The organism is Halorubrum rubrum (assembly GCF_024494685.1).
In the GTDB taxonomy this organism is placed as follows: Archaea; Halobacteriota; Halobacteria; order Halobacteriales; family Haloferacaceae; genus Halorubrum; species Halorubrum rubrum.
The window spans coordinates 1-109,405 of sequence record NZ_JANHDM010000012.1 but is presented as its reverse complement, the minus strand read 5'-3'; the positions used below and the strand labels follow the sequence as shown (position 1 = coordinate 109,405).

At 69.1% G+C, this 109,405-nt stretch carries 117 protein-coding genes, 2 tRNA genes and 2 pseudogenes (1 of these 121 cut by a window edge); 67 read left to right on the top strand and 54 right to left on the bottom strand.

The features are described 5' to 3' along the window. The 7 genes and pseudogenes from NO889_RS13495 to NO889_RS13465 form a co-directional block, all read right to left on the bottom strand. Window positions 1–685, bottom strand: a pseudogene (locus tag NO889_RS13495) (universal stress protein); its annotated part reaches 140 nt to the left of the window's first position; the annotation flags it as partial. 77 nt (window positions 686–762) lie between these two features. Further along, window positions 763–1,203, bottom strand: coding sequence for a universal stress protein (locus NO889_RS13490; protein WP_256412768.1), 441 nt, complete (start codon window positions 1,201–1,203; stop codon window positions 763–765). A gap of 107 nt (window positions 1,204–1,310) precedes the next feature. After that, on the bottom strand, window positions 1,311–2,846 hold the full coding sequence (locus tag NO889_RS13485) for a TrkH family potassium uptake protein (protein WP_256412767.1): 1,536 nt from the start codon (window positions 2,844–2,846) through the stop codon (window positions 1,311–1,313). 115 nt (window positions 2,847–2,961) lie between these two features. Beyond that, window positions 2,962–4,470, bottom strand: coding sequence for a TrkH family potassium uptake protein (locus NO889_RS13480; protein WP_256412766.1), 1,509 nt, complete (start codon window positions 4,468–4,470; stop codon window positions 2,962–2,964). Window position 4,471: 1 nt separating this feature from the next. After that, a complete protein-coding gene (gene trkA, locus NO889_RS13475) occupies window positions 4,472–5,809 on the bottom strand; it encodes a Trk system potassium transporter TrkA (protein ID WP_256412765.1) in 1,338 nt (445 codons plus the stop codon). A 75-nt stretch (window positions 5,810–5,884) separates the two neighbouring features. After that, window positions 5,885–6,763 (bottom strand): mechanosensitive ion channel family protein, encoded by an 879-nt coding sequence (locus NO889_RS13470; RefSeq protein ID WP_256412764.1) that lies wholly within the window; start codon window positions 6,761–6,763, stop codon window positions 5,885–5,887. Continuing rightward, a complete protein-coding gene (locus NO889_RS13465) occupies window positions 6,763–7,008 on the bottom strand; it encodes a YhbY family RNA-binding protein (RefSeq protein ID WP_256412763.1) in 246 nt (81 codons plus the stop codon). The genes NO889_RS13470 and NO889_RS13465 overlap by 1 nt, the downstream gene beginning before the upstream one ends. A gap of 159 nt (window positions 7,009–7,167) precedes the next feature. Between NO889_RS13465 and NO889_RS13460 the strand changes: the two genes are divergently transcribed. Genes NO889_RS13460 through NO889_RS13450 form a run of 3 tightly spaced genes read left to right on the top strand, consistent with a single transcriptional unit; the run spans window position 7,168 to window position 10,125 of the window. Continuing rightward, window positions 7,168–8,247, top strand: coding sequence for a metal ABC transporter substrate-binding protein (locus tag NO889_RS13460; RefSeq protein ID WP_256412762.1), 1,080 nt, complete (start codon window positions 7,168–7,170; stop codon window positions 8,245–8,247). Between the two features lie 4 nt (window positions 8,248–8,251). Then, a complete protein-coding gene (locus NO889_RS13455; protein WP_256412761.1) occupies window positions 8,252–9,121 on the top strand; it encodes a metal ABC transporter ATP-binding protein in 870 nt (289 codons plus the stop codon). Beyond that, on the top strand, window positions 9,118–10,125 hold the full coding sequence (locus tag NO889_RS13450) for a metal ABC transporter permease (RefSeq protein ID WP_256412760.1): 1,008 nt from the start codon (window positions 9,118–9,120) through the stop codon (window positions 10,123–10,125). The genes NO889_RS13455 and NO889_RS13450 overlap by 4 nt, the downstream gene beginning before the upstream one ends. Before the next feature lie 39 nt (window positions 10,126–10,164). On the opposite strand, the gene NO889_RS13445 is transcribed toward NO889_RS13450, so the two are convergent. The 6 genes from NO889_RS13445 to ribH all read right to left on the bottom strand — a co-directional run bounded on the left by NO889_RS13445 (window position 10,165) and on the right by ribH (window position 14,606). Continuing rightward, entirely contained in the window at window positions 10,165–10,671 is a 507-nt protein-coding gene (locus NO889_RS13445; RefSeq protein WP_256412759.1) for a DUF5797 family protein, read from the bottom strand. After that, a complete protein-coding gene (gatA, locus tag NO889_RS13440) occupies window positions 10,668–11,966 on the bottom strand; it encodes an Asp-tRNA(Asn)/Glu-tRNA(Gln) amidotransferase subunit GatA (protein WP_256412758.1) in 1,299 nt (432 codons plus the stop codon). Before gatA ends, NO889_RS13445 begins: the two co-directional genes overlap by 4 nt. After that, the gene (gene gatC / locus NO889_RS13435; protein ID WP_256412757.1) at window positions 11,967–12,278 is read right to left on the bottom strand and encodes an Asp-tRNA(Asn)/Glu-tRNA(Gln) amidotransferase subunit GatC; all 312 of its coding nucleotides are present in this window, start codon (window positions 12,276–12,278) and stop codon (window positions 11,967–11,969) included. 120 nt (window positions 12,279–12,398) lie between these two features. Further along, a complete protein-coding gene (locus NO889_RS13430; RefSeq protein WP_256412756.1) occupies window positions 12,399–12,878 on the bottom strand; it encodes a universal stress protein in 480 nt (159 codons plus the stop codon). A 108-nt stretch (window positions 12,879–12,986) separates the two neighbouring features. Continuing rightward, window positions 12,987–14,183, bottom strand: a complete 1,197-nt coding sequence (locus NO889_RS13425; RefSeq protein WP_256412755.1) for a pyridoxal phosphate-dependent aminotransferase — start codon at window positions 14,181–14,183, stop codon at window positions 12,987–12,989. An 18-nt stretch (window positions 14,184–14,201) separates the two neighbouring features. Further along, the gene (gene ribH, locus NO889_RS13420; RefSeq protein WP_256412754.1) at window positions 14,202–14,606 is read right to left on the bottom strand and encodes a 6,7-dimethyl-8-ribityllumazine synthase; all 405 of its coding nucleotides are present in this window, start codon (window positions 14,604–14,606) and stop codon (window positions 14,202–14,204) included. A 113-nt stretch (window positions 14,607–14,719) separates the two neighbouring features. On the opposite strand from ribH, the gene msrA reads away from it, so the two are divergent. From msrA to NO889_RS13395, 5 genes are all read left to right on the top strand, one after another. After that, entirely contained in the window at window positions 14,720–15,256 is a 537-nt protein-coding gene (msrA, locus tag NO889_RS13415) for a peptide-methionine (S)-S-oxide reductase MsrA (protein ID WP_256412753.1), read from the top strand. Window positions 15,257–15,332: 76 nt separating this feature from the next. After that, the gene (locus NO889_RS13410) at window positions 15,333–16,280 is read left to right on the top strand and encodes a rhomboid family intramembrane serine protease (protein WP_256412752.1); all 948 of its coding nucleotides are present in this window, start codon (window positions 15,333–15,335) and stop codon (window positions 16,278–16,280) included. Then, complete coding sequence (locus NO889_RS13405) at window positions 16,281–17,165, top strand: endonuclease V (protein ID WP_256412751.1); 885 nt, start codon at window positions 16,281–16,283, stop codon at window positions 17,163–17,165. 48 nt (window positions 17,166–17,213) lie between these two features. Beyond that, window positions 17,214–17,837 (top strand): adenylate kinase, encoded by a 624-nt coding sequence (locus NO889_RS13400; protein WP_256412750.1) that lies wholly within the window; start codon window positions 17,214–17,216, stop codon window positions 17,835–17,837. Window positions 17,838–17,958: 121 nt separating this feature from the next. Then, window positions 17,959–18,873: a DUF106 domain-containing protein gene (locus NO889_RS13395; protein WP_256412749.1), complete on the top strand. Its 915-nt coding sequence runs from the start codon at window positions 17,959–17,961 to the stop codon at window positions 18,871–18,873. A 34-nt stretch (window positions 18,874–18,907) separates the two neighbouring features. On the opposite strand, the gene NO889_RS13390 is transcribed toward NO889_RS13395, so the two are convergent. Continuing rightward, complete coding sequence (locus NO889_RS13390) at window positions 18,908–20,218, bottom strand: DHH family phosphoesterase (RefSeq protein ID WP_256412748.1); 1,311 nt, start codon at window positions 20,216–20,218, stop codon at window positions 18,908–18,910. A gap of 140 nt (window positions 20,219–20,358) precedes the next feature. Here NO889_RS13390 and thiL point away from each other — a divergent pair, with 140 nt between their 5' ends. Continuing rightward, on the top strand, window positions 20,359–21,321 hold the full coding sequence (gene thiL, locus NO889_RS13385; RefSeq protein ID WP_256412747.1) for a thiamine-phosphate kinase: 963 nt from the start codon (window positions 20,359–20,361) through the stop codon (window positions 21,319–21,321). Between the two features lie 32 nt (window positions 21,322–21,353). Here the strand turns inward: thiL and NO889_RS13380 are convergent, their stop codons facing one another. Beyond that, window positions 21,354–22,232: a PspA/IM30 family protein gene (locus NO889_RS13380; RefSeq protein ID WP_256412746.1), complete on the bottom strand. Its 879-nt coding sequence runs from the start codon at window positions 22,230–22,232 to the stop codon at window positions 21,354–21,356. A gap of 117 nt (window positions 22,233–22,349) precedes the next feature. Here NO889_RS13380 and NO889_RS13375 point away from each other — a divergent pair, with 117 nt between their 5' ends. Together NO889_RS13375 and NO889_RS13370 are read left to right on the top strand one after the other, a co-directional pair. Then, window positions 22,350–23,321, top strand: a complete 972-nt coding sequence (locus tag NO889_RS13375) for a sugar phosphate isomerase/epimerase family protein (RefSeq protein ID WP_256412745.1) — start codon at window positions 22,350–22,352, stop codon at window positions 23,319–23,321. Between the two features lie 26 nt (window positions 23,322–23,347). Then, window positions 23,348–24,481: a Gfo/Idh/MocA family protein gene (locus tag NO889_RS13370; protein WP_256412744.1), complete on the top strand. Its 1,134-nt coding sequence runs from the start codon at window positions 23,348–23,350 to the stop codon at window positions 24,479–24,481. Between the two features lie 38 nt (window positions 24,482–24,519). Here the strand turns inward: NO889_RS13370 and NO889_RS13365 are convergent, their stop codons facing one another. Beyond that, entirely contained in the window at window positions 24,520–24,984 is a 465-nt protein-coding gene (locus NO889_RS13365; RefSeq protein WP_256412743.1) for a type IV pilin domain-containing protein, read from the bottom strand. 148 nt (window positions 24,985–25,132) lie between these two features. On the opposite strand from NO889_RS13365, the gene NO889_RS13360 reads away from it, so the two are divergent. Both NO889_RS13360 and NO889_RS13355 read left to right on the top strand, forming a co-directional pair. Beyond that, a complete protein-coding gene (locus NO889_RS13360) occupies window positions 25,133–25,747 on the top strand; it encodes a YIP1 family protein (RefSeq protein ID WP_256412742.1) in 615 nt (204 codons plus the stop codon). Between the two features lie 71 nt (window positions 25,748–25,818). Next, the gene (locus NO889_RS13355; protein WP_256412741.1) at window positions 25,819–27,978 is read left to right on the top strand and encodes a DHH family phosphoesterase; all 2,160 of its coding nucleotides are present in this window, start codon (window positions 25,819–25,821) and stop codon (window positions 27,976–27,978) included. 38 nt (window positions 27,979–28,016) lie between these two features. Here the strand turns inward: NO889_RS13355 and fer are convergent, their stop codons facing one another. Further along, window positions 28,017–28,676, bottom strand: a complete 660-nt coding sequence (gene fer / locus NO889_RS13350) for a ferredoxin Fer (protein ID WP_256412740.1) — start codon at window positions 28,674–28,676, stop codon at window positions 28,017–28,019. A gap of 149 nt (window positions 28,677–28,825) precedes the next feature. Here fer and NO889_RS13345 point away from each other — a divergent pair, with 149 nt between their 5' ends. Continuing rightward, window positions 28,826–30,028 (top strand): CobW family GTP-binding protein, encoded by a 1,203-nt coding sequence (locus NO889_RS13345; protein WP_256412739.1) that lies wholly within the window; start codon window positions 28,826–28,828, stop codon window positions 30,026–30,028. 22 nt (window positions 30,029–30,050) lie between these two features. On the opposite strand, the gene NO889_RS13340 is transcribed toward NO889_RS13345, so the two are convergent. The 3 genes from NO889_RS13340 to NO889_RS13330 form a co-directional block, all read right to left on the bottom strand. Beyond that, window positions 30,051–31,013 (bottom strand): glycerophosphodiester phosphodiesterase, encoded by a 963-nt coding sequence (locus NO889_RS13340; protein ID WP_256412738.1) that lies wholly within the window; start codon window positions 31,011–31,013, stop codon window positions 30,051–30,053. Between the two features lie 105 nt (window positions 31,014–31,118). Next, window positions 31,119–31,271 (bottom strand): hypothetical protein, encoded by a 153-nt coding sequence (locus NO889_RS13335; RefSeq protein ID WP_256412737.1) that lies wholly within the window; start codon window positions 31,269–31,271, stop codon window positions 31,119–31,121. Between the two features lie 90 nt (window positions 31,272–31,361). Next, entirely contained in the window at window positions 31,362–32,531 is a 1,170-nt protein-coding gene (locus NO889_RS13330) for a glutathione-independent formaldehyde dehydrogenase (protein WP_256412736.1), read from the bottom strand. A 193-nt stretch (window positions 32,532–32,724) separates the two neighbouring features. On the opposite strand from NO889_RS13330, the gene NO889_RS13325 reads away from it, so the two are divergent. Beyond that, window positions 32,725–32,892: a hypothetical protein gene (locus NO889_RS13325; protein WP_256412735.1), complete on the top strand. Its 168-nt coding sequence runs from the start codon at window positions 32,725–32,727 to the stop codon at window positions 32,890–32,892. 43 nt (window positions 32,893–32,935) lie between these two features. Here the strand turns inward: NO889_RS13325 and NO889_RS13320 are convergent, their stop codons facing one another. Together NO889_RS13320 and NO889_RS13315 are read right to left on the bottom strand one after the other, a co-directional pair. Beyond that, window positions 32,936–33,514: a hypothetical protein gene (locus NO889_RS13320; protein WP_256412734.1), complete on the bottom strand. Its 579-nt coding sequence runs from the start codon at window positions 33,512–33,514 to the stop codon at window positions 32,936–32,938. A 351-nt stretch (window positions 33,515–33,865) separates the two neighbouring features. Next, a complete protein-coding gene (locus tag NO889_RS13315) occupies window positions 33,866–34,639 on the bottom strand; it encodes a creatininase family protein (protein ID WP_256412733.1) in 774 nt (257 codons plus the stop codon). A gap of 128 nt (window positions 34,640–34,767) precedes the next feature. Between NO889_RS13315 and NO889_RS13310 the strand changes: the two genes are divergently transcribed. The 3 genes from NO889_RS13310 to NO889_RS13300 all read left to right on the top strand — a co-directional run bounded on the left by NO889_RS13310 (window position 34,768) and on the right by NO889_RS13300 (window position 36,895). Further along, a complete protein-coding gene (locus tag NO889_RS13310; protein ID WP_256412732.1) occupies window positions 34,768–35,160 on the top strand; it encodes a nascent polypeptide-associated complex protein in 393 nt (130 codons plus the stop codon). Continuing rightward, entirely contained in the window at window positions 35,157–35,906 is a 750-nt protein-coding gene (locus NO889_RS13305) for a methyltransferase domain-containing protein (protein WP_256412731.1), read from the top strand. The genes NO889_RS13310 and NO889_RS13305 overlap by 4 nt, the downstream gene beginning before the upstream one ends. Before the next feature lie 113 nt (window positions 35,907–36,019). Further along, complete coding sequence (locus NO889_RS13300; protein WP_256412730.1) at window positions 36,020–36,895, top strand: transcriptional regulator TbsP domain-containing protein; 876 nt, start codon at window positions 36,020–36,022, stop codon at window positions 36,893–36,895. A gap of 19 nt (window positions 36,896–36,914) precedes the next feature. Here NO889_RS13300 and NO889_RS13295 read toward each other — a convergent pair whose 3' ends face one another. Further along, the gene (locus NO889_RS13295) at window positions 36,915–38,360 is read right to left on the bottom strand and encodes an amidohydrolase family protein (protein WP_256412729.1); all 1,446 of its coding nucleotides are present in this window, start codon (window positions 38,358–38,360) and stop codon (window positions 36,915–36,917) included. Between the two features lie 125 nt (window positions 38,361–38,485). On the opposite strand from NO889_RS13295, the gene NO889_RS13290 reads away from it, so the two are divergent. Both NO889_RS13290 and NO889_RS13285 read left to right on the top strand, forming a co-directional pair. Beyond that, window positions 38,486–39,607 carry a pyridoxal phosphate-dependent aminotransferase gene (locus NO889_RS13290; RefSeq protein ID WP_256412728.1) on the top strand — a complete coding sequence of 374 codons (1,122 nt, stop codon included), beginning with the start codon at window positions 38,486–38,488 and terminating at the stop codon, window positions 39,605–39,607. Window positions 39,608–39,683: 76 nt separating this feature from the next. After that, entirely contained in the window at window positions 39,684–40,886 is a 1,203-nt protein-coding gene (locus NO889_RS13285; protein WP_256412727.1) for a methionine adenosyltransferase, read from the top strand. A gap of 48 nt (window positions 40,887–40,934) precedes the next feature. On the opposite strand, the gene NO889_RS13280 is transcribed toward NO889_RS13285, so the two are convergent. Next, entirely contained in the window at window positions 40,935–42,026 is a 1,092-nt protein-coding gene (locus tag NO889_RS13280; protein WP_256412726.1) for a sensor histidine kinase, read from the bottom strand. Window positions 42,027–42,109: 83 nt separating this feature from the next. On the opposite strand from NO889_RS13280, the gene NO889_RS13275 reads away from it, so the two are divergent. Then, window positions 42,110–42,562: a DUF5804 family protein gene (locus NO889_RS13275; protein WP_256412786.1), complete on the top strand. Its 453-nt coding sequence runs from the start codon at window positions 42,110–42,112 to the stop codon at window positions 42,560–42,562. After that, window positions 42,559–42,759, top strand: a complete 201-nt coding sequence (locus tag NO889_RS13270) for a hypothetical protein (protein WP_256412725.1) — start codon at window positions 42,559–42,561, stop codon at window positions 42,757–42,759. Before NO889_RS13275 ends, NO889_RS13270 begins: the two co-directional genes overlap by 4 nt. Before the next feature lie 38 nt (window positions 42,760–42,797). On the opposite strand, the gene NO889_RS13265 is transcribed toward NO889_RS13270, so the two are convergent. The 4 genes from NO889_RS13265 to NO889_RS13250 form a co-directional block, all read right to left on the bottom strand. Next, window positions 42,798–43,187, bottom strand: a complete 390-nt coding sequence (locus NO889_RS13265) for a RidA family protein (protein ID WP_256412724.1) — start codon at window positions 43,185–43,187, stop codon at window positions 42,798–42,800. A 318-nt stretch (window positions 43,188–43,505) separates the two neighbouring features. Continuing rightward, complete coding sequence (locus NO889_RS13260) at window positions 43,506–44,261, bottom strand: pirin family protein (protein ID WP_256412723.1); 756 nt, start codon at window positions 44,259–44,261, stop codon at window positions 43,506–43,508. A gap of 99 nt (window positions 44,262–44,360) precedes the next feature. Continuing rightward, window positions 44,361–44,492, bottom strand: a complete 132-nt coding sequence (locus NO889_RS13255; protein ID WP_256412722.1) for a hypothetical protein — start codon at window positions 44,490–44,492, stop codon at window positions 44,361–44,363. A 76-nt stretch (window positions 44,493–44,568) separates the two neighbouring features. Next, window positions 44,569–45,537 (bottom strand): DUF7972 family membrane protein, encoded by a 969-nt coding sequence (locus NO889_RS13250; RefSeq protein ID WP_256412721.1) that lies wholly within the window; start codon window positions 45,535–45,537, stop codon window positions 44,569–44,571. A 268-nt stretch (window positions 45,538–45,805) separates the two neighbouring features. On the opposite strand from NO889_RS13250, the gene NO889_RS13245 reads away from it, so the two are divergent. The 10 genes from NO889_RS13245 to NO889_RS13200 all read left to right on the top strand — a co-directional run bounded on the left by NO889_RS13245 (window position 45,806) and on the right by NO889_RS13200 (window position 51,268). Next, window positions 45,806–46,090 (top strand): DUF357 domain-containing protein, encoded by a 285-nt coding sequence (locus NO889_RS13245; protein WP_256412720.1) that lies wholly within the window; start codon window positions 45,806–45,808, stop codon window positions 46,088–46,090. An 84-nt stretch (window positions 46,091–46,174) separates the two neighbouring features. Then, the gene (locus tag NO889_RS13240; RefSeq protein WP_256412719.1) at window positions 46,175–47,314 is read left to right on the top strand and encodes a M20 family metallopeptidase; all 1,140 of its coding nucleotides are present in this window, start codon (window positions 46,175–46,177) and stop codon (window positions 47,312–47,314) included. A gap of 128 nt (window positions 47,315–47,442) precedes the next feature. Continuing rightward, window positions 47,443–47,595 (top strand): 50S ribosomal protein L39e, encoded by a 153-nt coding sequence (locus tag NO889_RS13235; protein WP_023498294.1) that lies wholly within the window; start codon window positions 47,443–47,445, stop codon window positions 47,593–47,595. After that, window positions 47,596–47,874: a 50S ribosomal protein L31e gene (locus NO889_RS13230; RefSeq protein ID WP_066415670.1), complete on the top strand. Its 279-nt coding sequence runs from the start codon at window positions 47,596–47,598 to the stop codon at window positions 47,872–47,874. Window position 47,875: 1 nt separating this feature from the next. After that, complete coding sequence (locus tag NO889_RS13225) at window positions 47,876–48,541, top strand: translation initiation factor IF-6 (RefSeq protein ID WP_256412718.1); 666 nt, start codon at window positions 47,876–47,878, stop codon at window positions 48,539–48,541. 105 nt (window positions 48,542–48,646) lie between these two features. After that, window positions 48,647–48,823, top strand: coding sequence for a 50S ribosomal protein L18Ae (rpl18a, locus tag NO889_RS13220; RefSeq protein WP_256412717.1), 177 nt, complete (start codon window positions 48,647–48,649; stop codon window positions 48,821–48,823). Continuing rightward, window positions 48,823–49,275: a prefoldin subunit alpha gene (gene pfdA / locus NO889_RS13215; RefSeq protein WP_256412785.1), complete on the top strand. Its 453-nt coding sequence runs from the start codon at window positions 48,823–48,825 to the stop codon at window positions 49,273–49,275. Before rpl18a ends, pfdA begins: the two co-directional genes overlap by 1 nt. 11 nt (window positions 49,276–49,286) lie before the next feature. Continuing rightward, the gene (gene ftsY, locus NO889_RS13210) at window positions 49,287–50,375 is read left to right on the top strand and encodes a signal recognition particle-docking protein FtsY (protein ID WP_256412716.1); all 1,089 of its coding nucleotides are present in this window, start codon (window positions 49,287–49,289) and stop codon (window positions 50,373–50,375) included. A 113-nt stretch (window positions 50,376–50,488) separates the two neighbouring features. After that, window positions 50,489–50,563 (top strand) — tRNA-Met (locus NO889_RS13205). Window positions 50,564–50,656: 93 nt separating this feature from the next. After that, window positions 50,657–51,268, top strand: coding sequence for a translation initiation factor IF-2 subunit beta (locus tag NO889_RS13200; protein ID WP_256412715.1), 612 nt, complete (start codon window positions 50,657–50,659; stop codon window positions 51,266–51,268). A 67-nt stretch (window positions 51,269–51,335) separates the two neighbouring features. Here NO889_RS13200 and NO889_RS13195 read toward each other — a convergent pair whose 3' ends face one another. From NO889_RS13195 to NO889_RS13180, 4 genes are all read right to left on the bottom strand, one after another. Next, window positions 51,336–51,488, bottom strand: coding sequence for a hypothetical protein (locus tag NO889_RS13195; protein ID WP_256412714.1), 153 nt, complete (start codon window positions 51,486–51,488; stop codon window positions 51,336–51,338). A 61-nt stretch (window positions 51,489–51,549) separates the two neighbouring features. Beyond that, entirely contained in the window at window positions 51,550–53,913 is a 2,364-nt protein-coding gene (locus tag NO889_RS13190) for an ATP-dependent DNA helicase (protein ID WP_256412713.1), read from the bottom strand. 60 nt (window positions 53,914–53,973) lie between these two features. After that, window positions 53,974–55,146, bottom strand: a complete 1,173-nt coding sequence (locus NO889_RS13185; RefSeq protein WP_256412712.1) for an MFS transporter — start codon at window positions 55,144–55,146, stop codon at window positions 53,974–53,976. A 60-nt stretch (window positions 55,147–55,206) separates the two neighbouring features. Next, window positions 55,207–55,866 (bottom strand): HAD family hydrolase, encoded by a 660-nt coding sequence (locus NO889_RS13180; RefSeq protein ID WP_256412711.1) that lies wholly within the window; start codon window positions 55,864–55,866, stop codon window positions 55,207–55,209. A gap of 272 nt (window positions 55,867–56,138) precedes the next feature. Here NO889_RS13180 and NO889_RS13175 point away from each other — a divergent pair, with 272 nt between their 5' ends. The 4 genes from NO889_RS13175 (at window position 56,139) to NO889_RS13160 (ending at window position 58,773) form a co-directional block, all read left to right on the top strand. Then, window positions 56,139–57,440: a Zn-dependent hydrolase gene (locus NO889_RS13175; RefSeq protein WP_256412710.1), complete on the top strand. Its 1,302-nt coding sequence runs from the start codon at window positions 56,139–56,141 to the stop codon at window positions 57,438–57,440. Between the two features lie 99 nt (window positions 57,441–57,539). Further along, the gene (locus NO889_RS13170; RefSeq protein WP_256412709.1) at window positions 57,540–57,956 is read left to right on the top strand and encodes a DUF3830 family protein; all 417 of its coding nucleotides are present in this window, start codon (window positions 57,540–57,542) and stop codon (window positions 57,954–57,956) included. A gap of 119 nt (window positions 57,957–58,075) precedes the next feature. Beyond that, a complete protein-coding gene (locus tag NO889_RS13165) occupies window positions 58,076–58,567 on the top strand; it encodes an SLOG cluster 4 domain-containing protein (RefSeq protein WP_256412708.1) in 492 nt (163 codons plus the stop codon). Window positions 58,568–58,614: 47 nt separating this feature from the next. After that, entirely contained in the window at window positions 58,615–58,773 is a 159-nt protein-coding gene (locus NO889_RS13160; protein ID WP_256412707.1) for a hypothetical protein, read from the top strand. 16 nt (window positions 58,774–58,789) lie between these two features. Here NO889_RS13160 and dph2 read toward each other — a convergent pair whose 3' ends face one another. The 3 genes from dph2 to NO889_RS13145 form a co-directional block, all read right to left on the bottom strand. After that, window positions 58,790–59,830, bottom strand: coding sequence for a diphthamide biosynthesis enzyme Dph2 (gene dph2 / locus NO889_RS13155; RefSeq protein ID WP_256412706.1), 1,041 nt, complete (start codon window positions 59,828–59,830; stop codon window positions 58,790–58,792). Between the two features lie 151 nt (window positions 59,831–59,981). Continuing rightward, window positions 59,982–60,131, bottom strand: a complete 150-nt coding sequence (locus tag NO889_RS13150) for a DUF7557 family protein (RefSeq protein WP_256412705.1) — start codon at window positions 60,129–60,131, stop codon at window positions 59,982–59,984. An 88-nt stretch (window positions 60,132–60,219) separates the two neighbouring features. Continuing rightward, a complete protein-coding gene (locus NO889_RS13145) occupies window positions 60,220–62,379 on the bottom strand; it encodes a hypothetical protein (RefSeq protein ID WP_256412704.1) in 2,160 nt (719 codons plus the stop codon). Window positions 62,380–62,505: 126 nt separating this feature from the next. Here NO889_RS13145 and NO889_RS13140 point away from each other — a divergent pair, with 126 nt between their 5' ends. Then, window positions 62,506–63,582, top strand: coding sequence for a phosphotransferase family protein (locus NO889_RS13140; RefSeq protein WP_256412703.1), 1,077 nt, complete (start codon window positions 62,506–62,508; stop codon window positions 63,580–63,582). A 33-nt stretch (window positions 63,583–63,615) separates the two neighbouring features. On the opposite strand, the gene NO889_RS13135 is transcribed toward NO889_RS13140, so the two are convergent. From NO889_RS13135 to NO889_RS13125, 3 genes are all read right to left on the bottom strand, one after another. Then, window positions 63,616–64,416 (bottom strand): aldo/keto reductase, encoded by an 801-nt coding sequence (locus tag NO889_RS13135; RefSeq protein ID WP_256412702.1) that lies wholly within the window; start codon window positions 64,414–64,416, stop codon window positions 63,616–63,618. Between the two features lie 118 nt (window positions 64,417–64,534). Next, a complete protein-coding gene (locus tag NO889_RS13130; protein ID WP_256412701.1) occupies window positions 64,535–65,677 on the bottom strand; it encodes a pyridoxal phosphate-dependent aminotransferase in 1,143 nt (380 codons plus the stop codon). Then, a complete protein-coding gene (locus tag NO889_RS13125) occupies window positions 65,674–66,162 on the bottom strand; it encodes an Lrp/AsnC family transcriptional regulator (protein ID WP_256412700.1) in 489 nt (162 codons plus the stop codon). Before NO889_RS13125 ends, NO889_RS13130 begins: the two co-directional genes overlap by 4 nt. A 169-nt stretch (window positions 66,163–66,331) precedes the next feature. Here NO889_RS13125 and NO889_RS13120 point away from each other — a divergent pair, with 169 nt between their 5' ends. From NO889_RS13120 to NO889_RS13110, 3 genes are all read left to right on the top strand, one after another. Further along, window positions 66,332–67,096 (top strand): SDR family oxidoreductase, encoded by a 765-nt coding sequence (locus tag NO889_RS13120; RefSeq protein WP_256412699.1) that lies wholly within the window; start codon window positions 66,332–66,334, stop codon window positions 67,094–67,096. Window positions 67,097–67,334: 238 nt separating this feature from the next. Beyond that, on the top strand, window positions 67,335–68,618 hold the full coding sequence (locus NO889_RS13115) for an MFS transporter (RefSeq protein WP_256412698.1): 1,284 nt from the start codon (window positions 67,335–67,337) through the stop codon (window positions 68,616–68,618). A gap of 127 nt (window positions 68,619–68,745) precedes the next feature. Further along, window positions 68,746–69,951 (top strand): MFS transporter, encoded by a 1,206-nt coding sequence (locus tag NO889_RS13110; RefSeq protein WP_256412697.1) that lies wholly within the window; start codon window positions 68,746–68,748, stop codon window positions 69,949–69,951. 22 nt (window positions 69,952–69,973) lie between these two features. Here NO889_RS13110 and NO889_RS13105 read toward each other — a convergent pair whose 3' ends face one another. Then, window positions 69,974–70,768: a class I SAM-dependent methyltransferase gene (locus NO889_RS13105; RefSeq protein ID WP_256412696.1), complete on the bottom strand. Its 795-nt coding sequence runs from the start codon at window positions 70,766–70,768 to the stop codon at window positions 69,974–69,976. A gap of 228 nt (window positions 70,769–70,996) precedes the next feature. Between NO889_RS13105 and NO889_RS13100 the strand changes: the two genes are divergently transcribed. The 3 genes from NO889_RS13100 (at window position 70,997) to NO889_RS13090 (ending at window position 72,102) form a co-directional block, all read left to right on the top strand. Then, a complete protein-coding gene (locus NO889_RS13100) occupies window positions 70,997–71,410 on the top strand; it encodes a metal-dependent transcriptional regulator (RefSeq protein ID WP_256412694.1) in 414 nt (137 codons plus the stop codon). 84 nt (window positions 71,411–71,494) lie between these two features. After that, window positions 71,495–71,674: a hypothetical protein gene (locus NO889_RS13095; RefSeq protein WP_256412693.1), complete on the top strand. Its 180-nt coding sequence runs from the start codon at window positions 71,495–71,497 to the stop codon at window positions 71,672–71,674. A 173-nt stretch (window positions 71,675–71,847) separates the two neighbouring features. Then, entirely contained in the window at window positions 71,848–72,102 is a 255-nt protein-coding gene (locus NO889_RS13090; RefSeq protein ID WP_256412784.1) for an amphi-Trp domain-containing protein, read from the top strand. 104 nt (window positions 72,103–72,206) lie between these two features. Here NO889_RS13090 and dpsA read toward each other — a convergent pair whose 3' ends face one another. From dpsA to NO889_RS13075, 3 genes are all read right to left on the bottom strand, one after another. Further along, the gene (dpsA, locus tag NO889_RS13085; RefSeq protein WP_256412692.1) at window positions 72,207–72,752 is read right to left on the bottom strand and encodes a DNA starvation/stationary phase protection protein DpsA; all 546 of its coding nucleotides are present in this window, start codon (window positions 72,750–72,752) and stop codon (window positions 72,207–72,209) included. A 759-nt stretch (window positions 72,753–73,511) separates the two neighbouring features. Next, on the bottom strand, window positions 73,512–74,978 hold the full coding sequence (locus tag NO889_RS13080; protein WP_256412691.1) for a cryptochrome/photolyase family protein: 1,467 nt from the start codon (window positions 74,976–74,978) through the stop codon (window positions 73,512–73,514). A gap of 72 nt (window positions 74,979–75,050) precedes the next feature. Then, window positions 75,051–75,686, bottom strand: coding sequence for a DUF7344 domain-containing protein (locus NO889_RS13075; RefSeq protein ID WP_256412690.1), 636 nt, complete (start codon window positions 75,684–75,686; stop codon window positions 75,051–75,053). A 385-nt stretch (window positions 75,687–76,071) separates the two neighbouring features. Here NO889_RS13075 and NO889_RS13070 point away from each other — a divergent pair, with 385 nt between their 5' ends. Together NO889_RS13070 and NO889_RS13065 are read left to right on the top strand one after the other, a co-directional pair. Continuing rightward, window positions 76,072–76,668 (top strand): DUF7344 domain-containing protein, encoded by a 597-nt coding sequence (locus NO889_RS13070; RefSeq protein ID WP_256412689.1) that lies wholly within the window; start codon window positions 76,072–76,074, stop codon window positions 76,666–76,668. 10 nt (window positions 76,669–76,678) lie between these two features. Beyond that, on the top strand, window positions 76,679–77,251 hold the full coding sequence (locus NO889_RS13065) for a DUF7344 domain-containing protein (RefSeq protein WP_256412688.1): 573 nt from the start codon (window positions 76,679–76,681) through the stop codon (window positions 77,249–77,251). A gap of 474 nt (window positions 77,252–77,725) precedes the next feature. On the opposite strand, the gene NO889_RS13060 is transcribed toward NO889_RS13065, so the two are convergent. The 3 genes from NO889_RS13060 to NO889_RS13050 all read right to left on the bottom strand — a co-directional run bounded on the left by NO889_RS13060 (window position 77,726) and on the right by NO889_RS13050 (window position 82,652). Then, window positions 77,726–79,489 carry a vWA domain-containing protein gene (locus NO889_RS13060; RefSeq protein WP_256412687.1) on the bottom strand — a complete coding sequence of 588 codons (1,764 nt, stop codon included), beginning with the start codon at window positions 79,487–79,489 and terminating at the stop codon, window positions 77,726–77,728. 118 nt (window positions 79,490–79,607) lie between these two features. Next, window positions 79,608–81,116 (bottom strand): vWA domain-containing protein, encoded by a 1,509-nt coding sequence (locus tag NO889_RS13055; protein ID WP_256412686.1) that lies wholly within the window; start codon window positions 81,114–81,116, stop codon window positions 79,608–79,610. A gap of 87 nt (window positions 81,117–81,203) precedes the next feature. Further along, window positions 81,204–82,652, bottom strand: coding sequence for a SipW-dependent-type signal peptide-containing protein (locus NO889_RS13050; RefSeq protein ID WP_256412685.1), 1,449 nt, complete (start codon window positions 82,650–82,652; stop codon window positions 81,204–81,206). A gap of 502 nt (window positions 82,653–83,154) precedes the next feature. Here NO889_RS13050 and NO889_RS13045 point away from each other — a divergent pair. After that, the gene (locus NO889_RS13045) at window positions 83,155–83,688 is read left to right on the top strand and encodes a DUF7344 domain-containing protein (RefSeq protein WP_256412684.1); all 534 of its coding nucleotides are present in this window, start codon (window positions 83,155–83,157) and stop codon (window positions 83,686–83,688) included. Window positions 83,689–83,925: 237 nt separating this feature from the next. Then, window positions 83,926–84,813, top strand: a complete 888-nt coding sequence (locus NO889_RS13040; protein ID WP_256412683.1) for a DUF8054 domain-containing protein — start codon at window positions 83,926–83,928, stop codon at window positions 84,811–84,813. 23 nt (window positions 84,814–84,836) lie between these two features. Here the strand turns inward: NO889_RS13040 and NO889_RS13035 are convergent, their stop codons facing one another. The 5 genes from NO889_RS13035 to dacZ all read right to left on the bottom strand — a co-directional run bounded on the left by NO889_RS13035 (window position 84,837) and on the right by dacZ (window position 90,141). Further along, the gene (locus NO889_RS13035) at window positions 84,837–85,628 is read right to left on the bottom strand and encodes an SDR family oxidoreductase (protein ID WP_256412682.1); all 792 of its coding nucleotides are present in this window, start codon (window positions 85,626–85,628) and stop codon (window positions 84,837–84,839) included. A 79-nt stretch (window positions 85,629–85,707) separates the two neighbouring features. Then, window positions 85,708–88,170, bottom strand: a complete 2,463-nt coding sequence (locus tag NO889_RS13030; RefSeq protein WP_256412681.1) for a DEAD/DEAH box helicase — start codon at window positions 88,168–88,170, stop codon at window positions 85,708–85,710. A 28-nt stretch (window positions 88,171–88,198) separates the two neighbouring features. Beyond that, window positions 88,199–88,456, bottom strand: a complete 258-nt coding sequence (locus NO889_RS13025) for an N-acetyltransferase (RefSeq protein ID WP_256412680.1) — start codon at window positions 88,454–88,456, stop codon at window positions 88,199–88,201. Window positions 88,457–88,489: 33 nt separating this feature from the next. Then, window positions 88,490–89,308 (bottom strand): mechanosensitive ion channel domain-containing protein, encoded by an 819-nt coding sequence (locus NO889_RS13020; RefSeq protein WP_256412679.1) that lies wholly within the window; start codon window positions 89,306–89,308, stop codon window positions 88,490–88,492. Beyond that, entirely contained in the window at window positions 89,308–90,141 is an 834-nt protein-coding gene (gene dacZ, locus NO889_RS13015) for a diadenylate cyclase DacZ (protein WP_256412678.1), read from the bottom strand. The genes NO889_RS13020 and dacZ overlap by 1 nt, the downstream gene beginning before the upstream one ends. A gap of 170 nt (window positions 90,142–90,311) precedes the next feature. On the opposite strand from dacZ, the gene NO889_RS13010 reads away from it, so the two are divergent. Continuing rightward, window positions 90,312–91,418: an aldo/keto reductase gene (locus tag NO889_RS13010; protein WP_256412677.1), complete on the top strand. Its 1,107-nt coding sequence runs from the start codon at window positions 90,312–90,314 to the stop codon at window positions 91,416–91,418. Window positions 91,419–91,472: 54 nt separating this feature from the next. Here the strand turns inward: NO889_RS13010 and NO889_RS13005 are convergent, their stop codons facing one another. Further along, window positions 91,473–91,643: an HVO_0758 family zinc finger protein gene (locus NO889_RS13005; RefSeq protein WP_256412676.1), complete on the bottom strand. Its 171-nt coding sequence runs from the start codon at window positions 91,641–91,643 to the stop codon at window positions 91,473–91,475. A 230-nt stretch (window positions 91,644–91,873) separates the two neighbouring features. On the opposite strand from NO889_RS13005, the gene NO889_RS13000 reads away from it, so the two are divergent. The 4 genes from NO889_RS13000 (at window position 91,874) to NO889_RS12985 (ending at window position 95,297) form a co-directional block, all read left to right on the top strand. Next, complete coding sequence (locus tag NO889_RS13000; protein ID WP_256412675.1) at window positions 91,874–93,046, top strand: MFS transporter; 1,173 nt, start codon at window positions 91,874–91,876, stop codon at window positions 93,044–93,046. A 106-nt stretch (window positions 93,047–93,152) separates the two neighbouring features. Next, complete coding sequence (locus NO889_RS12995) at window positions 93,153–94,340, top strand: glycosyltransferase family protein (RefSeq protein ID WP_256412674.1); 1,188 nt, start codon at window positions 93,153–93,155, stop codon at window positions 94,338–94,340. Continuing rightward, the gene (locus NO889_RS12990) at window positions 94,337–94,861 is read left to right on the top strand and encodes a DUF7109 family protein (RefSeq protein ID WP_256412673.1); all 525 of its coding nucleotides are present in this window, start codon (window positions 94,337–94,339) and stop codon (window positions 94,859–94,861) included. The genes NO889_RS12995 and NO889_RS12990 overlap by 4 nt, the downstream gene beginning before the upstream one ends. Window positions 94,862–95,108: 247 nt before the next feature. Further along, window positions 95,109–95,297 (top strand): hypothetical protein, encoded by a 189-nt coding sequence (locus NO889_RS12985; RefSeq protein ID WP_256412672.1) that lies wholly within the window; start codon window positions 95,109–95,111, stop codon window positions 95,295–95,297. Window positions 95,298–95,318: 21 nt separating this feature from the next. On the opposite strand, the gene NO889_RS12980 is transcribed toward NO889_RS12985, so the two are convergent. Both NO889_RS12980 and NO889_RS12975 read right to left on the bottom strand, forming a co-directional pair. Then, entirely contained in the window at window positions 95,319–98,177 is a 2,859-nt protein-coding gene (locus tag NO889_RS12980; protein ID WP_256412671.1) for an ATP-dependent helicase, read from the bottom strand. Window positions 98,178–98,239: 62 nt separating this feature from the next. Beyond that, window positions 98,240–99,142 carry a hypothetical protein gene (locus NO889_RS12975; protein ID WP_256412670.1) on the bottom strand — a complete coding sequence of 301 codons (903 nt, stop codon included), beginning with the start codon at window positions 99,140–99,142 and terminating at the stop codon, window positions 98,240–98,242. A gap of 169 nt (window positions 99,143–99,311) precedes the next feature. On the opposite strand from NO889_RS12975, the gene NO889_RS12970 reads away from it, so the two are divergent. From NO889_RS12970 to NO889_RS12910, 13 genes are all read left to right on the top strand, one after another. Continuing rightward, window positions 99,312–99,385: transfer RNA gene (locus NO889_RS12970), tRNA-Tyr, on the top strand. 364 nt (window positions 99,386–99,749) lie between these two features. After that, window positions 99,750–100,202 (top strand): hypothetical protein, encoded by a 453-nt coding sequence (locus NO889_RS12965; RefSeq protein ID WP_256412669.1) that lies wholly within the window; start codon window positions 99,750–99,752, stop codon window positions 100,200–100,202. A 268-nt stretch (window positions 100,203–100,470) separates the two neighbouring features. Next, the gene (locus NO889_RS12960) at window positions 100,471–100,983 is read left to right on the top strand and encodes a hypothetical protein (protein WP_256412668.1); all 513 of its coding nucleotides are present in this window, start codon (window positions 100,471–100,473) and stop codon (window positions 100,981–100,983) included. Beyond that, window positions 100,980–101,216, top strand: coding sequence for an AbrB/MazE/SpoVT family DNA-binding domain-containing protein (locus NO889_RS12955; protein ID WP_256412667.1), 237 nt, complete (start codon window positions 100,980–100,982; stop codon window positions 101,214–101,216). Before NO889_RS12960 ends, NO889_RS12955 begins: the two co-directional genes overlap by 4 nt. After that, window positions 101,209–101,571 (top strand): hypothetical protein, encoded by a 363-nt coding sequence (locus NO889_RS12950; RefSeq protein ID WP_256412666.1) that lies wholly within the window; start codon window positions 101,209–101,211, stop codon window positions 101,569–101,571. The genes NO889_RS12955 and NO889_RS12950 overlap by 8 nt, the downstream gene beginning before the upstream one ends. Beyond that, on the top strand, window positions 101,571–102,425 hold the full coding sequence (locus NO889_RS12945; protein ID WP_256412665.1) for a beta clamp domain-containing protein: 855 nt from the start codon (window positions 101,571–101,573) through the stop codon (window positions 102,423–102,425). The genes NO889_RS12950 and NO889_RS12945 overlap by 1 nt, the downstream gene beginning before the upstream one ends. 7 nt (window positions 102,426–102,432) lie before the next feature. Continuing rightward, entirely contained in the window at window positions 102,433–102,954 is a 522-nt protein-coding gene (locus NO889_RS12940; protein ID WP_256412664.1) for an HNH endonuclease, read from the top strand. Window positions 102,955–102,966: 12 nt separating this feature from the next. Next, a complete protein-coding gene (locus NO889_RS12935; RefSeq protein ID WP_256412663.1) occupies window positions 102,967–103,137 on the top strand; it encodes a hypothetical protein in 171 nt (56 codons plus the stop codon). Further along, window positions 103,127–103,597, top strand: a complete 471-nt coding sequence (locus tag NO889_RS12930) for a hypothetical protein (protein WP_256412662.1) — start codon at window positions 103,127–103,129, stop codon at window positions 103,595–103,597. The genes NO889_RS12935 and NO889_RS12930 overlap by 11 nt, the downstream gene beginning before the upstream one ends. A 212-nt stretch (window positions 103,598–103,809) precedes the next feature. After that, window positions 103,810–103,992, top strand: coding sequence for a hypothetical protein (locus NO889_RS12925; protein ID WP_256412661.1), 183 nt, complete (start codon window positions 103,810–103,812; stop codon window positions 103,990–103,992). 335 nt (window positions 103,993–104,327) lie between these two features. Then, entirely contained in the window at window positions 104,328–104,642 is a 315-nt protein-coding gene (locus tag NO889_RS12920) for a hypothetical protein (protein WP_256412660.1), read from the top strand. After that, on the top strand, window positions 104,629–104,910 hold the full coding sequence (locus NO889_RS12915) for a hypothetical protein (protein WP_256412659.1): 282 nt from the start codon (window positions 104,629–104,631) through the stop codon (window positions 104,908–104,910). The genes NO889_RS12920 and NO889_RS12915 overlap by 14 nt, the downstream gene beginning before the upstream one ends. Further along, window positions 104,900–105,418 (top strand): DNA cytosine methyltransferase, encoded by a 519-nt coding sequence (locus NO889_RS12910; protein WP_256412658.1) that lies wholly within the window; start codon window positions 104,900–104,902, stop codon window positions 105,416–105,418. The genes NO889_RS12915 and NO889_RS12910 overlap by 11 nt, the downstream gene beginning before the upstream one ends. A 39-nt stretch (window positions 105,419–105,457) precedes the next feature. Here NO889_RS12910 and NO889_RS12905 read toward each other — a convergent pair whose 3' ends face one another. Continuing rightward, window positions 105,458–105,715: an AbrB/MazE/SpoVT family DNA-binding domain-containing protein gene (locus NO889_RS12905; RefSeq protein ID WP_256412657.1), complete on the bottom strand. Its 258-nt coding sequence runs from the start codon at window positions 105,713–105,715 to the stop codon at window positions 105,458–105,460. Window positions 105,716–105,926: 211 nt separating this feature from the next. Between NO889_RS12905 and NO889_RS12900 the strand changes: the two genes are divergently transcribed. Continuing rightward, the gene (locus NO889_RS12900) at window positions 105,927–106,223 is read left to right on the top strand and encodes a DUF433 domain-containing protein (protein WP_256412656.1); all 297 of its coding nucleotides are present in this window, start codon (window positions 105,927–105,929) and stop codon (window positions 106,221–106,223) included. Between the two features lie 228 nt (window positions 106,224–106,451). After that, window positions 106,452–109,268, top strand: a pseudogene (locus NO889_RS12895) (Eco57I restriction-modification methylase domain-containing protein); the annotation flags it as partial. Between the last annotated feature and the right edge of the window lie 137 nt (window positions 109,269–109,405).

Genomic DNA, 109,405 nt, shown 5'->3' with positions numbered 1-109,405 from the left:
CGATCACGAGGTCGTACGCCTCGCCGAGACGACCGATCGTCTCCTCGACGTCGCCGGTCTCGACGCGCAGGGTCGCGTCGTCCAACCCGTGGCTCTCGGCCCAGTCGGAGAGGAACTCGCGGCCGACCTCCTCGTCTCCCGGATCGGTGACGTACAGCAACGAGACGTGGACGTCGAGCACCTCCCGGAGCGCCCTCGCGACTTCGGCGGAGAGGTCGGAGGACGGTCCACCGGCGGTCGGGACGAGCACGTCTGCGAGGTCCAGCCGCTCGCCGTCGAGGACGAGGAAGTCACACGGGAGGTCGCGAGCCAGTTCGTCCAGCGAGCCCTCGACGCGCCCGCCGGCGAACCGGGCGCCGCCGTACCCCATCACGACCGCGTCCGCGTCGGTCGTCCGAGCCGCGTCGAACACCTCCTCGATCCCGCGGTGTGAGAGGATCGTCCTCGTCTCGATCGGCGTGTCGAACGCTTCGGCGTCGGCCGTCGCGGCGGCCAGCAGTTCCTCGGAGGATTCGTCGAGCGCGGCCCTGTTCTCGGCCGCCTTCTCCAACGCCGTCTGGTCCGGCACGGTGACGACGTGCGTCGCGAGCACTCGACCACTCTCGTGTTCGGCGAGCGCGCCGGCGAGGGTGACGAGCGCGCGCTCGGTCCGCGGGTTCGAGAGCGCGACCAGGATCGTCGGTCCGTCGTCCTCTGCGGTCGTCATGTGTCGAACCGGTCCTCACCTCGGACGCGAGCGGGCCGCCGCCGGCTCGGTCGGGATCATTCGTCCGACGGCCCGTGAGGGAGGGCGATCACGGGACGGTCGGACCCCGTGACCAGCTTCACCGTGAGATCCCCCGAGAGGAACTGCATGAGCCGGTTCCCGCCGCGGGACCGGTAGGCGATCGCGCTCGCGTCGACCGCGTCCGCCGCCTCGAAGATGGCGGAGACGACGTCCCGGTCGTACGCGGTGTGTTCGTCGGCGTCGGGAAACACCGACCGAACCGCGGCGTACGACTCCGCTGCGAGCTCCTCTGACTGCTCGACCGGCGTCTTGTCCGGGACGCCCCCGCCCTTCTCGACGACGTGAAGCGCCGTGACTCGCGCCGGCCGGTACGGTTCGAGCGCCTCCGCCGTCGCGAGCGCGTCGTCCTCGTTGGCGACGGGGAGGAGTACGTGTTCGAGCAGGTCCCGGTCGCCGGTCTGATCGGTGCTCGGCATGCCGCCTACTAGCCGCCCGCCCGTTAAGAACGTACGCTCTCGGTCCGAACCGCACCGGTCGGCGTGTTCCGTCACCACCCGACGCGTTCTCGCCGGTTGACGCGTCCTCACCGGTCGTCGACCGCCGAGATGAACACCGCGAGCACCGGGACGATCTCCAGCCGGCCGAGCCACATGAGGACGACCATGAGCAGCTTCGTCGTGTCCGGAAGCATCTCGTAGGTCCCGAACGGGCCGAGCGGCCCGAGCCCCGGCCCGATGTTGCCGATGGTCGCGAGCGAGGCGGCGAGCGCCTCGACGCCGGTGAGCGGCTCTCCCACTCGGGTCGTGTCCAGTTCGATGAAGACGGCGGAGAACGCGAACACCAGGAAGTACAAGAGCGTGAACACCAGGATGCCGCGGATGACCTCCTCGTCGACCACCTCGCCGCCGAGCCGGACCGGTCGAACGACGTCGGGGTTCGCCGTCGTGTACAGCTCGCGCCGGAGCGTCTTGAACAGGATGAGCCACCGGATCACCTTGATCCCGCCGCCGGTCGACCCCGCGGAGCCGCCGACGAACATCGCGAGCAGCAGGAGGAACTTCGTGTGCGTCTCCCACTGGGCGAAGTTCGCCGTCGCGAAGCCCGTGGAGTTCAGAAGCGACGCGATCTGGAAGACCCCCTGTCGGAGCGCGTTCTCCGTGACGCCCGCCGTGACGCCGCCGAGCTCAGTCGCCGGGGCCCCGCCCCGAAACAGCGTGACCGCGAGCACGGCGCTCAGCAGGGCGACCGCCCCGACGTAGACGCGGAACTCCGTGTTCTCGAACAGCTCCGTCGCCTCGTCGCGGAGGACGTACCAGAACAGCGCGAAGTTCACCCCGGCGACGACCATGAACGGGACGAACGTCCACTGGACGACCGGCGAGAACGCCGCGATGCTGTCCGCCTCGGGGGAGAACCCGCCGGTCGGCAGCGTCGAGAAGCCGTGGGCGATCGCGTTGTACAGGCCCATGTTCGGCGCGAGCCCGAGGAGGTGGAGCGCGTACAGGACGGCGACCAGCACGCCGGTGAACGCGACGTAGATGACCCAGAGCGCGCGGGCCGTCTCGGCGATCCGGGGCGTGAGCTTCTGGAGCTCCGGTCCCGGCGCCTCCGAGCGCATGAGCTGTGCGCCGTTGACCGCCAGTTCGGGCAGGATCGCGATCATCAACACGATGATCCCCATCCCGCCGAGCCACTGGGTGAGCTGCCGCCACATCAACACGGCGTGGGAGTGCCGGTCGAAGCTGATCTCCGCGAGCGCGGTCGCCCCGGTCGTCGTGAACCCGCTCGTCGACTCGAACAGCGCGTTCACCGGGTGTCCGAGCGCCGAGGCCGTGCCGTACCCCGCGAGGACGTAGGGTATCGCCCCGAGAGCGGCCGCCGCGAGCCACGCGAGCGAGACGACCGCGAGCCCCTCGCGAGGACCCAGATCGGGGTCGGGATCGAGCCGTTCGAGCGCGACGCCGGCGGCGACGCCGATCGCCATCGACGCGGCGAACACCCACGCGTCCTCCCCGTAGATCGCGCCGACGAGGAGCGGGACGAGCATCGCCGCCGAGAGGTACTTGAGGACGCTCCCGATGTAGCTGAACGTCGCCCGCGTGTCGATCGTTCGTGTCATGCGTGTGTCCCGCCGACGGAACGGATCGAGGATGTTCGTGGCGTTAGTAAGTAGTCGTCGATATCGCCAGGGATCCCCTCCGGAGACGGTGTCGACGATCCCACGACGGTCGTCCTCACGACGTCCAGAACGCCCGCGTGAACAACACGAGCACCGGGATGATCTCGATCCGACCGATCCACATCAGGACGATCATGACGCCGCGGGTCGTCATCGAAAAGGACGCGAACGTCCCGTAGGGGCCGGCGTCGCCGAAGGCGGGACCGATGTTGAGGAAGGTCGTCGCGGCCGCGCCCATCGCCTCGAACTCGCTGACGCGCAGTCCGGCGCGCTCGGCGTCGACGACGATCACGACGGTGAGCAGGAAGAAGATCACGATGCTCAAGAGGAGGTACGCGTAGATGTCGCGGACAACGGTCTCGTCGACGGGTTTCCCGGTGACGCGGATCGGCCGCACCGCCTCCGGGTGGATCGCGGTGTAGAGGTCCCGTCGGAACGCCTTCAGCGCGACGAGCCAGCGCAGCGACTTGATCGAACACGTCGTCGACCCCACCATCCCGCCGACGAACATACACGCGAACAGCATGTGTTTTGCCGCGGGAGCCCACAGCACGTAGTCGGTGCTCGCGTACCCCGTCGTGGTCACCATGGAGGCGACGTTGAAGACGGCGTGTCGCAGCGTCGCCTCGACGCCGAACGTCGTCGCCGGATCGAGGAACAGCGAGCCCGCGACGATCGCCGAGAAGAACCCGAGCGCGCCCAGATAGAAGTGGAACTCCTCGTTGCGGAGCAGCCGCATCGGCTCGCCGTTGATGAGGAAGTACAACAGGACGAAGCTTGTCGACCCGACGACCATGAACGGGACGACCGCCCACTGGATGACCGGGTGGAACGCGCCGACCGAGAGCGGCTCGGGCGAGAACCCGGCGGTCGCGACGGAGGTGAGCGCGTGCGCGATCGCGTTGTACAGGTCCATCTGCGGGTCGAACGCGAGCCCGAGCACGAAGTAGGTCGCGACCGCGAGGGCGGTGAGTCCGAGGTACAGCCCCCAGATGAGCCGGGCCGTCTCGGAGATCTTCGGCGTGAGCTTGTTGACGTCCTGGGTCTGTGACTCCGTCTCCATCAGCTGGGCTCCCCCGACCCCGATCTCCGAGAGCACCGCGGTCGCTAAGATCAGGATCCCCAGCCCCCCCAGCCACTGGATCACCTGCCGCCACATCAACACCGACCGGGAGTGGAGCGAGAAGTCTCGGAGCACGGTCGCGCCCGTCGTCGTCAGCCCGCTCATCGACTCGAACATCGCGTTCACCGGGTGAGCGACCGTCCCGACGCCGGCGACGACGAACGGGATCGCGCCCACCGCGGCGACGAGCAGCCAGATGAGCGCCACCGCGAGGAACGCCTCCCGTGGACCGAGGTCCACCTCGGGGTCGCCGAGCCGCCGGAACCCGGCCCCGAGCGCGAGCGTGACGGCGATCGTGGCGAGGAACGGCAGCGACGACTCGGCGTAGTAGAACGAGATAAGGAGCGGAAACGACAGCGGGACGGCGAGATACGTGAGGACGTCGCCGGTCAGTCCGACGCTCGCCCGCCAGCCGACGCGGATCCGGGTCCCGGCGGACATCTCAGGCCATCGACGCGATCTCGCTCACGGCGTCCGCGTCCACGAGCAGGATCACGTGGTCGCCCGGTTGGAGCACCGTATCTCCCCGCGGGGTGACGAGCGCGTGGTTCCGGGTGATCGCGCCGATGACGAACCGCACGTCGATCTCGTCGACCAGCTCCGCGATGGACCGGCCGGCGAACCGACACCCCTCGGTGAGCTCGAGCTCGAGCACCTCGGCCTGGTCGTTCTCCAACACCGCTATGTTCTCGGCGATGCTCTCGTAGGTGAACCGGGTGATCTCCTCGGCGGTGACGGACCGGGGGTTGATCGCGATGTCGATGCCGATCTCCTCGAAGACGGTGACGTAGTCGGGGCTGTCGACGACCGCGATGACGCGGTCGACGCCCATGCGCTTCGCGAGCACGGAGACGAGCAGGTTCTGCTCGTCGGAGCCGAGCGCGGAGACGACGATGTCGGCCTCGTCGACGTGCTCGCGGGAGAGGAACTCCGTGTCGGTCGCGTCGTGTTCCATCACGACCGTGTTCGGGAGCTCCTCCGCGAGCGTCCGGGCGCGATCCGCGTCCCGCTCTATCAGCCGCGGCGTGAACTCGCGCTCCTCGAGCAGTCGGGCGGTCTGGTAGCCGATCTCGCTGCCGCCGACGATCACGATCTCGTCGGCCTCGTCCGGGGTGGTGTCGGGCGCGACGTCGTTCGCGAACGACTGGACGCTCTCGGGGCTGCCGATCACCACCGCTCGGTCGCCGGCCTCGATGTCGGTGTCGCCGCGCGGGATACTCATCTCGCCGTCGCGGAAGATCCCCACGAACGTCAGCGACTCGAACCGGTCGGCCTCAGAGACCGTCTGGCCGGCGACCGGGCTCTCCGCGTCGATCTCGAACTCCGCCATCTGGACGAGCCCGCTCGCGAACGGGTCGACGTCTACCGCCGCGGGGAGGCCGATGACGCGGACGATGTTCTGGGCGGTCAGGAGATCCGTACACACCATGAAGTCGACGCCGAAGGCCCCCTCGTTGCCCTCCCACGTCCGGAGGTACTCGGTGCTTTTCACCCGCGCGATCGTGAAGCCGTCCCCGAGCGTCTTCGCGGTCCCGCAGGTCACGAGGTTGGTCCGGTCGTCGTCGGTACAGGCGATGACCATGTCCGCGCTCCCGACGTTCGCGGCCGTCTGGATCCCGGAAGCCGTCCCGTCGCCGGCGATCGTGAGCACGTCGAGTTCGTACTTGAGCTGTTCGGCGCGGTCGGGGTCGACGTCGACGACGACGACCTCGTGGTCGGACGCGAGGCTCGCGGCGATGCTCGTGCCGACCTCGCCGGCGCCGACGATGACCACGTGCATGGGACCATCCATTCGGCGGACTTACAAGTGGATTACTATCGGCGACGCGGGAGGGCGGCCCTCGCCGACGGACCCTTACGGTTCGCCGCCGAACGACGCCGGCTCGGACCACGCGTCGCGGCCCGAGACGGTCCGCTGCGGGAACGGGATCGAGATCCCCTCCTCGTCGAACCGTTCTTTGACCGTCTGGACGTACTCGGCGCGAGTCCGCACGAAGTCCGCGCGCGAGGGGTCGTCGATCCAGATCCGCGACTGGAGCCCGACGTACGAGTCGGCGAGTTCGGTCAGCCGCACCGACGGGGCGGGGTCGTCGAGGATCCCCTCGTGCGCCTCGGCCTCCTCGACGATGATGTCGATCGCCGAGTCGATGTCGTCGTCGTAGTCGATCCCGAAGACGAACTTCAGGCGGAGCCGCCCCTTCGAGACGGGGTTCTTGATCACGCCGCCGGTGAGCACGTGGTTCGGCACCGTGAGCAGCTCGTTGTCGAACGTGCGGACGCGGGTGACGCGGAACGAGATGTCCTCGACGACGCCCGAGTTCCCGTCCCACTCGATCCAGTCGCCGATGCGGAACGGCTTGTCGGTGTAGATGAAGACGCCGGCGACGAAGTTCTTGAGCACGTCCTGCATCGCGAGGCCGATCGCGAGCGTGGCCGCGGCGGCGATCGTCGCCACCGACCGCAGGAAGTCGCCGTAGCCGGCCACGCTGAACCCGACCGTGACGCCCGCGAACACCACGAGGAAGGTGACGATCTTCTGGAGCGGGCGGCGGGCGTGGTCGTCGAGGCCCCGCCGGTCGAACACGCGAGAGACGAGCGGCCCGACGACGACCCTGTTCGCCACGAACGCCGCGGCGACGACGGCGAGGAAGGTCGCGGCGGCGAGCACGGCGCCGGTCGCCGGGCCGAGATACGGCTCTACGGCCCCGGAGACGACCGGTATCGCCCCCGCCATCAGTGGAAGACCGCCGTGTTCCCGCGCGTCTCGACCAGGTCGGCCCCGACGGCCTCGGCGAGCTCGTCGGCGAGTTCGTCCGTCGACGTGCCGCCGCGGGCGGCCCGCAGGAACTTCGCTTTCACCAGCTTGCGGTCGTCGAGCTGGTCGGCCAGCTCGTCGACGACCGCCCCGATGCCGCCCTTGCCGACCCAGACGGTGACGTCGAGGTCGTGTGCCTCCTTTCGAAGCTGCTGATCGGTCATGTCCGATTCACTCGCTCGCCCGCATTGAACCTTGAGGTTCGCGGTCCGCTCGCGGCGCCCCGACGAGTGTCTGTCGTCCCGTCCGCAATGAATTAGATCTATCTAATAATTTGATTAGGGTCGCAAGTACTATGGTCGTTCCCCGCCGACGGGTCGGTAATGAACTCCGAACGAATCGCAACGACGAGCGTCTCGCGGCGGCGGTTCCTCGCGGGCGGTGCCGGCGGGGTCGTCGGCGGGCTCGCGGGCTGTCTCGGCGGATCGGCGGGTTCCGGCGGCGGCGAGAACGCCGGCGGGGGAACCGACGCCGACGGGGGCGACGGCGACGCCGGCGGCCCCGTCGTGGTCGCCTCGTTTTTCACCTTCTACGACTACGCCCGGCGGCTCGCGGAGGGAACGGCGATAACGGTCGAGAACCTGGTCCCGACCGGACTCCACGGGCACGGCTGGGAGCCGGACCCGTCGATCCAGCGACGGATCACCGACGCCGACGCGTTCGTCTACGTCGGTCCCGACTTCCAGCCGTGGGCCGACCGCGCTATCGACACGCTCGGCGCCGAGACCGCGGAGACGGCGGTCGTGAACGCCCGCGAGGGCGTCGACCTGATCGACCTCGGCGAGGGGCTCGGCGAGGAGGAGGCGGTCGAGGACGCGAGGGACCCGCACTTCTGGCTCGACCCCGAGCGCGCGACGCTGGCGGTCGAGAACGTCGCCGCCGGCCTGATCGACGTCGCTCCGGACGCCGAGGAGGCGATCCGCGAGAACGCGTCGGCGCTCGAGGCCGACCTCGCGGACCTCGATTCGACGTGGGCGGAGGCGTTCGAGGCGGCCGAGCGCGACGTGGTCTTCCTCGCCGCACACAACGCGTTCGGCTACCTCGCGGACCGGTACGGGACGACCATCGAGCCGCTGGTGGTGAACCTCGCGGCCGACGGTGACGTGCGCCCCGCGGACATGCGCCGGGCCCAGGAGACGATCGCCGCGAACGACATCCGGCACATCGGCGCGGCCGTCTTCGAACCGATCCGACCGGCGAGACAGCTGCTCGAACAGACCGACGTGGCGGCGTACTTCCCGGTCACGCCGTACGCCGGGACCGCGGAGTCGTGGGCCGAGCGCGGCTGGGGGTACTTCGACATCGCCCGCGAGGTGAACCTCCCGACGTTCCGGATCCTGCTCGGCGTCGACGACCCCGAGGACGTGACGTTCGCCGACTACGGCCGCAACTTCGAGCCCTGAGACCATGTCGTTCGAAGGGGTTCCATCGGTCGGCGTGGGCGGGGTCGAAACGAGCCGGGAGAGCGAGGAGGCCGGCAGTGAACGGAGCGACGGGGGCGCGGGCGAGGACGCCGGCCGCGTCGTCGAGGCGGTCGACCTGACGTTCGGGTACGCCGCGACGCCCGTGGTCGAGGACGTCTCGTTCGGCGTCGACCGCGGCGAGTACGTCGGGGTCGTCGGGCCGAACGGCTCCGGGAAGAGCACGCTGTTGCGGCTCGTACTGGGGCTTCACGAGCCCGACGCCGGGAGTTCCCGGCTGCTCGGGCACCCCTCGCTCGCGTTCGCCGAGCGCGAGCGCGTCGGCTACGTCGCCCAGGACGTGACCGAGAACACGACGCGGATGCCGATCACGGTCGCGGAGGTCGTGTTGATGGGGCGGTTCCCGCACGCCGGGTTCGGCCGCGTGACCGAGACGGACCGCGAGCACGCCCGCGAGGCGCTCCGGACGGTCGGGATCGAGGCCCTCGCCGACCGGAAGATCACGGCGCTGTCGGGCGGGCAGCGCCAGCGCGCGTACATCGCGCGGGCGCTCGCCGGCGAGGCCGAACTCCTCGTGTTGGACGAGCCGACCGTCGGCGTCGACGCCGAGTCCGTGGACGCCTTCTTCGACCTGCTCGCCGACCTCAACGAGGAGGGGATGACGATACTCCTCGTGGAACACGACATCGGGGCCGTCCTCGAGCGCGCCTCGCGGGTGATCTGTCTCAACCGCGAGGTGTACTTCGACGGGTCGCCGGCGGCGTTCGCCGGGAGCGACGCCCTCGAGCGGGCGTACGGGACGGCACTCGGCCTGGGGGCGAAGACGGAGGCGGATCCGGGGGGTGACCGGTCGTGACGCCGCTCGTCTCGGGAGCGATCCGCGCCCCCTACGACCTCATCGCGTGGCTGATCGGGCTGTGGAGCGACGCCCTCTACGCGGTCGGCGAGGCGTTCGGCATCGGGATGCTCCGGTACGTCTTCATGCACCACGCGTTCCTCGTCGGGGCGCTGATCGCGGTGATGGCCCCGCTCGTCGGGACGTTCCTCGTCCACCGGCAGATGGCGCTCATCGGCGACGCGCTGGCACACACGGCGTTCGCGGGCGTCGCCGTCGGGCTGTTCGTCAACTCGGTCCTGGGCACGGGGATCTCCCCGTACGTCACGGCGGTCGTCGTCGCGATGATCGCCGCGCTCGCCATCGAGCTGATCTCCGAAGTCACCGACGCGTACAACGACGTCTCGATGGCGATCGTGCTCTCCACTGGGTTCGCGCTCGGCGCGGTCCTGATCAGCGTGAACACCGGGGGGCTCGCGGTCGGGATCAACCAGTACCTCTTCGGCAACCTCGCGACCGTCTCCAGGGAGAACGCGGTCCTGCTCGTCGTCCTCTTCCTCCTCGTCTCGCTCGTCGTGACGGTCACCTACAAACAGCTGCTGTACGTCACGTTCGACGAGACCGCCGCCCGCGTCGCGGGGATCGACGTGGCGTGGTACAACCGCCTGATGACGACGCTGACGGCGATGGTGGTCGTCGGCGCGATGCAGATCATGGGCGTAATCTTAGTCGCCGCGATGCTCGTCGTCCCCGTCGCGGCCGCCGCGCAGCTCGCCCGCGGCTTCCGCGAGTCGCTCCTCGCCTCGGTCGTGCTCGCGGAGCTCGCGGTGCTCGTCGGGATCACCCTCTCGTACCGGTACGAGGCGACCGCCGGCGGGACCATCGTCCTCGTCGCGGTCGCGGTCTACGTGGTCGCGGTGCTGGCCGGGAAGATCCAGTCGCGGCGGGGTGTCTCCGAGGAAGCGGGAACGGGGACGGTCGCGAGGGAGATCGACGCGGGCACGGGCGAGCCCACGGACGACTGACCGTCCGCGTCAGGCCCCGGCTCCCACTTCCACGGCCCGCTACTCGGCGACTTCGACCTCGACGGCGTCCCGGTCGACGGCGAGCCGGAAGGTCGGCACCGTCCGGTAGACGACCTCGACGACGTTCTTTCGCTCCAGGCTCCGGAGCGCGCGGCGGACCTCCCCCACCTCGGGGTCGACGTCGTACGCCTCCCGGAGGGCCTCGAGGACGCTCACGACCGACTGCGAGCGCTCGTCCGGGCCGGCGACGACCGCGAACACTCGGGCTTCGAGCTCCGGGACGCGGATGGTGTCCGGGGCGGCCCCCTTCGCGACCGCGTCCGCCTCGATGCCGGGCTCGACGTCGACGAGGTCGTTCGCCTCGGCGGTCGCCCGGATCAGGCTGTCGTCGTCGCGGTAGTAGTACTCCTTCAGGTGCTCCTCGAGGTAGCGGTGGACCGCGCTGCCGTCCTCGACCCCCCACGCCTCCTGTAGTTCGCCGTTCTTCGTCGGCTGGAGGCGCACCACGTCGGCGAGGCGGTCCAGTTCCTCGTCGGTCAGGCTCATCGGTCCTCGACCGCGCTCGCCGCGCGGATCACGGTCGCCTCGCCGAACTTCGGCCCGACGAGCTGGAGCCCGACCGGGAGCCCGTCGGCCTCGCCCGCGGGCACCGATATCGCGGGGAGGTTCGCGAGGTTGACGGGAGTCGTGTTCGCGTCCGCGAGGTACATCCGGAGCGGGTCCTCGAGGCCCTCGCCGAGTTCGAAGGGGAGCACCGGCATCGTCGGCGACGCGATCACGTCGACGTCGTCGAAGGCGTCCTCGAAGTCCCGGCGGACCCACTCGCGGGCGTCCTGGGCCTTCTCGTAGTACTTGTCGTGGTATCCCGCAGAGAGCGCGTACGTCCCGAGCAGGATCCGACGTTTGACCTCCGCGCCGAACGCCTCGCGGGTCTCCGCGAACGACTCGTTCCAGTTCCCGTCGGAATCGGCGCGGTGGCCGTACCGGACCCCGTCGAAGCGCGCGAGGTTCGAGGAGGCCTCGCCGGTCGCGATCACGTAGTACGCCTGGACCGCGTGCTCGACGGAGGGAAGGGAGATTTCGACCGTCTCCGCGCCCCGGTCCTCGAGACACGCGATCGCGTCCTCGACCGTCTCGACCACGCGCTCGTCGGCCCCCTCGAAGAGTTCGGTGGGAACGCCGACGGTCAGCCCGTCGACGTCGCCGTCGGCGGCCGCGGCGTAGCCGCCCTGGGGGACGCCCGCGCCCTCGACGGCCGCCGGATCGCGGGTCGTCCCGTCGTTCGGGTCCGGCCCCGCGATGACCGAGAGCGCCTCGGCGGCCTCCTCGACGGTGCCCGCGATCGGGCCGATCTGCTCGAGCGAGTTGGCGTACGCGACGAGCCCGTACCGCGAGACGAGCCCGTAGGTGGGTTTGATCCCGACGACGCCACAGAAGGCGGCCGGGCAGCGCACGGACCCGCCCGTGTCGGAACCCAGCGCCACGTCGGCCTCGCCCGCGGCGACCGCGGCCGCGGAGCCGCCGGAGGAGCCGCCGGGGACGCGCTCGGGGTCCGCGGGGTTCCGCGTCGGGCCGAACGCGGAGGTCTCCGTGGTGGTCCCCATCCCGAACTCGTCCATGTTCGTCTTGCCGACGACCGTCGCGCCGGCGTCGGTCAGCCGCTCGACCACGGTCGCGGAGTACGGCGGGACGTAGTCGGCGAGCATCTCCGAGCCGCAGGTGGTCCGGACCCCCGCCGTCGAGATGTTGTCCTTGACGGCGACGGTCGTGTCCGCGAGCGGGCCCTCGCCGTCGCCCTCGATCGTCTCCTCGGTGATGAACGCGTTGAGATCGGCCGCCATCTACGACACCTTCGGCCCCTTGAAGAAGCCGTCCTCCGTCTCGGCGGCGTTCGAGAGCGCTTCCGCCTGGCTCAGCCCCCCCTCGATCTCGTCTTCGCGCATCACGTTGACGAGGTCCTCCTCGCGGTCGAGGTCGGGGACCTCGTCGAGCGCCTCGAAGTACTCGAGGATCGCCGCGAACTGCTCGGCGAACGTCTCGCGTTCGCCCTCCGCTAAGCGGACGCGAGCCAGCTCCGCGACGTGTTCCACTTCGGCGGCGTCGACGGCGGGGTCGTCCCCGCCCGAGCCGTCCGAATCCGGCGTGTCTGTCATACCGGGAGGTACGACGGGCCGGGAGTAAGGGTTTCGGAACGGTCGACCGGCCGGGATCGAGCGGCCGGGGGATGGATCCGATGGCCCGCCCGTTAGAATCGAGCGATCCGCTGCCGGCCGTTACTCGTCGTCGTCCGCGTCGGCGCGAACCGTGACCACCGGGGGATCAGCCAGCCGGACGACCTTCTCGGAGACGCTGCCGAGCAGGTACCGCTCGACGCCGGTGCGTCCCTCGGTGCCCATCACCACGAGGTCGATGTCGTTCTCGTCGATGTACGAGAGAATGACCTTGTGTGGATTCCCCTCGCGGACCGCAGCTCTCGTCTCGATCCCCTCGAAATCTGCCGCGATCTCCTCGACGAACGGGGTGGCACGCTCCTCGAGCTCGCGTCGCCGTTCGTCCTCCGAGGGTCGGTCCCGCCCGTACCCCTTCGGCCCGGACATGTAGTTGCCGCTCATCCCGAGAGAGAACTGGCGCGTGTCGACGACGTGTAACACGTGAACCGTCGCGTCGAACGCCTCGGCGATCTCCCGTACGTGTGCTATCGCGGCCTCGGAGCCGGCGCTCCCGTCCGTGGGATACAGTATGTGCTTGTACATGACGTCACCAGGCGAACCATCCGCACGGTTATATAAAATCCCACCGGCGGCGGGGAAGTGAACGCGAGTCGCTCGGGCGGGCCCGACTCGGTCCTCCGAGCCGACCGCTCAGAGGAGGTCGTTCGCGACCAGCCGGTCGACCGCCTCGCGCAGCCGCTCCTCGCTCGCGGCGTACGAGATGCGTGCGAAGCCGGGCGCGTTGAACGCGCTTCCGGGGACACACGCCACGGAGGCCTGCTCGATTGCGCGCTCACACCAGTCGGCGTCGTCCGCTCGCGGCTCGTCGCCGCTCGCACTCGAGCCGCTCCACGGCTCGCCTACCGGGATCATCATGTAGAACGCGCCGTCGCCGACGTCGACGTCGACGCCGTGCTCGTCGAACAGGTCGACGAGCAGGTCGCGGCGGTCGGCGAACGCCTCGCGCATCTCCTCGACCGCCTCGTCCGTGTTCGCGAGCGCCTCGACGCCCGCGCGCTGAACGAAGTTGGTCGCACACGACACCGAGTGCGAGTGGAGCTTGCCGGCCTGCCCGACGAACTCCTCGGTCGCGTGGAGGTAGCCCAGCCGCCAGCCAGTCATCGAGTACGCCTTCGAGAAGCCGTTGATCGTGACCGTTCGGTCGGCCATTCCGTCGAGGCTCGCGAGGGAGACGTGGTCGGCGTCGTAGACGATCCGCTCGTAGATCTCATCGGAGATGACGGCGACGTCGTGGTCGACCGCGAGGTCGCGGACGCCCTCCAGTGCCGTCTCCGAGAACACCGCGCCGGTCGGGTTCGAGGGGGAGTTGACGACGAGGAGTTCGGTGTCGTCGGAGACCGCCTCGGCGAGGGCGTCGAGGGCGGGCTCGAGCTGGAAGCCGTGCGGGGCGAGGTCGACGCGGGTGAGGTCCGCGCCCGCGAGCTTCGCCATCGCCTCGTAGGAGACCCACGCGGGGTCCAACAGCACGACCTCGTCCCCATCGTCGATCAGCGTTCCGAACGTCTCGTAGAGCGCCTGCTTGCCGCCGGGCGTGACGATCACCTCGTCGGCGCTCGCGTCGATCCCGTCGCCGCGGAGCTTCGCCGCGATCCCCTCCCGCAGCTCGGGGATCCCGTTCGAGGACGTGTAGCCGGTGTGGCCGGCGTCGAGCGCAGCCTTCCCCGCGTCGACGACGTTCTCGGGGGTGTCGAAGTCGGGTTCGCCGACCGAGAGGTCGACGATGTCCGCCCCCTCGGCCTCCTTTTCGGCTGCCAGGTTCGATATCGCCAGCGTCGCGCTGGGCTCTACGCGTCCGATCCGGTCGGAGTAGTCGTATGCGTCGGTCATTGTGTTCCGTTGGTTCGGTCAGTCGAGTTCCTGCGCGAGGTCGACGGCGGCGTTCGCGGCCTCCGCGCCCTTGTCGATCCGCTCGCGGGCCTCCGCGCCGGACATCCCCGGACCGCTCACGCCGAAGGTGACGGGGGTGTCGCGGTCGAGGCTCACCCGCGTGAGCGTCTCCGCGGTCGCGGTCGCGATGACGCGGTCGTGATCGGTGTCACCGGTGACGATGGCGCCGACGACGGCGACCGCGTCGACGTCCTCGCGCCGCGCCAGCCGGTCGGCGGCGAGCGGGCTGTCGTACGCGCCCGGCACGCTCACTTCGTCGACGACGACCGCGTCGCGCTCGGCCGCCGCCTTCCGGGCGGCCTCGGCCATCGGCTCCGTGACGGAGCCGTTGAACCGCGCCACCACCAGTCCCAGCGAGACCATACCCCGGCTCGGAGTGGGGGCGGCAAAGGTCTACCGTTCGGCGACGGCGGCCGACGCGCGCCGGCGAGGTCCCCCGGACGGTGTTTAAGAGGTTCGCGCCCCTACGTGGTTCCATGACGGAACACCTCGAGACGGCGACGTTCGGCGGCGGCTGCTTCTGGTGTATCGAGGCGGCGCTGGAGGAGCTCTCCGGCGTCGAGTCGGTGACCTCCGGCTACGCCGGGGGACACACGGAGGACCCGACGTATCGAGCGGTCTGTACCGGCGAGACCGGCCACGCGGAGGTCGTCCAGGTGGAGTACGACCCCGAGGTGATCGGCTACGACGACCTGTTGGAGGTCTTCTTCGCGATCCACGACCCGACGCAGCTGAATCGGCAGGGTCCCGACGTGGGGAGCCAGTACCGGTCGATCGTCCTGGCGCACGACGAGGACCAGCTCGAGCGCGCCGCGGCGTACATCGAGGCACTCGACGAGGAGTACGACGACGAGGTCGTGACCGAACTCGAGCCGCTGGAGACGTTCCACCGCGCCGAGGAGAAACACCAGGACTACTTCGCGAAGAACCCCGACGACGCCTACTGTACGTTCCACGCGCAGCCGAAGGTCGAGAAGGTGCGCGAGACGTTCGAGGCGAACCTCGCGAAGTAGATCGGATCCACGATCGCGAAGTAGGACCCCGATCGAGAGCCAAACCGCTTTACGAGCGCCGCCGTAAGGGGCGGTAATGGCGACGTGCGAGGAGTGCGGGGAGTACGAGAACCTCCCGTACCAGTGTCGACGGTGCGGCCGAACGTTCTGTGCGGACCACCGCCTGCCGGAGAACCACGACTGTCCGGGGCTCGCCGAGTGGAACGACCCCGGCGGCGTCTTCGACAGCGGCTTCGACGACGGCGTCGAGGGCGGGAACCGCGCCGACGCCGACGACGGCGTCGCGGGTCGGGCCAAACGGCGGATCGAGCGCGCGACTGGGACCGGCGGCCTGCTCGGCTACTTCCGCGGGAACGCCACGTACGTGTTGCTCGCGCTCATGTGGCTCACCTTCGTGGCGCAGTGGACGGTGACGCTCACGCTGGGCGAGGCGGCCCACAGCCAGATATTCGTGCTGCGGTCGGACGCGATCGGAAACGTCTGGACGTGGGTCACCTCCGTCTTCTCGCACTCGCGGGGCGGGCTGTTCCACATCCTCGGAAACAGCATCGTGCTGTTCTTCTTCGGCCCGCTCGTCGAGCGCGCGGTCGGATCGCGGAAGTTCCTCGGCTTCTTCCTCGTCTCGGGGATCCTCGCCGGGCTGGGTCACGTGCTGTTCGTGCTCGCGACCGGCGGGCTCGTGGGCGTGCTCGGGGCCAGCGGCGCGACGTTCGCGATCCTCGGCGTGTTGACGGTGTGGCGGCCGAACCTCGAGATCCTGTTGTTCTTCGTGGTCCCGATGAAGCTCAAGTACCTCACGTGGGGGGTGGCGCTGATCTCCGCGTTCCTCGTGGTCTCGACGGGCGCGGGCGGCGTCGGCGGTATCGCCCACGTCGCCCACCTGATCGGGTTCGCGATCGGCTTGGCGTTCGGCACGCGCAACGAGGACCTCGCGAGCCGCGCGGGCGGGCCGGGCGGGGTCTCGATGGGCGGCGGTCGCGTCCGCGGACCGGGCGGTCCGGGCGGCCCCGGCGGGCGGTTCTGAATGTCGCCGCCGATCGACACGAACGCCCTCGCGCGACCGGAGTTCCTCCCCGACCCGGACCGGTCGCGCGAAGAGATGGAGTCGCTCCAGCGCGAGCTGGCGGCGGCGGCGACGTTCGCGGACGACCTCGACTTCACGCCCGCCGAGATCGCGATCGACGAGGCCGCGGACCGCTCTACGGGGCTGCCGCCAGCGAGATCCGAACCTACCGGCGATCTCGACCCCGACGCGCCGGTCGTCGTCGGGATCGACCAGGCGTTCCGCCCCGAGCGCGACGAGGCGATATCGGCCGCGGTCGCGATCCGTGACGGGTGCGTGATCGAGTACGCGGACGCGGTCACGCCGCTCTCGATCCCGTACGTTCCGGGATTACTGGCCTTCCGCGAGGGCGAGCCGATACTCGCCGCGCTCGAGGCTCTCTCCGTCGAGCCGGATCTCCTCGTCTGTGACGGCTCCGGTCGGATCCACTTCCGACAGGCCGGGATCGCGACCCACGTCGGGGTGATCCGCGATCTGCCGAGCGTCGGCGTCGCGAAGCGCCTCCTCTGTGGCGAGCCCGACGAACCGGTCGGGGAGCGACCGGAGGGATGGTCCACCGCGATCCGCGCCGACGACTCGGTCGAGCGGGTCGGCGGGGACGTCGACGACGCGGACGCCGATCCCGACGCCGGCCCGCCCGTCATCGGGCACGCGTACCAGTCACGACAGTACCCGAACAGCCGGCGGGTGAACCCCCTGTACGTGAGTCCGGGTCACCGCGCGTCCGCGGAGACGACCGTCGAGCTCGTCGCGGCGCTGTGTGCCGGCTACAAGCTGCCGGAGCCGACCCGGCTCGCGGACGCGCACGCGGATCGAGTCAAACGTCGACTCGACGGCGACGGGTGATCGGCGCGGATCTTCAAGGCTTTAAGCGCGCGGAGTGACCGCCCCGATATGAGCCACCGGATTCTGCTTTTGGGCGCGCCGGGCGCGGGCAAGGGGACACAGAGCGCGAAACTCGCCGAGGAGTACGGGATCGACCACGTCACCACCGGCGACGCGCTCCGGGCGAACAAGGACATGGAGACGGAGTACGGGACGCCCCGATCGTTCATGGAGGCTGGCGAGCTCGTCCCGGACCCGGTCGTCAACGAGATCGTGAAGGCCGCCCTGGCGGACGCGGAGGGGTTCGTGCTCGACGGCTACCCGCGGAACCTCGACCAGGCCGAGTACCTCTCGGAGATCACCGACCTCGACGCCGTGGTCCTCCTTGACGTCGACGACGAGGTCCTCGTCGACCGGCTCACCGGCCGCCGGGTCTGTGAGGGGTGCGGCGCGAACTACCACGTCGACTTCCAGCCGCCCGAGGAGGCCGGCGTCTGCGACGAGTGCGGCGGCGAGCTGATCCAGCGCGAGGACGACACCGAGGAGACCGCGCGGGAGCGGCTCGAGGTGTTCGCCGAGAACACCGAACCCGTGATCGACCACTTCCGCGAGGAGGGCGTCCTCGAGGAGGTCGACGGCGAGGCGCCCCCCGACGAGGTCTTCGACCGGATCCGCGACGTCGTCGAGGAGTGATCCACCGGGTCGTCACGGAGCGATCGTCGCGGTCGCCGCGGGCCGATCGCCCACCCGTTCCGGGACGACCGCGACGACGATCCTACAAGGTTCTTAACCGTCGACCGCTAATCGCCCGATAATGAGTAAGGTCGAACGGCGGGTCCGCTCGCTCGTCGCGGAGGACGGCGAGATGCGGGACGCGCTCGAAACCGTCCTCGACCGCGCCACCGACGGCGAGGTCCAGTGGGTCGACGTCCGCGACGAGATCACGAGCGGACAGTGGGGACGGCTCATCGAGAAGGAGATCCTCGTCGACGGCGAGCGCGGGTTCGCGATCGCCGACCGCGACGGCATCGAGGCGGGACTAACCGACGACGACGGCGGGAGCGGAAGCGGCGGCGACGTCGAAACCCCGGAGACCACCTCGTGGACGAAGTGGGACAAGTTGGCGGCGTTGGCGACGGTCGGCGCGTTCGTCGGCTACGCCGTCCCGCCGGTCCGGAACGTCATCGCCGGCGGGCTCGACCTGGTGTTGGGCCCGCTTCTCGGCATCGTCCCCTTCTACGTCGTCATCATGGTGATCGCGTTGGGCACCGGTCTCTACTCGACGCTGTTGCGCGCGGGCCTGATGGACATGGAGAAGATGAGCCAGTACCAGGACCGCATGAAGGACATCCAGGAGCGCCGCAAGGAGGCCAAAGAGCGCGACGACCAGGAGGCGCTCGACGCGATCCAACAGGAGCAGATGGACGCGATGGGCGACCAGCTCGGCATGTTCAAAGAGCAGTTCCGTCCGATGGTGTGGATCATGTTCCTCACCATCCCGGCGTTCCTCTGGATGTTCTGGGTCATCGGCTACCGCGGCTCCGACTCCGCGTATCCCGCGGTGGCCGCTCAGGAGATCGTGGTCCCGCTCGCCGGCACGGTCACCTGGGACGCCGGCCTCGTCGGCCCCATCCAGATGTGGATCGTCTGGTACTTCCTCTGTTCGATGGCGTTCACCCAGCTGGTCCAGAAGAGCCTCAACATCTCGATGTCGCCGTCGTCGTCGTAGGCGGGCGATCCGGAGACGGCGCGAGTTTCTCGTCCTACTCGTCGTCGGCGACCGCCTCGGCGTCCTCGTCGGCTTCGCCGGCTTCGACCGCCTCCGCGACGGCCTCGAACGCCGCGAGGATCACGCGTTTACACGCCTGGCCCTCGGTCGTCCAGTGGTGGGCGTAATCGAGCATGTCGTCGTAGATGTCGGGTTTACACCCCGCCGCCTGCGGGTGGCCGCCGCCGTTGACCCTCCCGGCGACCTCGTGGGCGCGCCGGAAGCCCTCGGAGCCGCGGATCGACGCAGAGCCCGCCGGTTTGACGATCACGGCGGCGTCGGCTCCCCGCTCGCGAAGTTCCTCGGCCACCTCGTTCTGTGAACACCGGCCGTACGTCACCGCCACGCGCCAGTCGCCGACCTCGTGGGTGGCGGCGCGCTCGACGGCGGCGTCGATCCGCGCGGCCTTCTCGACCCGGCGCGACTCGACGTACTCGCGGACGACCTCGGGGAGGTCCGCGCCGTACGCGCCGATCACGGTCGCGTACTCCTCGCCCCCGGACCAGTAGGAGTAGTCGGCGAGGTCGTCCGACCGCGGGTCCTCCTTGATCCAGAGGTCGTGGTCGCGCGTCACCGCGGCGAGCTCGGTCCACCGATCCTCGAAGTCGTGCGTCAGCGACCGGAGCGTCACGTCGGCGGTACACTCCTCGTCGGAGTCGCCGACGACGAGGTCGACGCCGCGCTCGCGGACCGCCGCCGCCACGTCCGCGTCCCACTGGTGGTGGTCGAACCACCGGATCGACGTACACGACGCCGAGAGCGCGTCCAGCGCCTCCTCGATCGGCTCGAACTCGTCGGGACAGAGGTCACAGACGTAGAGGTCGATCCCGTCGTCGGCGTACGCGACGACGCGCTCCAGGGCGGTGTCGAGCGAGTACGGTCCGGCCGAGATCAGCCCGACCGGGGACCGCGTGTGGGCGTCCGCCGTGGGATCGTCGGCCTCGGACTCGGCATCGAGGTCCGCCGAGTCGGCGTCCGCGGGATCGGCGTCGAGGTCGGCGTCCGCGGGATCGGCGTCGCCGTCCGGCCCGCTCTCGTCGTCCTCGGCGGTTCGCTCCGCGATGGCGGCCTCGAAATCCGCGACGTCCAGGGCGGCGTCGTACGCCTCGCGGACCATCGCCGCGCAGGCGAGCCCGTCCGCGTCGCCGTCGGCGACCACGACGGCCTCGCTGCCCTCGATCGTCTCGCTGGCGCGGCGCTCCGCGCGTTCGTCGTCGAGCGAGTCGGGGTAGAAGAACCCCGTTCCGGGGAGCTTCGTGTATCGAGACAGCGGGGTCCCGGTCTGGTCGATGAGGTCGTCGTCCATACCCGCAGGCCGGGCGGCAACGGGAAAACTCCGCCGCTCCGCGGCGCGACGGCACCGACCCGGAGACGCCGATCCGTCCCGGCGCGGTCCCGCGGCCGAGGACCGAACCAGCTAACCCCTCGCCGGCCCGTTCGGGGAGCGTGAACGAGCGCGACGCCCTCCGGAGACTCGCGGTCGACCTGCCCCGCGCCGGCGACGACGCGGCGGTCGTGGACGGCACCGTCATCACCACCGACATGCTCCACGAGCGGACCGACTTCCCGCCGGGGACGACCCGGTACACCGCCGGCTGGCGCGCGGTCGGCGCGTCGCTGTCGGACGTCGCGGCGATGGGCGCGGAGGCGACCGCCGCCGTGGCGGTGTACGCGGACGAGACGTTCGACCCCGACGCCATCGACGAGTTCGTCGCCGGCGCGGTCGACGTCTGTGCGGCCGTCGGCGCGGAGTACGTCGGCGGCGACCTCGACGAACACGTCGAGTTCACGACCGCGACGACCGCGATCGGGAGCCTCCCCGACGTCGACTCCGACGCCGCTGCCGGCCCCGGTGTGGTCTCCCGATCCGGCGCGTCGCCCGGCGAGGCGCTCTGTGTCACCGGCGAGTGGGGTCGGTCGGCGGCGGCGCTCCGGCTCTTCGAGCGGGGAACCGAGACCGCCGTCGAGCGTGCGAACGACCTCTTCCGGTTCACGCCGCGGGTCGCGGACGGCCGCGCGCTCTCGGGGGTCGCCACGGCGATGATGGACTCCTCGGACGGGCTCGCGCGGTCGCTCCACCAGCTCGCGGAGGCGAGCGAGGTCGGGTTCGGGCTCGACCGCGACGCGCTCCCGGTTCACCCCGCCGTCGACGACGTGGTCGGTCCGGGGAGCGGCGACGCGGTCGGCGAGGATGACGCCGATCCCGCGGAGGGCGACGAGCGGTTCGAGCTCGCCGCGCACGTCGGCGAGGACTTCGAGCTGGTGTGTACGGTGCCCGAGCCGGCCCTCGAACGGGTCCGGGAGGCGTGCCCGGCCGGGCTCGTCCGCGTCGGATCGGTCCGCGAGGCGGACGCCGGCGTCACCGTCGACGGCGAGCCGCTGCCGGACCGCGGGTACACCCACGGCTGAGTCGGCGGCGGCGCGAGGGGTAGAGGGGGTCCTCAGCTCCGCTGTTCGTCCGCGTTGGTCTCGGACTCCTCGAGGTCGACTTCGACGTCCCCCTCGGAGAGATCCTCCTCGAGGTCCGCGCCGTCGACTTCGGCTTGGATATCGTCGAGTTCGGCGTCGATCTCCTCGTCCGTGCTCTCGGTCGCGCCGTCCGCGTCCTCGCTCGGGGCGTCCGCCTTCCCGAGCTCGCCTTTGAGCGTCTCCAGTTCGGCGTCGACCTCACTGTCCGTCGAGAGTTCGTCGAGCTCGCGATCGATGCCGTCCTTGTCCGAGAGCGCGTCCTCGAACGCGCCGGTCTCCTCGAGCTCGTCCATCGCCTCCGCGCGCGCCTCCATCTCCTCGGTCCGCTCCTCGGCGCGCTCGATCGATCGACCCACGTCCTCCATCTCGTCGCCGACGCCGGTCATCGCCTCGGAGACGCGCGAGGAGGCCTCCGCGGCCTCGTAGCGGGCCTTCATCGTCTCCTTCTTCGTGCGGAACTCCTCGATGCGGTTCTGGAGCTTGTTCTTCTTCTCGACGAGCTGGTCCTGGGTGTCGTTCAGCTTCGCGATCTGCCCTTCCAGCTCCTCGATCTGGGCCATCTTCGACTTCTTCTTCTCTAAGGCCTTCCGCGCGAGGTCGTCGCGGTCCTGCTGGACCGCCTCCCGAGCCTGTCGGTTGTGCTTTTCGACGTTCTCCTCGAGCTTGCGCTTTTGAATCTCCAGGCGTTTCTTCTGGGTCGTGAGGTCCGCGATCCCCTGTTTGACGTCCTGAAGCTCGTCACGCATCTGCTCGTAGGAGTAGTCGAGCGACTCGGTCGGGTCCTCGGCCCGATTGAGGAGGGCGTTCACCTTGGAGCGGATGACGTAGGAGGCGCGCGAGAGGATTCCCATGGGCGTTGTACACGCTCCATCCGTTAAAACCTCATGTGGTTCCGTCCCGGAACGCCGGCGTCCAACGGGCTGACCGTATCCTAAAGGTTTATTCGGGACGTAGTTAGATTCGAACGCATGGACATCGGCGTACTGACCGTTCCGTTCGGTGGGGAATCGATCGAGGACGCGTTCGCGTATCTCTCGGGACTCGGCGTCGACGCGGTCGAACTCGGCGTCGGCGGCTTCCCCGGCGAGGACCACGTCGACCGCGAGGCGTCCCTCGACGACGAGTCGAGGCGGGCGGCGCTTGCCGACCTGCTCGAGACGCACGACCTGCGCGTCTCCGCGCTGGCGACCCACAACAACCCGCTTCACCCCGACGAGGACCGCGCCGGGGACGCGGACCGAGAGCTGCGCGAGGCGATCGAGCTGGCCGACCGGCTCGGCGTCGACACCGTCACCTGCTTTTCGGGACTCCCGGCGGGCGCGCCCGGCGACTCGACGCCCAACTGGGTCACCGCCCCGTGGCCGACCGAGCACGCCGAGGCCCACGAGTACCAGTGGGACGAGGTCGCGATCCCCTACTGGAGCGACCTCGCCGAACACGCCGACGCCCACGGCGTCGACGTCGCGATCGAGATGCACCCGAACATGCTCGTCTACGAGCCGACCGGCATGCTCGCGCTCCGGGAGGCCACGAACGAGCGCGTGGGTGCGAACTTCGACCCCTCCCACCTCTACTGGCAGGGCATCGACGTGACGGAGGCGATCCGGTTCCTCGGCGAGCACGACGCGATCCACCACGTTCACGCCAAGGACACGAAGGTGTACGAGTCGAACGCCCGCGTGAAGGGCGTCCTCGACACGACGGACTACACCGAGGAGCCCGACCGCTCGTGGCTCTTCCGCTCGATCGGCTACGGCCACGGCGAGGCCCACTGGAAGGACGTCGTCTCGACGCTCCGGATGGTCGGCTACGAGGGGGCGCTCTCGATCGAACACGAGGACTCGCTCACCTCTCCGCGCGAGGGGTTGGAGAAGGCCGTCGACGTGCTCCAGCGGGCCGTCTTCGAGACGCGGCCGGGAGACGCGTACTGGGCGGAGTGAGCGAGCGAACGATCACCACGACGACGATGACAGACGAACCACTGAAGATCGGCGTTCTGGGGTATCGATTCATGGGCAACGCGCACGCGAACGCGATGGCACGGCTCCCGATGTTCTTCCCGGACGCGCCCGCCGTCGAGCGACACACGCTCGTCGGGCGCGACGAGGAGGCGCTCGCGGAGGCGGCGGACCGATTCGGCTTCCCGCACACCGAGACCGACTGGGCCGACGCCATCGAGGCGGTCGACGTCTTCTACAACCTGGGACCGAACCACGTCCACGTCGAGCCCTCGGTCGCCGCGCTGGAGGCGGGCGTCCCCGTCCTCTGTGAGAAGCCGCTCGCGTCGACCCTCGAGGGGGCAGAGCGGATGCGCGAGGCGGCCGCGAACGCCGACGTCCCCTCGGGTTGCGCGTTCAACTACCGGTTCGTCCCGGCGATCCAGCACGCGCGGAACCTGATCGCCGACGGCGAGATCGGCGAGATCCGACACGTCCGCGGGCGGTACCTCCAGGATTGGCTCGTCGATCCCGACGCGCCCTGGGCGTGGCGGATGGACGCCGACCTCGCCGGCTCCGGCGCGCTCGGCGACCTGGGCGCGCACTCGATCGACCTCGCGGGGTTCCTCGTCGGCGACGCGGTCGGCGGGATCGACCGCGTCTCCGGGCACCTCGAGACGTTCGTCGAGGAGCGGCCGGTCCTCGACGACGAGGGGAACGTCGAGGAGTACCGCGACGTGACCGTCGACGACGCGTTCTCGGCGCAGGTCGCCTACGACTCCGGCGCGATGGGCACCTTCGAGACGTCGCGGTTCGCGACCGGCCACAAGAACGACCACGCGATCGAGGTCCACGGATCGACGGGGAGCCTGCGGTTCTCGCTCGAGCGGCTGAACGAACTGGAGGTGCTCCGAGAGGGCGACCGCGGCTACGAGACGGTGCTCGTCACCGACGAATCCGATCCCTACGTCGACCACTGGTGGCCGCCGGGCCACGTCCTCGGCTGGGAGCACACCTTCGTCCACGAGAACTACGAGTTCCTCTCGGCGGTCGCCGAGGGCGGCGAGTTCTCTCCCTCGTTCGAGGAGGGGTATCAGGTCCAGCGCATCCTCGAGGCGATCGAACGCTCCGACGAGCGCGGCGAGTGGGTGTCGGTGGAGTAGCTCGTCGATCACGCCGTCGCCGACGGGCCGTGAACCCCTCACGCCGCGACCGGGGCGGCCTCCGGGCCGTTCTCCTCGGCCCACTCGTCTATCTCGGAGTCATCGTCCGGCTCGTAGCTGCCGAGCGTCTCGCTGCGGTCGAACGCCACCGGTTCCCAGACGACCTCCACGGTCTCGTCGCCGGTGGCGTTGGGCACCGTCACCCGGTCGCCCGGTCGGACGATGCCCTCGCCGGGCCACGCGCCGAACGTCATCGAGTCGTCGGGGTCCTCCCCGCGGACGTACAGCTCCTCGGCCGGGACCGGGTCCGGGCCGACCGCGGTGACGACGAGGCTCCCGTTGTCCCGTTCGACCTCGAACTCCGCGTCCGGCGGGGCGACCCCGTCGATGAGCCCGAACATCGCCGCGCCGACGACTGCGAGTATCAACACCACCACGCCGACGAGGACGCCGGTGCCGGCCATCGGTGCGAACCCCCGTTCGTCCTCCCGATACCCGCACATTCGTCTCCCCCTCCGCCACCGCCGATATAAGGGTTTGCCCGCCGGATATCAGTCCGGATAACGGGCGGCGCGCGAGCGGTCGCCGTGCGCTCGCGGGCGGGCGGCGCGGATCGGAACCCCGTTATCGGAGGGAGCCGTACCCGATACCGTGAACTCGTGGATCGAGAACCCGGAGGGCGGGCGGGACCGCGGCCTCCGGGCGCTGGGACGCGCGTGGGTCGAGGTGCTGGTCCGACCGCGACGCTTCTTCGCGAACGGGGTCGCCCCCGGCGACCAGGCACCGGGGCTGACGTTCGCCGCGGCCGTCGCCGCCGCCTTCACGCTCGGCTGGGTCGTGACCGATCCGACCGTGGTGCCGACGATCGCCGAGAGCACGGTGCTCTCGGCGGCCGTCGTGGTGTTGCTCGTCACGGCGCTCGCGGCCCCCGTCGGCCTCCACCTGACCGCCGCGATCGCGACGGTGTCGCTCGTGATCGCCAGCCTCGAGGTCGACGGCGGGCTCTCGTTCCGCGAGCGCGGCGGCGTGAGCGAGACGGTACAGGTGGTCGCGTACGCGAGCGCGCCGATGGCGCTCGCCGGACCGCCGTTCCCGGTCCTCCGGGTCGCCTGCGGCGGATACGCGACGCTGCTGCTGCTTGTGGGCGTCCGAACGATCCACGGAACCTCCCCGTTGCGGACGCTTCTTGCGGGCGTCCCGGCGGCGACGTTCGGATACGGGGTCGGCTACCGGGTCGTGGCCGCGGTGCGGACGCTCCTCGGGTGACAGGTGCCAACGGCTCCCGTTCGGACGGCTTTCGACAACCGTTTTAGGCGTGAGGCACTCGAGACATGCAAATGGGAACCTGTATTATCTGTGGCGTCGACGTCGACGGCGGCGGTCGTATCTGCCGCTCACACCAGGAGGACGTGGTATTCGACTTCCGCGGCGACAGCCCGGATCAGCTCGTCGCGAACCGCTTCTACCGCGGCGTCGTCGACGGCTACGCCGAGTTCGGCGTGTTCATCGACCTCGCACCGGGCATCACGGGGCTGCTCCACCGCTCGGAGCTGGACAGGCGGCTCGACAGTCTCGAGTGGGAGCCGGGCGACGACGTGTTCGTCCAGGTGAAAGGCGTCCGGGACAACGGGAACATCGACCTCTCGTGGTCGATCCGCCAGGCCGATCGGGAGTTCCGCGGGGCGCTCGTCCAGGACGGCGAGACCGAGTACGTGCCCGACGAGGAACCCGACGACGAGGGCGCGGAGACCGCCGACGACACGGACGAGGGAGCGGACCCGACCGGCGAGATCGCGGGAAATGAGCGCACCGAGGGGACGGACGCACCCGTCACGTCGGACTCCTCGGGCGACTCGGATGGTTTGGACGACTTCGACGACTCCGAAGCGAGCGACGGGGCCGCCGATACTCCCGCCGACGCGGAGCCGGAAGCGTCCGGGGATCGGGACGTCGAAGAGCCGGGCGTGGAGGACGAAGACGCGGACGCTCCGGGCGCGGAGTACGAGCGCGTCGACGTCGAGACCCTCCCGGACCGCGTCGGAGAGCCGGTCCGGTTGGAGGGCGAGGTCGTGAGTACGCACCAGACGGGCGGACCGACGATCTTCGAGCTCCGCGACGCGACCGGCGTCGTCGACGCGGCCGCGTTCGTCGAACCCGGCGTCCGGGCGTACCCCGAGGTCGAGGTCGGCGACGCGATCAGGATCGACGGTGAAGCCGAGCGTCGCCGCGGCGACATCCAGGTGGAGACCGAGGCACTCGCGGTGCTCGACGGCGAGGACGCCGAGGCGGTCCGCCGCCGGCTCGCCGAGGCGCTCACCGCGAAGGCCCGCCCGGAGGGTCTCCAGCCGCTCGCCGGCGACGAGGCCGTCGCCGGGCTCGGTGAGGGGCTGCTCGACGCCGCCGAGGCGGTCCGCCGGGCGGTTCTCGAGTCGCGGCCCGTCGTGGTTCGTCACCCCGCCACCGCCGACGGCTACGTCGCCGGTGCCGCGGTCGAACGCGCCGTGCTTCCGCTCATCCGCGACGAGCACGCCAAAAGCGACGCGGAGTACCACTACTTCACCCGCCGACCGACGGAGGAGCCGGTCTACGACATGGACGCGGCGACGAACGACGTCACCCGCATGCTTCAGGACCGCGACCGCCACGACGAAAAGCTCCCGCTCTTCTTGCTTCTCGGCACCGGCTCGACCGTCGAGTCCGCCGACGGGCTCGACCTGCTCTCCGTCTACGACGTGGACGCGGTCGTCGTCGACGCCGCGGTCGCGGACCCCGAGACGCGCGAGCAGGTCGACACGCTCGTGTCGACGGAGCTCGCCGACGTCGACACCGACCTCTCGACGGGCGCGCTCGTCGCGTCGCTCGCGTCGGCGATCAACGACGAGGTCCGAACGGACCTCGTCCACCTGCCCGCCGTGAGCTACTGGGACGACGCGCCGGCCCGCTACGTCGACCTCGCGCGCGACGCCGGCTACGACCGCGAGCGGATCGCGGAGCTCCGCGAGGCGGTCGCGCTCGAGGCGTACTACCAGTCCTATCAGGACAAACGCGAACTCATCGCCGACCTGCTGTTCGAGGACGGCGGCGACCTCGCCGCGCACGTCTCCGAGCAGTTCCGCGAGAAGCTCGAGACCGAGATCGAGACCGCGAGCGCCAACGTCGTCACCGAGTCCGTCGACGGCGTCGAGTTCGCGCTGCTCGACACCGACGAGTACACCCACCGGTTCGACTTCCCGCCGACGCCGCTGCTCTTGGACGACCTCCACCGGCGGCACGCGAACGGCGACGCGTTCGCCACGGTCGGTATCGGTACCGACGAGCTGTACGTCCGGTCGACCGCTGACCTGTCGGTGCGGGACGTCGCCGCCCGAGCGGCCGAGATCGCCCCGGCCGCCGACGTCTCGACCGCCGGGCTCCGCGAGGGGAAGATCGGTTTCCTCTCGGGCGAGCGCGACGCCGTCGAGGACGCGGTCGTCGCCGCCATCGCCGAGCAGCTCTAGAGTCGATCGCCGCTCGACGCCCGCCGTCGGATCCCGTCTCACTCCGTGGTCGCCCGGCGAAACGGACCGGGCGGCAGCCGCAGCTCGTCGAGTTCGGGGAGGTGTTTGACGTTGAAGACGACCTTCAGCTCGTCGGAGAGCGGGTAGCCGTTACACGAGAGCCGGAAGCCGCGCTCGGCGTGCTCCTCCGAGAGGATGTGGTTCGCGGGCTGGGAGAGCTCGCCCTCGACGAGGTAGACGGCGCAGTTCGCGCACGCGCCGCCGCGACACGAGAAGGGCCAGGAGAACCCGCGGTTCTCGGCGGCCTCGAGCAGGCTCTCGTCGGGCTCGACGAGGAGGCGACCGTGGTCGGCCGGGGCGAGGTCGGCGTCGGCCGCCTTCGCGAAGAGGTCGTCGTCCGCGAGGTCCCACCCGCGGTCGGCGATCACCTCGTAATCGAGGAACTCCACGCGGATCGAGCCGGTTCCCTCCCCCTCCGTGAGATCGATGTCGGCGGGATCGGTGCCGGTCCCGTTCGTTTCCGCGCCGTCCAGGTTGCGATCGGCGAGTTCCCGGTAGGCCCGCCTGACCAGTTGGAACTCCTCCACCGATCCGCCCGTGTCGGGGTGCGCCTCCTTCACCCGATCGCGATAGGCCCGTTCGACGTCGGCGTCGTCCGCGTCCTCGTCGAGATCCAACACGTCGAACGGGGAGACCATTCGATGTGCGACCTAACCGATCGAGACACATAAACGTCTCACAACCGCCGTTCGCCGCCGGTATCCGGAAGGGTATCCCTCGCGAGCACCTCGGTAGATCCGTCCGATCGATCGTTTCATACCGCCGGCACGGTTGGGTACGAGTACGCATGACACGCGACGATCGCATACCCGTCACCGTCCTCAGCGGGTACCTCGGCGCCGGGAAGACGACGCTGGTGAACCACCTGTTGGAGAATCCGGGCGATCGACGGATCGCCGTGATCTTAAACGACATGGGCGAGGTGAACGTCGACGCCGAGCTGATCGCGCGTGAGAACGACGAGGAGGGCGTGATCGACCTCTCGAACGGCTGTATCTGCTGTCGGCTCCAGGACGACCTGTTGACCGAGGCGACCGCGCTCGCTGACTCCCGCGAGTTCGATTACCTCCTCGTCGAGTCCTCCGGGATCTCCGAGCCGGTGCCGGTCGCACGGGCGTTCCTCGAGGGGACGGAGGGTTCGGAGGTCGATCCGACGGAGCGGTTCCGGCTGGACACGATGGTGACCGTTCTCGACAGCTACGGCTTCTGGAAGGAGTTCGACGCCGGCGCGGACCTGCCCGGCGGCGCGAACGCCGGGTCGGGCGCGGACCGTCCGCTCGCCGACGTGCTCGTCGAGGGGATCGAGTTCTGTGACGTCCTGCTCTTGAACAAGACCGACATGGTCCCCGACGACGTGATGGACCGGATCGAGTCCGTCGCCGAGCGGCTCGGCCCCCGCGCGGAGCGGATCCGGACGACCTACTCCGAGGTCGACCCCGAGCGCGTGCTCGACACGGGCCGGTTCGACTTCGAGGAGGCGAAACGCTCGGCCGGCTGGAAGCGCGCCATCGCCGAAAGCGAGGCGGAAAGCGGCGACGGGGACGGCGACGACGCGGCCGCCGCCGAGCACGCCGATGACGACGGTCACGTACACGGCGACCACGGACACGATCACGCCGGCCACGATCACGCCGAGGGCGCGGCGGCCGCCCACGGCGTCGACTCGTTCGTCTACCGTAGCGGCGACCCGTTCGAGCCGGGGGCGTTCGCCGACTGGCTCGGCGACTGGGACGGCTCCGTGATCCGCGCGAAGGGGTTCGTCGCCGTCGCGGGCACCGACGAGGTGATCGGCGTGAGCCAGGCCGGCCCGTCGGTCCAGGCCGGTCCGATCGGCGAGTGGGACCCTGACGACGACCGCCGGACACGGCTCGTCCTCATCGGCGAGGACATGGACGAGCCTCGACTCCGGGCGGAGCTCGACGATCTGACGGCGGCGAACGGGACGAACGACGGCGACGATCGAACGGCCGAGGACGTCTTCCCGATCTGAGCGCGATCGGTGCGTCCCCCGATCACGGCCACCGCTCGAGCAGTCCCGCGTAGTCGGCGATGATCCCGTCGACGCCGACCGCCGCGAGCCACCGCGCCTCGTACCACGTCTCGACCGTCCAGACGTTCACGTCTCGACCCTCCGCCCGAGCGGTCTCCACGAGGTCGACGCCCGCGGATCCCGCGCCGGCGAAGGGCGTCCCCCGGACCAGGTCGATCGCCGGGTGGATCGCCTCGGCGTCGTGCTCGCGGGCGATCGCCAGGCCGTCGGCGATCGACTCGGACAGGATCGGCGCGACCGGGTACGACGACGTCTCGCGGCTCGCCGCCAGCGCGGCCTCACAGAACGACGAGAGGAGGACCGCGTTGTCGTGCCCGTCGAGAACCTCCACGACGCGATCGACGAACGGCCGCCAGACCGCGGTCCGCTCTGCGAGCTCCTCCGCCGAGAGTTTCTCTCCGGGCCGCAGGTCGGCGCGTCCGGGGTTCTTCAACTCGACGTTCACGCCCACCTCGACGGGCAACGCCTCGAGCACCTCCTGTAGGAGCGGGACCGTTTCCCCGCTTCCGAGCACCTCGGCGTCCGTGACGGTCGGCGTCCCCGTCTCCCAGACGACCCCCTCGGCGTCGGTGAGCCCGAGCGCGCCCCCCGCACGGCCGGCCAGCCGGTCGTCGTGAAAGACCACCACGTCGCCGTCGGCGGTCGGGACGACGTCGACCTCGACGAGATCGGCCCGCCGGTCCTCGGGGACGTCGCGGCCGGCGGCGGCCTCCACCGCCGCGACCGTGTTCTCGGGGTTCTCGCCGGCGAAGCCGCGGTGGGCGATGAGCGTGAGATCGGCGTCGGGCCCCGGCTGGGGCGGCTCGAAGGCGTCCGTGGGGATCCCCCCGTCGGCGTACGCGAGTCCGTACGCGCCCGCGGCGGCGAGCCGGGCCGTCCCCGATAGGAGGGTTCGTCGCCGCGCGCGGGGCTCCCTCGGGGTCACGGACGAAGCGTCGGCCGGCGAGCGGGCGTCGTCGGATCGAGTCATGAGTCGTGGCTGCCGCGCCGTCCGCCCGGTGGTCGGTCGCGGCTACGAGCGTCCCCGCTTTCAGATCTCGAGTTCCGCCCGGAGGTCGTCCCAGTCCTCGTGGAAGCCGTGGGTGGACTCCGTCTCGGCACCGACGGCGGACTGGTACACCTCGTCGTACTGGAGCAGTTCGCCCCACCCGTCGTGGAACGCCCAGTTACAGTATTGGCACATGTCTCGCCGAACGCGTCGGTGAGTGATAAGCGTTGGCGGGATCGAAAAAACGGGAGAACGGTGCGTCGTCGCGTCGGCGTGGCGGCCGGCTCAGGGCTCGAGCAGGACCTTCGTGACGCCCTCCTCGCGGGCGTCGAACGCCTCGTACATCTCCGGGGCCTCCTCGAGGTCGACGCGGTGGGAGACGACCCAGGACGGATCGGCGCGCCCTTCGATGATCATGTCGCGCAGGTACCGGTTGTACGACTTCACGTTACACTGACCCGTGCCGCACTTGAGGCCCTTCTCGAAGAACTTCCCGAAGTCGATTCCGAGCCGCCCCTGGGCGGCCATGTCGTCCGGGGCGCCGGGATCCTCGGGTACGTACAGCCCGGGGATCCCGAGCTGGCCCGTCGGCCGGACGACCCGGATCAGGTTGTTGATCACGACCGCCGGGTTCTCCTTGGCCGGCTGGTAGGAGTAGTCCTCCGTCTCGGTGTCGACGTCCTCGGGGTCGGTCGCCTGGTACCCGACCGCGTCGACGCCCTTGTCGACCATCCCGCCGTGCTCCTCGATGATCTGGTCGACCGGGTCGCCCTCGGAGAAGTCGATCGCGTTGGCGTCGCAGTGCTCCTCGGCCAGCGCGAGCCGACTCGGCACCTGGTCGACCACGTAGATCTCCGCCGCGCCCTTGATCTTGGCGCTGTAGGCGGCCATCAGTCCGACCGGACCGGCCCCGAAGATCGCGACCGACTCGCCGGGCTGGAGGTCCGCCAGCTCCGTGCCGTGCCATCCCGTCGGGAAGATGTCCGCGAGAAGCGAGAACGCGTCCTCGTGCTCGCGTCCCTCGGGCAGCTTCAGCGCGTTGTGGTCCGCGTACGGGACGCGAAGCTTCTCGGCCTGTCCGCCCGGATACGGCCCCATGGCGACGTAGCCGTACGCACCGCCCGCGAAGCCGGGGTTGACGTTGGTACAGAACCCGGTGAACCCCTCCTCGCAGTTCTGACAGAAACCGCAGGAAACGTTGAAGGGCATCACCACGCGGTCGCCCTCCTCCAGGGTCGAGACGGCCTCGCCGACCTCGCTTACGATTCCCATGTTCTCGTGGCCGAAGACGATCCCCTCCTCGGCTGCGGTTCGACCCTCGTACATGTGGAGGTCCGACCCACAGATACACGACGTCGTGATGTCCACGACCACGTCGTTCGGGTGCTCGATCTCCGGTTCCTCCACGTCCTCGACGGCGACCTCGTACGGTCCCTGATACACTACTGCTTTCATGAGTGATCCGTGAGAACAGTGGACAGCATATGACGTAAGTCTATTTACAAGTCAATTACCTTTAATAAGTCTATAACGATCGATAGTAATTGTCACACGGGATAGATCGGCGTCGGCGAGAACGCGCTCGGCGAGGGGTTCAAGCCCGTCGAGCACGTCCGTGTGAACGTATGTCGCATATGCGGGGAGTCACATGGTGACCTATCGGCGCGGCGGTTACGTCCAAGGCGGCGACGACGCCGTGGAACGGGGATGTGACCACTGCGGATGGCACGCCGTCGCCGACTCCTATCCGGAGCTGATCGTCGCCTACCAGCGCCACCTCCGGGAGGACCACCCGAAGGCGTGGCTCAGGGTCTGAATCCGGGTCGTTCTGTGCGGCCGCGTCGCTCGACGGAGCCGCGTCACGGCTCGGCGCGTTCCCTTCGACACCGCCAGACCAGCATGTACACCTCCCACGGGTCGAGTTCGTACCGATCCGCGAGCCCGTCGCACGCCGAGAGGTAGTCGTCGTACTCGCCGGTCGACGGCGGGTCCGGATACGGCCCCTCGAGGTCCGTCAGGTCGCGCACGGTCTCCCACGTGTACGGGCCGACGACGACGAACCGGTCCGGGTGGACGAACGCGAGGAACGCCGAGGCGACCGGCAGGTCGACGCCCGGCAGCGCGGTCAGCGCGTCGACCGCGTCCCCGTACGCTTCCCGGTCCGCCTCGACCGCGGCCGCGATCGCGTCGCGAACCCTCTCGAAGTCGGCCCCCTCGAAGGCCTCCTCTCGACGGCTCCGGTCCTCCCCCGCCGGCTCGTCGCCGAGGTGCCGGCGGCCGTACCACCGCACCACCCACTGGGCGTCCCGGCGACCGTACTCGCCGCGTCGGAACGCGTCGGGCATGGTCTCGACGGCCTCCGATTCGACGGTGTACAGCGGCTCCGTCGACCGGTACGCCTCCAGTGCCGCCTCCACGTCGGCTCGCGAGAGGTCCATGTCGCCGCGGTCGGTCGCCGCACACCTAACGCTTCCGCGCGACGGATCGTCGGAAGCCGGAGCGCACCCCCAACGATCCCGCGAGGCGCGCGAGGATTCGCGAGGCGGACCGACGAGACGTGAAAATGGACCCGTCGAGACACCGCCGTTCGGCCGACACACGGCACGAACCGGCGGTCATCCGCCGAGTGCGTGTAGAACGAGGGTGTCCCGTGAGACGTCGGGACGGTCGAGGGGTGGTCGCCGCTGGCGCGGTGAACGCGGTCAACGCCTCGGTCGCCCGGCTCACAGCTTCGTCGCCGCAATGGGTCACTCCTCCGCCCCTTTCGACCGGGCCCGTCCTCGAACGTCTCACTCCACCCGCGGCTCCGGCATCAACGCCTCGAACTCGCGGGCGTCGAGCCACTCCAAGAGTTGAACGAGTTGGTCGGCCGCGGCCTCGAACAGCCGCTCGGCCTTCTCGGGCGTGACGTCGGTCGGGTCGCCGAACGCGCCGTTCGCGGAGTTGTCGATCGCGTCGTAGAAGGTGCGCGCGCCGTGGACCATCGTCTCGGAGTCCTCGATGTCCGTGAGTCCGCCGTCGCGGGCGGCCTCGAACTCCTCGGGCCGGACGAGGTCGGGCGCGAGATGGGTGATCATGGCGGTCTCCTTGGGCCCGGCGTGCGGGCCGTTCTGCGCGAACAGGTCGTCGACGAGCTCCGGGATCGACTCGTCCCACATCCACTCTATCGCGTACGCCGTCCCGTCCTGGTGGAGCCGGCGGCCGACCTCCCGGAGGTGGTCGACGTTGCCGCCGTGGGCGTTGACGTAGACGACGCGGTCGATCCCGTGGTACGCGAGGTTGCGGGTGAAACTCTCGACGTAGTCGCGGAACTCCGGCGGGTCGACCCAGAGCGTGCCGGGGAACTGGCGGTGGTGCGGGCTGACCCCGATATCGACGGTCGGCGTTCGAGGGAGGCCGGTCTCCTCGGCGGCCGCGGTCGCGAGTCCCTCCGCGATGAGGTGGTCGGTCGCCAGGGGCAGGTGCGGTCCGTGCTGTTCGGTCGAGCCGAGCGGCACGATCGCCGTCGATTGGCCCTCCAGGCGGTCGCCGACTTCCGGCCAGGTGTGGTCCGCGAGGTACATACGACTCCCTGGACCCGGAGGCGTATCAAACTCCGTGAGGAGGCAGGCGAACGGGGGAAGCGGACCGCCCCGACCGACGCCGGGACCCTTCGTCACCCTTTTTGTGCCGCCCGGCCGAACTCCGCGACATGTTCGGAGGAGGCGGCATGAATCCGCGAAAGATGAAACAGATGATGAAACAGATGGGGATCGACGTTGAGGAGCTCGACGCCGAGCGGGTCGTCGTCGAGACCGCCGACGGCGACCTCGTCTTCGAGAGCCCCCAGGTCACGCGCATGGACGCGCAGGGCCAGCAGACCTACCAGATCGTGGGCGACCCGGACGAGGTCGCCGACGCGGGCGCGGGCGGCGCGAGCGCCGTCGAGGCCGCCGATCCCGACGAGACGGCCGACAGCGGCGGCATCCCCGACGACGACGTGGCGCTCGTCGCGGAGCGCGCGGGCGTCCCCGAGTCGCTCGCCCGCGAGACGCTCGAGGCGCACGACGGCGACCTCGCGGCCGCGATCGCCGAGCTCGAGTGACCGACGCCGCGTACCTCCTGGTCCACGAGGACCGCGAGTACCTCTTAGAGCCCGGCGAGGAGTTCGGCACCGACCTCGGCGTGCTCGAGGTCCCCGAGGACGTCGCCGCCGGCGACACCGTCGAGAGCCACCTCGGAACCGCCTTCGAGGTCCGCGAGCTTCGCGGCCCCGACCTGTTCGACCACCTCGAGCGCACCGGCGCGCCGATGATGCCGCGCGACGTCGGGCTGGTGATGGGACTGACCGGCGTCGCCGCCGGCGACCGCGTCCTCGACGCCGGCACGGGGACCGGCATCCTCGCGGCGCACCTCGGCCGGGTCGGCGCGGACGTGACCACCTACGAGGTCGATCCGGAGTTCGCCGACGTGGCGCGCGAGAACATGCGCGTCGCGGGCGTCGAGGAGCGCGTCGAGGTCCGGACCGGCGACCTCGCCGAGGAGATGGACCTCCTCGACGGCTCCGAAGATACCGACCCCTTCGACGTGCTCACGCTCGACACGGGTGACGCGCCGGCGATCGTCTCCCGCGCGCCGGACCTGCTCGTCCCCGGCGGCTTTCTCGCCGTCTACTCGCCGTTCGTCGAGGGGACCCGCGAGGCGGTGACGGCCGCGCGGGAGGCCGGACTCGCGGCGGTCGAGACGCTGGAGACGATCCAGCGCGAGATGGACTTCTCCGACCGCGGCTCCAGACCCTCCACCCGTGGCGTCGGCCACACCGGCTATCTCGTGATCGCCAGAGCGCCCTGAATCGAACGGGCACACCGATCGGGCACCCGAACGGGCACCCGGCGATCGCGATCCGACCGCGTCACCCCCGAGATCGGGGGAAGCTTCATTCCACCGCGACCGCCAGAACGGGTATGTCCGTCGCCGACGACGTCGAGGCCGCGCTCGCCGGGCGAGACGGCGTGGTCGCCGTCGGCGTCGGCATCGAACTCCTCGCCGCGACGCTCTCGGCGCGTCGCGCCGACGGGAGTGGCCGCTGGCGGGTGGCGTGTCCGCCGGGGGTCGTCGACGACCTCGGTCGCGCGCTCGCGCTCGGGAGCGCCGCGGCCGAGGCTTGCGCCCGCGGAACGATCGCGCTGCGCACCGGGACCGGTCCGCGACCGGACCGGACGCTGTTCGCGAGCGCCGGTCGCGTCGACGCCGTCGTGGGACCGGCGGACGACCGAACGCTCCTGACCGACGCCGAGTCGGACCGAACGACCGCCGCCGCGGAGGCAGTCGAGGCGCGCTTCGAGGCGGCCGCCCCCGCGTCGATCGGGATGCCCTCGCGGAGCCGCCTGCTGTCCGCGGCCCGAGAGGCGCTCGACGATCGGTTCGCCGCCGACCTGGAAACCGTCCTCTCGACGCTCGGAACGGACCCGACGGCCCTCGATCGGTCCGAAGCGCTCGACGACCGAACGCTGCTCGTCGCGTTGGCGGCCCGTCACGACCACCTCTTCGCCGACGTGCGCGAGTGGGCCGACGACGTCGGTATCGCGCCGAAACAGACCTTCTCGGCCGCGCGACGCGCGCTCGAGGAGCGGGGGCTCGTCGAGTCGATCAAGGTTCCGATGGGGATCGGTCGCCCGAACTACCGGCTCCGCGCCGTCGACGAGACGCTCAACCGCGTCGACGCCGTGCGGTTCCCGTCGGCGCTCCGCGAGCTGTTCGAGGCGGCGGACGCCCGGAGCGGCTCCGGTATCGGCGGGGCGCGGATCGACGACCGGCCGGTGTGGGACAGGCGGCGGTAGGCGGCGATCCCCCGGAGTCCTAGAGCCGCCCCTCGTCGACGGCGTCGACGAGCGTGGACCCCGCGGCGCGCCAGTCGGCCTCGGCGTCGGCGAAGACCCGCTCGGCGCGCTCGGCCGCCTCCGCGACGACCGCGTCGACGTCGACGCCGACGATCCCGCCCGCGGAGACGAGCTGGACGCCGTCGACGAACACGTCCCGCACGACGTCGCTGCCGCCGCCGTACACGAGGTTGGGGATCGCGGTGTGGAACGGCCGCGTGACGGTCGGCGCGATCTCGGGACGTTCCAGGTCGCAGACGACCACGTCCGCGCGCTTGCCGGGCGAGAGCGACCCGACGCGGTCGGCGATCCCGAGCGCTCGGGCACCGCCGACGGTCAGCAGCTCGAGGACGCCGCTCGCGTCGAGCGCGGTGGGGTCGGTGCGGTCGGCCTTCGCGAGCATCGCCGCCGTGCGCGCCTCGCGGAGCGCGTCGTGTCCGCCGGGGCCGGGAGCCTGGTCGGTGCCGATCCCAACGGTTCCGCCGTGTTCGAGATATTCGACGACCGGCGGGACGATCCCGTCGATCGCGGTGATGGAGGAGGGACAGCCGACCATCCGGACGCCGGCGTCGGCGAGCAGGCCGCGTTCCGCCGGGGTCGCCCCGTGGAGGTGGGCCGCGAGCAGGTGATCGCCGAGCAACCCCTCGCGGTCGAGGACGCCGACGGTCGTCTCGTCCTCCCCGTACCGGGCGGCGATCTGTCTGCGCTCCCGGTCGCCCTGCGCGACGTGCATGTGGACGGTGTGGCCCTCCGTGCGGGCCCGCTCGGTGATCGTCTCGAGGAGGTCGAGCGAGACCATGTCCAGCGCCTGCGGGCCGTACGCCGGCTCGACGAGCGGGTCGTCGTCGAACTCGGCGACGAGGTCCTCCGCGCGCTCGAGGCCGGCGTCGCCGCCGTCGCGGTCGAACGGGTAGGGCTCGTCGGGTCCGATGTCCGACCGGTCCTCGGGGACCTCGTTTATCATTTCGGTGGCGACGACCCGGAGCCCCAGCGGTCGGTACACCTCCCGCACGAGGTCGCCGACGCCGCTGGCGTACTCGCCGACCGTCGTCGTGCCGGACGCGAGCGCCTCGATCGCGGTGAGCTCCGCCCCGACGATCCCGTCCTCGGGCGTCGCGTGTGCGGAGATCGGCCCCAGCGAGCGGGTCATCCACTCGATCTCCGGGACGTCCTGAGCGGCCCCCCGGAGCACGGTGTGGTGGCCGTGAACGTGGGCGTTGACGAGCCCCGGAAGCGTGAGACAGCCGCCCCCGTCGACGGTCCGTTCCGCGTCCCCGGTCTCGACGCCGTCGGCGGGGCCGACGTAGGTCAGTTCCCCGTCGGTCCAGCCGACCGCGCCGTCGTCGACGATCCCGAGGTCGCCCGTCGCGCCCTGGACGTCCGGATCCATGGTGACGAGCAGCGTGTCGGTGACGAGCGTGTCCATGGGGGTCGATCACGACCGGCCGGCAAGGAACTGTCGGTGGCTCGGGTGACTCCGGAGGGGATGCCCCGCCGGCGGTCGCGGGCGACGTGACAAGAACTAACTCCGGGCGGATCCCTCGGTACGCCATGCCGACATTCTCCGACAGGGTCGAGCGGATCGCGGTGAGCGGGATCCGCGAGGTGTTCGAGGCGGCCGGCGACGACGCGATCAACCTCGGGATCGGCCAGCCGGACTTCCCGACGCCGGAGCACGCCCGCCGGGCGGCCGTCGACGCCATCGAGGCGGGGAAGGCGGACGCCTACACCGGGAACAAGGGAATCGCCCCGCTCCGGGAGGCGATAGCCGAGAAGCACCGCGCGGACCAGGGCGTCGACCTCGACCCGGCGAACGTGATCGCCACCGCGGGCGGCAGCGAGGCGCTTCACGTCGCCCTCGAGGCGCACGTGAGCGCCGGCGACGAGGTGATCGTCCCCGATCCCGGCTTCGTCTCCTACGACGCCCTGACGAAGCTGGCGGGCGGCGACCCGGTCCCGGTTCCGCTCCGGGAGGACCTCACCATCGATCCCGCCGCGATCGAGGCCGCGATCACCGACGACACCGCCGCGTTCGTCGTGAACTCGCCCGGCAACCCGACCGGGGCCGTCTCCTCCGAGGCGGACGTCCGGGAGTTCGCGCGGATCGCCGACGAGCACGACGTGCTCTGCCTCTCCGACGAGGTGTACGAGTACACCGTTTTCGAGGGCGAGCACTACTCGCCGATGGAGTTCGCCGAGACAGACAGCGTCGTCGTCGTGAACTCCGCCTCGAAGCTGTTCTCGATGACCGGCTGGCGGCTGGGGTGGGTGTACGGCTCCGAGGCGCGGATCGACCGCATGCTCCGCGTCCACCAGTACGCGCAGGCGTGCGCCTCGGCCCCCGCCCAGTACGCCGCGGAGGCGGCGCTGCGAGGCGACCGCGACGTCGTCGAGGAGATGACGGACTCCTTCGAACGCCGCCGCGATGTCCTCCTCGAGGGGTTCGCCGACGCCGGCATCGAGTGTCCGGTCCCGCAGGGCGCGTTCTACGCGATGCCGAAGGTGCCCGAGGGGTTCGTCGAGGCGTGTCTCGAACGCGACGTGATCGTCGTCCCCGGCGAGGCGTTCGGCGAGGGCGGACGGGGGCACGCGCGTATCTCCTACGCGACCGACGAGGACGACCTCCGGGAGGCGGTCTCGGTGATGGCGGAGGCGTACGAGGCGGTCCGATAGCGATTACCGAAGGGCATTATTCTGTCTGGAGTGGTTTCCGCAAGTTATACTGCCGCCGGGAAACGACGCTATCCGCATGACCCGGAACATCCAAGTCAGCCGCCTCGACCGACGGGCGGTCGAGGACCAGGAGGTCGAGATCGTCGAGCGGAAGGGCATCGGACACCCCGACTCGATCTGTGACGGCCTCGCGGAGTCGGTCTCGCGCGCGCTCTCGCAGCTCTACCTCGACCGCGTCGGCAAGGTCCTCCACTACAACACCGACGAGACCCAGCTCGTCGCGGGTCGCGCCGCCCCGGCGTTCGGCGGCGGCGAGGTGATCGAGCCGATCTACGTGCTGATCGTCGGCCGTGCCACGAAGGAGTACGAGGGCCGACAGCTCCCGGTGGATTCCACCGCGCTCGCGGCCGCCCGCGAGTACCTCGGTGAGGCGCTCCCGGAGCTCGAGTACGGGACGGACGTGATCGTCGACGTCAGGCTCGGCGAGGGCTCCGGCGACCTCCAGGACGTCTTCGGCGAGGAGACCCAGGAGGTCCCGATGGCCAACGACACCTCCTTCGGCGTCGGCCACGCCCCGTTGACCGAGACGGAGACGATCGTCCACGAGACCGAACGCGAGCTCAACACGACCTACTACGCCGACCACCCCGAGCTCGGCCCCGACGTGAAGGTGATGGGCAAACGCGAGGGCGACCGCATCGACATCACGGTCGCGGCCGCGATGGTCGACGCGCACGTCGCCGACCTCGACGAGTACGACGACGCCGTGAGCGGCGTCCGCGAGTTCGTGACCGACCTCGCGGAGAGCCACACGGACCGCGAGGTACACGTCGACGTCAACACGGCCGACGACTACGAGGAGGGCTCGATCTACCTCACCGTCACCGGAACCTCGGCCGAACAGGGCGACGACGGCTCCGTCGGGCGAGGCAACCGCGCGAACGGGCTCATCACGCCGAACCGCCCGATGTCGATGGAGGCCACCTCCGGGAAGAACCCGGTCAACCACATCGGGAAGATCTACAACCTGCTGTCGACGCACGTCGCGGAGACGGTCACCGACGAGGTCGACGGGATCCGCGACCTCCAGGTCCGGCTGCTCTCGCAGATCGGCCGCCCGATCGACGAGCCCCACGTCGCCGACGCACAGATCGTCACCGAGGAGGGCGTCGAGCTGTCGGCGATCGAAGACGAGATCGTCGGGATCGTCGACGACGAACTGGCGGACGTGACCGGCGTCACCCGCCGGGTCATCGTCGGCGACGTCTCCACGTTCTGAGTTCGAGCGTCCGCCGGGGGCGCGAGGGCCGACGCCGTCGCGACCGCGCTACCGAGGCGTTCCCGACTCCTCGCATCCCAACCGACACGTCGCCGGGAGCGTCATCCGGACGACCGTTCCCGTGGGTCGGTTCTCGGCCAACTCGAGGTCGCCGTCCGACGTTTCGAGCGTCCAGTAGATCATCCAGAGGCCGAGTCCCTGGGTGTGGACGAGGGGCGTCTCACCTTCGCTCTCGATCGCATCGACGTCGAACTTCGAGATCCCCGATCCCGTGTCGGCCACCTCGACGACCGCCGAGCCCGCTCGATCCGCTCGGACGGTGACGGTGATCGACGCGTCGTCTGGCGTGTGCTCGACCGCGTTCCGCAGCGCCTCCTCGACTGCCGTCGGAAGGGCGGGGTGGGCCTCGACGCGGCAGTCGGCCGTGAAACGCGTCGAGATGTCGACGTCCGGGTGGACGCCTCGAAGCCGGTCGACCCGCTCTTCGATCAACGACGTGAGATCGAACGCCGTTCGCCGGTCCGCGTTCCAGATCGATACGACCCGGCGTGTTCGATCCGTCGTCTCGAGGATCCGCTCGAGGTGTTTCCGGATCATCCGGGCCTCTTCGGCCGTTTCTGTCGGTGTATCGGACGTTTCGATGTTATCCAGGTACCCGAGCGCGACGGAGAGCTCGTTCCGGAGGTCGTGCCGCAGGACGCGATGGTTGATCGTCAGGAGTTTGCTCAGGTCCTCGGCCTCCTCGAGCCGCTCGTCCGACTCGACGGCGTATAGACCGCCTCGGACGCCGACCATCGCCCCGAGGGCGGTAATGAAGGAGAGCAGAAACGAGAACTCGGTAGGGTCGCCCTCCAGCAGCCAGATGCTCCAGATCGCGACCGCCAACAGCGCGAACGACCCCGCCACGCCGACTCCCAACCGCACCACTCGCCACCGGCCGGACGCGGAGATCGATCGATCCCGGAGTTCGCGTCCGGTGAACACGACGAACGCGGAGATGCTCCCGACCACGAACGCCTCGAGTCCCGTCCCGAACCCCGTCCCCTCGGTGAGGAGGTGAACTGTCCCGAGCCCGAAACAAAACGTTCCAAGCGCGTGGACGCCGTGTTCCGGACGGATCCGATCGAACGTGGAGGACACGGATCGAGAGTCCGAGGAGAGACGTAAATCGTTTACTCCGGTCGACCGCAATCGATTTCCCGGTGCCATCCGAGTTCACGGACGTGACGCGGGTGTGTCTCCTCGGCGAGTCCGACGCGAACCTGAGTTACGAGCTGTTGTCCCGCGAGACCGCGCGGAAGGCGCTCGCGACCTACGAGATCGCCGAGCCGTTCGCCAACAGCGTCGCCGTCGACACCGTGAGCCTCGGGACGGCGGTGTCGCTTTTGAACGACCTCGACTGGTACCTCGTCCGGTTTGTCGCCGAGGCGATCGTCCTGGAGCCGTCCGTCTCCCGCTCCGAGTGGCTCTCGCGCGACCTCGCACGCGAGGTCCGGGACGGCGAGGTTCCTCCCGAGGAGACCGACCAGCGGCTGAAGGTGTTCGGGCTCGTCGACGGCGAGCCCGTCGAGCCGCTCTTCGTCCGGCGGACGCAGGGCGAGGTCCCCGAGTACGACCTTCGCGATGTCGAGGAGACGCTCGTGGTCCGGGTGAGCGAGGCGGAGTTCTCGGGGTGACCCCGTCGCTCGCTCTCGATCGCTCGGACCCGCCGAGGTACCTCCTCGCGACCGTCGTCGTCCGGATCGCCGTCGCGGGCGTCGTCGAGTTCGCGTTCGCCGACGACCGAGCGGTCGACGCGGTCGTCACGGGGACGTTCGGCGGCCTCGCGGTCGGCGTCGCGACGCTTCCGTTAGAACGGAGCGGCGGGAACTGAGCGCGTCGACCCGACCCCGGCCGGTGCGGCAGCGGGGTTCACTCCGGGACGATCGCGACGGCCTCGATCTCCACGAGCATCTCCGGATCGATGAGGCGGCTCACTTCGACCATGCTCGTGGTCGGCCGAACGTTGCCGAACGCCTCGCCGTGGGCCTCGCCGACCGCCTCCCACTCGTCGACGTCCGTGACGAACATCCGGGTTCTGACCACGTCCTCGAGCGACGCGCCGGCCTCCCGGAGAGCGTCCTCGACGTTCCGAATCGCCCTCCTCGTCTGCTCGTACGGATCGCCCTCGCCGACGACGTCTCCGTCGTCGTCGGTCGCCGTCGTCCCCGAAACGTGTACGTGCGAGCCGACCCGAATCGCCCGAGAGTACCCGACCGTCGACTCCCACTCGGTGCCCGAGGATACCCGTTTCCGTTCCATGGAGTCGAGGTCACCACGGTCCAACAAAGGGATTTCGTAGCGCGGTTCGACGGCGGCCCTCCGGAGTGACTCCGAGAGGTTCACGGCCTCGGTCCGGTGCGGTTCACTCCTTTCGGTCGTCACAACGGGAGTGCGCCGTCATCGTCGGTGCTGCCGTCGTCCGTCTCGCTGTCGTCGCCGACGTCCTCGCCCTCGCCGAAGACGTCGGTCTCGATCGTCTCCTCGTCGGTGAGAGTGCATAAACCCGCACCGCTCTCCGATCCATCGGCGGTCGCCTCCGGTCGCCCTCACGCCGGCCGCCCCCGCCGACCGACGGACCTACCGCCCGATCGTCCCCTGGCGGGTGACCGGCGCGTCGGGATCGATGCGGAACGCGACCAGGGTCGCGTCGGTGTCGGCGGCCAGCGCCAGATCGGCACCGTCGCCGACGAGCAGGCCGCTCTCGGTCGACTCGAGCGTCTCGCCGCCGCCGGAGACGGTCCCGTCGAACACGTAGAAGTACGTGTCCCAGCCGTCCTCGACGGGGAGGTCGACGCGCTGGCCCGCCTCGAGGCGGACGTCGTGGAGGTGGACCCGGTTTCGGACCGAGAGGGGCGCGTCGGTGCCCTCGGGACCGAACAGGTGTCGCCACTCGCCCGCGACCGGCTCGGGGAGCAGTTCGTGTTGGATCCCCGAGGGGAGATCGAGCTCGCGCGGGCGGACGAAGATCTGGAGCATGCGCAGGGGCGGGTCGTCGGCGAGGGTTCGCTCCGCGTGCCAGAACCCCTCGCCGGCGTTCATGACCATGAGGTGGTCGGCGTCCGTGACGAGGTCGTTGCCCTCGCGGTCGTCGTGACGCATCGAGCCCGCGGGCACCCACGAGACGATCTCCTCGTTTCGGTGCTGGTGCATCGGGATCAGCGTGCCGGGGTCCATGAACGACTCGACCACGGTCGAGAGGGGGCCGTACCCGTGGTCGTCGTGGTCGGGGCTGAGTCGGCCGGGGAAATTGAACCGAGTTCGGAACGACCCCTGATCCCGTTCGACCGTCGACCGCGGGGCCGTGTGAAGCGTCGCCGTCGATCCGGTGCTCATAGGACCGAGACGGGCGCGAGAAACAAATAGACGACGTCTCCGATCCGTCGACCGCCTCTCGCCGGTCGACACCGTCCCAACTGGAGACGCCCCGACGTGTCAGATCTGGAAGGCCGTAAAGAGGAGGAGCAGAACCGAAACGACACAGACGAAGACGATCCAGCCGACGATGATGATCCCCACGCGTCGCGTGGTGAGTTCCTCCCCACTGAGGATCTTGCCGATGCTCATGCGAGAGGGATCGATCAGCCAGGATATAAAACGTCGGCGCTCGGGTCGTGTGGGCGGAGCGGACGCCGACCGTTCGTCACTCCTCCCGCAACACCAGCGGTTCGATGGCGAGCGTCCGCTTCGCGACCGTCAGGATCCGGAGGACGTACGAGACGAACAGCATGAACGGGGAAAGCGTCACCGCGAACGCGGCCCCGACCGCGAGGACGACGTGGTCGATCCCGAGCGTGGCCCCCGGAAACGTCGTCGGGTCGACGACGGCGAGGGCGATCCCCGCGACGGTCACCGCGGGGATCGCCGCGTAGAGGATCAGCCGTGACAGATCGATGAGCGCCCACTGGAAATACAGCGTTTTGACGTGTTCTCGTGCCGAACCGTACAGCGACAACAGCGTCTTCAGATCGTCGAGCAGCGCGTGCTCGGTCTTCGAGATCGACCCCCCGTACTCGGCGGAGAGACGCTCGATACGCGCGATCTTCCGGCTGTAACCGAAGCGGAGCGCGGCCGAGATCACGTCGAAGGACCCGAACCGAGCGCCGTCGAGCCGTTCCGTCACCACGGCCGCGTCCCGAGCCACCTCCTCGGTGAACGCCTCGACCTCGTTCCCGAGGTCGCCGTTCTCCGAGTCGCCGGCGGACCGCCGTAGGTCCCCGGTCCGATCGGCGATGGTCTCGACGATGTCGCCGAGAAAGACGGCCGGGTCCGTCGAGACGGGGGATCCGATCAGTTCGGCCGTGAACTCTCGTACGTCCATCGAGTCGCGTAGTCGGTCCCGCTGGTCGCCGAGCGGGCCGTTCTCCTGGGTGAGCACGAGCTGGCCGATCGTGACGACGAGCGTCGTTCCGGTCACGACCGCCGCGATCATCGTCCCGAACAGCGTCTCGACCGGGTCGCTCGCGCTCATTCGCTCGACGAACGGCGGCGGGAGCACGGAGACGGCGACCACGAACGCGACGAACACCGCGGCGGTCAACGTGCCGGCGACGAGGAGTCGGTTCGCGCGCAACAGGAACCAGCGCTCCGCGCGGCGCGGCCAGTCGGTCATGTCGCCGACTACACGCCGGAGGGTCCTATAGTCCCGTGTCGGTCCGGTACGACGGTGAGCGGACGGAGCCGAGCACGCTCAAAAGATACGGTCGGTGTGTCGTCAGAGGCACGTCGACCGGGATCCCCTCGCCGTCCGAGCCATAAGGGACCCGTCATTCACTCGGATCATCACGGACAGGCAGGACCGGCGTCTGGACGGAAACGAGGACGGCGCAAGGGTGACGCGAGTGGGATCGACTTTTGGCCGTCCCCGAGAAGGGGACGGTATGACCGCCGACCTCGCGGAGAAGACGGACCGGTACGAGCGGATGCTCGCCGACGCGCTCGATGCCGCGGAGCCGCGGCCTCCGGCGGACACCCCGCTCGGCGACGCCGCCGCCGACGTCGCCGAGATGGCGGAGTCGTACCTGGAGGACGGCCGCCACTTCCGCGCGAACGGCGACCCCGTCAACGCGCTCGCGTCCTACTCGTACGGCTACGGGTGGCTCGACGCCGGCGTCCGGCTGGGGCTGTTCGCGGTCCCGGACGGGACCGAACTGTTCACGACGTGACGGTCGCCACCCGACTCACGACGTGACGCCCGTCGACCGACCCGTTCCGCGCGCATTTATGTGTCCGTCCGCAGACTCGGGTGTATGAGCGAACTCGCGGACCTGACCGAACGGCTGGTCTCGATCCCCTCCCACGAGGACGAGACCGCAGCCGGCGACGCCATCGAGGAGTGGCTCCGGGCGGAGACCGACGCCGACGTCGAGCGCGACGCGGTCGGCAACGTGATCGCGTACAAGCGGGCGGGAGGAAACGGCAAGCCTGGGATCGGCACCGACCCCGACGCGGGGACGTTCGCGCTCGTCGGCCACCACGACGTGGTCCCGCCGGCGGAGCGGCAGACGGCGGGCGAGGGGACGGACGGCGAGTACGTCGTCGAGCGCCGCGACGGCCGGATCCACGGCCGCGGGACGGCGGACATGAAGGGCGCGGTCGCCGCCTGCCTGCTCGCGTTCCGGGACGCGACGCCGCCGGCGGGTCGAGAGCTCGCGGTCGCCTCCCTCGTCGGCGAGGAGACCGGCGGCGAGGGGGCACGCCACGCGATAGACGAGGGGTTCGTTCCCGACCACGCGCTCGTCGCGGAGGGGTCGACGAACTACTCGAAGCCGGGCGTGACCGACGTCGTCGTCGCCCACAAGGGCCGGCGGGCGTCGACGCTCGTCGCGTCGGGCGACGCGGCACACGCCTCCGAGCCCGAGGCGGGAGAGAACGCGGTCTACCGCGCCTGCGACGCCGTCGACGTCGTCCGGGGGCTCGACGCCCCGAAGGCGACGGTGTTCGGCGAGGACGTGACCGGGTCGGTCGTCGTCACGGGCTTCCACGGCGGCGACACCTGGAACGTGATCCCCGACCGGTGTGAGGTGACGATCGACGAACGAACCGTCCCCGGCGAGCGGGCGGACCTGGCGCGCACGGAGGCGGTTTCCGGCGTCGAGTGGACCGTCGACCAGGACCTCCCGCCGATGGGCTGTGGCGACGACGCGTTCGCCGACGCCGCGCTGTCGGCCGCGCGCGAGGTCCACGAGGCCCGCGGGCTCGGTCGCCCCGAACACGTCACCAAACCGCACGCCACCGATGCGGGATGGCTGTCGGAGGCCGGCACGGAGTGTCTCGTCTGTGGCCCCTCGGAGCCCGGCGAGGCGCACACGGAGACGGAGAGCGTCTCTATCGACGTGCTCGACCGGTGCCGGGACCTCTACGCGACGCTCGCGGCACGCGAGTGGTGACGGGGAGCCGACCCTGGCGAGCGACCGAACCGCCGTCGTGACGTCCGGCCGAACTCCCGTCGTGACGGCTCGCTCGTCGGGATCGTATGGAAGGGGTTTTATGCGGTCCGGCGGAAGTGTGGGCCACTATGGGAGACAAATCGAAGGCCAAAAAGAAGCGTCTGGCGAAGGCCGAGCGCCAGAACACCCGCGTCCCCGCGTGGGTCATGATGAAGACCGACATGAACGTCACGCGAAACCCCAAGCGGCGCAACTGGCGTCGGAACGACCTCGACGAGTAAATGAGCACGAGTGATTTCGAGGAGCGTGTCGTCACCGTCCCGCTCCGCGACGCCAAGGAGAAGCCCGTCCAGCAGCGCGCCGACTACGCCGTGAAGATCGTCCGCGAGCACCTCGCGAAGCACTTCTCGGTCGACGGGGAGGACGTGATCCTCGACGCCTCGGTCAACGAGGCCGTCTGGGCGAACGGTCGGCAGAACCCGCCGAGCAAGCTCCGCGTCCGCGCGGCCCGGTTCGTCGAGGACGGCGAGCCGGTCGTCGAAGCCGAGCACGCCGAGTAACGTGTTACGGGCGACCTTCACCGGCTCGTCGTACGTGGGGGTCTTCGCCCGCGTCGTCGACGACCTCCTCCTGGTCAGGCCGGACGTCGACGACGACCTCGCCGCGGACCTCGGCGCGGAGCTCGGCGCGGACGTGCTCCCGACGACCGTCGGCGGCTCGAACACCGTCGGGTCGCTGGCGGTCGGCAACGAGAACGGCCTGCTCGTCTCCGAGCGCGCGACCGACCGGGAGAGAGAGCGGATCGCCGAGGCCGCCGACAGCGAGGTGAACGAGTTGCCCGGCCGGATCAACGCCGCAGGCAACGTCGTGTTGGCCAACGACTACGGCGCGTACGTCCACCCGGACCTGCCGCGCGAGGCGATCACGACGATCAAAGAGACCCTCTCCGTCCCGGTCGAACGTGGCGACCTGGGGGACGTTCGGACCGTCGGCACCGCGGCGGTCGCGAACGACACGGGCGTACTCTGTCACCCGAAGTCCCGCGAGTCCGAGCTTCAGGCCGTCGAGGAGGCCCTCGACGTCCGGGCGGATCTCGGGACGGTAAACTACGGCGCGCCGCTCGTCGGCTCCGGGCTCGTCGCGAGCGACGACGGCTACGTCGTCGGCGAGGACACGACCGGCCCCGAGCTGGGACGCATCGAGGAGACGCTCGGATTCATCGACTGATCGCGGGTTGAACTGCTCTCGCTCCCGTTTTCGCCGCTTCTTCCGGTTCCGTCTCGTCGTCCGTTTTTAGGAAGATACTTCCCTGTCCCTGCCGGATGAGCGTACATGAGTACTTACACCGTGAGCGGACGGTTCCAGAGTAGAGACGGCTTCCAGCCGTTCAGCAAGGACGTCGAGGCGGAGAACGAGGACCTCGCACGCGAGCGCATCTACACGCAGGTGGGGAGCCAGCACAACCGGAAGCGCACCCAGATCGAGATCGAGGAGGTGTCCGCGGCATGATGGGCGGCGGACAACAGCAGCTCCAGCAGCTCTCCCAGGAGCTGCAGGCGCTCGACGAGGAGATCGAGGCGCTCGAGACCGAAGTCGAGGGGTACCGACAGGAGAAGGGCGACATCGACGAGGCCGTCGAGGCGATCGAGACGCTCGAGACCGGCGCGACGGTTCAGGTGCCGCTCGGCGGCGGCGCGTACGTCCGCGCGGCGGTCCAGGACATCGACGAGATCGTCGTGTCGCTCGGCGGCAACTACTCGGCCGAGCAGGAGCAGGACGACGCCATCGACGTGCTCCGCCGCAAGCAGGAGGCGCTCGACGACCGCATCGCGGAGACCGAAGCGGAGATCGACGAGTTGGAAGACGAGAGCCAGGAGCTCGAACAGCAGGCCCAGCAGATGCAACAGCAGATGCAACAACAGCAGATGCAGCAGATGCAACAGCAGGCCGACGACGAGTGAGGTAACGGACCGTGTTCGACGGACTGAAGGACAAGCTGAGCAGTTTCCGTGAGGACGTAGAGGCGTCCACGGACGCCGATGAGGCCTCCGAGAGCGAAGACGCGGACGAGGAGTCCGCGTCCGGATCCGCCGCCGGGACCGCCGAGCCCGCGGACGCCGACTCCCCCGTGGACGCCGCTTCGCCGGACGAGGAGACGGACGGCTCGGCGGACCCGAGCACCTTCCAGCGCGCGAAGGCGTTCGCGACCGGCCGGATCATCATCGAGGAGGAGGACTTAGAGGAGCCGCTCTGGGACCTCGAGATGGCGCTGTTAGAGAGCGACGTGGAGATGAGCGTCGCAGAACAGATCCTCGAGACGGTTCGCGAGACGATGCTCGGCGAATCACGAAAGCAGGTCGAGACGACCGGCGAGCTGGTCGAGCGGGCGCTTCACGACGCGCTCCTGGACGTCATCGCGGTCGGCCAGTTCGACTTCGAGGAGCGGATCGCCGAGGCGGAGAAGCCGCTGACGATCGTCTTCACCGGCGTCAACGGCGTCGGGAAGACGACGACGATCGCCAAGCTCTCCGAGTGGCTCGCGGACCGCGGCTACTCGTCGGTACTGGCGAACGGTGACACCTACCGTGCGGGCGCGAACGAACAGATCGCAGAGCACGCCGATCGGCTCGATCGCGACCTGATCTCTCACGACCAGGGCGGCGACCCGGCGGCCGTCATCTACGACGGCGTCGAGTACGCCGCGGCGAACGACGTCGACGTCGTCCTCGGCGACACCGCGGGTCGGCTCCACACGAGCGACGACCTGATGGCGCAACTGGAGAAGATCGATCGCGTCGTCGACCCCGACATGACGCTGTTCGTCGACGAGGCGGTCGCGGGACAGGACGCGGTCAACCGCGCGAAGGAGTTCAACGAGGCCGCCGAGATCGACGGGGCGGTGTTGACGAAGGCGGACGCCGACTCCTCCGGCGGCGCGGCGATCTCCGTCGCGTACGTCACCGGCAAGCCGATCCTCTTCCTGGGGACCGGCCAGGGGTACGACGACCTGGCGCGGTTCGATCCGGAGGCGCTCGTCGACAGCCTGCTCGGCGAGGAGTAGGGTCGCCGGTCGCGCCGCGGGACCGCCCGTTCGCTTATAAACCGTACGGGAGCGAACCGCACACGGGCGACGGGATCAGAACCCTTAACAGTTCACCGCGGTTTGATCACGATAGCGGGATGGGATAGCCAGGAGATTCCGCCGGGCTCATAACCCGGAGATCGGTAGTTCAAATCTACCTCCCGCTACTTCTCTCCGACGTTCCGACCCCGAGCCGGTCGGGCGACTCGTTCCGAATCCAACCCGGAAGCGATTTCCGTCGCCCAGCCCACCGTTCGCGTATGGAATACGAATCGAGCCTCGACCGCGCGATGGACGCGGTCCCGGACTTCGACGGGTCCGACGAACGGCTGTCGGTCCCCGACCCCGAGACGCAGAAGGACGGCGCGTTCACCCGACTAACGAACCTCTCGGCCATCGCTGACGCGTTGAGCCGCGATCCCGAGCACGTCCACTCAAAGATCCAACAGGAACTCGGGACGGCCGGCCAGTACGAGGACGGCCGCGCACGCTACAGCGGGAACTTCCGCGAGCGCGACTTCCAGGCAGCGATCGACTCGTACATCGAATCGTTCGTCACCTGCTCCGAGTGTGGCCTGCCCGACACCCGGCTGGAGACGGAGAACCGAACGCCCATGCTTCGGTGTGAGGCCTGTGGGGCGTTCCGGCCGGTCGCGAAACAGACGACGTCGAACGCGAAGCGTCAAGAGGAGGCCATCGAGGAGGGTAACACCTACGAGCTGGAGATCGTCGGCACGGGCCGTAAGGGCGACGGCGTCGCCGAGCGCGGCGAGTACACCATCTTCGTCCCCGGCGCACAGGAGGGCGACACCGTCCGGGCGTACATCAAGAACGTCTCGGGCAACCTCGCGTTCGCCCGCCGGGAGAATTGACCGTCTCGCCCCGCTCACGTCGCTCGCAACCGATCTCGCTCGTCAACTCCGACCTCCTCCGGGGATTTCAGTCGACGCGCTCGGCGAGCGCCGTGTGTTCGGTCTCCTCGACGTGGCGAGTCACGAACGCGTCGGCCGCGTCCGCGGAGTCGAAGACGCGCTCGACGGAGCACTCGCGGCAGACGGCGTGGTACAGTCGGGAACGCTTCTGTGGAGCCATACACGCTTTCCGGCGTCCGAGGGATTAGTTAAGCGCCCGTTATCGGATCGGTACTCTCATCCTATTCGCCCGTTTCGAACCCGTCGAGCGCGAGCGAGAGCATGTCCGTACTGACCGGCTGGAACTCCTCGCGTTCGTGTTTCGGGAGGTACTCGCGGACGCCGTTCCAGGACTCCCGAGCGTACCGCGCGTCGAGCAGGACGCGAACGCCGCGCTCGTCGGGGCCGCGGATGACTCGGCCGATCGCCTGTCTTGCCTTCCGGACGGCTGGGACCGTGAGCGCGGTCTCGAAGCCCGACTCGAAGCGTCTGTCGTACGCCGCGATCACCGCCCGCGTTCGCGGCCGGGCGGTGTTGATGATGGGGACGCCACAGACGATCGCCGCGGCGAGCCGGTCGCCGCGATAGTCGACCCCCTCCGTGAGCGTTCCTCGGAGACTGGTGACCAGCACCTTCCCCGCCCCCGCGAAGAAGGCGTCCTTGAGCGACTCGGTCTCGCGGTCGTCCGAGGACTCGTCGAGCAGCACCGGCTTCTCGAGACGGGCGTCGAGCTCGTCGGCGAACCACGCCGCCTCGGCGTAGTTCGGCGCGCCGACCAACACGTTTCCGTCGCGGCGCGCGACGGTGACGGCGGCGTCGAGATGGGCGAGCCGGGCGTCGGTCCGCTCGCCCGGCGCGCCGCGGTTGGCGTGGGTGAACTTCGGCGCGTCGACCGCGAAGCTCGCGCGGTTCTCGGGGGGAAACGAGAGCCCGTACGTCCGTTCGACGACCGGCCGGCCCCGATCGGCGAGGTGGTCGAGCCCAGTCACCTCCCGGAACACGTCCATCGGCTCGAGCGTCGCGCTCATCACGACGCCGCCGCCGAACTCCCCGAGGCGCTCGCCGATCGGCCCGCTCGGGAGGCAGTTGTACAGCGCGAGGCTCGCGTTGTACGCGCGCCGCCAGGAGTCCGGCGGCTCCGTCTCGTCGTGGGTGCGTTCGAGGTCGACGGCTCGGAAGAAGTCGGTGTGGCCCTCGCGGTACCACGCGTTGAGGGTGCGGCCGACGCCGGGGGCGGCCCGTCGTTTGTCCTCCGCGGACAGCGAGTCGAGGACGCGCTTGACGGTCGCGCCGACGGCGGGAGCGCGCGACCAGACGCGGTCGCGATGCCCGGCCTCGTTCGCCCACGCCGTGATCGCGTCCTCGCCGGGATCCTCGGGGTCACGCAACGGGATCTCGTCGTCCTCGAGTTCGCGCATCGACGCCCGCCAGTCGGGACGATCGCGGTCGAGGCGGGCGGTGACCCGACGGTCGATCTCCCCGCGGAGATCCGCGTAGAACTCCCGTACGGCCTCCAGTTCCTCGACCGTCACGTCGCTCTCCTCGAGTTCCCCGCGAACGAGGTCGGCGTCCTCCGACTCCGCGCCCCCCTGCTCGAACGAGAGCGGCTGGACGACGCGAGTGATCTCCGAGACCGCGTCTCGGAGGCTCGCGTCGGCAACCGCGTCGCTGACGAGGTCGCGCACGCGCGGCTCGAGCATGTGCGCCTCGTCGCAGACGAGGAACGTCGAATCGTCGATCAGCGCGCCCGTGAACGTCGCGGTCGTGGTCGGGTCGAACGCGTGGTAGTAGTTGCCGATGACGACCTCGACTTCCGGCACGAGCGCGCCCATCACCGAGTGGGGACACGATCCGTGGCCCGCCGAGAGCCGGACGAGCTCCTCGGCGTCGACGTGGCCGAGTTCGGTGGCGTCGAACGGGACCGCCTCCATCGGGTCGCCGTCGTCGGGGACGTCGTCGAGAAAGCCCGCGTAGAACGGACAGAACTCCGTCTCGGCGAACGTCTCGGTGTCGGGCGGGTACGGCGTCGGCTCGCCGTCGACGGTCAGGTAGTCCGCGGCGGCTCCGCCGTCGGTCGAGCCGGCGTCGGAGCCGCTCGCGGCTCCGGAGTCCAGCAGCCCGACCTGCTGGCTCCGCGCCTCGCTCGCGAGGGAGCCGGCGGTCGTCTCGCCGCCCTCGCCGACGAGGTTCCGGGTGCGTTCGCGGAGCCCCTCGCAGCGCTCGTAGACGTTCTCGCGGTCGATCCCGCCGCGATTCTCGCGGGCGTACGGACAGACGTCCGCCTTGCCGACGAGCGTCAGCCCGGAGACGGGGTCGTACCCGTTCGGGAGGTTCGCGTTGATCGTTTCGAGGTCGGTCTCGAACTGGCGGAGCTGCTGTTTGACGCTGGTGAGCACGAACACGCGCTCGAAGTCGGAGTCGGGATCGCGGACGCGGTCGATCCCGGCCGTCAACGCCAGCATCGTCTTGCCGGTCCCGCACGCGCCCTCGAGCGCGAGGAAGCCGCCGTCGGCGGCGGCGTCGATCGCGGCGTCGATGCCGTCCGCCTGCTCGGGGTACGGTTCCTCGTGGCCGAACACGTCGGCCCACCGCGGATCGTCGGTCACTACGCCGAGGTTACGCCCCATCCGGGTTAAAGCTTCAGAGCCGCGGCCGCCGGACCGATCTCACTCGACGGCTCCGGGGCCGTCCGGGAGCCCGCGTCCGGCGTGGAGCACGGCGAGGACGGTCGCGAGCGCGAGGACGCCGGCCGCGCCGGCGGCGAACGCGGCGTCGAAGCCGACCCGCTCGGCCGCGAGGCCGAACACGCCGCTGCCGGTCGACTCGACGAGCAGGGCGGTTCCGCTGAAGACGGCGTACGCGCTGGCGCGGACGTCCGCCGGCAGGGAGTCGAGGAGGAACGTGTCGGCCGCGGGGAACGTCGTGTGGATCACGAATCCGATCAGGGCGGTGGCGACGACGAGCGCGGCGGCCGACTGGGCGGCCACGAGGACGCCGAGCGCGGTCGCGAAGGCGACCAGGATCCCGAGCAGGTACGGTATCTGCGGGAGCCGGTCGGCGAGCCGGCCGCCGTACCAGAACCCCGGCAGGCCGGCGGCGAACACGACCGTGAGGAGCGTGTTCGCGAACGCGCCGGAGACTCCCTTCGTGCCGGTCAGGTACGTGACGTAGAAGTTGAACACGCCCTGCCAGACGAACCCCGGCGTCGCGACGATCACGATCACGAGGACGATGATCCGCCAGTGACCGAGCACCGACCGGAAGTCCCGGTCCGCGCCCGCGCTCTCCGGAAGGGGGTGTCGGCGGAGAACGACGAGGAGGGCCGCGGTCACCGCGAGCGCGGCGACGGCGAGCAGCCGGAAGACGTCCTCCCAGCCGGCGACGACGAGGATGCCGACCACGACGCCGGGGGCGACGACGGCCGCGAGCTGGCTCGCCGCCCCGTGGATCCCGATGGCGCGCCCGCGTCCGCTCGGGAACAGTTCGGCGACGAGCGGTACCGCGGCGACGAAGTACGCGCCGGAGGCGAGCCCGATGGAGAGCGCGCCGATCCGGAGCGCCGCGATCGATCCGGCGCTGCCGGTGAACGTCGCGGCTCCCGCGAGCCAGATCCCCGACCCGAGGACAACGTAGTGTCGCGGGACCCGCGTGAGGAGGTAGCCGACCGGGATCCGCGGGAGCGCGGATCCCAGCCACACCAGCGTCGTGACGGAGCCGACGACCGCGGGGCTCGCGCCGAACTCCGAGCCGATCGTCGGGACGAGCGGCGCGAACGCGACGCGTCCGAGATTGATGAGGAAGACGAGTCCGCAGAGCGTGCCGAAGGCTCGCCGGGTCATGTCGGCCGAGGTCGGGGGGTTCGGGAGCCGGTTACGGCCGAACGCGAACCCTCCCGGCCGTCACACCCCACAGACGTCGAAGAGGTCGTCCAGCGTCTCGATCTCCCAGGTGGGCCAGACGTTGAGATCCCAGTCGCGGCGGTGGGGGCGGCGGATGAACGCGGAGTCGACGCCCGCGTTCTCCGCGGCCTTCACGTCGGACTCGTTGTCACCGACGAAGAGCGCCGAGTCGGCGTCGAGATCGCCGAGCGCCTGCTCGAGGTAGTGCGGGTTCGGCTTCCGGAGCTGGAGGCTGTGGATCGTGGGTTCGCGTCCGTAGGCCGCGCCGAACTCCTCGAAGCCGTCGAAGTGGTCGACGAGGAAGTCGACGGTCGCCTGCTGGTTCGAGGAGACGATCCCCATCTTCACGTCGAGGTCCTCGAGGGTGTGGAGGTCGTCGTAAGGGGTCTTCCGGCCCGCGCGCGCCTCCCGTTGTTGGGCCCTCGAGACCACGTCGTCGCGCGTCCGCCAGAACGACCCCGGATCGAGGTCGTAGGTCTGACAGACGGTCCCCACGCTGCCGGGGGTCGCGCCGATCGTCATCCGCTCTACGTCGTCGGGTTCGGGGTCGTCGACGCCGCAATCCTCGAACGCGTCCCGGGTCGCCTCCCGGAGCACGTCGAAGCGCGTACGGCCGACGAGAACACCGTCGTTGTCGAAGACGACGGTATCGTATCTCATAATGTCCGTCCTCGCCCGACGGATAAAAGCGTTTCACCTCGGCAACGGGTTCCGTTCGATCCCGCGTCGACCGGCGAAGCGGGTCGAGATCCGGCCGGTCGGCACCACCGCTGACGGGGCGTTCGGAGGCGGATGGTCGGCATTCTTTTCAGTGCGTGCCGAAATACTGGCCTCGGTGACAGCGTGAATCTTCCCATCCCACCGTCGCGTCCCGGTCTCGACGATCCGTCGACGGATCGATCGCACCCGGTCGCTTCCCGTCGGGTGATCGCGTGACGTCTCGTGTCCGGGTCGACGGCGAGCGTCTTCGAACGCACCTCGAACGGACCGCAGGGTTCGGGGCCGTTGACGCGGACGACGGCCGGGGACGGACCGCCCTCCCGGCCGACGCCGCGAACGCGCGAGCCAGGGACTACCTCGTCGATCGGCTCGACGAAGCCGGCCTCGACGTCCGCATCGACGCCGTGGGCAACGTCGCCGGGCGCTGGACGCCGCCGACCGCGGACCCCGCGGCGGCCCCGGTCGCCGCCGGTAGCCACCTGGATTCCGTGCCTCGCGGCGGCATCTTTGACGGCCCGCTCGGCGTCTACGCCGCGCTGGAGGCGGTTCGTGCGGTCCGCGACGCGGACGTCTCCCCCGCCCGTCCGATGGACGTCGTCTGTTTCACCGGCGAGGAGGGGACCCGCTTCGCCGACGGCGTCCTCGGGTCCTCCGTGGCCACAGGCGAGTGTCGCGTCGACGAGACGCTGGCGCTGTCGGACGGCGACGCGACGCTCGAAGAGGCGCTCGATCGGATCGGCTACCGCGGCACCGGTCGGCTCGACGCAAGCGAGTGGGACGCCTGGCTGGAGCTCCACATCGAACAGACCGATCGACTCGCGGAGGCGGGCGTCCCGCTCGGCGTCGTGACCGACATCACCGGCACCGTCCGCTGCCACGTGACGATCGAGGGCGAGGCCGACCACGCCGGGACGACGAGCATGGCGGAGCGGACGGACGCGCTCGCGGCGGCGAGCGACGTCGTCCTCGCAACGGAGGAGTGTGCCTCGGAAACGGCCGCGACGGGGAGCGGGACCGCGGTCGGGACGGTCGGCGAGCTCGACGTCGACCCGAACGCGGTGAACGTCGTTCCGGGATCGGCGTCGCTTCGCCTCGACCTCCGCTCCGTGGATCGCTCGGAGATCCGCCGCCAGCTGGACGCGGTGCGGCGCGTCCTGGAGTCGGTCGAGGCCGATCGCGGCGTCTCCACGTCGCTCGAGCGTCCGTACGACGTGCCGCCGACCCCCCTCTCCGACCGGTGTCGTGCGGTCGTCGAGGCGGCCGCGCGCCGCGCCGGCGTCGAACCGCTGGCCGTCCACTCGGGTGCCGGCCACGACACGATGCGGGTCGCCGACGTGACCGACGCGGCGTTGCTCTTCGTCGCGTCCGAGGGCGGCCACTCCCACTCGCCGAAGGAGCGGGCCGACTGGGGCGACTGTACCGCCGCGGCGACCGTCCTCGCGGAGTCGCTCGCGCGGCTCGCGACGACCGGCACCAACGGCGACGACAGCACCACCGACGGCGACGGCTCGTGACCGACGGCGACGGTACGATCGCCGACGACACGGTTACAATCGCCGACGACACGGTTACAATCGCCGACGCCGACGGCACACACGGCACGAACTCTACTCATGATAGCAATCGACATCGACGAAACCACGTTCACGGCCGAACTCCACGAGGACCGAGCGCCCGAGTCGGTCGCGGCAGTCCGCGAGTTCCTGCCGCTGGAGTCCGAGCTCATGCACGTTCGCTGGAGCGGGATCGCCACCTGGATCAACATCGACGAGATCGACCTCCCGGAGATCCCGCGAGAGAACCACACGGTCTATCCGTCGCGTGGCGACCTCCTGTTGTACCCTGGGTATCGGAACGAACAGGAGATACTCCTCCCCTGTGGATCGACCTGCTTCAAGAGTCCCGCGGGCGAACTCGCCGGCAACCACTTCGCGACGGTCGACGCGACCGCAGAGGAGCTTCGCGAGGTCGAACGGGCGACGCTCCGCGACGGCGTCCACGACGTCGAGATCAGGGAAATCGACTCGTAGCCGCGTCGCAGGGCTGATCGACGATCCGCCGCCGATCGGACCGGCGCGACGCGACCGACGCCGATCGGGGCGCGCCGGTGAACCCGCCGGTTTTTGTGCCTCCCCAGGGGAGTTCGGACATGCGCGTCAGCGTCATCGGCGGGAGTTCGGTCCCGCCCGACACGGCCGCGGTCGCGGAGGAGCTGGGGACGGAGCTCGCCGACCGCGGCCACGCGGTCGTCTGCGGCGGGCTCGGCGGCGTGATGGAGGCGGTCTGTCGAGGTGCCCGACGGGCGGGAAGCACGGGAGGCGACCGCGGCGGCGGGACGGCCGTCGAGACCATCGGGATCCTCCCGACCGACAGGCGGGCGGACGCGAACCCGCACGTCACGACCCCCATCGCGACCGGGTTGGGCCATGCCCGCAACGCGCTCGTGGTGATGAACGGCGACGCCGCGATCGCGGTGAACGGCGGTCCCGGCACCCTGTCCGAGATCGGACTCGCGCTCGCGCACGGCCGGGCGGTCGCCGGGCTGGACACGCATGACGTGGCGGGCGTCGAGGCGGTCGACTCGCCGGGCGCCGCGGTCGACTACGTCGAGGCGGCCGCGGAGACGAGCGCGGGTCCGTGACCGTCAGCGCCGGAAATGATAATTGGATCGGTCGAGAACTCCACCCGATGTCGCTCGCGTTCGTCCTCCTCTACGGCGTCGTCGGGTTCGGCGTGGCCGCGTTCGCCGCGTTCGTCGGGTCGATACGGGCGCTCCAGGTGTACTTCGACCCCGACGCGGACAGCTACTTCCTCGACGAGGACCACGATCCGCCGGAGTTCGAGTGACGGTCGGATCGGCCGCCTACCAGGTGTCGTGGAACGTGTCGAACTCGATCTGGTCGAGGGGTCGCTCGCCGATCGCGGCCTCGTACTCGCCGGGCGTCAACATGGGCTTGTGGAAGCGGGGGCCGTCGTCTGTCGTGATCCGGGGACAGCCCGTGTTGACGAACGCGTCCATGTCGAAGTTGCGGAGGCGGTCGGGGGTCACCTCGTCCATCGTGATCAGGTAGGCGTTCTCGTTGTTCTCGACGATCTCCTGTGCCGTCTCCCAGCGGCCCTGGCCGATCTTCGTACAGAAGATGACGCCCCACTTCTCGGCGTCCATCGCCTTGTGGACCGATGCGTAGCGCTGCTTGAGGAACTGGTCGTGTTCGGCGATCGAGACGGCGTTGTTGACGGGGTCGGCGATGACGACGGTCTTCTCGGGGTGTTCCATCGCGAGCCCGACCGGGTGGAACTTCCCGCCGCCGACGTACAACACCTGGTCCGCGGGGATGTCCGCGGAGGCGTAGTTACACCCCAAGACCTGCCCCTCCTTGGTGAGCCGGTCGTCCCCCCGGCGGGTGTGGACCTCGTAGCCGCGCTCCTCGAGCCAGTCGGTCATCTCCTCGAAGCGGTTCATGTGCTGGGCCGTCGTCACGAGCCCCACGTCGGGGTCCTCCTCGGGGTCCGGGAGCTCCGCGAGCGACTCCTCCATGATCGGGAACGGGTCGACGTTGGAGAACAGCGGCACGTAGACGATGCTGTCCGACTCCTTCATCGGTGTGTGGCCGAAGTGGACGAAGACGTCCGTCCGGCGCATCAGGTAGGTGTCGAGGTCGCAGGCCCCGTAACACGGCTGGCCCGACAGCATGAACGTCACGTCGTCGGGCGCGACCTCGCGGAGGTCGTCGGCGACCTGCGGACCGCGGCGCTTGAGCCCCTCCGGGAACTGGAGGCCGACCTTGCTCGCGTCCCGCTCCTCGATGGCCTCGACGATCCGGTCGAGTTCGTAGTCCCACTCTCGGTCGTGTTTCAGCGACATCCCCGTCTTGGTGAGGTCGCCCTCCGTGGACCCGCTCATGTCGATCGGATCGTGGGTCTGGACGGTTAAACCGCGCGTTCGACGGTCGAGGCGTCGGGGACGGTCGATTCGGCGGAGATGGCGGACTCGGCGGGGATGGTCGGGGCGTCGGGGACGATCGAACCCGGCATGCCCGTTCGACGGGGTCCCGCTACTCCACGTCCCCGCCGTGGAACAGCGTCAGCTCCTCGGCCTCGTAGATGTTGATGAGTTCGGTCACGATCTCGTCGTACTCCTCGTCGTCCCGCCGGAGCGCGTCGAGCCGTTCGACGGTCGACTCGTCGAGGTGGATCTGCGGCATGGTCGCCGCTTCGTCGCCGGGGTTCAAAAGCGCACGGTCGGGTTCGCGGACGGCGGGAGCACGACCGCCGGACGGTTCGCCTCCGCGTTCACCGCCGCTCCCCGTCGAACCGGGCGGAGATCCCGTCCCCGGACGACCTCGATCGCTCCGCGAGCGCCAGGCGGGCGGACCGTCGCACGTCGGCCTCGGTGGCCCCGTCGCGCTCGAAGACGATCGCGCCGTTGAGGTCGACGACGCTGTCGGGCTCGGGGACCAGATCGAGGACCTCGGCGGTCGACAGCGGACGCGGACCCTCGCGTTCCGTCCCGACGAGTTCCGGGAGGGTGTCCGCCCACTCGAAGAGCGGATGGTACTCGGTACCGGGTCTCGCCTCGACGGACGGCAGCGATCGCCACGCGACGGCGTGTTCCGTCTCGGAGAGCGAGCGCACCCGAACCAGCCCCTGTGTGCCCCCCTGCTCCGGCGTGACCGCGATGGCCGACGGATCGCCGGCGAGGCGGACGTCCGCGACCTCGCGAACCCGCGCGAGCGCGACGCTCGCCGCGAACGGCGTCGCGCTCGCGAGCAGTCCGACGAGCGTCCGGAGCCGCTCGGAACCGAGCACGCCGTCGACGGCGATCGCCCCGAGCGCTCCGGCCGTCACGGCCGACGCCGCGGGCGCGACGCGCCCCGCGCGCTCGAACACGGTCGTCGTCGGGACGCGTTCGAGATCGGCCACATCCAGGACGCCGTCCGAACAGGCGATCCGGCTCCCGTCGGCCGGGAGCGAACACAGACACAGCCCGACGCCGGGGCCGGCGAGCAGGTCGCGAGCCTTCTCGCGGGTCGGGCGGACGAGAATCTCCCACGCGTCGACGCCGTCGGGCGGCTCCGTCATGGCGCGCTCGAACGCCCGAGCCCGCTCGTCCGAGTCCGCGAGGAACGTCGCCCGGAAGTCGCCCCTCGTGGGCCGGGACCGGGTCAGCCCGTTCTCGTACGCGGCGACGCTCAGGGCGGCGGCACCGGAGGGCAACGGCGCGTCGTCCGGGCTCGGCGTCCCGCTCGGGACCGGGAGGTCCGACGCCATCGCGGCGGCGATCGGCGGGTCCGACCCGGCCGACTCGCCCCGATCGCGAGAGCCAGCGCGAGCGCGGGACCCCGTGCGGTCGCGGACGCTCGCCGTCGGTGATCCCCGAACCCGGATCGGCGCGAGCAGGTGTGCGAGGTGCCCGAGGAGTTCCATCCCCGCGGGGCCCGGCCGGAGGACCGCGGTCGTCGCCCGGTCGGGGAGGCACGGCTCGACGGTCTCGAAGTCGACCTCGAGGTACTCCATCAGCCGATCGCTCATCGAGCGGTCTGCCAGGTTCGGCGGGTAGAAGGGGAGCTCCCCGCCGACCCGCTCGTACTCGTATCGTTCCGAGGGGACGTACCCCTCGGTCCGCGAGAGCGAGTCCAGGAACAGCGTCGTCCCGAGGAGCTCCGAGACGCGGCGCTCGAGCGCGGTCCCCTCGTTCGGCAGCGGCTCGGCGTACCCCGTGTCGAGCCGAACCGCCGGATCCGCGCCGGCGACGACGGTCGCGCCGAGGTAGTACGCGAGCGGCGCGACCCGGTAGACGTCCGCGTACGTCGCCGGAACCCCGATCTCGACGCCGGCGTCGGGCGTCTCGAGGGACGCGGGGATATCGAGTTCGTCTCCCCGCGCGATCCGCGGCGGGTACCCGCGGAGCGTCGGCCAGGACCGCTCCGGCGACGCCTCGGCGATCGACGAGCCGAGCGCCGACACCGCCGCCGCGAGCGCCGCCGGGTCGTCCGGAACCGTCATCGTCGCCTCCGGGCGGGTGTGAAGCGACCGGCCGCCGACGGTCACGGTCGTCGGCCGGTCGAACGCGACCTCGACGGCCCCGCCGCCGGCCATCCCGGTCGCCGAGACCTCGACGTCGACCGCGCGGACGAACGCCTTCGTCACCCCGACGACGTCGAAACAGTAGGAGCCGCACGGGAGCGTGAGGTCGTCGGTGAGCTCGGCGATGAACTCTCCGCCCGACTCGCGGACGCTCACCGTCGCGTACTTCGGGATCGACAGCCACGCCGCCTCGAGGCTCACCGCCCGGTCGACGGGGAGGGCGAAGAGGTCGACGAGCGCGGGCCGCGGGTCCGGCTCCCGGTCGAATCGGAGCGCGAGCCGTTCGCCCTCGAGCGCGTCGCGGACGTACAGCGTCCGCTCCGCAGTCTCGAAGGTCACGCGACGCCCGTCGCCCGAGCCAGTCATCGAACGCGAGACTCGTGCGACGCGTATGACGTTGTCGGTCGATCCGGAGCGGCGGGAGCGCGACGGTCGGCTTCGTGTCCCGGATCCGGACGGAACGCTTTTTCTCTCCCGCCGGCCAGCGTGGACATGGACCCGTCCCTGGAGACGGCGCTCGCCGACGCCTTCCCGGACCGACCGGTCGAGGGGCTCGTCGACGTCGGTCCCTCCTGGAACGGCGGCAACGAGACCGTCGGCGTCGACTTCGCCGACGGCGGCCGCGCGTACCTCAAGGTCGCGCTCGACGCGAACGGGAGCCGGATCGCCCGCGAACGGGCGGTCCTGGAGTACGTCTCCGCGCGACGCCCGGTCCCCGTTCCGGCGGTCGTCGCCGCCGATCCCGACGCGGAACGTCCCTACCTCGCGACCGCGCCCGCCTCGGGCCGCGACCTCCACGCCGTCCTCGAGGGGGCCGACGCCGATCGACGGGAAGCGCTGCTGCGGCGGGTCGGCGGGGCGCTCGCGACGCTCCACGCGGTTCGGTTCGCGAGCCACGGGGAGATCGTCGGCCGCGGCGAGACCGTCGGGATCGGGGAGGCGAAACGCGAGGCCGCGGGCGGCCGCGACGGTGACCCGGTCGCGAGCGACCGTGCCGGCGATCCCGACGCTCCCGGCCTCGAGATCGCGGCCGCCTCCTGGACCGACACGCTGCGCTCGACGATCGAGCGTACCCGCGAGATCGGCACGACCGACCGGCTCGCCCGCCACTTCGACGCCGTCATCGACTGCGTCGAGTCGAACCGGGAGCGCCTCGATCGCGCGCCCGCGGCGCTGCTCCACGGCGATGTCGCGCCGCCGAACGCGTTCCTCGCGGCGGAGAGGGCCGGGGACGGGAACGGAGGGGATCCTCGCGTGGGCTTTCTGGACTGGGAGCTCGCCCACGTCGGCGACCCCGCCCGCGACCTGGTCCGCGCACGAGACCAGCTCTGTAACGGCTTCGACTACGAGGGCCCGGACCGGTTCGGCGAGGCGGTGTACGAGGGATACTGCGACCGCGCCGGCGGGCTTCCGGAGGGCTTCGCGACGCGTCGACCGATCTATCGGGTCGTTCGGGTCCTCGGCCGCTCGGGCTTTCTCGACCAGTGGGTGACGTATCTCGACGAGCCGATGGACGATCTCGTCGAGCGCATCGACGCGGAACTCGACGCGCGGCTCGCGGCGGTCTGACTCCTCGCGGACCCTCCGCGACCGGTCCCCGCGCTACGTCCGGTTCCACGCCGCGTCGTCGGGGTCGATCCTCCGCTCGCCGCCGGCCAGCCCGTCGATCGCCGCGAGGTCGTCGGCGGAGAGGTCGAGCTCCAGCGCCGCGAGGTTCTCCGTCACGTGGTCGCCGGTCGATTTCGGGATGGGCACCACGTCGCGGGCGAGCGCCCACGCGAGCGCGACGACGGCCGTCGAGGTCCCGTGTCGCTCCGCCACCGCCGCGAGCGTCGGGTCGTCGAGCAGGTCGCCCCTGGCGAGCGGCGAGTAGCCCACCAGGTGGTGGTCGAACTCGGCGGCCAGCTCCCGGAGTTCGGGCTGTTGGAAGCGCGGGTGACACTCCACCTGGTGGGCCGCGATCGGCGACTCGAGGATCGCTCTCGCCTCCCGGAGCAGGTCGGGCGTGAAGTTGGAGACGGCGACGTGGTCGGTGACGCCCTCCGCGCGGAGTTCGTCGAAGGCCGGCAGCGTTCTCTCTGGGTCGTACGCCTTCGTGGGCCAGTGGACGTACAGCAGGTCGACGCGGTCGAGCCCCAGTCGGTCGAGACTCTCGTAGGCCGTCTCGCGGGCGTCCTCGGGCGCGAGGTTCGTCGGGTGTATCTTGGTGGCGACCACGACTTCGTCGCGGTCGACGGCCGCCTCGGCGAGCCCCTCGCCGACCGCGGCCTCGTTGTCGTACATCTGTGCGGTGTCGACGTGGCGGTAGCCGGCCTCGAGGGCGGTCACCACGCTCTCCGTACACTCCGCGGGGTCGTCGAGACCGGACGTGCCGAGCCCGAGTCCGAGGTCGATCGGCGGCATACCCACACGTTTCACCGCCGGGTGAAAAGCCCACGCCAGTCGGAAACGCGCGTTCCTCGTCGGACGACGAGGCCGGAGCCGCCGACGCGGACGGGACCGACCGAACCCGACGTCGCCGTCACTCCCGCCGTTCGAGGAACCGCGCGATCCGGTCCGTGGCCTCCTTCAGTTCGCGCATCGAGGTCGCGTACGACACCCGGAGGTAGCCCTCGCCGCCCGCGCCGAAGACGGAGCCGGGGACCACCGCGACGCCCTCGGCCTCCAGTAGCGCCTCGGCGAACGCCTCGTCGTCGCCGCCACACTCCGGGAACGCGTAGAACGCCCCGCCGGGCTCGAACGTGTCGAGTCCCATCGCGTTGAACCGGGAGACGACGAGTCGCCGGCGGCGGTTGTACTCCTCGACCATCTCCGTCACCTCGTCGTCGCAGCTCCGGAGCGCCTCCAGGGCGGCGATCTGGGCGGTCGTCGGCGCGGAGAGCATGGTGTACTGGTGGATCCGGTTCATCGCGTCGATGACGTCGGCGGGACCGAGCGCGTACCCCAATCGGAGCCCCGTCATCGCGTACGCCTTCGAGAAGCCGTTGACGACGACGGTGCGCTCGCGCATCCCCGGCTGGGTGGCGATCGAGGCGTGATCGCCGCCGTAGGTGAGCGCCGAGTAGATCTCGTCGGCGACGACCCGCAGGTCGTGATCGCGACAGAACGCCGCCACCTCGGCGAGTTCCGCGTCGGTCATCGTCGCGCCGGTGGGGTTGTTCGGGTAACAGAGCACGAGGAGGTCGGCCTCCGCCGCCCCGGCCGCCTCCAGCCGCTCGGGGGTGAGCGCGAAGTCGTCCGCGGCGCGCGTCGGGACCGACAGCGGCTCGCCGCCGGCGAGGTCGACGCCCGGCGCGTACGAGATGTAGGACGGCTCGTGGATCGCCACGACGTCGCCGGGGTCGACGAGCGTGCGGAAGGACAGATCGACCGCCTCGCTCGCGCCCGTCGTGACGAGGACCTCCTCGCCGGGGTCGTACGGCTGGTCGTATCGCTCGTGGTGGGCCGCGATCGCCTCGCGGAGCTCCGCGGTGCCGCGGTTGGCGGTGTAGGAGGTCTGCCCGCGCTCGAGCCCGCCGATCGCGGCGTTGCGCGCGGCCCACGGCGCGGAGAAGTCGGGCTCGCCGACGCCGAGCGAGATGACGTCGTCGCGCGCCTCAGCCAGCTCGAAGAACTTCCGGATTCCCGACTCGGGGAGCTCGCGGGCGCGTTCGGCCGTCCTCATGGCGAGACGGAGAGCCGGTCGTCGTCGTCGCCGTCGGCGAAGCGGACCCCGCCGTCCTTGTACGTCTCCATGATGTAGTGGGTGACCGTCTGGGTGACCTCCGGCATCGGCGCGACCTGCTCGGAGATGAACCGCGAGACGTCGTCCATCGAGCCGCCGAGCACCTCGACGGCGAAGTCGTAGTCGCCGGAGACGAGGTGGAGGGCGTCGACCGCGGGGAACTTCGCGATCCGGTCCGCGACCTGCTCGTAGCCGGTCTCGCGGTCGAGTTCCACGTTGATCTCGACGATCGCGCGGATCTTCCCGTCCGCCGTGCGGTCCCAGTCGACGACGGCCTGGTAGCCACGGACCACGCCGTCCGACTCCAGCGACGCGATGGCCGCCTCCACCGCCTCCGCGTCGAGGCCCGTCTGGGCCGCGATGTCCTCGATGTCCTCGCGAGCGTTCCGCGCCAACACGTCGAGTACCTCGCGCTCGGCGTCCATACCGACACGTCGGCGGGTGGCGGTTTGAATATGGCGGCGCACGCAAGCGTCCCCGCGACCGCGGGCGCGACGAGGCTCGCCGCGCTCGCCCCACGACGCCCGACGGGTGCGACCCGCGGCGGCCACACCCACGGTTATGTTTCCACCGCCCGATCCGAGACGCGTACTCATGACGGAACACGACACAGGACTGGACGACGCGACGCTGACTGACGCCACGGCACTGATCACGGGCGCGAGCGCCGGGATCGGCGAGGCGACCGCCCACGCGCTCGCCGCCCGCGGCGCGGACCTCGCGCTTTTGGCGCGGCGACGCGAGCGGCTCGAGACGATCGCCGAGTCGGTCGAAACGGAGTACGGCGTCGAGGCGACCGTCGTCGACGGCGACGTTCGCGAGCCGGAGACCTCGACGGCGGCGGTCGAGACGACCGTCGACCGGCTCGGCGGGCTCGACGTGGTCGTCGCCAACGCGGGGCTGGGCCGTGGCGGCGACGTGGAGACGATGACCGACGCGGAGTACTTCGCGATGCAGGAGACCAACGTCGACGGGACCTTCTTTCTCACCCGCGAGGCCCTCCCGCACCTGCGGGAGTCCGCGGGGACGCTCGTCGTCGTCGGCAGCTTCGCCGGGAAGTTCCCGCGCCCGTTCAACCCGGTGTACGCCGCGAGCAAGTGGTGGGTGCGCGGGTTCGCCCACAGCGTCGCCGCGCAGGTCGGCGACGACGACGTGGCCGTCTCCGTGATCAACCCCTCGGAGGTCCGCACCGAGTTCGGCAGCGAGGAGGGCGAGCCGTTCGAGGAGCGGTTCGAGCCCGGCAGCGTCACCGAACCCGAGGAGGTCGCCGAGGCGGTCGCGTTCGCGGCGACGCGACCGGGGTCGACGGCCCAGGAGATCGACCTCTTCCGGCGCGACAAGTTCACCGACACGTTCTGATCCGGCGACCGCGGCCCGCTCCCCGAGCGGCGTCGATCAGGCGGCGTCGGCGTCGATCGGCGCGCCACAGTCGGGACAGGCGTCGTCCTCGCGCGAGACCGCGAGGTCGCACTCCGGACAGAACCGGCGGTCGCAGGCTGGGTCGCCCATGTCCGACCCGAGGGACGCCGCAGACAAAAGTCTCGGCACGTCCCGCCCGGATCGTAACCCCTTTTGAAGCCGTAAGCGGCGTACCGGTGTGAGCAACGCCGACAGCCGGTCACAGTTCTGGGCGCTCTACCTCACGCGGTTCGCGGAAGGGTTCGGCTTCATCACGCTGCTGACGCTTCTCCCGACGTACATCAACACGCTGGACCCGCAGGCGACGACCGTGCTCGGCGTGACCGTCTCGGCGGGGTTCGTCATCGGGATGTACACCACCGGCTTCACGCTGGCGCAGACGGTCGCGGTGGTGCCGCTCGCGTGGGCTGGCGACCGGTTCGACAAGCGGCGCGTGCTCCTCGTCGTCCTCGCGGTCGGCGCGGCCGTATACGCGCTGTTCCCGGTCGTCGACTCCTCCGCGTCGTTCGTCCTGATCCGCGGGCTCCAGGGGGTCGCGGTGACCGGCGCGTCGCTGATGACGCTCTCGCTCGTCGGTCAGATCGCCGAGACGGGAACCCGCGCCGACAAGATCGGCAAGGCGAACGCGGCCTCGTTTTCGGCCTCCATCGTCGGGTCGCTGTCGGCGGGCGTGATCTACGACGCCGTCGGCTTCGGCCCCATCTTCACCGTCATCACCGTGTTGATCGTCCTCGCGTGGGTCGTCGTCTGGGGCGTCCTCGACCCCGACCCGACGCGCGCCGAGGGATTTCCGTTCGCCGACCTGGCGCTCAACCGGAAGATCGTCTCGATCACGGCGTTCCGCGCGCAGTACGCCTTCGCCGTGACGATGGTCCGGACGTGGGTGCCGATCTACGCCGGGACCGCGATGGCCTCCGGCGGCCTCGCCGTCGGCGCGACCGCGGTCGCGGTCACCGTCACGATGGAGAAGGCGACGAACATGGTCGGCCAGCTGTTCACCGGCAGGCTCTCCGACGGCTACGGCCGGTCGCTCTTCGTCTTCGCCGGCGGCGGAGCCTACGGGCTGGTCGCGGTGTGTATTCCCCTCGCGCCCGCGGTCGGGACCGCTCTCGGGGCCGACGTGACGCTCCCGTTCCTCGGCCCGCTCCCGCCGGCGTACCTCCCGCTCGTCGCCTTCTCGGGGCTGCTCGGCGTGACCGACTCCTTCCGCGAGCCCGCGAGCATGGCGCTCTTCGCGGACGAGGGGACCGACGAGGGCGGCGTCGCCTCGAGCTTCGGCATCCGTGAACTCGTCTGGCGGCCCGGCTCGGTCGCGGGGCCGCTGGTCGCCGGGTGGCTGATGGTCGAGGTGAGCATGGCCTCGGTGTTCCTCGTCGGCGGCGCGTTCGCGATCACGGGCGTCCTCGCGTTCCTCGCGCTCCTGGCCCGCGACCACGGCCGGGCCGCGCTGACGACGTGGTGAGCGGTCGGTCGACAGTGCGGGATCGGTCCGATTCCGCGGGTCGTCGATGGACGGTCGGCCACGATCCCCGGCGATCCTTTCAGGGAGTGGAAGATTGAAACCCCGAACCGCGGTGTATCGGGTAGTGGTGTCCCTCGCACGCTACGTTTCCGTACCGAGACGGGTGATCGCGGACCTCCAGGGCGACGACCGCGGGAAGGCGCTCGCGGCGGTCGCGTTCGGCTGGTTCCTCTCGATCAGCACCCGGATGATCTACCCGGCGCTCCTCCCCTCGATCCGGTCGGCGTACGGTCTCACGCTCACGACGGCGGGACTGCTGTTGACCGTGCTGTGGGTCGCCTACGGGGTCGGCCAACTCCCCGGCGGGATGCTCGCCGACTGGGCGGGCGAGCGGACGCTGCTCGTCGCCAGCTCGCTTCTCGCGGCCGCGATGCTCGCGCTCGTCGTGGTCGCCGAGTCGCCGCCGGTGCTGTTCGTCGGGACCGCGCTGTTCGGGCTCGGGACGGCGACGTACGGGGTCTCCCGCTTCACCGTCCTCAAGGACATCTACCCGGACCGGCTCGGCACGGCGACCGGGGTGACGATGGCCGCGGGCGACGTGGGAAACGCGGTGATGCCGCCGGCGGCGGGCGCGCTCGCGGGCGCGGTCGCCTGGCAGTACGGCTTCGGCGTCGTGATCCCCTTCTTCGTCGTCGCGGCGGTCGCACTGTGGTTCACGGTCCCGTCCGACGCCTCCGACACCGTCCCGGTCCGCGAGGCGTTCTCGGTCGACGACCTCGCGCCGCTGTTCCGGCGGCCGGTCGTCCGTCACTCGATGGTCCTGCTCGTGTTGTGGGCGACGGTCGTCCAGGCGTTCATCGGCTTCTACCCGACGTACCTGATCGACGTGAAGGGGTTCTCCTCGACGACCGCGACCGTCCTGTTCGGCTTCTTCTTCGCGCTCGGGAGCCTGATCAAGCCGGTCGCGGGGCGGGCGTACGACCGCGTCGGCGTCCGGTCTCCCCTGGCGGTCATGATGGGGATAACCGCCCTGACGCTCGCCGCGCTTCCGTTCGCGAGCGGGCTCCCGTCGTTCGTCGCGCTCACGGTGCTCGCGAGCGCCATCCTCGGCTACGAGACGGTCGTCATCTCCAACCTGACCGACCGGCTCCCGGACGGCTCGCGGGGGAGCAAGCTCGGCGCGCTGCGCACGGTGTACATCATGGTCGGGGCGTTGAGCCCCGTCGCCTTCGGGGCGGTCGCCGACCGCGGCTACTTCGACGAGGGCTTCCTCGGCATCGCGGCAGTGAGCGCCGTCGTCGTGGCGTTCGCGCTCGCGTACGTCGACTACTAGGGATTCAAGGGGGGCGGCCCGACTACCGTCGTTTGGCGAGCGCCGCGCGGTAGTGGTAGCCGTCCTCGCCGCGGACGACGTCGACGACCTTCCAGCCGGTCCCGACGGCGGCCTCCCGCAACCGGCCGGGGGTGAACAACCGGAGCTGGAGGACGGGGTCGCACTCGTCCTCGTACTCGAAGAACATCACGCGGTGAGCGAGGCCGGGCGTTGGGTCCTCCCGATACCCGATCAGCTCGCTCGTGGCCGGGTGGTCCGGGTCGTAACAGTCGACGACGGCGGTCCCGTCGGGCCGGACGACGAACGCGAGGTCGGCGAGGAACGCGGAGAGTCCCCGCATCGACCCGACGAGCCCGATGTGGGTCCCATTCAACAGCGCGGAGCCGAACCGGTCGCGCTCGAAGTCGTCCCCGAGACCGAACATGCTCCCCTCGCGGGCGTCCGCGACGCCGCGTTCGCGCATCGTCTCCACGAGCGCCGGACTCGGCTCGATCGCGACGGTCTCGAACCGCTCCTGGAAGTAGAGCGCGTGCCGGCCGGTTCCGGCCCCGACGTCGAGCAGCGGCCCCTGGAGGTGGGACTCGAGCCACGCGTTCGTCCCCACCGCGGGGTCGAACGGCGTGAAGTAGAACGACTCGATGGGGTGTTCGACGGTCTCCGCGCCGTCCGAGTGGAGGAGGGGTTCGGTCCGCTCGCCGCGGTGGTGGTCCCGGATCGCCCGGCCGAAGGCGTCGGGAGCGGCCGGGGAGTCGGCCGATGAGGTGTCGGCGGGCGGGACGTCGGCGTCGGGATCCGAACCGGGGTCGGCGTCGCCCATGGCGGGTGACACGACGCGACCCGGCAAAAACCCCCGTTGAGGCTCGGTACCGCGGTACGAGCGACGACGACCTCGAGTCGCGAGACGGGACCGATCGGTTTTGGCAGGCCTAAAAACCGGAACCGTTTTGTGTGTTTAGGTTGCCCTAAATCGTGTGCCGAGGGATCCGACGCCGCTCGCGATCGACGCGGATCGCCCGATCCGGCGCTCGCGAGGGGGCGGGCGGCCGTGACGCGGACCGCGCGGTACCTCCTCGCGTTGTACATCGCGGAGCATCGGTCGTCGCCGCCGGTGTCCCCCGGACGCGTCGCGGAGCTGGTCGACCGCTCCCCGGCCGCGGCGACGGAGATGCTCCAGCGACTCGAGGCGGACGGCCTCGTCGATCGCGAGCCGTATCGAGGCGCGACGCTGACCGACGCCGGCCGCGAGCACGCGAGCGATCTCCACGAGACGTACGTCGCGCTCTCGTGGTTCTTCCGGGACGTCCTCGACCTCGACGCACACGAGCGCGAGGCCATGGAGATGGCCGGCCTGTTGAGTCCCGACGTCGCCGACCGGCTCGTCACCCTCCTCGTCGACGGCGGCGACCGCGACGCGAACGTTCCCTCCAACGTGCCGACCCTCCCGTCGTCGCGGGAGTGAACCGAGCGGGCCCTCGTTCGAGACGACGGGGAGCGCCGCCCGCGACCGGATCATTTTTGTTTTAGGTATACCTAAAGAGAGTCGATGCCAACAGGAGCGCGGTCCCACAGCGAGCCCCGCCACGGATCCGATCGTGAGCCCGAATCGGCCCGGAAGCCCGAGGTGACCGTCTGTGAGGGATGTCCTGGGCGCTCGGTCTTCATCGAATCCGACAACACGGACGGGTGGATCGCGATGGATGACCCCGTCGACGTACCCCGATGACCGATCACGACGACGCCTCCGAAGTCGACGCCCTCGACGGCGACGACTCGTCCGCGACCGACGACTCGCCCGCGGTCGACGACCCCTCCGCGAGCGAACCCGGCGGCTCGTCCGAATCGGACCTCGACGAGGGAGACGATCCGTCCTCGGAGACGGCGTCGGATCCGACGCTCATCCGTTCGGGTCGGAACTTCGAGCGCGAGTACCGGCTCGACGCGAGCGAGGCGGGGGCGTTCCTGGTCGAGTTGGGCGAGAAGCTCCAAGACGGCGACGAGCTTCGGCTCGCGACCGACGAGTGGGAGTTGCCCTTCGCGTTCGGCGAACCCGTCGAACTCGAGATCGACTTCGAGGGAACCGGCGAGCCGAGCTTGGAGATAGAAGTGGAGCTGCCCGGCCGAACCGACGACGTCGCCCCGGACGTCAGGTGAGAGTTTCCGGTCCGGTTCGGTCCGAGCGTATCGGTCCGGATCGAGGGGTTCGGTCCGGTTCGAACGTTCGATGAGCGGTTCCGGTCCCGGAGCCGACGGTCGTGTTAGTGCGTCGCGGAGTCGGTGACGAGGGTGTCGTCCTCGAGATAGTGTTCGATGTGGTGGGCGTGTTCCTCGATGGTCTCCAACTGTTCGCGGAGTATCTCGCCCGTGGCGTAGTCGCCGAGCCCGTCGGCGAGTTCGATGTGCTGCCGGTAACTCTCGATCATGTCGCCCATCATCTCGAGGTCGTTGGCGAGGGAGGTGCGAACGTCGTAGACGTCCTCGTCCTCCGGCTCCACGGTGGCGTTCTCCGCGAGCGTCGTCATGCTGGCGTGCGGGACGCCGCCGAGGGCCTGGAGCCGCTCGGCCAGTTCGTCGGCGGCCGCCTCGACGTCCTCGTACACCTCCTGTAAGAAGACGTGGACGTCGAGGAACTCCGCGCCCTCGACGTTCCAGTGGTGCTTGTGAAGCTGGTGGTAGAGTACGTACGCGTCCGCGAGATCGGAGTTCAACGCCTCGATTATCTGCTCGGCCTTCTCGGTCTCGAATCTGAGGGCGTTCTCCTCGACGGTGCCCGCGCGCTGTCGCGTTTCCTTCTGCGTGCTCATAACGACTCGATATACGACCCGCACCTACTTATATCTTATCAACATGTAAACACTTTTCGTACGACCTAAAACTCGGGGTTCGTCGAGTTCACCACGGTGAAATCGGTCGCCCGTCCGAAATGTTGACAACTGAAATGGAACCGTTCACCGGAGACCGTTTCGTCGACGGATCCCCGAATTTGCCGGTAGAATTCGAGTGCTTATTGGACGGGTGTTTCAGTAGAGATCGGGGTGATGAGAACGGGATCGGTATTGGGATGATGAACATCTCCAAAGCCCGAGTCGCTCGGCTGTACGCGGTGAAACAACCGACTGCGGAGAACGCCTCCAAAGCCCCAGTCGCGAGGACTCGCGCGACTCGTTGCGCGCTTCAGTCACTCACTCCGTTCGTTCCTTCCAGTGCTTACGTCGCCGAGCTTCGTCCTCGCGACTGCCCCGTTGAGTTCCACCCGACCGCACCACCGGAAGACGGTCCTGCGCTCACTTCGTTCGCTGCGCGGGCTGCGACTTCCATGCTCCCGCTCGTTCCACTCGCGGGAACGCACCCGCACCTCACGCCTCCCCAGCCTCGCCGCTCGCGCTTTCAGCGCTCGCGGCGTCCCTCGCGGGCCGGTCGCGGGCCTCCGGCCCGCTTCCGGGCGCGCCGACCGCTCGGGCGAGCTCACTCCGTCGCCTGTACTGATCGCAGGGGGTGACGAACGTATCCTCCGAAGGCTCTCAACGGGGTCTCCGATCCCGTTCGCCGGCGTTTCGCCGGTTCTACTCGTTCGGGTCCTCGCCGCGGGCGCGCTCGTACATCGCGAGCGCCTCCTCGCGGCGCGCGGAGTGGTCGACGATCGGGTCCGGGTAGTCGGGCGCGGCGTTCGCGCGCTGGGTCGGGGAGAGCTCGTGCCAGCCGTGGACGACCTCGGGGTCGAGCCCCCGGAGTTCCGGGACGTGTTCGGAGACGTACTCGGCGTCGGGGTCGTAGCGTTCGCCCTGCGTCATCGGGTTGAAGATCCGGAAGTACGGCTGGGCGTCGGTCCCGGTCGAGGCCGCCCACTGCCACCCGCCGTTGTCGTTGGCGGTGTCGTGGTCGGCCAGCGTCTCACGGAAGTGGTCGTAGCCGTGCCGCCAGTCGGCCAGCAGGTCCTTCGTCAGGAAGGAGGCGACGATCATGCGAACGCGGTTGTGCATGTACGCCTCCTCGCGGAGCTGGCGCATCCCCGCGTCGACGATCGGATACCCCGTCTCGCCGCGCTTCCACGCGGCGATCTCTTCGGGGTCGTCGCGCCAGCCGATCGCCGCCTCGTACTGCTTGTAGTTCTCCGTTACCACCGAGGGGTTGTGAAACAGCACCTGCGCGTAGAACTCCCCCCACGCGAGCTGCGCCTGGAACTCCGCTACGCCCTCCTCGGCGTCCTCCTCGGGACGGTCCGCCGCGGTCGCCATCGCCTCCTCCGTGGCGGCGTACACCTCCCGGATACCGATCTCGCCGTACTTCAGGAACGTCGAGAGCCGGGAGGTTCCCTCGTGAGCGGGGTAGTCGCGGTCGTCCGCGTAGGTGAACACGTCGTCCGCGAGGAACGCCGAGAGCCGCCCTCGAGCCGCCTCGGTCCCGGCGGGGCCGACCGCGGCGTCGGGCTCCGCGAACCCCAGGTCGGCGGGCGTCGGGAGGTCGCCGACGGCGACGCTTACGTCGTCTCCGTCGCCGACGGCTCCCTCCACGAGTTCTCCCTCGTCGACCAGATCCGTCCTCTCGGGCGTCGGTGCCGGCGCGTCCTTCTCGCGATCCCGCCACTTCTTCCGGTAGTAGGAGTAGACGGAGTAGGGGTCGCCCGCGTTCGTCCGGATCGCGTCGGGTTCGTGTAACACCCTGTCGTGGTGGGCGTCGCGGGCGATCCCGTCCTCCGCGAGCGCGCGTCGTACCGCCGCGTCGCGCTCGCGGGCCAGCCCCGAGTAGTCCCGGTTCCAGACCACGCGCTCGGCGTCGAGGTCGTCGGCGACCGCCGGGAGGACCGTGGTCGGGTCGCCGCGGGCGACGAGCAGGTCGCTTCCGCGGTCGCGGTAGGCGTCGCGAAGCGCGGTTAGCCCGTCGAGCAAGCGTCGCACGCGGACGTCGCTCGCGTGCGAGAGCACGTCCGGATCGAAGACGAAGACGGGCGCGACCGCGCCACGGTCGGCCGCGGCGGCGAGTCCGACGTTGTCGGCGATCCGGAGGTCCCGTCGGTGCCAGAACAGGTCCATGGCGATCCCACGGCGGCCGGGACCGTGAAACCACCGTCGCGTCACCGTCGAACCCGTGTCGTCTTCCGCCGCTCAGAGTTGCCGACCACGGGTGTACCGGACGTGTGCGACCGCGGCGACGAGAAGCAGGACCGTCATCGCGGTCATCACGGCGGCCGGACCGAGCGTGGCGAAGGGGGGCGTTCCGGTGGCGTACGCGAGGGTGACCACGGCGAAGAGCCCCGTCAATCCCAGGTAGAACTCCGACCAGGTGAACTCGTTCTCGCCGACGACCTCCAGGTACGCGTCGAAGTCGCCCGCCGCCGCGGCGAGCGTCACCAGTCCCGAGTTCCGATCGTACTCGATCACGCCGCTGCGTTCCATCCGCGGCAGGTGTGACTGGTACAGCGACGTGTAGAGCCGCTTCCGTTGTGTGTAGGTCACCTCGACCGGCTCGACCCCGTTCTCCTCGGCGGCGATGACCGTCGCCAGTTCGCGGAGCTTGATCTCCCCGCCGTTTCGTCGGAGGAACCGAAGCACGTGCCTGCGCCGTCCATTGCTCAACAGCGCGAACACCTCGTCCGTCGGAATGTGATCCGACTCACCTCCTCCGTCGTCCGCTGCATCCCGGTCGTCCGCCACAACGTCGTTCTCGGCCGCCACGGGATCCGCCGGCTCGCCTGGATCGCCGTCCAGTACGTCGTCTCGTTCCGATGATATCTGATCCATTTTGGGTCTCGTCTCCTGTTCGTCCGTCGGTTCCGATCGGACCGGGTCGGTCGCAGTTCGAAGGCTACACGGCCTCCGAGAACTGTACGACCGATCGCTCGCGAACGGCGACTGCTTCCGCGCGAGGTAGTTGTTTCCGGGGACGGCAGCCCCCTTCGAGGAGTTTCTGCCTCCGTGACCCGGCGGCCGAGCGCGAGCGCTCGCGGCCGCCGTGGTATCGTCACACTGTTAGATACCTCGTCACACATTAACAGTTTCTATACTTCTTTTTTCTTATAGTTAGGCGAGGAGAACGGGTCGATCGGCGTTCGGTCTCTCGATTTGTTCCCCAGATAATGTGAAATTAATTAAATTTTTGTGCTCCCCTTCTGTAGTCCCCGTCCTGATGGGGGGACACACCGAGCTCACGACGACCGACGAGATGGCCCCCTCAGACGCCGGTTCGGCCGGATCGGAGGGCCCGACTCACGACGAGATCTTCGACGTCCTCTGTAACGAGCGGCGGCGGTACGTGCTCCGGTACCTCAGAGAGCGTTCGGAGGAGCAGTTCCATCTCGGTGACATGGTCGAGACGATCGCCGCCTGGGAGAACGACAAGCGGGTCGGCGACGTCGAGTACGCCGAACGGAAGCGGGTGTACACGGCGCTTCGGCAGACGCACCTCCCGAAGCTCGACGAGACCGGCGTGATCGAGTACGACGGTCGGCGCGGAGAGCTCCGGCCGACCGACGGCATGGCCGATGTCCAGCTCTACCTCGATTACGTCCCCGAAAACGAGATCCCTTGGGCGCGGTACTACCTCGGCCTCTCGCTCGTCGCGGTCCTGCTCTTTCTCGGAGCCGTGTTCGTCGGAACGACCTTCGGCGTCGTCTCCTTATCGACCGCGGAAATCATCGTCGCGGCGTTTCTCGTCTCGTCGAGCGTTCACACGTACCGAACCCGCCGAAACGCTCTTCACCGACGCCCCTCCGGGCGGACCTGAGTGATCGGCGATGCGTTCACCGCTCGAAGAAACGGTTCGAGCCGCGGTCGCGGAGGAGACGATCCCCCGCGAAACGGTCTTCGAGATCCTCCGCAACGAGCGACGACGACACGTGCTCCGGTTCTTGAAGGCGCACGCCGATCGTCCGGTCGCGTTCGACGACCTCGTCGAGTACGTGGCCGCACGCGAGAACGGCGTCTCCTCCGACGAACTCACCGCGAGGCAGCGAAAGCGCGTCTACTCCGGACTGACGCAGACGCACCTCCCCATGCTGGAGGAGCGCGACGTGATCCGCTACGACCCCGAAACGGGCCGCGTCGATCTCACGAGCAGGGCCCGCCGCGTGGAGTTCTACCTTGAACCCGTCCCCGAGAGCCGTATCCCCTGGAGCTACTATTTCCTCGGCCTCTCGCTCGTCGGCGCCGCCCTCCTCGGGTTGAAGGCACTCGGGGTCCCGCCGTTCGGCTCGCTTCCCGTGGCCGCCCTCCTGGGGTTCATCATCCTCGCGTTCCTGACTTCGTCCGCGGCTTGCGTCCGGGAGACGAACCGGAACCGCCTGGGTGCCGGCCTCGACGAGGAGTGATCGCGCTCGCCGGAGGAAACCGGCTCGAGCGTCCGACTCCGGAACTCACAGGTTCAGAAGGTAATCGACGACCGGGATCAGGATCAAAAGCAGAACCAAAAGCCGGAGCACGTTCCGTTTCGTCAGGAGGCGATAGCCGCCGGTTCGGCCGCTATCGAGGCGAATACGACCGATCCTGGGACGCCGCGGATCGTCCGGTTGGTCGTTCGATTTCATCGCTCGGTTTTATTTCCGACGTTACCGCCGTTCCGCGGGTCAGTCGAGACGGACCGTACCGGTCTCGCGGACGGGCCGTGTCCCACCGCGTCCGAGCGAATCCGTTCCGCGGATCGATCGAGGGCTGGCCCCGCGGATCGATCGAGAGCCGGCCCGTCGGTATTCACGTCGTCAATGGATGAGTTCACCGTTGACGGCGATCGGCTTGCGTTCGACGTCGGTCCTCGAATGTACACGTCCGTGTGATCCGCGGTTGTGTTACGGTGCCCCCGTAGTTCCGGAATCGGTGTTCGACTCGGACCCGTTCATCGTCTGGCCGCTCCCGTCGTTGTGCCGACACTGTTCGGCGTAGAATCCCAGATCGAAGCTCACGGTATCACCCTGAACCTCGTTGCCGACCTCACGGGGGAGCCACCACGCGAACCCGACGAAACTCGTGACGCCCGGATCGAAACACTCGCGGTTCTCGTCGTCCGGATCGTCGGCGAGTTCGTCGAACTCGGTCGAGCGATCTCCGTCGAGGGGGATCCCGTTTCCGTCGGCCAGGGCCTCGAGGTCGTCAGCGAGCGTTCCTCGATGGAACACCTCCTCGGTCATCGCGACGTTCTCGAGGATGTCGTTGCGGATCGTCCCGATGTCGTCGACGGCGGCGGCGCTGTAGTAGTCGGCGTCGTCGCCCGCGATGTGGTCCCGGAGGTACGCTTTGAGCGTCGCCACGGCGGGTCCGTCCGCACAGACGTTCGCGTCCGAGTTGCCGGTGATCGACCCGGCGTCGTTGATGCCGACCGCCAGGATCCGGTGATCGGCCCGGACCGCGTCCGCGACCGCTGCGGTCTCACAGAGTTCCGCGTCCTCGACGACGGCGTTGCTCGGATCGCCTTCGGTGTAATCGCCAGGGGTGTACCCGCCGTCGATCGGGAACTCGTCGTACCCGGCGTTCGGGTAGTTCGGCCCGCCGTCGGTGAACATCACGATGAACGTCTCCGCGTTCGATCGCCCGTTGACGGACAGCTCCTCGGCCGCGACGTCGAGCGCCGCGGGCATCGGCGTGTTTCCGCCCGCGGAGAGCCCGGAGAACTGGACGGGCCCGTCGGCCAGCGCGGTGAAGTCGTCGACCGCGCCGTTCCCGAACGAGAGTCCGCCGACTCGGGCGTTCCCGGTCGCGTCGAGGTCGTTCGCGAGGTCGTTCGCCTCGCTGGTCAGGTCGTCAACCTCGCTCTGACCGAGCGACCCCGACGTGTCGACCGCGATCATCACGTCGACCTCGCCGATCGACGTGTCGATGACGTTGTTGCCGTTCGGGTCGTACCACCAGGCGGTCCGGACGTTCTCCGCCAGGTCGGGGTCGTTTTCGTCGTCGCCTTCCGCCTCCCGTTCGGGTTCCGGATTCGCCCCGCCGCTCTCGTTCACGTCCGCCGCCTGGAGCCAGACGTACCCCGGATTGTCACAGAGGTGAAGACTCAGGGTGAGTTCGCCGAAGTCCCCCGGTTTGACGTCGTCGAGGTTGACGAGCGGGAGCGGAGTCCCGTCGGAACCCATCGTGTCGTCGGTGTCGCTACGGTAACCGTTCGTCGGATCGAGGTGTTCGGCCATGTCCGCGCCGTGCTCGCACGGCTGGTAGGAGAACTCCTGCTCCTCGAGGCTCATCTCCTGGACCCCGTCGTCGTTCGGGTCGGGGAACGCCTCGATCGCGGTCCCGTCCATGAACGTCTCCAGGTCCTCCTCGCTCACGGCGATCATCGGGTTCTCCGGATCGGGAAGCCCGACCTGGTCGTCGCCGACCTCCTCGGCGCTATCGACGTGATCGACGTCGACGCCGACGTCGAAGTCGTCCCAGTAGTGTTCCTCCCAGTCGACCTTCAGGTCCAGCTCTCCCGCGGTCAGCGCGTTGCCCTCGAACGATTCCTCGTCGCTGAAGTAGGCGCTCGTTCCCAGCCCGGCTCCCGCGCTCGCGATGCCGACCGCGCCGAGGCTCGCGAGCGCCTTCCGCCGCGAGAGTTCGAATGTGTCGTGGTTGCTCATGTGTCCTCATCCCCCTCGGGGGAAACCCACCGGCGGAGTCGAACCGCCGTACACCGTGTGGGTCGTGGCCGGGTTTCGGGCTCCGGCGGACCCGGAGACCCGAACTCTCGTGGACGGTTCAGTCGGACGCGTTCGCGGTCCCGTTGGACGGGAGCCCGTTGTCGTCCTGGTAGGTCCCGTTGAACGGCTCCGCCGGCGGGTCGTCGTTGTGCCGGCTCTGGAGCGCGTAGAACCCGAGGTCGAACGCGACCGAGTCGGTCTGGATCTCGTTGCCGACGTCCGTGGGAACCTCCCACTCGAAGCCGAGACAGTGGGTCATCGCGCCCGCGAAGGGCTCGCGGTCCTCACTGGAGCGATTCCCGTCGAGGGCGATCCCGTCCTCGAGGGCGTCCATCACGTCGGCGAGGGAGCCTTCCTCGATGACCTCCTCGCCGCCGGTGATCGTCTGCCCGACCTGGGCGAACACCTGCTCGATAGCCTCCTCCGCGGTCGTGTCGTCGGCGACGACGAAGACGTTGTCCTCATCGCCGGTGAGGTCCTCCAGGAACTCCTTGTTCGCCCCCGCAACGCCGATCGCGTAGAGTTCGATGTCGCCGGGGAGTGCGTCCGCAGCATCCTCGGCCGCCGACTGGCTGTCGGGAGCGCCGTCGGTGAAGATGACCATGATGCGGTCGTGGTCATCGGGACAGTCCTCGAGGTCGTCTCCAGCCTCGGAGATCCCGTCGCTCATGCCCGTCGAACCGGTCGCGGGCAAATCGCTGAGGTCCGACCAGTCTTCGGTGACGCTGTTCACCACGTCGGCGTCGTCGGCGAACGTCGTCGCACCCACCGCGTTGTCGTCGTTGGCGTCGAGGATGTCGTTCGCGAGGTCGTTAGCCGCGTCCTCAACCGTGTCGATGTCACCGCCGATCGATCCTGACGTGTCGAGGACGAGTTGGACACACGAAGGGACCGAGGTGGTGTCGTCCTCGCCCCCGTCGAGCACGTTGTTACAGTTCTCGTCGTACCAGAGCGTGGTCTCGATCGCGTCCGCGAGCTCGCCCTCGCCGTCGATCGGATCGCTGGTCTCGTCGTTGTCCTCCTCACCCGAGTCCGCCTCCGGCTCCGTGACGGTGTTCTCGTCGTTCGCCGTCAGCGCCCCGTTCATGTACATCCACGCGTCGTTGTCACAGACGTGGAGGCTGACGGTGACCTCGCCGGAGTCGCCGGGCTTGACGTCGTCGAGGACGAAGACCGGGATCTCGTCGCCGTTGACGAGACCCAGATCCGGCGCGCAGAGGTCGGTGTCCTGGACTTCATCCGCCCACATGTCGTCCGTCTCGTTCGGCACCTCGCCGATCAGGTAGGTCCCGTCCTCGATCTCCTCGACGTCGAACGGCTCGCCGGGGCCGTCGTCGCTGTACCAGCCGTCGATCTCGTCTAGTCGCCCCGGACCGCCGGCGTACGTCGCCTTGTAGTCCAGTTTGAGGTCGAGCTCGCCCGCCGTGAGCGAGTTGCCCTCGAACGATTCCTCGTCGCTGAAGTAGGCGCTCGTGCCGAGTCCGGCGCCCGCGCTCGCGACGCCGATGCCGCCGAGCCCGGCGAGCGCCTTCCGCCGCGATATCTTGAATCCGTTGTTGTCGCTCATTTGCGTTCACCCCCCGAGGGGGAAACCCACCGGCGGAGTCGAACCGCCGTACACCGTGTGGGTTGGTGGTTCCGCGGCTGTGCCGTCTTAGATCTGAAGCGTTCCCGAGCCGTCGGTGGTGGTATCAACGTCACCGCGACCGTCGTTGGAGCTGTTCGGCGTGGCGCCGACGCCCTCGCCCCCGTCACCGCCGAAGACCTCGTTGATCTGGATCTCCGTAGGTGCGCTCGACAGATCGGCCGTGGGCGAATCGCCGTCGCCGGCGACGGCGGACCAGTCGATCACCAACGTGTACGACAGCTGATCGCTGCTCTCGTAGGCGGAGAAGCCGGGGACGTCCTCTTCGGCCACGTCGGTTCGGGCCGCCGAATCACCGCTACTCGAACCCCCGGTGTTTCGGCGGATGTACCCGCCGTCGCCGCTGGCTCCCGAGGAGCTGTTCGAGATCGCTCCGGCCCTCGCGCCGGAGTTCTCCGCGGCGTATCCGACCCGGAAGTCGTCGTCGTTGGCCGCCTCGTCGATCCCGTCGTTGTCGACGTCGATGTTCGCCTCCATGAAGTAGACGTCCTCGTTGCTGGGCCACTCGCCCTCGCCTGAATCGCCGCCGCCGTAGACGTCACCGTCCAGATCGATCCTGACGACGGTGGTCGGACCCGCGCTGACGGACGCCGTGATCCAGCTGTCGGTCGCCCGAATTCCGCCGGTCGCATCGCTCGTCAGGACCGCATCGACGAACGGGCTGTCCGGGTCGCCGTTGTGCCGGGACTGTTGGGCCGTGAACCCGATGTCGAACTCGACCGAGTCGGACTGGATCACGTTGCCGACGGCGGTCGGCACGTTCCAGTCGATACAGAGACACGGTCCCGTCTGGGTGTCCGAGTCGGGACTGGCCGGATACGCGCCGTCGTCCGTCGGCACCCACTCGTCGTCGTCCTCCACCAACCCGTCCAACAGATATCCGGTCTGGAGTTCGACGAGGAGGTCAGCGAGCGTGTAGTCCTCGGGGTTGTCGAGTTCGCGAACCGTGTCGAAGTCGTCCGGGCCTTCGGGTTCGTCCTCCGTCGGCTCACAGTACGCGACCGTCACGTGGACGTTGTCCGCGAGTTCGCCGTTGCCCGCGCCGCGGTCGCCGCCCGTGTCGTCGACGTCCTCCTCGGGCTCGGTCAGGCCGTTCTCGTACTGGGTGAAGCCGCTACTCCCCGCCCACAGCCAGGTCGGGTTGTCGACGATCTTCGGACAGAACACCAGCTTGCCCGAGTCGCCGGGCTTGAGGTCGTTGAGGACGTACTCCATCGATACGTCGCCGTCGTTCTGGTCGCTTCCGGTCGTCCCCCCGTCGATCGCCTCCGAGTTCGCGTCCGTCCAGTAGTCGACGAACAGGTCGAGCTCGCCGGCTTCCAGCGTGTTGTCCTCGAAGCTCTCCTCGTCGCTGAAGTACGCGCTCGTTCCAAGCCCGGCTCCCGCGGAGGCGGCCCCCACGGTTCCGAGCCCGATCAGTGCGTTCCGCCGTGACAGTTCGAGTTTCTCGTCTGGCATGTGGATCGACCCCGACTCGCTCGCCGGGCGTGGTAGATGGCCACGACACCCACCCCCTTAGCCAATCACACCATTTCTGATGAAACGCCGCCGTTGGACCCTGAAACGTCGTATTCTGGCCATCAACGTGTCGTTTCTCAGAGTAAAGCGCCCGTTTGAGCCACCGATCCGACCGACCGGTTCGGCCGGATCGAGGGATCGAGATCGATCGGCAACGATCGCCGACGGCGACGGAATCCCCTCGAAGATCCGTTCCGAGTACGCACGCACTGCTCGCAATGTGCGCTCCTAACGGATGGTTACGTCCCGGTCGTGGACCGGACGACGGGAGGGGTAGATCGGGACCGTGGCCGCATGGCCCCGAGCTAACCCGACGTGCGTTGCCAGTCGTTTATCATGGTGACCCTGCCGGGGGGCGGCTCGCCGTAGGTAACGCGTACTTACGTGGGGGGGTCGTGTGTGTATCGGTGACCCGACTCAGACACGGGTCGGATCACGACACATGGCGATAACCGATCGATACGGGGGGCTCCCCGAAACGGAGATCCACGACCTGCTGCGCAACGAACGCAGGTGTCGAACGATCAAGCATCTCCAGGAGACCGTCGGAACGACCACCCTTCGGGAGCTCGCGGAGACCATCGCCGAACACGAGACCGGCGAGTCACCCCCGCCGAAGAACGTCCGCAACAGCGTCTACAACTCGCTCCACCAGACGCACCTGCCGAAGCTCGACAGACGCGGGATCGTCGAGTACGAGTCGGATCGGAAGACGATCCGGCTCGCCGAGGACGCCCGCTCCGTCGACGTGTACATGGAGGTCGTCACGCCGTACGGGATCACCTGGAGCGAGTACTACAGCCTGCTCGGCACGCTCTCGCTTTTCGTCGTCCTCGCCGCGCTGATCGGCGTCCCGGTGATCTCGGCGCTCGACCCCGTGCTCTGGGTCAGCGTCTTCCTGGCCGCGTTCGCGGTCTCGCTCGGCTACCAGCTGTGGACCGACCGGTGGGTGTACCTCAACGCGCTCTTCGGGTGAGTCGCTTCCGCGACCGCGATTTTTCCGCGCTCGAATCCGGCCAGATCGTCGTGAATCTCCGATCGATCGGCGATCAATCACTGATTAGTCGCGATCCGATCGACGAACCTCGCTGACGGCGTCGGTCTCCGAGAGCCCCTCGGGAACCGTTCGAGGACGACCTGCGAGATCGTAGATGGACGGATCCGCGTCGGTAGGGGTGTCATACCTATGTTCCGTCGTCGCCTCCCTCCGGACATGGACGCGTTATCTCGCCTTCCGGCCTGGCTTCGGGACCCGCGTTACACCGGATCGAACCGCTGTCTCCCGTGTACGATCGTGAACCTCGTCATCGCCGCGGGCCTCGCGCTCGCCGTCGCGACCGTCTCGGTCGGCTGGGCGGTCGCCGTCCTCGCCGTCGCGGTCGCGACGATCGGGGTCCGCGGCTACCTCGTTCCCGGAACGCCGACGCTGACGAAGCGCTACCTCCCCGACCGCGTGCTCGCCTGGTTCGACAAGGGCCCGGAGCGGGGCGGCGTCGCGAACGGGACGCCCGCGGATGGCGTCGACGATTCGGCGGGCGCGGGACCGTTCGACCCCGCGACCGCCCTCGTCGAGGCCGGCGTCCTCCTCGAGGACCCCACGATCGACGACTTCGTCCTCGAGGAGCGGTTCCACGACGCGTGGCGGCGGGAGGCTCGGAGGCTCGCCGACGCCAACGAGGACGAGGCCGCGCTGGCGGGGTTCCTGGAGTTCGACGCGGAGACGGATCTCGACGCGGCGTCGGTCGCCCTGACGGACCACGGCCACGCCTACGTCGCGTCCATCGAGGACGAGCCCGCGGGTCGCTGGGAGTCCCGACAGGCGTTCCTCGCCGACCTCGCCGCCGCGGCGGTGATCGACGACCGGTGGGACGGCTGGGAGGAACTCTCGACCGCCCGGCGGAGCGAACTGCTCGGGAGCCTCCGGCTGTTCGTGGAGACGTGTCCGACGTGTGACGGAGCGGTGACGCTCGATACGACGGTCGTAGAGTCCTGCTGCCGGACGTACGACGTGCTCGCGGCGACGTGTGAGGCCTGCGGCGCGCGGCTCTTCGAGGCCGACGTCGACCCCGCGGCGCTCGAACGCGCCGCCGCCGAGGCGTGATCGACACGCACCGCCGATCGGTCCTACAGCGTCGAGGAACCCGCACCGCCGTCGATCGTCACGGCCTGACCGTTGACGAAGCCCGACCGGGGTGAGGAGAGGTACGCCACGAGGTCGCCGAGTTCCGTCGGATCGCCTAGGCGACCGAGCGGAACGTCCCCGGTCCGCGCCTCGACGCCGGCCTCGTAGCTCTCGAGTTCGCCGCGCTCGACGGCGTACTCGATCAGCTCCTCGATCCGCGGCGTCTCGTGTGATCCAGGGAGGACGGCGTTCGCCCGCACGTCCGGTGCCAGCTCCGTCGAGAGCGTCTTCTCGAGGCCGACGACACCCATGCGGACGGAAGTCGAGAGGACGTTGCTCGGCGCGGCCTCCTTCACCGTTCTGGAGGCGATGTTCACGATCGTGCCGCCGCCGTCCGCGCGGAGATGCGGGGTCGCCGCCCGGACCGTCCGGACGACGCTCATCACCAGCAGGTCGTACGTGCGGTACCACTCCTCGTCGTCGGCCTCCAGGGGTCGAAACGGCGGCGGCCCGCCCGCGCTCGTGACGAGGTGGTCGAGGCGACCGAACTCGTCGACGGCCCGCGAGACGAGTCCCTCGACCTCCTCCCGCTCGGTGATGTCGGCCGTTTCGCCGACGACGTCGCCCGTCGCGACCGACTCGATCTCCCTCACCGCCCGCTCCAGCCGCTCGGGATCGCGGCCGTTGACGAGCACGTCCGTCCCCTCGCGGGCGAGCGCCTTCGCCGAGGCCCTCCCCAGACCGCTGCTCGATGCCGTCACCAGCGCCGCGTCGCCGTCGAGGTCCAGGTCCATGGTGTGTCCACCTCCACCCGGAGGCACAAAAGCGTGCGTCGCCGAGACGGATCGAAGCGACCGGCGACCGCTCCGCGCCTCACTCCGCCGGTTCGGTCTCGCTCGCGTCCGCCTCGTCGACCTCCCTCGCACCCGTCAGCGACTCCAGTAAGCGAACCGCCGGGGCCTTCGCGAGCGGCTCGTTGGCGTTTCCGCAGTGTGGCGACTGGACGCAGGAGGGACAGCCGTCCGCACAGTCACAGCCGTCGATCAGCCGGGCGGTCCGCTCCATCAGCTCCTCGATCCGGGCGTGTCCGCGGCGGGTGAGCCCGACGCCGCCGGGATAGCCGTCGTAGACGAACACCGCCGGCGCCTCGGTGTGAGGGTGGTACGGGGTCGATATCCCGCCGACGTCGCCGCGGTCACACAGCAGGTGGAACGGGAACAGCGAGATGATCCCGTGTTCGGCCGCGTGGATCCCGCCGTTGAACGCGTGCTCGCCGCCGGGGGCCGCGTCGGCGTCGCCGTCGGCGCTCGGCGCCGCGTCGTCGCTCTCACCGTCGGTCCCCCCGTCGCGTCCGCCGGCCGCCCCGATCGTCCGCATCTCCGACTCCAGATCATCGGGAACCGGGAAGTACAGCGCTCGCGTCCGGAGCGTCGTCTCGGGCAGGTCGAGCGCGGACTCGCCGAGCGACTCGCCGGTCGCCGCGTCCTTGCGGACGAACCCGGTGACCCGCTCGGTGACGGTCACGTCGGCGAAGCGGACCGGCACGTCGGAGCGCGCGGACAGCGTGCGCTCCGCGAGGTCCTCCTCGACGGCGAGCGACTTCTCGGTGAGCGGTTGGGTGTAGTAGTCCGCCCACGACGACCGAAGCTCCGCGACGTTCCGGTCGAGATCGAGGTCGACGACCTCGTAGGTGCGTCCCTGCTGGTGATATATCGCTCCCGGATGGGCGTCCCGGAGCGCGTCGGCGAAGCCGAGCGTGGCGATCGAGTCGCCGTCGGCGGCGTCGACCAGTTCGACCTCTCGCTCCTCGGCGGTCCGGAGGCTCATCGCGTGCTGGGGGCTCTCCGAGCCCGCGTACGTCCAGCGCATCCCGTCCGCGATCTCGCGGCGGGCCAGCGTCCCCGCCGCCGTGAGGTCGGCGACCACCCCAGGAAACGACCCGCCGAAGTGCGCCTCGTCGGCCGGCGCGAGCCAGCTTTCGTCGGCGGCACACGCCACGTGTCTGGGGAGGAGCCGGTCGTTCTCGGGGTCGCAGATCGCGTCCTCCGGCGGGGCCCGAAAGAAGTCCTCGGGGTGGGTCATCAGGTACTGGTCAAGCTGGTCCTCGCCGCCGACCATCACGACGAGCGCGGGGTCCGAGCCCCGTCCGGCGCGACCGGCCCGCTGGTGGGCGGACATCCGGGTTCCGGGGTAGCCGTCGAGGACCACGGCGTCGAGCCCGCCCACGTCCACGCCGAGCTCGAGCGCGTTCGTCGACCAGACGCCCCGGAGGTCGCCGGCGTGGAGGTCGGCCTCGATCTCGCGGCGGCGGTCGTCCGTCAGGGTAGCCTGGTACGCGCCGACCCTCGCCGCGAGGTCGCGTTCGCCGCGCTCGCGGAGGTCGCTCGCGCTGTCGGTCGCGTACTGCTCCGCGGTCTGTCGGGCGCGGGTGAACGCCAGCGTCTGCCGGCCGCTGGCGACGAGGTCGACGAACAGCCGCTTGCTCTCCGTGTGGCTCGACTTGCGGCGACCGCTTCCGCGCTCCGCCCAGTCGTCGTCGTACTCCGGCGGGTTCCACAACACCCAGTCGCGCGGCCCCCGGCCGGAGGCGTCCTCGTCGACGAGCGCGATCCCGTCCGGGTCGCGGCCCGTGACCGTCGCGGCGTGTTCGACGGGGTTGCCGATCGTCGCCGAACAGCAGACGAACGTCGGGTCCGCCCCGAACCGCTCGCAGGTGCGCGCGAGCCGGCGCATCGCGAGCGCGACCCCCGTCCCGAAGACGCCGCGGTAGCTGTGGACCTCGTCGATCACGACGTGTTCGAGCGACGAGAAGAACCACTCCCAGAGCCGACCCGCGTACGGGAGCAGCGCGTAGTGGAGCATGTCGGGGTTCGACAGGAGGACGGTCGGCCGAGCGTCGCGCACGTCCCGTTTTTCCGCCCGCGAGAGCCGCCCGGTGTACGACGCGACGGAGACCCGGCTACCGAAGCCGAGCCCGCGCGCGAGATCCGAGAGGGACTCCTCCTGGTCGGCGATCAGCGCGTTCTGCGGGCCGACGTACAGTGTCCGCCCCCCGCCCTCCATTGCGGCCTCGAAGGCGGGGACGGCGTACGCGAGCGACTTCCCGCTCGCGGTCTCGGTCGCGAGGACGACGTCGTCGCCGTCGCGGACGGCCTCGATCGCCTCGGCCTGGTGGCGATAGAGCCGGTCGACGCCCCGGTCCGCGAGCGCGTCCGCGAGCCGCGGCTCGAGGCCGACGTCCCGGTACTCGGGCTCGCGGGCGGGTAGCCGGCGGTGCTCGGCGATCTGTCCATCGTAGTAGGGCCGACTCCGCAGCCACTCGATGGCGTCCCCCACGGTTACCGACGGGAGGGGACGGGCGGGCCTAACCGTTGTGGTCGGGGAAGCGGAGTGTCGTGCCGGGCGCCGTCGCTCGGAGGGTCGGTCGGTCCGTCGCGGACGACCGGCGGCCAGCGACCTCGGTCGCGATCGGGTCCGCGAGCGAGAGCGCCATGTGGATGTCGCCGTCGCGCTCGACGGTCTCGAAACCGTGCGCGTGATACACGTGCCGGGCGGCCTTGTTGTCGACCGTCACGGACAGGTCGAGCGCCTCGCGGCCGCCGGCCGCGGCGTCGGCGCTCATACGTTCTCCTCGACGCTCCGCGAAAGAAGGGACTCACTCCCGGATCAACACGATCCCGTCGCGGAAGACCGCGTGGTTCGGGAGGACGTGCTCGCCGTCGTCGGTCTCGACGTGGGTCACGAAGAGGTCGACCTCCTGGACGATCCCGCGTTGGCCGGCGACGCGCACCTCGTCGCCGATCCCGTACGGCTGTCGGAGGAGCAGGAAGACGCCGGCCGCGCCCGCCGCGAGGAGGTCCTTCGTCGCCAGCGCGGTCAACAGGACGACGGCGAACGAGTACGCCGCGAGCAACACGACGAGCGCGATCGTCTGGACGCCGACCTGCCCGAGCGCGATCAGCGCGGCGACGTAGACGACGCTGTACTTCACGAGGGTCGGGAGCACCCCCACTTCCGGGAGCTTGACCCCCCGGAGCCGCTCGGAGACGAGCAGTTCGGCCTTGTCGCCGAGGACGACCCCGACGATCAGTACGAGGACGGCGACGAACAGCCGCGGGACGAACGCGGCCACGTCCGACCAGAAGAGGTCGACGTAGCGCACCTCCGCGACCGTGAGCGCGACGAGGACGGTGACGGCGACGACGAAGTACGTCGACAGCTTCGCCACGATCCGGACCGTCGAGGTGTCGAACTCGCGGGCGGTGCGCTCGAAGGTCGTTCCCTCTATCGCCTCCGGGACGCCCGCCCGGATCAACAGCCGGCGGTTGATCACGCCGACGAGGAACGCCAGCGTGAGCCCGATCGCGAGCACGAACAGCGCGAGCCACACCCGGTCGGGGACCGCGGCCAACAGCTCGTCGGCGCGCTGTGCGGGGGCCGCCGGAACGGCGAACGTGAGAGCCTCCGACGTCATCAGTACTCCTCCGGATCGATCTCCAAGACGAGCCGTCCGCCCTTGAACGCCCGGACGAGGCCGTCGGACTCGGAGAGGACGATCGCGGTCGCGTTCGTGTCCTGAGTGATCGCGCCGCCGGCCATGTGGCGGGCCCCGAGCCCCTTCGGGATGTCGACCCCCTCGGCGGCGGGTTCGAGGTAACGGTACGCCGAGACGATCTTCCCCGAGTCGGAGATAACGAACGCGCCGTCGAGCCGAGAGAACTCCTTGAGCATGACGTTCACGATGGGGTCGCCGACGTGGACGTGCGACTTCTCGAAGGGGTTGTACGAGAGCGACCGGGACTTGTTCATCACCTTGCCCGCGTCGCCGACGACGAACAGCGCGCCGACGGGTTTCCCCTTCTGTCCCTTCTTCCCGAGCTCGATGGCGACCTCGAGGACGTCGCGGATGACGCTCGGATCGGCACGGGACTCGACGAAGAGGTCGTAGATGCCGGTGTGGACGGTCTCGTCGACGGTGACGCGTATCACCGCGTCGGACTCGCCCTCGAAGACGGAGACGACGCAGACGACCTCGTCGCCCTCGGTCACGAGGTCGGCCTCCATCGCCCCCTCGACCCCGAAGCGGATCCGGTCGCGCACGTCGCGGAAGGGGATCGGCAGCTCGACGAACGGATCCGCGTCGACGTCGTTGGCGGGCGCGACGACGACGATCTCCGCCCGCTCCTCGCTCCGATCGCCCGTCTCGTCGGCGACGAATCGGTCGTGAAACGAGGCGGTCGGAGAGAAGAGGAGCACCGCGTCGGCGTCCTCGACGAGCTCGGCCAAGTGGTCGGTGAGTGACGCCATCGTCCTGTCACGACTCCGGGAGGACGTAAAACCGTTTTGACGGCGTCGTACGGGCGTCAGACGTTCGAAGCGTCGTTCTCGATGTCACGTCGCTTCGTTGATGGTCGTCGGGGGCGTCGACCGGCCGGTCGCGCACGTTTTATGCGTCACGCCCGTCGATCGAGGCGGCCATGGCTACCCGAGACGCCCTCTGGGGCTACCGCGACGCGTTCGGCGACGCCTTCGGGCGGACCTACTTCAGGCGGTTCGGACCGGGCGTCGCCGCGAGCGTCGGGCTGGGGACGTACCTCGGCGAGCCGACACCCGCCGTCGACGACGCCCTCCGGGAGACGCTCCGGCTCGGGATCGAGTCGGGGACCAACCACGTCGACACCGCCGCCAACTACCGGTGCGGGCGATCGGAGCGGATCGTCGGCGAGGCGCTCCGAGACGCCGACGTCGACCGCGAGGCGGTCGTGGTGGCGACGAAGGGCGGGTTCCTCCCCTTCGACGGCGAGCGCCCCGACGACCCGGCCGCGTACCTCCGGGAGCGGTTCGTCGATCCGGGGGTCGTCGACCCGGCCGACCTCGCGGGCGCGCACTCGCTCGCGCCGGGGTACTTGGAGTGGTCGCTCGACCGCTCGCTCGACCGGCTCGGCCTCGAGACAGTCGACTGTTACTACGTCCACAACCCGGAGACGCAGCTCGAAGCGCGGTCGCGGGAGGCGGTGTACGACGCGCTGGAGGCCGCCTTCGAGACGCTCGAACGCCGGCGGCTCGCGGGCGATCTCGGGGCGTACGGGGTCGCGACGTGGGACGCGTTCCGGGTCCCCGAGGAAGCCGAGCGGTACCTCTCGCTGCGCGAGGTCCTCGCCCGCGCGAACGCGGCCGGCGAGGCGGTCGGTCCCGACGACGACCACGGGTTGGCGGCGATACAGCTCCCCTTCACCGTCCACATGGCAGACGCCTTCACGCGGGCGAACCAGCGTCCACCCGACGACCCGCACGGCGAGCCGATCTCGACGCTCGAGTTCGCCCACGAGGCCGGGCTCTCGGTCGTCACGAGCGCGAGCCTCGGACAGGGAGACCTGGCGGCGGACGGGTCGATCCCGGCGGGCGTCGACGCGCGGCTCTCGGGCGACACGCCGGCCCAGCGCGCGCTCAACTTCGCGCGAAGCGCGCCGGGCGTGACCTGCGCTCTCGTCGGGACGACGGACCCCGATCACCTGCGAGAGAACGTCGCCGCGGGGACGTTCGACCCGCTCGGCGCGTCGGCGTTCGACGCGGTCTTCGAGTAGGCGACGAGAAGGGAGCACGGAAACCGGCGGGCCGATCGCGGCGACCGGCGACGACTACCGGAGTTCCTTGAACTCGGAACCGCACTCCGGACAGATGCGGACCGAGAACACCTCGTCGGGGTCGTTCTGCTTTTTGAGCACCTTCTCGCACGCCGCGCAGTTGAGCCGCTCGTAGGTGTCCTTGAACAGGTCACCGTCCCGTAGCGCCTTGCGCGTGGATTTCATGTGCCGACGTTCGGCGCCGGTGGGTATAAAAACCCCGCACGTCGGACGACGGGCGTCAGACGACCGAGAGGTCTCGACGGCGGCGGCGACTTCGCGGTGCGGTTCGCGGGCGTGACCGGGGCCGAAACCGCGTCACGGATCCCGCGCGAACCGCGGCCGGACCGGCGACCTGATCGGGAGCGAGCGGCCGGTTCCGCAACGCTTGTACCCGGCGGCCGGAAACGGCCACCGTGTCTCGGAACCGGCTGTTCGGCTCGCTGTGTGCGATGGTCTTCCTCGCGAACTTCGCGCGGGTGGTGTTCGCGCCGCTCGTCGGCGAGTTCATCGACGAGTTCACGATCCGCGAGGGAACGGCCGGCCTCGTCGTCACGCTGGCGTGGCTCGGCTCCGCCTCGCCGCGGATCCCGACCGGCTGGGTGCTCACCCGCACCTCCCGCGTTCGCGTCGTGGTCGTCTCCGGTGCGATGCTCACGATCGGCGCGCTCGGCGTCGCGCTCGCGCCCGGCGTCCCCTCGCTGATGCTCGCCGCGTTCGTCGTCGGGAGCGCCTCCGGCGTCTACTTCGTCGCCGCCAACCCGTTCATCGCGGAGCTGTTCCCCGACCGCGTCGGCCGCGTCATGGGGATCCACGGGATGGCGAGCCAGCTGTCGGCCGTCATCGCCGCACCGGTCGTCACCGTCACGCTGTGGTACGACTGGCGGTACGCGTTCTACGGGCTCGCGGTCGCGGCCGCGCTCACGACCGTCCTCGTCGTCGCCTTGGCCCGTCGGACCGACCTCCCGGACGCGGGCCGAAGCGACACGGACTTCTTCGGCGGCGCGCGCTCGGAGTGGAAGCTCATCCTCGCGGGCGTCGTGCTCATCGGGGCGACCGCCTTCGTCTGGCAGGGGCTGTTCAACTTCTACGAGCTGTACATGATCGACAAGGGGCTCCCGCCGGCGACCGCCCGCAACCTGCTCACCGTGATCTTCGCGGCCGGCGTCCCCGCCTTCCTCGTCTCCGGCGAGATCGCGGACCGGATCCCAAACCTCCCGTACATCCTCGGGATCGTGACCGCCTTCCTCGTCAGCGTCGTGTTCGCGGTCCTCGCGTCGGGGCTCGTCGCGGTCGTCCTCGCCAGCGTGCTCGTCGGCTTCTCCGTCCACATGCTGTTTCCCGCCGGCGACACGTACCTGCTCGGCTCGCTGCCCGACGAGTCGCGGGCGTCGGCGTACGCCGTCTACTCCGCCGGCATGATGACAACGCAGGCCGCCGGCTCGTGGGTCGTCGGCGAGGCGATCGAGGCCGGCGCGAGCTACGACGCCGTCTTCCTCGCCTCCGCCGCCGGGATGGCCGTCCTCGTGGCCGTCTACGCCGTCTTGAACGCGTTCGGGAGGGTTCCCGGCGGGGCCGCCAACGCCTGAGTCGGCCTCTCATCGGAGGAACGCGTCACGGTCGTCGATCCGAGTGTCCCGACGCGGATCCGGGGTATCGTGCGTATTTAGGGGCTCGTGCCCCTTCGATCGGGTAATGGAGTACGTACAGGAGCGCGTGACCACGCTCCACGCGCTGACGGACCACCGCCCGGACGCGCCGACCGGGCGCGCGGCCGTCGTGGTGCCGATGACGGAACGCGAGTACGGGACGCTCGCGGCCGAGCGAGTGCTCGCCGCCCTCGAGCGCGTCGACCCTGCGCGGGTCATCGTTCCCCTGCGCGCCACGCCGGACCGGGCGGGGCCGTTCGCGGCCTGGCTCGACGGGTTCGATCTCGACGTGGAGACGCTGTGGTGTGACGGGCCGCGGCTCGCCGACCTGCTCGCCGACCACGACCTCGACGGCGACCGCGGCAAGGGACGGGACGTGTGGCTCGCGCTCGGCCGGGCGCTGCGGGAGGAGTTCGTCGTCGTCCACGACGCCGACACGACGACGTACTCGCCGGCGTTCGTCAACCGCCTGTTGTTCCCGATCGCCAACGGCCACGAGTTCGCGAAGGGGTACTACGCACGGGTCGAGGACGGCGCGCTGTACGGACGGCTGTTCCGGCTCTTCTTCCGGCCGCTCGTCCGCGCGCTCGCGGACGCCCACGACGCGGACGTGCTTTCGTACCTCGAATCGTTCCGCTACGCGCTCGCCGGCGAGTTCGCGGCGACGGCCGACCTCGTCTCGACGCTCCGGATCCAGCGCGGCTGGGGCCTCGAGGTCGGCACGCTCGGGGAGGCGTTCGAACACGCCGGCTTCGCGGGGAGCGCCCAGGTCGACCTCGGCCGGTACGAACACGACCACCGCTCCGTCGACGGGCCGACCGGCCTCGCCGACATGAGTCGGGCGGTCGGCGCGTCGACGCTCCGCGCCGTCGACGACGCCGGCGTCGACGTCGCGTACGACACGCTGACCGAACGGTACCGTGAGGCCGCGGAGGAGCTGATCCGCCGGTACGCCACCGACGCCGCCTTCAACGGGCTCGAGTACGACCGCGCCGACGAACGCGAGCAGGTGAGGACGTACGCCGAGGCCGTCGCCGAACCCGGTTCGGACACCCGGCTTCCCGCGTGGGCGGACGGTCCCCTCTCGCCCGCGGCCGTCGCCGAGGCGGCCGCCGCGGACCTGGAGGCGGTCGCGGGATCGGGGTCGGGGTCGACCTCGCGCGCGACTCCGGAGCCGGACCCCGAGACGTCCGTCCCCCGTGACCGCTCTCCGACCGGAGGTGGCGACCGGTGAGCGGGGAAGTCGGACCGAGCGTCGCCGCCCGGGACGACCTCGCCGGCGTGGTCGACCTCTTCGAGTGGCTCACCCGCGAGGAGCTCTCGCGGGCGGTCTCGGAGCTCGCGTTCAAACGGCGGTCCGAGGTCGACGCCGACGCGATCGCCGACGCGATCGACGTCGCGGTCGCGGAGTACGCGCTGGTCCCCGCGCCGCGGGAGGCGCTCTCGACTGACGGGAACGGAGTCGGGGAGGCCGCCGACCCGCTCGCGGTCGGTCCCGCCGCGTTCCCGTCGCTGCCGGCGGACGCCGGGGACCTCCCGCACATCCTCGACGTGCCGGAGCGAGCGGTCGACCGCGAGGCGCTCTCCGCGGCGGTCCTCGATCGCCTCTCGACCGACGCCGTGGCCGCGATAGCCGACGACGACGCGGAGCGGCTGGAGGTCCTCGCGGACGTGACCTACGACGTCGAGACGTGGGCGCCGGTCGACGTGGCCCCGATCCGCGAGCGGATCGTGGCCGAACTGGACGGGGAGTGAGCACGGACGGGAACGCGTCGAGTCGACGGCGTTCGTCGAGGGGCCGATCGGACGCTTCACTCGGCGTCGTTCGTGTGTGAACGGGACCTCCCGTGCGACGCAAAGCCCCAGCCGACGGGCGACACCGCGTCTCACGCTCCCACCGCGTCTCACGCCCCCACCGCGTCTCACGTCCCTAACCTCGTCGCCGGCGGCTCCGCGGGACCCACCACGACGTTTTTATCTTCGCTGTCGCCTACATCCACCGATGCGCAGACGTGATCGCGGCCGATCGATCGGGATGGACGCCCGAGCGACCATCCGCACCGACGACCGCGTGATCACCGTCCTCCTCGTCCTGCTGTCGATCGTCGTCCTCGTCGTGCTGCTCCACTACGCCGTCTCCGTCCTCGAGAGCCTTCCGGAGGTGCCCCCGACCGTCGTCGGACTCGGGTGACGGTGTGGACCCTCCCGTCTGTCACTCCTCTCCGATCGCCGCCATCACGCTGGCGTGGTACTCCCGAAGCGCGCTCGCCTCGTCGTCCGCGATGACCGCGTCGGAGTCGACGAGCGTCGCGAGGCCGAACGACAGCGGCGTCGGCGACTCCGTCGTGTGGTGAACGACCCGGATCGCGCCGCTCTCGATCCCCCCGAGGACGTCGCGGATCCCCGCCGCGTCGAGTCGGTCCTCAACGAGTTCGCGGTAGGTCTCCTCCAGCACGGCGAACCCCTCGAGGTCGGCCGCGAACGGGAGCAGCATCTCCGCGGACAGCTGCTGTTGGGCGGCCGTCCGCTCGCGGCCCTTGTAGCGTTTCAACACCATGAGCGCCCGGCCGGCGACGATCCGGAAGGTCCGTTTCAACGCGTCGGTACCCTCGAGCGCGTCCCGGAGGTCCCCGCGGACGGAAGCGGGGTCGATCCCCCGGAGGACGCCCGCCACGTCGACCTTGCGGTTCAGCGGGACGGCGAGGCTGAAGCCGTCGTCGTCGACCGCGCGGACGACCTCGGCGTCGATCCGTCGCGAGCACTCGGCGGCGACCAGCCGCGAGAGGCCGCCGTTGAACCGGCGGCCGTAGGGCGCGTGGACGTAGAATCGCCGCTTGTACGCCTCCCTGTCGAGCTCCTCCTCGACGACGATTCGCGAGGGCGTCGGAACGCTCTCGACGCCGGCGTACCGCACCTGCTCGTCGTACGTACGGGCGATCGCGCGGACCGCGTTCCCGTCGATCGGGAGCTCGCGGAGCCACGCGCGGACCGCCGGCGGGCCGCCCTCCTCCAACCGGTCGAGCAGCTCCCCCTGAAACGCGAGCACCTCGCGGGCGAGGTCGGCCGAGAGCGGCAGTCGCTCGGCGTACCAGGTTGGGACCGTCGCCCGCTCCTCGGTCCGCTCGACGTACACCTTCGAGCCGCGACGGTAGCGGAAGGCGAACCGCTCGCCGCCGAGCGCGAACACGTCGCCGGGGGCGATCGTGTCGAGGTACGCCTCGTCGAGGGTGCCGACCCGCTCGTCCTCGTGGGTGTACACCGCACAGCTGAACGAGTCGGGGATGGTCCCGACGTTGGTCATGTAGATGACCCGAGCGAGCCGCCCGCGCTTGCCGACGAGCGTCTCCCCGACCGGGAACGCCTCGCGGTGGTGGTCGCCGCCGGGCGGGTCGTTCGCGTCCCGCCACACCTTCGGATAGACGTTTCGGTCGGTCAACCCCTCGTAGTCGGCGGTGAGGTACCGCATCAGCGACTCGTAACGCTCCGTCCCGAAGTTCCGATACGGCCACGCCCGTCGGAGCACTTCTCGCACCTCCCGGTCGGGACGGACCCGGTTTATCGCCATTCCGTACACGTGTTGGGCGGCGACGTCCGCGGCGTTCTCGGGGACGGTCACTCGGTCGACGAATCCCGCCTCCGCGCGGGCGACCGTGGCCGCACACTCCACCAGCTCGTCGCGGTCGAGCGCGAACACGCGTCCCTCGACGGTCTCGCCGGGACTGTGGCCCGCCCGCCCGACCCGCTGGAGGAGGGCGGCGACCGACTTCGGCGACCCGACCTGGACGACCAGATCGAGGTGCGGCATGTCGATGCCGAGCTCGAGGCTCGTCGAGGTCGTGACCACGTCGAGGTCGCCGGATCTCAGTCCCTCCTCGATGCGGACCCGCCGGGACTCCCCGAGGCTCCCGTGGTGACAGCCGGAGGTCGACTCGTCGTAGTCGAACCGCCCTCTGAGCTCCTTGAGGACGCGCTCGGCCCCCGACCGGGAGTTCGTGAACACGAGGGTGTTCTCGTGGTCCTTGATCAGTTCGTGGAGGTCCGCGTAGAACCGGTCGGTGACGACCGACCGGGGCGTGTGGACGAGGTCCGCGGCCGGCGTCCGAAGCGCGAGGTCGAACTCCCGGCCGAACCGCGCGTCGACGACCGCGTACTCGCGGGTCGCGAACCCGTTCGGGTCGCCGACCTCGCCCGCGACGCGCTGGCGACCGACGAGGAACTCCGCGACCCCCTCCAGCGGGTCCACCGTCGCCGAACAACCGATCCGCGTCGGCGAGTCGTCCGCCAGTTCCTCCAGGCGTTCGAGCGAGACCGAGAGGTGCGTGCCGCGCTTGTTCGCCGCCAGCGAGTGGATCTCGTCGACGATCACGTACTCGACTGTCCGCAGTTTCTCCCTGAACGTCGGCGCGTTGAGCAGGATCGCGAGCGTCTCCGGCGTGGTGTTGAGGACGTGGGGGGTCTCCTCGAGCATCGCCCGCCGGTCCGCCTCGTCGGTGTCGCCGTGGCGGATCGCTTGACGCACGTCCGGGTCGCCGTCGGCGGCGGCGGTGGCGGCGTCGCAGCCGTCAGCGCCGCCGAGGCCGTCGTCGAGCGCGTCGCGATCGTCGCTCGCCGCGATCCGCTCGGACAGCTCGGCGAGGGGCGTCTCGAGGTTGCGCTCGATGTCGTTCGCGAGGGACTTGAGCGGCGAGACGTACAGGCAGTACACCGAGTTCTCCAGGTCGCCGGCGCGGTCGCGCGCGAAGAGGTCGTCGAGGACGGCGGTGAACGCCGCCAGCGTCTTCCCGCTGCCCGTCGGCGCGGCCACGAGGCAGTTGCGATCGGCCGCGACGTGCGGGATCGCCCCGCGCTGCGGCGGCGTGAAGAGGCCGCCGTTCTCCGCGACGTGCGCGCCGAACGTCTCGACCCACCACCGACGAACGACCGGCGAGAGGCGCTCGAGCACGGCCGCGTCCTCGATCGAGACCGTCTCGGGGTCGAAGGGCCAGTCGCGGTCGGCCCCGACCTCTCGGAGGAGCCGCCTCGCCCGCGCCTCGGCGGCGGCTCCGGTCGTCCCGTCCGCGCTGTCGGTCACGGCTCACACGTGGGGACGCGGCGTCAAAGCGGTTGTGTCGCCCCCGGCGAACCCTCCGTCCCTCATCCCGAGAAGTCGGTCAGGGACCCGTCCGGGGTCGCGTCGCCGTCGGTCGACGCGTCGTCGCCGTCGCCGATATCGCCGCTCCCGTCCTCGCCATCCCCGTCGTTCTCGTCGTCCTCGCTGCCGTCGATCTCCGCCGGCTCCGTCCACGGGTCGTCGGGGTCCACCGGCGCGACGGCGTGTTCCAGTTCGGCCGCCGAGTAGTCGACGTCGTCGTCGAGCGACATCGCGAGCCGCTGCCAGCGGGCGCTCCTCTCGTCTTCCCCCTCGGGGCCGACGCGCGCGCCGCGGGTCTTGAAGAACCGCGTTCCGCGGTCGCGTTCGGCCCCCTCGCCGGTGTGGCCGTCGAGGGCGACGTCGAACCGCCCGCCGGCCTCGAGGTCGCCGGCGGGGAAGTCGCGGTCGGGCTCCTCGCCGCGTTCGCGGGCCTTAGCCCGCTCCTCGGCGACCGCCGAGAAGTAGGCGTCGGCGTTGGCCGCCTCGCGGGTCGATCGCGCGCGAGCGGTCGCGAGCGCGGCGTGGACCGCACACAGCCGGCCGCGCCACCCGTCGGGTTCCCAGCGTTCGGTCGCGAGCGCCTCGTAGCGCTCGACGGTCAGTGCGACCTCGCTCCCCGCGCGGAGGTCCTCGACGACGTAGAGGTTCAGGCGGTCCCAGAGGTTCCAGGCGTAGCCCGAGCGGGCGAGCTCCCAGGCGGCCCACGCCGCGACCTCCTCGTCCGATCGCCGGACCGCCTTCTGGAGGAGGCTGGAGACGGCGTACCGGCTGTAGCCGCCGTCGGTCTCGTTTTCGGCCTTCCGCTCGCCGAAGTCGTTCTCGCCGGTCGCCTCCGGCGTGGTGTCGGTCTCGAGGCTGCCGTCGGTCCCGAAGGTGGCCTGTCGCTCCGGTCCGTCGTCGCTCATACACACCGCTCCCTCCCCGACCGACTTAACGACGGCGCGCCGCGGTCGAGTGGTCGGGGTGGCGTCTCCGACGCGCGGCCTCGGCGTGGCGGTTCCGGCATGCGATACCCCGACGAATCGACCCCGAAAGGGAACCCTTAAGTCGGATCCAACGGGTAGAATTCAGTGACCGCCCTTAGCTCAGCCTGGTAGAGCAGCCGACTGTAGATCGGCTTGTCCCCCGTTCAATTCGGGGAGGGCGGACTAGCTTTCTCGCCGAATCGTAGCAGTACCGGAAATGCCCGTAATCGGGCCGGAGAGACTTCCTTCCCCGATCATCGGAGAACGAAAATAGTCGGGGTGAAAGTGGATTGGGACGGGGAACCCGTCGCCCCCGCCCGCCGTACTGCGGTTCCCATAGTTGAACGGGGGTGTAGCGCGTGACGCTCCGTTGTGAGTGCGGCGCTTCCGTCGAGATCGAAGAAGGGAGCGACCCCGACAGTGGACCGCAACACTGGGAAGTTTATCGGTGTGTCTCGTGCCGTCGAACCGGAACCTACCACTTCGGACCGAACCGCGAGGAGATGACGGGATGCCTCGTCACTGAACGAGTTCCGGGGATCGATCTATGACCGGAGTCGACGAGCAGCGCGAACAGATCGCGAACCGTCTCGGCGAGCCCGACCGTCTCCAGTTCCCGGATGGATGGACCATGTCCTCCAGCTGGCGGCGCGCACAGGCCGCGCCGTCGACGGTCGGTCCGGTGAACCCGGCAGAGTTCGACGTGCTGCTCGGCCGTGAGGACGACGGCCTCGCGCGACACCGCGTGCTGTTCGCGGTCTACGAGGGTGACCTCGTCGCCGAATGCGACTGCGACGGCTACCGCTTCCGCGGCTGGTGCGCGCACATCGCGCTGCTCTGGTGGCGGTGGAGCCGCGACGACCTCGGCGTCACCGACCTCGACACCGGTCGGACGCACCTCTCGCCTCCGTGGTGGCTCACTGTCGACGATGTCGAACACGATCGCGTCGAAGCCGAGACGAGTCAGCCGGTCGCGGCTGACGGAGGTGTCGACCGATGACCCTCGTTTCGACTGTTTCGCGTGGAACAACTGGAGTGTACGAGTCGTACGACTCCGCGACCCCGTCGTACGACACCGGTTCGGCAGTTATCCCGTCCTTCGAGGCTTCTCGACCCGGATTTAGAAAGTCGTACGAGGGTACGGGGGTGTGTCGAAATCGCTGCCTACGTGACGCATCCGTGCGACGGCGCGCGGACTTTATGCGGCGCGCGCGCCGCTGCGCATTATGCGGCCGTGGGTCCGCCCGCAGGCGTTGGGGGGTGGGCCGATGAGCGAGTCGAGAGTCGCGAAGGCGACGATCCGCGACACGGACCTGCTCGCGTCGCTTGAGGAAGCCGAGGAGGAACACGGGTCGCTGGCAGATGCGGTTCGTCACGCAGTCGCGACGACGTACGCCGGCGACGACGACACCGACACCGGTCGCGAGGAAAGCGGGCTGCCGGTGAAAGCGAAGGAAGGCCACCGGAAGCTCGTCGAGTGGACCGGTCACGGTGGTCGGATCGAACTCGGAACGGCGGAGTCGATCCTCGCGAACCATCTGAACATCCAGAAGGACGCGGTGCGGAAGGTGGTGATTCAGCCGCTGAAGCGCGAAGACGTGATCGCGCTCCACCAGGGAGTTCATCATGTCTCGATCGTGGTCGGGAAGCTCCAAGACGGGTCGATCAGTGCTGATACGACAGCCGAACCGGAAACGGAGACCGCGGGTGAGGCGGTCGCGGACGGTGGGAAGACGCGAGAACGACTCGACGAGCTGGCGAGTGCGGAGGTGGAGCGATGAGCCAATCAAACGGCTACAAAGCGGAGGGGATCACGCGGTTCATGGCCGAAGGACGGCGGATTCAGGAGGGGGACGGGAGTTTCACCGTGACGATCCCGCGGTCGCTGGCGATGGAGTGGGATCTCGAACACGGTGACGACCTCCTTTTTACGGCCGAAGAGGGGTCGACGAAGGCGACGATCCACAAGCCCGGCAGCGAGGGCGGCTTTTCGGTGGAGGTGGCCGATGACTGATCACCATCGCACGGCAGAACAGGACGGTGAAACCGTCGCAATGGACGGCGGAACGGCGGCGAGAGAGCCGCCGGCGACAGCGGCCACGGAACATCCGGCGGTCCTCGACGTCGACGTAGTCGGAGAACGAGTGCTGGCGAGCGTCGAGAAGGGCGATGTCTCGATCCTCGTGGAAGCTCCGACGGGGATCTCCGCCGAGGAACTAGAAGAGACGCTGCGTGGGGTGCCGGAGAGCATCGAGGAGACGACCGAGCTATTCGCGGAGACACCGAGCATGAGTGACAACACCACCGAGATCGACGAGAGTACCGACGCCGAAGACGTGACCGACGACGACCTCGGAGGTGGTGTCTGATGGCGGCCTCTGACGCTGAAGACGCGGTTGGAGACGGGGACGCGGCGACCGCAGGAACGGAAACGGAGGCGATGGACAGCCTGACCGTCGTTATCCGCGCGGAAGTGCTCCAGCAGGTGGTCGACCAACTGCTGACGATCGTCGACGAGGCGATCTTCCGGATCGGCTACGACGGGCTGTCGGTCGCGGCCGTTGATCCCGCGAACGTCGGCATGGTCGATGTCGAGGTCGAGTCCGGCGCGTTCGAATCGGTCGGCGAAGGGATGTTCCCGATCGGGTTGAACCTTCAGAAGCTCGACGACTACATCAGCGGTTCGAGCGGGGACGACCCGGTGACACTCTCCTACCGTCCCGAGACACGGTCGATCGAGATCGAACACACCAACGTCGAAGTCGAAATGTCCGGGATCGACCCGAAGACGATCCGCGACGAACCCGACATCCCGGAGATCGATCACTCGGTGGAGTTCACAGTCGATGCGAGTGTGCTCACTGACGCGGTGGAGAACGCGGAACTCGTCAGCGACCATGTCAAGTTCGAATCGATGGTCGACGACGAAGCGTTGGTCGTTCGCGGCCACGGGGATACCGACGAGATCCAGACGGTTCTCGGAGCGGACGAACTGCCGAACGCGACGTTCGACGCGGACGCAGAGGGGATGTACTCGCTTCCCTATTTGGTCGGCGGCTCGACGAGCGGCAGCAAGTACGCGGGAATCCTGAAGCCGCTGAACAGCGGGACGGAGCTTCGAGTCGAGTTCTCCGAGGAGATGCCCGTGAAGATCTACTACGACTTCGCGGACGAGCTCGGTCACGTGATGATGATGATCGCGCCGCGGATCCAGAACAGGTGATGACGGTGTGTCGACCTATCATCACGGTTCGAACCGCGTACAGCGGTACGCCCGGTTCGAACACGCGAAGCCGGGCCACGGGAGCGGAGCAGGCTACGAGCGGTGGCGTTCCACGGAATACCGCCCGCACACGCCGGGAGAGCGACGCGAAGATGTCTACGTCGCACACCATCGACTGCTCGCGGTCGTCGAGTGTTACCCGCTCGAGGAGCCGATCGAGTCGATCCTCGACGATCTCGCGGAGAAGGACGTCCATCACCGCAACGGGGTCAAGTGGGACAACCGGGGAGAGAACCTCGATCCGGTCGACCACGCTCGTCACGCGTCGATCACGCAGAAGGAGGTCCGAGCGTGGGCCGAAGACGAGAAACGCCAGCGAGAGCGCCGTGCGCCCGGCGTCGACGACGACGATGTCTGCGACGGCTGCGGCGAGGTCGCGGAGTTGCTCGCGACATCGCCCGGCTTCGCCGGCGAGCGGTGCCTGGAGTGTGCGAAACGAGAGTGCGGCGGAGAGCCGATCGAAGTCTGAGAGAGGTGAGCTATGACGGTCTACGAGAACGTGAAGGTCCACTTCGACGAGGGCTACGCGAGCGTCTACGAGGAGGTGAAGATCCTCTCGAGCGGCTGGGTCCGCTGCGGGACGGAACCGTTCGGGCCGATGCTGTTCCCGGCCCATCGGATCGAGGAGGTGGATGCTGGCTATGAAGGGTGAGAACGACGATAACACCGACTTCCGTCGCTCGGGAGAGTGGCTCGGAGAACTCGAGGGAATCGGTATTCGGGATCCCGGCCCGGACGCAGATGGCCCGATCGTGGAGTTCCACGGGTCAGAGAGTATGGCAGCGGTGGAGGTCACCTCCGAGGAGTTTGTCGATAAGTTGAGCGAGGCGGCCGCCGAGGTACAGCTCGCTCTCGACGACCAGGAGGACGGAGATCTCCGTACCGACGGCGGTGAGGAAGTCGACGGAGCTATTGAACGGCTCTACAACCGCGAGCCGCAGGTCCGGTGTGGCCTGTGCCGGGAACGCTACCCAGACCTTCGGCCGTGCTGCGTCGAGAACCGCGTAGAGATACCGCTGATGTGCGACGGATGTTACGTCGATCTCCGGGATGCGGGGCGACTCGACTTAGAACGCGACGCGGAGGTGTTCGGATATGCCGACCTCGTCTGATGGAGACGCCGATGGGATCGATCAGTGGAATGAGTGCCCCGACTCGGACTGTCCTAACTGCGGTGCCCGCGACTGGACTCCGCTTTGGTATGGGTTCGGCGGCAGAGAAGATTATCGCGGCGTGACCTGCGGTAACTGTCACGCTAACCTGATCCGATCTCGGGAGGATTCCACAGAGATAGCGGCCGTCGAAGACTCAGAGGTGATCCCGCATGGCGAGTAAGCGGTTCTCTGTGTCGCTTGAGGATTCGTTCGGAACCGTGTGGTCAGAGACGGTGACGGCTGACTCACCCAAGGCTGCGTTGAAAAAAGCCGAACGAACAGTACCGGGCGAGGGAGACCCGACGGCGATCTACGCTGTTGACTCCGAGGGGGAGAAACACTATGCCGAGTGATCGATCCGGAGACGAACCCGGTCATACGATTAGCTGCGACGGGTGCGGGACTACCGACTGCGATAACTGGAAGTGGTCCTGTTGGCACGCGCTGACGCTCTGTGGTCCCTGTGCCACCTACTGGCGAGAGAACGACGGTGAACTCCCTGACTTCGAACAGCAGAGACTCCTCACAGACGGAGGAATACCTCAGTCGAAGCCACCGTGTGATGGATGTGGAGAACAAACGTGGGAGGTTTGACTAGTTGAGGTAGAGAATCCGGACGGTGTCATTACGACGTGCGATGACTGTGAGGACAGTCTGAACTCGGAGATCGTCGAGGTGTTGGCGACCTATGAGTGAGCAACACGGAGGCGAGACCGAGCAGTCCGACGGTGGGATCGATCGGTTCGAAGCGTACGAGAGGAAGACCGACGAGGTGTGGGAGGGTCTCGAAGAATCCTACGCGGCAGGCTTCTCGAAGGCGATCGAAGTGTTCGACATCGAGACCGATGCCCCTAGGGACCCGTCGAGACTCAAGGAGACCGAATTTATCGGTGAATCGCATTACTACTACTGGGAGGGTCGGACGCTCCCGTTGGAGTCCTACCTCCAGGAACAGTTCGGTGTTGGAATCGCCGCCACGGAGGGGACCGATGACAACGAGTGAGGAACTCCCGGAGGCGTTCTTCGGGATCGTGGACGGCGTACGCTGCGATGTCGCGCATTTGCGGAGCGAGTGGCGGAAGCGGACGGCCTACGGCCGGGTTCGGCTCACGCCGCTACTTGTGGTGTATCCGTTCCTCGCGACGTTCTACCTCGTAGCGGCAGGGTTGATGTACGGACTTTTCCGAGGAGCAGAGATCGCAGTGGCCGTCTGGCAGCGACTGTGCGACACACGAGAGCGTCTCGAGCCGGAGGTGTACGATGGCGAGTGATCGACCCGAAGACGGTCGTCTCACTGCTATCGACCTGTTCTGTGGAGCAGGTGGGGCGTCGTGTGGGATCGACGCTGGCGGATTCGACCTCGTCGCCGCAGTCGACAAGAACACCGACGCACTCGACACTCACGCGGCTAACCTTCCGGGGTACACCGTTCGCCACGATCTCAATGATGTCGACCCGTCGATCCTTCCTGAAGAAGCCCGCTCACCCGTCTACGTTCATGGAAGCCCGCCGTGTAAGGGATTCTCAACCGCCAACGATACGCGCTCGAGAGACGATCCGCGGAATTCGTTGGTGTTCGATTTCATCGATTGGGTCGACGCGCTCCAACCGCGTGTCACTACGATGGAGAACGTGACAGGGATGACGAACATCTCCAAGAATTTCATGGACCGCCTTACTGCGGCGTTCCAAGAAGCCGGATTCCGAGTAAAGTGGCGGATCCTGAACGCGGCTGACTACGGAGTTCCACAGACTCGACGTCGAGGTCGGCTCGGGTGACCGGTCAGCGAACGGATCGACGAGGGAAAACGAGCGGAACTACAGGTCGGCTTTCGAGGCGGGAATCGAGCGGCCGGTCGATCGCTTCGGCTTCGAGGAGTCGTCGTCGGAACCTCCGGGGATCGGACCGACGGGCCGGACCTCGATGGCGTCGTCAGCTTCGTGGATGTGGAGGTGGGCGTCGACCAACTCGTCGTCGTCATCGATGAGACCCCAACTTCGGAGCGTGTCGCGCGGGATGGTGACCCCGCCGCTTCCGTTGCCGAGATCTCGCAACTTTCGAATCTCGCTCGACATCGACTACACGTTGTCACGACCGAACTTGAAAATACGGGGTTAATGTGTTTATTCGGTGTATTCACGTTCGAAAACACGACAACAAACTTGATTTTTGATTCTTCGATCGGTGGTTCGGCGGTGGGATGACTTCCGGGAGGTTCGACAACCACGCCTCGAGCGAAGAACGGTGGAGCGATGTTTTATGCCTCCTCAGGTGGTTCTCGCGGGTATGGCACAGTCGTCGGTTCGGATCGTGACCGAGGTTCACGACGAGCCGCATATCGAGGGGCGGCGCGTGACCGTCCGGCGGATTCAGGGGCTCGTCGAGGAGGCCGGGAAGTCGGCCGAGGAGGTGGCCGACCAGCTCGAGTTCGACGTGGCGGACGTGTACGGTACGCTCCAGTACTACCACAGCCATCCCGACGAGATGGCGGCGGTCGAGCGCCGGCGGGCGGAACGCGAGGCTGCGGCGCGGGACGCGGGCGCAGTGTCGCTGTCGGAACTGAAAGGCGACGACAGTGCGTAACCGGATGGAGTACCGGGTCCTCGTCGACGAGGCGGACGAGCAGCACAAGCGCGAGCAGGTCGAGACCGACCTGATCGGCGCGCACTGGGTAGCGACTGAAGCGGCACCGCGGGATCAGTTCTAGTCGCCGTCTGAGAGTTTCGACTCGGTATCTACTCGCGAAAATTCAGAATCTGTGAGTTTCTCCGTCATCTATTTAATCACGCTGACGTGTGGATTTGTTATTACATGAGCCAAGCCACGCTCGGGAGTGGCCCCTACCGGAACTCGAACCTCTTCTCGGGATACTATCTCGACGAGCGCGTTGCCGATCTCGACGCGTGGGACTGCGACGAGGAAGCAGCGGCCGCCTTCGAGGAAATCCGTGACCTCTGGGAGCGAGAGGGGTCGTTGCTCCCGTCGTATAAGGAAGACGAGCTGATCGACACGTGGATCGCCGAGGTTCTCGACGCCCTCGGATACGGCACGAGTTCGGAGGTGACGCTTCCGGACGGCGGCGGCTACGTCGACCGGCTACTCTTCGAGAGCCCGGACGTACGCCGGGAGAGCGCCAAGCAGGCGCTCGACAGCGGCACCGAAGGCCACTTCTCGCGGGCGTTGTCGATCCTCGAAGCCAAGCAGTGGGATGCCGACTTCGAGCAGTTCTTCTCTGAGCAGCGGTCGTATCGCGACGCCTCCCACCAGATCAAGTACTACCTCGAACGGACGCCGGGCGACTTGCGGTGGGGTGTACTCACTGACGGGAAGAAGTGGCGGCTCTACGGGACGAAGGACTACGAGACACAGACCTACTACGAGGTCGACCTCCCGGAGATCCTCGAAAGCGGGAATCTGGAGGCGTTCAAGTACTTCTACGTCTTCTTCCGTCCGGAGGCCTTCGTCGAAACGGCCGGCAGTTCCTTCCTCGATGACGTGTGGACCGAGTCGGAGACGGCCGCACAGGAACTCGGCGAGGATCTCCAGGACAACGTGTTCCGAGCGTTGCGGGTGCTCGGGAAGGGGTTCGTCGAGTCGAACGATCTCGAGATCGATCCCGACGACGAGGACGGTCTCGACGCCAACGAACTGAAAGAGCAGTCGCTCGTGCTGCTCTACCGGCTGATGTTCGTCCTCTATGCGGAGTCTCGCGGGCTGATCGATCCCGACGATCCGGCCGCCAGCGACGAGTATCAGGAGTACTTCAGCCTCGAAGCGAAACGTGAGGAGATCATCGACGAGGTCGACGGGCTCGACGTCGAGTCGGGTGCGGCGTTCGAGCGCGAGTTCAGCCAGTACTCGTCGTCGATTTGGGGCCGGCTCACGGAACTCTTCGAACTGATCGATGAGGGTGAGAAAGACCTCGACATCCCGCCGTACAACGGAGGGCTGTTCAGTCGGGACGATCACGCGTTCCTGACCGAGAACGAGGTGAAGGACCCGTACATCGCCGAGGTCATCTACTGGTTGTCGACCACGGAGAACGAGGCGGGCGAGCACGTGCCGGCGGACTACGCGGACCTCGACACGCGGCACCTCGGGTCGATCTACGAGGGACTGTTAGAACACGAGTTCCGGATCGCGGGGCCGGAAGGGGTCGCGGCGGTCGCCGAGGACGGCGGGCAGGTGTGGAAGTCGGGCGACGAGGTATCTGTCGCCGACGCGGTCGAGACGGTCGACGAGGGTGGATTGTACGTCGTCAACGACGAGGGCGAACGGAAGGCCACGGGGGCGTACTACACGCCCGACTACGTCGTGACGTACATCGTCGAGGAAACGGTGGACCCGCTGCTCGACGAGATTCACGAGAACCTCCGTGAGGAGGGGTACGAACCCGAGACGGTGGAGTACGCCGCGGAGTTTTTCACGCGGGTTCAGGAACTGAGCATCCTCGATCCGGCGATGGGATCCGGTCACTTCCTCACGAAGGCGACCGGCTACCTCTCGAAGCAGGTGATGGACGAAGTGCGGGCACTCGACGAGCAGGCCGGATTCTTGGACGAGCAGCACATCCGCCGGACGATCTCGAAGGAGGTCATCTACGGGGTCGACATCAACGAGATGGCCGTCGAACTGTCGAAGCTCTCGATGTGGCTGGAGACGCTCGCGGCGGACCAGCCGCTCGCCTTCCTCGATCACCACCTGAAGGACGGAAACTCGCTCGTCGGCAGCGACATCACGGAGGTCCTGAGCGATGACGGCCCAGATGGCGACGACGGGCAGATCACGCTGACACAGGCGTTCGCGAGAGTCCGGCAGGACACGCTCGAACACGTAATGGACCTGATGTCGGATCTCTTGGCGTACGACAACGACTCGCTAGACAGCGTGAAATCGATGGAGGAGCTGTACGAAGAGATCCGTGAAGATCCACTGTACACGCGACTCTTCGAACTCGCGAACGTCCACACTGCCGAGGAGTTCGGCTGTGATGTTCCCGAGGGCTCCTACGAGCAGATGGCGGGCGCGATCGAGGACGAAGACGACTGGGCGGAGATCCGCGGAGAGGACTGGTTCACGGCGGCACAGGCGACGGCCGACGAGCAGGACTTCTTTCACTGGGAACTGGAATTCCCCGAGGTGTTCTTTGATTCGGAGGGGGAGAAGATGGGCGAGGCAGGATTTGATGCGGTTGTCGGGAATCCTCCGTATATGCGTATTCAAACCATCAATGAACACTCACCAGAACTAGCGGATTACCAGAGATCCAAATTCAAGTCAAGCACAGGGAATTTCGATATCTATGTGAATTTTACTGAACAGGGATACCACCTTCTCGCAAACGATGGGTTACTTGGGTATATTGAACCACACAAGTTCTTTAATGGTGATTTTGGCGAGGGTCTTCGAAGTCATATTTCTGATGAGAAATCAATCCACAAGATAGTCTCATTTGAACACCATCAGGTATGGAAGCAGGCATCTGTTTATACCTGTATTCTCATACTTCGGAAATCAGAATCTGAAGAATTTGGTTACGCAGAGACGGTTCCGAGTAACTTGACAACTGGAGAGGCCCTATCATATAGAACAATTAGTGAAGATTATGGCTCTGACTCGTGGGTCTTTCTCTCAGAAGTGCTCTGTTGAATCCGCAGAAGGCAGCAGGATAGCGTCGCTCTGAAGGCGGAAGCGAAGCGGAAGAGCCGAATGTGTCCAAACTCCTCTTCCGCTTCGTTAAGCAAGCCGCGTCGCTGGCTCAAAAG

What these genes read in the sequence shown, in the direction of transcription:
- dacZ (WP_256412678.1), bottom strand. Translation starts at nt 90,141, where the DNA reads ATGGCGTCACTCACCGACCACTTGGCCGAGCTCGTCGAGGACGCCGAC.
- NO889_RS12965 (WP_256412669.1), top strand. Translation starts at nt 99,750, where the DNA reads ATGACCGGAGTCGACGAGCAGCGCGAACAGATCGCGAACCGTCTCGGC.
- NO889_RS13070 (WP_256412689.1), top strand. Translation starts at nt 76,072, where the DNA reads ATGGGGGGACACACCGAGCTCACGACGACCGACGAGATGGCCCCCTCA.
- NO889_RS13025 (WP_256412680.1), bottom strand. Translation starts at nt 88,456, where the DNA reads ATGAGCGCCGACGCCGCGGCCGGCGGCCGCGAGGCGCTCGACCTGTCC.
- NO889_RS12955 (WP_256412667.1), top strand. Translation starts at nt 100,980, where the DNA reads ATGAGCCAATCAAACGGCTACAAAGCGGAGGGGATCACGCGGTTCATG.
- NO889_RS13130 (WP_256412701.1), bottom strand. Translation starts at nt 65,677, where the DNA reads ATGAGGACGGCCGAACGCGCCCGCGAGCTCCCCGAGTCGGGAATCCGG.
- NO889_RS12985 (WP_256412672.1), top strand. Translation starts at nt 95,109, where the DNA reads ATGCGCAGACGTGATCGCGGCCGATCGATCGGGATGGACGCCCGAGCG.
- NO889_RS12995 (WP_256412674.1), top strand. Translation starts at nt 93,153, where the DNA reads ATGGAGTACGTACAGGAGCGCGTGACCACGCTCCACGCGCTGACGGAC.
- NO889_RS12960 (WP_256412668.1), top strand. Translation starts at nt 100,471, where the DNA reads ATGAGCGAGTCGAGAGTCGCGAAGGCGACGATCCGCGACACGGACCTG.
- NO889_RS13245 (WP_256412720.1), top strand. Translation starts at nt 45,806, where the DNA reads ATGACCGCCGACCTCGCGGAGAAGACGGACCGGTACGAGCGGATGCTC.
- pfdA (WP_256412785.1), top strand. Translation starts at nt 48,823, where the DNA reads ATGGGCGGCGGACAACAGCAGCTCCAGCAGCTCTCCCAGGAGCTGCAG.
- NO889_RS13035 (WP_256412682.1), bottom strand. Translation starts at nt 85,628, where the DNA reads ATGGACCTGGACCTCGACGGCGACGCGGCGCTGGTGACGGCATCGAGC.
- rpl18a (WP_256412717.1), top strand. Translation starts at nt 48,647, where the DNA reads ATGAGTACTTACACCGTGAGCGGACGGTTCCAGAGTAGAGACGGCTTC.
- NO889_RS12925 (WP_256412661.1), top strand. Translation starts at nt 103,810, where the DNA reads ATGGCGAGTAAGCGGTTCTCTGTGTCGCTTGAGGATTCGTTCGGAACC.
- NO889_RS12920 (WP_256412660.1), top strand. Translation starts at nt 104,328, where the DNA reads ATGAGTGAGCAACACGGAGGCGAGACCGAGCAGTCCGACGGTGGGATC.
- NO889_RS13195 (WP_256412714.1), bottom strand. Translation starts at nt 51,488, where the DNA reads ATGGCTCCACAGAAGCGTTCCCGACTGTACCACGCCGTCTGCCGCGAG.
- NO889_RS13075 (WP_256412690.1), bottom strand. Translation starts at nt 75,686, where the DNA reads ATGGATCAGATATCATCGGAACGAGACGACGTACTGGACGGCGATCCA.
- NO889_RS13370 (WP_256412744.1), top strand. Translation starts at nt 23,348, where the DNA reads ATGACAGACGAACCACTGAAGATCGGCGTTCTGGGGTATCGATTCATG.
- NO889_RS12905 (WP_256412657.1), bottom strand. Translation starts at nt 105,715, where the DNA reads ATGTCGAGCGAGATTCGAAAGTTGCGAGATCTCGGCAACGGAAGCGGC.
- NO889_RS12915 (WP_256412659.1), top strand. Translation starts at nt 104,629, where the DNA reads ATGACAACGAGTGAGGAACTCCCGGAGGCGTTCTTCGGGATCGTGGAC.
- NO889_RS12900 (WP_256412656.1), top strand. Translation starts at nt 105,927, where the DNA reads ATGGCACAGTCGTCGGTTCGGATCGTGACCGAGGTTCACGACGAGCCG.
- NO889_RS13150 (WP_256412705.1), bottom strand. Translation starts at nt 60,131, where the DNA reads ATGCCGCAGATCCACCTCGACGAGTCGACCGTCGAACGGCTCGACGCG.
- NO889_RS13320 (WP_256412734.1), bottom strand. Translation starts at nt 33,514, where the DNA reads ATGGACCTCTCGCGAGCCGACGTGGAGGCGGCACTGGAGGCGTACCGG.
- NO889_RS13410 (WP_256412752.1), top strand. Translation starts at nt 15,333, where the DNA reads ATGGCGACGTGCGAGGAGTGCGGGGAGTACGAGAACCTCCCGTACCAG.
- gatA (WP_256412758.1), bottom strand. Translation starts at nt 11,966, where the DNA reads ATGGCGGCCGATCTCAACGCGTTCATCACCGAGGAGACGATCGAGGGC.
- trkA (WP_256412765.1), bottom strand. Translation starts at nt 5,809, where the DNA reads ATGCACGTGGTCATCGTCGGCGCCGGCGAGGTCGGCACGAGCATCGCC.
- NO889_RS12945 (WP_256412665.1), top strand. Translation starts at nt 101,571, where the DNA reads ATGGCGGCCTCTGACGCTGAAGACGCGGTTGGAGACGGGGACGCGGCG.
- NO889_RS13250 (WP_256412721.1), bottom strand. Translation starts at nt 45,537, where the DNA reads ATGACCGACTGGCCGCGCCGCGCGGAGCGCTGGTTCCTGTTGCGCGCG.
- msrA (WP_256412753.1), top strand. Translation starts at nt 14,720, where the DNA reads ATGACGGAACACCTCGAGACGGCGACGTTCGGCGGCGGCTGCTTCTGG.
- NO889_RS13355 (WP_256412741.1), top strand. Translation starts at nt 25,819, where the DNA reads ATGGGAACCTGTATTATCTGTGGCGTCGACGTCGACGGCGGCGGTCGT.
- NO889_RS13045 (WP_256412684.1), top strand. Translation starts at nt 83,155, where the DNA reads ATGGCGATAACCGATCGATACGGGGGGCTCCCCGAAACGGAGATCCAC.
- ribH (WP_256412754.1), bottom strand. Translation starts at nt 14,606, where the DNA reads ATGGTCTCGCTGGGACTGGTGGTGGCGCGGTTCAACGGCTCCGTCACG.
- NO889_RS13285 (WP_256412727.1), top strand. Translation starts at nt 39,684, where the DNA reads ATGACCCGGAACATCCAAGTCAGCCGCCTCGACCGACGGGCGGTCGAG.
- NO889_RS13240 (WP_256412719.1), top strand. Translation starts at nt 46,175, where the DNA reads ATGAGCGAACTCGCGGACCTGACCGAACGGCTGGTCTCGATCCCCTCC.
- NO889_RS13455 (WP_256412761.1), top strand. Translation starts at nt 8,252, where the DNA reads ATGTCGTTCGAAGGGGTTCCATCGGTCGGCGTGGGCGGGGTCGAAACG.
- NO889_RS13405 (WP_256412751.1), top strand. Translation starts at nt 16,281, where the DNA reads ATGTCGCCGCCGATCGACACGAACGCCCTCGCGCGACCGGAGTTCCTC.
- NO889_RS12910 (WP_256412658.1), top strand. Translation starts at nt 104,900, where the DNA reads ATGGCGAGTGATCGACCCGAAGACGGTCGTCTCACTGCTATCGACCTG.
- NO889_RS13230 (WP_066415670.1), top strand. Translation starts at nt 47,596, where the DNA reads ATGAGCACGAGTGATTTCGAGGAGCGTGTCGTCACCGTCCCGCTCCGC.
- NO889_RS13300 (WP_256412730.1), top strand. Translation starts at nt 36,020, where the DNA reads ATGTCCGTCGCCGACGACGTCGAGGCCGCGCTCGCCGGGCGAGACGGC.
- NO889_RS13465 (WP_256412763.1), bottom strand. Translation starts at nt 7,008, where the DNA reads ATGACCGATCAGCAGCTTCGAAAGGAGGCACACGACCTCGACGTCACC.
- NO889_RS13235 (WP_023498294.1), top strand. Translation starts at nt 47,443, where the DNA reads ATGGGAGACAAATCGAAGGCCAAAAAGAAGCGTCTGGCGAAGGCCGAG.
- NO889_RS12950 (WP_256412666.1), top strand. Translation starts at nt 101,209, where the DNA reads ATGACTGATCACCATCGCACGGCAGAACAGGACGGTGAAACCGTCGCA.
- dpsA (WP_256412692.1), bottom strand. Translation starts at nt 72,752, where the DNA reads ATGAGCACGCAGAAGGAAACGCGACAGCGCGCGGGCACCGTCGAGGAG.
- NO889_RS13470 (WP_256412764.1), bottom strand. Translation starts at nt 6,763, where the DNA reads ATGGCGGGGGCGATACCGGTCGTCTCCGGGGCCGTAGAGCCGTATCTC.
- dph2 (WP_256412706.1), bottom strand. Translation starts at nt 59,830, where the DNA reads ATGAGCGGGTCCACGGAGGGCGACCTCACCAAGACGGGGATGTCGCTG.
- NO889_RS13425 (WP_256412755.1), bottom strand. Translation starts at nt 14,183, where the DNA reads ATGACCGACGCATACGACTACTCCGACCGGATCGGACGCGTAGAGCCC.
- NO889_RS13345 (WP_256412739.1), top strand. Translation starts at nt 28,826, where the DNA reads ATGACACGCGACGATCGCATACCCGTCACCGTCCTCAGCGGGTACCTC.
- NO889_RS13315 (WP_256412733.1), bottom strand. Translation starts at nt 34,639, where the DNA reads ATGTACCTCGCGGACCACACCTGGCCGGAAGTCGGCGACCGCCTGGAG.
- NO889_RS13400 (WP_256412750.1), top strand. Translation starts at nt 17,214, where the DNA reads ATGAGCCACCGGATTCTGCTTTTGGGCGCGCCGGGCGCGGGCAAGGGG.
- NO889_RS13140 (WP_256412703.1), top strand. Translation starts at nt 62,506, where the DNA reads ATGGACCCGTCCCTGGAGACGGCGCTCGCCGACGCCTTCCCGGACCGA.
- NO889_RS13260 (WP_256412723.1), bottom strand. Translation starts at nt 44,261, where the DNA reads ATGAGCACCGGATCGACGGCGACGCTTCACACGGCCCCGCGGTCGACG.
- NO889_RS13290 (WP_256412728.1), top strand. Translation starts at nt 38,486, where the DNA reads ATGCCGACATTCTCCGACAGGGTCGAGCGGATCGCGGTGAGCGGGATC.
- fer (WP_256412740.1), bottom strand. Translation starts at nt 28,676, where the DNA reads ATGGTCTCCCCGTTCGACGTGTTGGATCTCGACGAGGACGCGGACGAC.
- NO889_RS13160 (WP_256412707.1), top strand. Translation starts at nt 58,615, where the DNA reads ATGTCGCTCGCGTTCGTCCTCCTCTACGGCGTCGTCGGGTTCGGCGTG.
- NO889_RS13430 (WP_256412756.1), bottom strand. Translation starts at nt 12,878, where the DNA reads ATGTACAAGCACATACTGTATCCCACGGACGGGAGCGCCGGCTCCGAG.
- NO889_RS13265 (WP_256412724.1), bottom strand. Translation starts at nt 43,187, where the DNA reads ATGGAACGGAAACGGGTATCCTCGGGCACCGAGTGGGAGTCGACGGTC.
- NO889_RS13365 (WP_256412743.1), bottom strand. Translation starts at nt 24,984, where the DNA reads ATGTGCGGGTATCGGGAGGACGAACGGGGGTTCGCACCGATGGCCGGC.
- NO889_RS13490 (WP_256412768.1), bottom strand. Translation starts at nt 1,203, where the DNA reads ATGCCGAGCACCGATCAGACCGGCGACCGGGACCTGCTCGAACACGTA.
- NO889_RS13105 (WP_256412696.1), bottom strand. Translation starts at nt 70,768, where the DNA reads ATGGGCGACGCCGACCCCGGTTCGGATCCCGACGCCGACGTCCCGCCC.
- NO889_RS13445 (WP_256412759.1), bottom strand. Translation starts at nt 10,671, where the DNA reads ATGAGCCTGACCGACGAGGAACTGGACCGCCTCGCCGACGTGGTGCGC.
- NO889_RS13050 (WP_256412685.1), bottom strand. Translation starts at nt 82,652, where the DNA reads ATGCCAGACGAGAAACTCGAACTGTCACGGCGGAACGCACTGATCGGG.
- NO889_RS13295 (WP_256412729.1), bottom strand. Translation starts at nt 38,360, where the DNA reads ATGGACACGCTCGTCACCGACACGCTGCTCGTCACCATGGATCCGGAC.
- NO889_RS13375 (WP_256412745.1), top strand. Translation starts at nt 22,350, where the DNA reads ATGGACATCGGCGTACTGACCGTTCCGTTCGGTGGGGAATCGATCGAG.
- NO889_RS13020 (WP_256412679.1), bottom strand. Translation starts at nt 89,308, where the DNA reads ATGACGTCGGAGGCTCTCACGTTCGCCGTTCCGGCGGCCCCCGCACAG.
- NO889_RS13060 (WP_256412687.1), bottom strand. Translation starts at nt 79,489, where the DNA reads ATGAGCAACCACGACACATTCGAACTCTCGCGGCGGAAGGCGCTCGCG.
- NO889_RS13395 (WP_256412749.1), top strand. Translation starts at nt 17,959, where the DNA reads ATGAGTAAGGTCGAACGGCGGGTCCGCTCGCTCGTCGCGGAGGACGGC.
- NO889_RS13095 (WP_256412693.1), top strand. Translation starts at nt 71,495, where the DNA reads ATGCCAACAGGAGCGCGGTCCCACAGCGAGCCCCGCCACGGATCCGAT.
- NO889_RS13310 (WP_256412732.1), top strand. Translation starts at nt 34,768, where the DNA reads ATGTTCGGAGGAGGCGGCATGAATCCGCGAAAGATGAAACAGATGATG.
- NO889_RS13125 (WP_256412700.1), bottom strand. Translation starts at nt 66,162, where the DNA reads ATGGACGCCGAGCGCGAGGTACTCGACGTGTTGGCGCGGAACGCTCGC.
- NO889_RS13120 (WP_256412699.1), top strand. Translation starts at nt 66,332, where the DNA reads ATGACGGAACACGACACAGGACTGGACGACGCGACGCTGACTGACGCC.
- NO889_RS13180 (WP_256412711.1), bottom strand. Translation starts at nt 55,866, where the DNA reads ATGAGATACGATACCGTCGTCTTCGACAACGACGGTGTTCTCGTCGGC.
- NO889_RS13460 (WP_256412762.1), top strand. Translation starts at nt 7,168, where the DNA reads ATGAACTCCGAACGAATCGCAACGACGAGCGTCTCGCGGCGGCGGTTC.
- NO889_RS13325 (WP_256412735.1), top strand. Translation starts at nt 32,725, where the DNA reads ATGGTGACCTATCGGCGCGGCGGTTACGTCCAAGGCGGCGACGACGCC.
- NO889_RS13480 (WP_256412766.1), bottom strand. Translation starts at nt 4,470, where the DNA reads ATGTCCGCCGGGACCCGGATCCGCGTCGGCTGGCGGGCGAGCGTCGGA.
- NO889_RS13200 (WP_256412715.1), top strand. Translation starts at nt 50,657, where the DNA reads ATGGAATACGAATCGAGCCTCGACCGCGCGATGGACGCGGTCCCGGAC.
- NO889_RS13485 (WP_256412767.1), bottom strand. Translation starts at nt 2,846, where the DNA reads ATGACACGAACGATCGACACGCGGGCGACGTTCAGCTACATCGGGAGC.
- gatC (WP_256412757.1), bottom strand. Translation starts at nt 12,278, where the DNA reads ATGACAGACACGCCGGATTCGGACGGCTCGGGCGGGGACGACCCCGCC.
- NO889_RS13040 (WP_256412683.1), top strand. Translation starts at nt 83,926, where the DNA reads ATGGACGCGTTATCTCGCCTTCCGGCCTGGCTTCGGGACCCGCGTTAC.
- NO889_RS13005 (WP_256412676.1), bottom strand. Translation starts at nt 91,643, where the DNA reads ATGAAATCCACGCGCAAGGCGCTACGGGACGGTGACCTGTTCAAGGAC.
- NO889_RS13380 (WP_256412746.1), bottom strand. Translation starts at nt 22,232, where the DNA reads ATGGGAATCCTCTCGCGCGCCTCCTACGTCATCCGCTCCAAGGTGAAC.
- NO889_RS13255 (WP_256412722.1), bottom strand. Translation starts at nt 44,492, where the DNA reads ATGAGCATCGGCAAGATCCTCAGTGGGGAGGAACTCACCACGCGACGC.
- NO889_RS13165 (WP_256412708.1), top strand. Translation starts at nt 58,076, where the DNA reads ATGCGCGTCAGCGTCATCGGCGGGAGTTCGGTCCCGCCCGACACGGCC.
- NO889_RS13185 (WP_256412712.1), bottom strand. Translation starts at nt 55,146, where the DNA reads ATGACCCGGCGAGCCTTCGGCACGCTCTGCGGACTCGTCTTCCTCATC.
- NO889_RS13135 (WP_256412702.1), bottom strand. Translation starts at nt 64,416, where the DNA reads ATGCCGCCGATCGACCTCGGACTCGGGCTCGGCACGTCCGGTCTCGAC.
- NO889_RS13145 (WP_256412704.1), bottom strand. Translation starts at nt 62,379, where the DNA reads ATGACTGGCTCGGGCGACGGGCGTCGCGTGACCTTCGAGACTGCGGAG.
- NO889_RS13335 (WP_256412737.1), bottom strand. Translation starts at nt 31,271, where the DNA reads ATGTGCCAATACTGTAACTGGGCGTTCCACGACGGGTGGGGCGAACTG.
- NO889_RS13170 (WP_256412709.1), top strand. Translation starts at nt 57,540, where the DNA reads ATGATAGCAATCGACATCGACGAAACCACGTTCACGGCCGAACTCCAC.
- NO889_RS13390 (WP_256412748.1), bottom strand. Translation starts at nt 20,218, where the DNA reads ATGGACGACGACCTCATCGACCAGACCGGGACCCCGCTGTCTCGATAC.
- NO889_RS13065 (WP_256412688.1), top strand. Translation starts at nt 76,679, where the DNA reads ATGCGTTCACCGCTCGAAGAAACGGTTCGAGCCGCGGTCGCGGAGGAG.
- NO889_RS12935 (WP_256412663.1), top strand. Translation starts at nt 102,967, where the DNA reads ATGACGGTCTACGAGAACGTGAAGGTCCACTTCGACGAGGGCTACGCG.
- NO889_RS13010 (WP_256412677.1), top strand. Translation starts at nt 90,312, where the DNA reads ATGGCTACCCGAGACGCCCTCTGGGGCTACCGCGACGCGTTCGGCGAC.
- NO889_RS13330 (WP_256412736.1), bottom strand. Translation starts at nt 32,531, where the DNA reads ATGAAAGCAGTAGTGTATCAGGGACCGTACGAGGTCGCCGTCGAGGAC.
- NO889_RS12930 (WP_256412662.1), top strand. Translation starts at nt 103,127, where the DNA reads ATGAAGGGTGAGAACGACGATAACACCGACTTCCGTCGCTCGGGAGAG.
- NO889_RS12975 (WP_256412670.1), bottom strand. Translation starts at nt 99,142, where the DNA reads ATGAGCGACGACGGACCGGAGCGACAGGCCACCTTCGGGACCGACGGC.
- NO889_RS13080 (WP_256412691.1), bottom strand. Translation starts at nt 74,978, where the DNA reads ATGGACCTGTTCTGGCACCGACGGGACCTCCGGATCGCCGACAACGTC.
- NO889_RS13055 (WP_256412686.1), bottom strand. Translation starts at nt 81,116, where the DNA reads ATGAGCGACAACAACGGATTCAAGATATCGCGGCGGAAGGCGCTCGCC.